This is a genomic window from Pontibacter sp. HSC-14F20 (genome assembly GCF_019599265.1).
GTDB lineage: Bacteria > Bacteroidota > Bacteroidia > Cytophagales > Hymenobacteraceae > Pontibacter.
This window is the reverse complement of sequence record NZ_JAHZTC010000007.1, coordinates 57,672-173,014: the sequence shown is the minus strand read 5'-3', so window position 1 is coordinate 173,014 and position 115,343 is coordinate 57,672. Positions and strand designations below refer to the sequence as shown.

The window sequence follows — 115,343 nt, the reverse complement described above, 5'->3', positions numbered from 1 at the left end:
ACTTCTCCCTCCGCAGCAGGTATAACCCGTACGGTATAAGTTTTCGGATTGACTACCGCAAAATCAGCCGCCGTGCCATTGATAAGGGAAATGTCACCTATCTCGAAACCACTAACCTCCTTGCTGAAGCTGAAGGTCACGCTGAATGGCGCATTTACTGCAGCCGGTGCCGAAGAAGCGAGTAGCAAGGTAGGTTTGTCTGTATCAAAGTTTAATTTGAGTACGTTGGAAGCCAGGTTATCATTGCCTGCCACGTCCCTGGCTTTGCCCGCTGCCACCGCAACGGTTACTTCGCCGTTTGAGGCAGGTGTAATTAGAGCAGTGTAGGCGGTGGCACTCACTTTTACAAAATCAGAAACTGCTCCGTTTGTAACGTTCACGTCCGTTAAATCAAAGTCTGCCACTGCTTCTGTAAAGGCAAACTGTGCCGTAAAGGCTTCATTTACAGGATTGGTAGCGGTGCTTGTTACTGTTACCCGTGGTCTTGTGCCGTCGTAGCGCCGGGTTAGCTCGGCAGAAGCCAGGTTCTGATTGCCAGCCGAGTCAAGCGCTGCATTGTTCCTTATCTGTACCTTCACCTCCCCGTCTGCAAGCGGGGTAATGCGTGCCGTATACTCATCGGCAGACATGGCCACCAGACGGGAGGTTGTTCCGTTTACAAGGGCTATACCTGTTTCGGCAAAGCCTATTACCGGTTCGCTGAACTTAATGGTTAAATCAAACGCACCATTCACAGTAGCCGGCGCCGGCGAAGCGAGGGCTACGGTAGGTCGGGTCTGGTCGAAAAACAACCAGAAGGCGGAAGCAGCTTTATTTCCGTTTCCTGTTCTATCCCAGGCTACGTCCTCCAGCATGTTAATGATCACTGCTCCGTTTGCCTGGGGCGTAATCAGGGCTGTATATTCCTGTGCAGACACACTGGTAAAGGCGGAGGCAAGTCCATTGGATACTTCCAGATCTTCCACTGTAAAACCGGTCACCTCTTTGCTGAAGCGAATGGTAAGCGTAAAGGGTGCATTGGTAGGATCTGTTGCGCTTGTAGACAGCATTACCGTCGGCCTCTCGGCATCGTAACGCACCTTCAGAATATTGGAAGCGGTATTGTTGTTGCCGGCTGCGTCCTGCGCTTTTTCTGCTGCCACGCTCACGGCTACCTCACCGCTTGCTGCCGGCGTGATACGCGCACTGTAGCGCCTGCCGTCTGTTACAGTCAGGTTGGAAGCCGTACCGTTTGCTACGATAATATCCGCCAGGTCAAAGCCGCTCACTTCCTCAGCAAAAGTGAAGCTCACGTCAAAAGGAGCGTTGGTCGGGTTCGGAGCTGTGGTAGCAACTACCAGCGTCGGTCCTGTATTGTCATACAGGGTACTGATGGTATTAGAGGCTGTATTGCCATTTCCCGCTATATCAATTGCTGCACCGGCTGCTACGCTTACTTTTACTTCTCCTTCGGAGGAAGGCGTTATCGTTGCCTTGTATACCTTATTGTCTGCGGTCATCAGGTTGGAAGCCGTCGCATTCGTCACTATCAGATCTGCAAGTGAGAAACCGGTTACGGCTTTACTGAACGTGAAGAGTACTTCAAATGGCTGGTAAGTGGCCGCCCCCACACCACTGGAAAGAGTGAGCATGAGCGGCACATTGTCCAGTATGATTTGTGACTCTACCAGACGGATGTTGCCGGCTCCGTCGCGCAACTGCGCGTATACCTTGCGGTTGCCGTTGCCAGCAGGCAGGGTCCAGGTTTTGTTTGCCGCAAAAGACTGCCAGGCACTCCAGGTGAGGTTATCGTTGGAGAAGCGCATGCTGGCTACACCGGTCAGCGCATCGGTTGCTGTAAGGCGCAGCGCAACTTCCGGGGAAGCAGTATGAGTGGCCCCACCGTTGATGGCAAGCGTTCCGGTCGGCGATGTTCTGTCGAAGATAACGCTGCTGCCATTGGTGGTGCCGCTGACAGCTGTGCCCGCGTTTCCGGCCAGGTCCTGATAGTTGATGGTAAAGGGAACCGTGCCCTCCGCATCAGTCGCTGTCAGGGTATAGGTGGCTGTGTAGGCATTGGCAGCAGTGGCCGTTACCGTAGCCGTGTGTCCTGCCATGGTCACAGTTGGCGTGGCGATGGGCTCGGATGCTTCCAGGCGAAGCGTGACGATATCGTCTGCTTTTGCTTTCGTGACGTCGCTGTTAGACGAGGCAATGGTGACTGTTTGCAACGTTGGCGCAACGGCATCCACCCAAACATTAGCCGTAGGAGACACCCCGCTCAGCGTCAGGACCGCCGTGTTGCCAAAGGCGTCAGTTATTGTTCCGTCGTTCAGGGCAATGGCAGCAGACAGCGTGATGCCGTCCGTATCCAGATCGCCTGGCTGCACGGTGTATCGGAAGCTCAGTGCAGATGAGGCAGAGCCGCTCACGTAATTCGCCTCACGGTAAGCTGTGCCTATAGTAAGGCCGATCGCTGGGGTTCCGCCCGGGGTATTTACTATGACAGCTTTACTGAAGTTCACCGTGAAGTCCAGCTGCTGCGCCTCCCTGTACGTACCGGCAGCAGGCACTGAAACGGAGGTAATGGCTGGTGGGGTGGTATTTATGGTATACGCCTCGCCGGAGGTATAACCTGAAGTGATCCCGTTATTGGCCAAATCCGTAATGCCTGTACCACTCGCTTTTACATCCAGACGCAAGGTGCCGCTTCCGCTCACATTGTTGACGACCACCTCAAATACCCTGTTGTCTCGCCAAATGACACGTTCTATGGTGCCTGTTGCCGTTCCCGTACGAGTCAGAGCGAAATCCTCTGCATTTATGCCTGCCACGCGCTCGCTGAAAGTGACCAGGTAAATAAGCGTTGTGGCGCTGGTGGTGGCCTCTGTAGGGTTAAAGCGGGTGATGCCCGATACGAACGGTGCCGTCAGGTCGACCGTCCAGGTATGGGAGACCGGCTGACTTACGTTTCCGGCTTGATCTGTTGCGCGCATCTGGAAGGTGTGCGTGCCTTCGCTTATATCCATAAGATTATGAGGTGAGGTAGCGGAGGTAAAGGCGCTGCCATCTAAGCTTATTTGAAAGGTATCGCCAGTCTCGTTGCTCCCAAATCTAAAATAAGTGGAATTAGAATTAGTCAGGACAGCAGGAACAGTGGAGAAGGAGGCGGTAGGCGCCGTTGTATCGATGAGGTACGCCTGGCCGGAGGTATAGGCGGCACGCACATTCGGCGTCACCCCGGCCAGGCCAGTAAAGTCAAGGCGCAGGAAGCCGTCTCCCCTCACGTCATTGACCTGCACCGTATAGCTCGTACCAGAGCCAGTTACGACCCCTATCGTAGCGGCTGCAGTACCGGTGGGTGTCAGGTCGAAATCTGCGGCATCCACACCGGTTACCGGTTCAGCAAAAGTGACGGCATAGCGCAGAGTGCCTGCGTTGGTGGGGCTGCTGTCCAGCAGGGTAATGGATGCCACGGTAGTAGAAGGCGTAAGCACCGAAATGGTTACGGTGGCGGTATTGCTCACTGCAGCACCGTCAGAGATCTGGTAGGTGAAGGAGTCTGAAGAGGAGGCGGAACCATTGTGGGTATAGGTAAAGCTTCCGTTTGCATCCAGGCTCAGTGTGCCCTGTGTCGGGCCAGTTACCAGCACGGCGGTCAGCGGTGCCCCTTCGGCATCGGTGTCATTGGCGAGCAGGCCGGGGGCGGACACGGTCAAGGTTTGGCCCCGGTTTACGCTATAGCTATCGTTGCTGGCCACCGGGGCCGTCTTTGCCGGCTCCGTAATGGTGAAAACACGCGTTGCCGTGCACTGGTTGGCGTCCGTCACCACGACAGTATACGTTCCGGCACGCAAGCCTCTAGCCGTGGGGCCCGTCTGAACAGGGGTGGTGTTCCAGGTGTAAGTGTGGGGGCTAGTGCCGCCTCCCACGCCAACAGTGGCAGTGCCATCTGCGGCACCGTACGCGGTAGCATTGGTTTGAGAAGTTGATAAGGCCAGCATTGGCGCAGGCTGCGTGATGGTAAAGGTTCTGGAGATGGTACAGCCATTGGCATCTGTTACCAGCACGCTATGGTTACCTGGCTGTAATCCCGTGGCTGTTGGCCCAGTCTGCCCGGACGGGCTCCAGGAGTAGGTATAGCCAGGGGTTACTCCGACAGGGGTTCCTCCGAACGCCTCCACAGTTGCCTGCCCGGTTGGTGCGCAAATGGCATCGGTCTTAGAAACAGTAGCTCCTAATGCGCTAGGCTGCATAATATTGGCAACAGCCGTGGCAGTATTCCCCAGGGCATCTCTAACGGTAACGGTATAGTTACCTGCAGCAAGCATCGTGGCCGTTGGCGAAGTTCCACCACCAGTACCCCAGGAATAGGTATAAGGCGCCAGTCCGCCAGCTGCCGTTACAGTAGCCTGGCCATTGGCACCGCCATTACAACTCACCTGACTCAGTGAGGTGATAGAGGCCGTTAGCGGTGTCACGCCTACCGTATACACCTGACCCGAGGTATAGCCACCACTGAGTCTGTTAAGGGCCGCATCCGTAATGTCGGTACCACTTGCCTTTACATCCAGGCGCAGCGTGCCGCTCCCGCTAATGTCGGAGACAGTTACCATGTATGTGCTTCCCGATCCACTTACACCTGAGACGGTACCTGCTGCCGTTCCAGTAGCTGTCGGGGAGAAATCCCTGGCATCCACGCCAGTAACGCTCTCGCTGAAGGAAAGCAGGTAGGTAACAGTGCTAGCGTTGGTGGTAGCCTCCGTAGGGTTCTGGCGCGTGATAGCAGTTACGACTGGAGCCGTCAGGTCATTCTTCCAGTTTTGGATGGATGGCGTGGGGTCCACGTTTCCGGCAACGTCCGTAGCCCGCACCTGAAAGGTATGGGTGCCTTCACTCAGCCCCGTCAAAGTGTAAGGTGAGATGGCAGAGGTATAGGCACTGCCATCCACGCTTACTTGAAAGAAAGAGGCATCCGTGCCGCCCGAGAAATGAAAGGTGGCGTTAGGGGAGTTATCTAGATAAGCAGGACCACCAGTGACATAGGTTTCAGGCGCCGTGGTGTCAATCGTTACACTTAAGCCAGCTGAAGCCGGACTTTCGTTTCCTGCCCCATCTACCGCTCTTGCCGTAATGGTATGGGCTCCATCTGCCAGGGTACTGCTTGTTACTGACCAGTTACCAGCGAAGTTGGCAGTGGAAGTGCCCACCAGGGTACTTCCAGCATATAGCTTAATCGTAGTATTAGGAGTTGCCGTTCCGGTAAAAGTCGGCGTGTTATCGTTGGTGATGTTATCGCTATTGCTCTGCCCTGTATCGCTTGCGCTTGCCAGGTCGGGGGTGGAAGGTGCTACCGGTGGAGCAGCAGCCCGCGTCACTGTAACGGTATAGGATTTGGTCGTACCATCCTGTGCCCTTACTAAAACAGTTATAGTGTTGGCGCCAACATACAGATTAACTGGTATGGAAGTAACGCCACTAGTCAGCTCAGTTCCGTTTACACTAACAGTTGCATTAGCATCAGCCTTGACAGGCGTAACTGAAACCGAAGTTACTGCATTGGCTACGCTTGCTGTGTAAGCGGTCGTGCCGGCTTGAAAAGCCGGCGACAAAGAACCCTGTGATAAAGTCAGGTTTGATAGATTTGCATTACTGGATAAGGGTGCACCAATATTCCCTACAACCAGGTCGTCGAGGTTTAAGGTATGAAGTCCTGAAAAGAAAAGAGTAACTGAGCTAACCTCCACATTTTTTGAAAGCGCCAGCCCCTGCTGGTTTCGTTCATTAAATTTATCCTGCGGCAGACTGCTCCCGGTATAGGTTACAGTTAAGTGAGGCGGTGTATAACTACCGCCGAAGCAATCGTAACTCATCCAAAGACCATAGAACTTAAAATTCTGGTTATCCTTGCGTTTGATGGTTACCTGGGTTGTAGCCGCTGTGCTGTAATAAAGGTTTGCACTGTTATTGGCGCCTCCATTGCCTCTGTTCTCCCAGCTGCCATTACCACTTTGGGTTAACTCATATTCCACACCTCCGACAGAGATGGTGGCAGTAGTATTCCAGGGCCAGGAGGCTGAATAACCACTTAAGGCTGCCGGAGTAGAGAAATTGTGGGTAAGCTGGCTCTGGGCATTTGCCTCGTGCGACAGAAAGAACCCTCCACAAAAGATAAGCAGTAGCGGCAGCGTCTTCAAAAGTACTTTGAAAACATCATAGACATTACCGCTCCTTTGCGAGGTGGAGAAAGCAGTGTTGGATTTCATAAATCAGCTGAGTTCATAGAATTTATACTGATACTGTATCAGTATTATCCCAGCAAATTTATGCGCTTCCTATATATTATAATAACTATACTTATATTACATTAGAAAATTATAATATTCAAAATCCACTCCCTTTTTCATTCATAAACAATTAATCCATAAGTATTAATACCTAGTTATTTTCAAAACCTTTGCCTCTCGTGTGTGAATGATGTTTTAACAGAGAAAGCATTCATCATCACCCCTAAAACAGCTAAAGCAATTCTCCTATTATTCCACAGCCAGCACAAACTGAATATTCTTTAAAAAATATATAAATCAATTATCCATACCACATTATACCTTGAGAATGAGGAAGGTAGGGATAAGAGGAGTGCTGCAGAATACCTTATTGCAGAATCTGCAGAAGTAGTTTCATTCAACATTATACCTTAAAAGGAAGCTTCATCTAAATAAAAAGATAGTCGGATCGGAGTTTAGCAACCCTACTGAGGGTTTTGTTAGATACTTTGCGAAGCAGATCCACTCAGGTATGGTAACTTCTAAAGTAATGGAACAATTTACTCCAATGGTTAAGAAGACTCTTCAGCAATATGTAAGCGAGCTTATAAGCGATAGATTAAAGTCTGCGCTATCCAATGAAACTAACTCATTTAAAGAAGAACCTAGAGAAGAGCAAATTCAACCAGTTCCTCCCACTTCAGCAGAAGTAAAAGGTATAGAGTTTACAGACTTGGAGCGGGAAGGATTTTTTATTGTAAAATCGATACTTAGGACAAAGATTGATGGCAATAGAATTTATTACCGCGACACGCAACGCTACCTTAATATTTTACTAGACGACAATATCCGTAAAACAGTCTGTAGGCTTCACTTAAATGCCTCTAAAAAGTATTTAACATGGACGGACGATCTAGGCAAAGAGGCAAAAGTAGAAATTAACTCCCTCGACAATATCTATGATTATACAGAACAGCTAATCAGTTCAGTGTTAAGATACGAGAAGTTGGCTGAGGCACAATCATTCTAAAAATCCGTCCCCGAAAACAAGAAAGCCCTGTAAGCAATTAACTTACAGGGCTTTCTATTTACTAAATGTACCTTGGGCCGGAGTCGAACCGGCACGAGTGTAACCTCATTGGTGTTTGAGACCAACGCGTCTACCAATTCCGCCACCAAGGCATTTTGTTCTCTCTGGTTTCAGGTATAGCACCTGGGGCCGGAGTCGAACGTTTGTCCCTGATCGACTATCAGGAACGGGTTGCAAACTTAGATAAAGTTTCCTGAATACGCAACAAATATTTTTTCTTCAAATAGTAGGTTTTTACCTCCTGCAGGGCCTCTTCTTTGGTAACTCCATGAAGTTCAGGGTATCGCTGCAGCACCGGCAATATATCATTCTCCAGCTGGGCCATGGCGCCGGTGCTCTTCTCTCCTATTTCGTGCAGTTTTGCGGCGTCGAAGTCGAACTCCAGCTCCATCAGCTCCTCGTTCAGCTCCATCATTTCCATCAGGAAATCGCCGGGTAATTCGTTTTTACCCTCCTCCAGTATACCGTGTTCTTTCAGGATGTACTGCATGCGCAGGTCAGCATCACCGAGGGTGCGGTAGGCATTGGTGTTGAGTGTAGAAAGCTCCAGTATCTTCTGCTGCGTGCCCAGGTCTTCGTTGGCATAAAAGTCCGGGTGATACTCGCGGCTCAGTTCGTAATAGCGACGTTTGATCGCTTTCTCGTCTGGCAAAAAACTCTCAGGTATATGGTATAACTCGAAGTAATTCATTTTTTATAGTTAACAGTTAGCAATAAACAGTTATCAGATATACGTAGCAAAGGTACAGGAAAAGCAGTTGGATTGTTAAAACTGTCACAAACAGCACGGCTATACCTGCAAATTGTTTACTGGTAACTGATCACAGTTTAAATGTTCACTGCCACATTTGACCAGGCCTGCGGTTTATCAGCAAATAGGGCTTTGGTGGCTTTCCATACCTGACCAAACAGTGCAGAGTCGCGGTAGTTGTTGAGGTTTTCCTCGGAGTCCCAAAGGCTGTAGGTGCTGTAGATATGCGGGTGGTTGAGGTCCTGCAGCAGCTCTACATGGTTGCAGCCCTCAAAGGCCCTGATCTTGTCTTTGGAATTGCGGAAAATCTCCAGAAAATCAGCTGTCTTCTCCGGCTGAAAGGTCATGCGTACGATGCGAATCAACATAATTTTGAATGAGTGATTGAGGGAATGAGTGAATTGCTATTTTCTTTAATAACTCAAACCAGATATGCACACAAAGGTATGGCTTATGCCATAAACTCCAGAACCCATTTCATGTAGAAGTATAAGATCATCCACCAATTCTCCCCATCAATCAACCACCAAATCAAAAAACTCACTCATGCACTCATTCACTAACTCCAAATCTAAGCTCCCGGGTAAAACCGCACATCAACCTGCGAGTCGAAGCCGAGGCCGAGCAGTTCGGCGGCGTTGCCTTTGTTGATGCCGATGCAGAGCTGGCCGAGGTGGTTGTAAAGGCAGCAGCAGTCGCCGTCTTCTACCTGGGTATAATTCTGGTGGATGCGCCCTACGGTTTCGCGGCCAAAGTGCACGGTATAGGTACGGCCATGCGCTATGGTTTCCACACTGTCTTTGGTGATGTTGGTGATCAGGTTGCCGTAGCGGTCCACATGAATGACGTGCCCTGTTACAGCGTGGTCGGTGAGGCGCAACTGGCGGTTCATGAGCTGCTTATAACTGGTGGTGCGCTCACCCAACACATCAATATCGCCGCCCTTTGCCAGAAAGAGCGCGGCAGGCGCCAGCAGTTCTTTAGCCGGGAAAGGGAGTACAGATTCATCGGTTTGTAGCTCCACCACTATTTCGGCCTGGCCGTCGGTGAGCAGGGAAAGTAAACCGTTGTCAGCCAGCAAAAAGTAGTGCCCTTTATATTTTGCAGCATGATATTTGCCCTGTTTGCAACCGTGCGTATCTACGGCGATCAGGTGCACGGTACCTTCCGGAAATTCACGGAAAACGGACCCGATCACGTATTCGGCCTGCGGAATGTTGAACGGCTCGATGCCATGCGAAATGTCCACAATACGGGCCTGTGGCTGCAGCGACAGCATGGCGGCCTTAACAGCAGCCGCATAATGGTCGGTATAACCAAAGTCGGAGGTGAATGTAATTACAGCCATAGAGCGAACTATAATTTAAGTAGATTTGTCATCATATTGTAACAATTTTAGCTAATTTACAGAATATATTACCAACGTACTATATAAGCTTAAACATTTGGTAGAGAAAGTAATAACATTAGAGAATATCTCTCTTATCGATTTTCTGGGGACAGAGAATCAGAATATCAAGCAGCTTGCAGCCGCATTTCCGAGCAGCAAGATCATATCCAGAGGCAACGAAATCAAAATTCAGGGGCAGACGCCCGAGATAACCAAAATACACGAGATCCTTTCTTCGCTGATCGATCACTATCACAAGTTCGGGAAGATTACGCATAACAGCGTAAATAGATACCTTTCATCCGACTCTTTTACGGAGGAAGATGTGATCGTCACTTCACCGGACGTGATTGTATACGGCAGCAAGGGCGGCATTATCAAAGCCAAGACGCCTAACCAGAAAAAACTGGTAGACCTGGTGGAGAATAATGACCTGGTGTTTGCGCTGGGGCCTGCGGGTACCGGCAAAACATATATCTCGGTGGCTATGGCTGTGCGCGCGCTCAAGAACAAAGAGGTAAAGAAGATCATCATCTCCCGCCCTGTGGTGGAAGCCGGCGAAAACCTGGGCTTTCTGCCAGGCGACATGAAGGAGAAGGTGGACCCGTATCTGCGCCCGATCTACGACGCCCTGGAGGATATGATCCCGATGGAAAAGCTCAAATACTATCAGGAAAGTAAGATAATTGAGATCGCACCGCTGGCTTACATGCGTGGCCGTACCCTGAGCAATGCCTTTGTGTTGCTGGACGAGGCGCAGAACACCACGCCGGCGCAGATCAAGATGTTCCTGACCCGTATGGGCCCAACCTCGAAGGTCATGATCAACGGTGACCGTTCACAGATCGACTTGCCGCATCGCCAGAAATCCGGCCTTATTGATGCCCTGCATACCTTGCGCGATATCAAAGGGATCGGTTTCATCGAGATGCAGCCGGAAGACGTAATGCGTCACCGTTTGGTGCGCGACATCGTGGAGGCCTATACCAAAGCAGACGAGGTTCGGCAAGCTGCCAGACTGGAGGCTGAAGCCTCTGAAGAAGGCACTCCCGTGAGCGTGAATGGCCGCAAAAGAAAGGTATAGCAGCTGATCGGATAACACAAGATGATTGAGGTAATACGTGCTGAACGTGAGCAGGATAGGTCTGCCGCGTTCAGCATACGTGAACAGGTTTTTGTGGAAGAGCAACAGGTGCCCCGTGAGGCGGAACGTGACCAGTTTGAGTCCGAGGCCCGTCACTACCTGGCTACCTGCGATGGTATACCCTGTGGCGCTGCCCGCTGGCGCCAGACGGAGCTAGGTATAAAACTGGAGCGCTTTGCCGTGCTGGCTCTGTACCGTAACCGGCAAGTAGGTGCCGCGCTGTTGCAGGCTGTACTGCAGGATGTGCAATCCGACCATGCTAACAGCAAGGTATACCTGAACGCACAGCTGCCGGCCGTTAACTTCTACAAGCGCCATGGCTTTGTGGCCGAAGGCGACATGTTTACGGAGTGCGACATACAGCACTACAAAATGGTCTTTAAGGGCTGATGAAGCGGTGGGCTCCCTACCCTTTTGTTCGCATTGTTCTTAGCTTTATAGCAGGTATACTCGTGTACCTGTACACAGGCAAAGAGTTCAGGTATAGTCCTGAGCTCTTTGCCTTTTTTGTTGCCCTATACCTGGTGCTATACCTTGTCGCACACCGGTTGAAATCCGTAGAAGCCAACACGCTGGCAGGTATAGCCGGACTGCTTTGCTTTGTTGCCGACGGTATGTGGGTTACGCACCAGCACACCGAAGTGCACCGGCCGCTGCACCTGAGCAAACTCTCTGCTACGCCCGCTTACTATGTTGGTGTGGTGGATGATTACGTGGTGCAGAAACCCGGCTACCAGAATACGGTGCTGCAAATAGAACAGGTGCAAAGTTGCAGAGGGCAAAGTGCAGCTCTCCGTGCCCCACGACTCTAAGCGGGAGTACGAGCTAGGCTACGGAGACAGATTGCTGATCAAAGGCGCACCTATACCTGTGGCTCCGCCCGGCAATTCGAACCAGTTCGACTATCGCGCCTTTCTGGCTAACAAGCAGATCCATCACCGCCATTTCCTGCAGGCGCACCAGTTCCAATAAATTGAATCTTCACCGCCGAACCCGCTGCTATACTTCAGCATCTACCTGCGTCGGCAACTCGATGCTTTGCTAAAAGAGTCAATCAACGAACGTCGGGAGTACGGCTTCTCCTCGGCCCTGATTCTGGGCGTAAAAGATGAACTGGACAATACGATTCGTGATGCCTATGCGCAGACCGGCACCATGCACGTGTTGGCTGTGTCAGGCCTGCACGTTGGGTTGATCTATGGAATACTGGCTTTTCTGCCAGCTGGTTTTAAGCGAACCGTCAGGTAGCGGACGGTGTATGCTGCCGTGATCTTAGGTGTGCTCTGGCTTTATGCTTTCATTACAGGCCTCTCCCCTTCTGTGCTTCGGGCGGCCTTCATGTTCAGTCTGATCACGGTGGCAATGCTTTCCAGGAGGCAGCATAATATCTACAACACACTTGCTATTGCGGCCTTCACGCTGTTGTGGTACAATCCTTATTTCCTGCTGGAGGTAAGTTTTCAGCTCTCTTTCCTGGCGCTGCTCGGCATTGTATACCTGCAGCCCCGCTTTTACCGCCTCCTGACAGTCGACAACAAGCTGCTGGACAAATTATGGCGCCTTTTTACGGCTTCCCTGGCTGCACAGCTGGCTACTTTTCCGTTGGGGCTTTTCTACTTCCATCAGTTTCCGGTATACTTCTGGCTGGCGAACCTGCTGGTGGTGCCTGCCGCTACTTTCGTGCTTTATTCGGGTGTGGCAGCTCTGTTTTTCTCTTGGGTACCCTTACTCAGCACGGTACTGTTTCTGCTTCATTTTGCTATCACCTGGGTCATGAACGAGTTTAACCTGCTGGTGAACCAACTGCCCCAAGCTGTCATCAACGGCATCGACATCAGTCCCTCGCAAACCTGGCTGCTTTATACCTTGCTCCTTCTGTTCATCCTGTTTTTCGCCTGCAAACAGCTGCGCTACTAGCGGAGGCAGGTATAGCGTTTTATGATATGACGGAGTTGGGGGCTTTTGTGGTGGAATTGTAGCGGATTTGTTAGGGATCTGTTTAAGGGTTTTTGATAAGATTCTTGTGCACGATTAACATCCTCCTTCAAAGAGGAACTTCTGCTACTGCCAGTTTGCAGGTATAGCTCCGTGACAAATACCCTGGCAGTTGTAGCAAGACATCCTTGCCCCTTAGACTATGAAACAGATAGCAGTAGCCAGGTGCACTTTACGGCGCTCCACTGTTGGGGGTGAAGGGGTCCCCCTGTCAAGAGCGTTCAGCGAGTGGGGGTAGGGGCCACTACTGTTCGAAACCTTGTCAAGTTCGTATTATGTAAGGGGCATACATGAAAGGAGGCTGATATGAAGGCGAAGGATTTACTGGCATTTATCCCTGACCAGGACCTTTCTCAGCTGGCGGCCCGGACGCGGGTGGACCACCAGGTCAAGAAGCTCAGCGGGCGGGTGATGTTCCAACTGCTGCTGCTCTCGCTGTTGGAGGGGGGCAAAGCAAGCCTTCGGGTGATGGAGGAGCTCTACTGCTCTATGCAGTTCCGGACCCTGGCCGATGTGGGGCAGGGGCAGACCACACGCTACAACTCCATCCGGGACCGGATCGTGACCATGCGGCCCGACTTCTTCCGGGCCATCTTCGAGCTGCTCTTCGCCCGCTTCAACCGCCTGCTGGGCGAGCAGCATGCGCTCGTGCGCTACGACTCCACCCTGATCGCCGTCTCGGCCCGGCTGGTGGCCTGGAGCATGCGCACGCGTGCGGGCAGCAAGGACAGTGGCCAGCTCAAGTGCACGTTGGCCATGAAAGGCAGCCTGCCCTGCCAGGTGCGCGTGTTCACCAACCGCCAGGCTCTGAGCGAGGACTGCGCCCTGCCCGAGACGATCCTCTCCAGTGAGATCTCCCGCTCGGGCATCGTCGTCTTCGAGCGGGGCGTGCAGTCGCGCAAAGCCCTCAAGGAGCTCGACGAGCGGGGCCGCCTCTTTGTCACGCGCTGCAAGGTGGGCTCCCACTGCCTGGAGCAGGAGCGGCTGGCCGTGGGGCAGCGGCCCGAGGGGATGACCCTCACCGTGCTGAGCGATGCCTGGGTGAGCTTCCGGGAAAAGCCCGGAAGCTACCTCGAAAAGCCCCTGCGCCTGGTCAAGGCCACCCTGGAATCGGGGGAGCAGATCTGCTTTGTCACCAACATCGCCTGGCTGGATGCCTACCAGGTAGCGGCTATCTACCAGGAGCGCTGGCAGATCGAGGTGCTCATCAAGTTCCTCAAGCAGCACCTGCAGCTCGAGCACCTGCTCACCCGGGACGAGAACGGCATTCAGGTCATGCTCTACATGACCCTGATCGTGGCCCTGCTGCTCATCGTCTACCGCAAGCTCAACAAGCTCGACAGCGACCGCCGCGCCAGGCTGCGCTTTGCCCAGGAATTGGACGTGGAAATAGTCAGACAGATCGTGCTGCTCTGCGGAGGGGACCCTGCCAAAATGGAAAAATTCGTCACTTAAGTAGGTTTCGAACAGTAGTGGGCCCTACCCCCAGTAGGCAAAAAGTAGGGCCCGCCCGGCCAGGGCAAGCAATGAAAAGAAACTAGTTGCTATACCTGCAAAAGCCAGCAGCTATACCTGGGCCAGAGGCCCCACTCGAGTGAACACTAGCGAGAACACTCGCGCCAGCAGAACACTGCGAAAGCAGCAAAAACAAAAAGCGCCGCCTCAACCGGGCAGCGCTCTTTCGTTTAAGGTGAGAGTGTAAAATTTTATTTCTGAGCTTTTGGACCTGCAGTAGCAGGCTGCTCTGTCTGGTACTTGCCGTTGAACTTCTCGTAGAGGTACTTCTGCTTGTCGTTCAGGTCGATCTTGCGGCCCTGGATAAAGGCGTGCGTCACATTGTTGGTGCGCATGTCCAGGATATCGCCGGCAGAAACAACGATGGTTGCGTCTTTGCCAACTTCAACAGAACCTACCTGCTGGTCAACACCCAGGATTTTAGCTGTATTGAGGGTGATCGCAGCTAATGCCTGCTCCTTGTCGAGACCGTGGGCTACGGCAGTACCGGCAATGAAAGGCAGGTTACGGATGCCGTGCGTGCTCAGGTCATAGTCCAGCGCGAAAGGAATACCGGCCTGCTGCAACAGGAATGGCGTTTTGTACGGCATGTCCACATCCTCGTCAGAACGCGAAGGCAGGGTATGTACACCGGAGTAGATTACGGCAATGTTGTTAGCTTTCAGGAAATCGGCTACGGCAACTGCGTCGCGGGCACCTACCACCACAATATCCTTCACGCCGTGCTGCTTCACAAAATTCACTCCTTCTATGATCTCCTTACCATAGTTGGCGTGCAGGTATAGCTTTTTGGAACCGTCGAATAAACCTGTCAGCGAGGATAGCTTCAGGTTCTCTCTTTCGTTTTTGGCCTGCGTGTACACCGAAGCGTCTCGCAGCAATTGGCCCAGCTCGACAATGGCCTGCTCGCGGTTCTGGCCCATGCTGGCCATACGCGGGTTAGTTGCCATACCTGTGTTGATGATCATGTTCGGCCAGCTCAAGTGTATACCTATGTCAGCTTTCACAATGGCATCTTCCCAGTTCCAGGCGTCCAGCTGCACAACCGACGACGAACCCGAAATCGTACCGCCCACCGGCGTCACCTGCGTCATCAAAACGCCATTGGCACGTATGGTCGGGGCAATATCAGAGTCGGTATTGTAGGCTACTACAGCGCGCACGTTCGGGTTAAACTGCCCAACTTCACGCATATCCAGCGTAGCACGTACGCTCTCAATCTCGTTCAGACCAAGCTGTGAGTTCGGTTGGATCAGGCCCGGATAAATATGTTGCCCGGCTACATCGATCACTTCGTGCCCATTGCGGTTTGCGCCGCTTAACGGACCTGCGTAGGTGATCTTACCATTGTCGAAACCAACGGCGGCGTTTTCTACCACCTTGCCGTTGCCCACGTGCAGGGTAGCACCTGTGAGCAGTACAGGCTTACTTTGCTTTGCGGCCGGCACCGGCACCTGCGCAAAGGCAGGCACGCTCAGCATAAGAGCCACGAAAGCGGAAATATATCTTGTGTGAATTTTCATCATATTGATTGTTAGATTGCTGCATTGTTAAATTGTTGATTCGCAGTGCGATTTTCACAATTCCCAAACAGCAATTTAGCCATTTAACAATTTAACAATTTAGTAAGCCATGTAGTCCTCTTCCGCGTGGTGTTCTACGTCCTCGCAGTGTACCACAGAGGCACGACGCATTGGCGGGCCCTGAGTTCTGGCACCAGTTGTTTTGGCCTGCAGCATCTTCTGCACCAGGCGCATGCGCTCTCTCTCCAGTTCGGTACGCATTTGCGTGTCACGCTCCAGGTCGTAGTAGGCGATGCCATCCACAAAAGTTTTCTCAGCACGGGCGTAGATTGACAGCGGATGGTTGTTCCATAGCACGACGTCGGCGTCTTTGCCTACTTTAATGCTACCCATGCGGTCGTCCAGGTGCAGGAGTTTGGCCGGGTTCAGGGTTACCATTTTCAGGGCATCCTCTTCGCTCACACCGGCATACTTCACGCTTTTGGCAGCTTCCTGGTTCAGGCGGCGGGCCATTTCAGCATCATCAGAGTTGATAGCCGTAGTCACGCCAAGGTGGTGCATAATACCAGCGTTCTGCGGGATGGCGTCTTTCACCTCCATCTTATAAGCCCACCAGTCAGCAAAGGTAGAACCGCCGGCTCCGTGGTCGCGCATTTTGTCAGCTACTTTATACCCTTCCAGGATGTGGGTAAAGGTGTTCACTTTGAAGCCCATCTGGTCAGCTACTTTGATCATCATGTTGATCTCGGACTGCACGTAAGAGTGGCAGGTAATGTGGCGCTTGCCGTTCAGAATTTCTACCAGTGCCTCGAGTTCAATGTCGCGGCGTGGCTCACCGGCAGCAGCTTTCTGCTTCTTCGATAGTTTGTTGTAGTTCTTCCAGGCCTGCTCGTACTCTTTGGCACGCTGGAAAGCATCTACGTATACCTGCTCCACCCCCATTCTTGTCTGTGGGAAGCGCACGTTGTGTGCAGGCGCGCGGTTGGAATGCTTCACGTTCTCACCCAAAGCGAACTTGATAAAGCCTTCGGCATTTTCCACAAACAGTTCGTCCGGGCTCTTACCCCAACGCAGTTTAATAAGGGCCGACTGACCACCGATCGGGTTGGCAGAGCCGTGCAGCAATTGCGAAGTGGTCACGCCACCAGCCAACTGACGGTAGATATTCGGATCTTCATGGTTGAGCACGTCCATCATGCGTACTTCGGCAGTTACGGCCTGCGTACCTTCGTTCACACCCTGCAGCGCAATGTGCGAGTGCTCGTCGATGATACCAGCTGTTACGTGCTTGCCTGTTCCGTCAATTACGCGGGCACCCGACTCGGTCAGGTTTTTGCCTACTTTCGCGATCTTGCCATTTTTCAACAGCACGTCGGCGTTCTGTAGTACGCCTTCACTCTCGTTGGTCCAAACAGTGGCATTTTTGATCAGCACTGTCTCCTGCTTTGGCAACTCAGCTTGTCCGAAGGCCTGGAACGGATAGATCATGTTACCCAGCTCAATTGCCTGTTTTTCTTTGGCCGCGTCTTTCTTGGCCTTCTCGGTCATGGCTTCAGAGAACTTGGCGTTCCATTTCACCAGTGTTGCGTCCGGTAACTGGCCTTCACCCTGCAGGTTCTTGTCTGCATACCAGCCGCTCAAACGGATGGCCTCTTTGCTTTTCTTGTCTTTGTTGAAGGACAGCGTTACCAGGTTGCCGCTAACAGTGATCTTGCCTGTCACAGTGTCCTGTCCGATTACTTTGAGCTCCGGTTTTTCAGGTGTGCCGGCAATCTGCAGTTTGCGCTCCGGCTGCTGCCCGATCTTCAGGGTATAGATGCCACGGTAATCGGCGGGTACCTCGGTGATCTTGTACTGATTGCCCTGCACCCAGTTCTCCAGAATCACATTGTCTTCGGCAAACAGGTTGCCGCTCGTGATGATGAAGTTGGCCAGTTTACCTTTGTCGAGGCTACCAACGTGCTTGTCGGCTTTCAGAAGTTGAGCCGGCGTAGCGGTTAGCGCTTTCAGGGCTTCCTCTTCTGACAGGCCGTACTCAATGGCTTTGCGCAGGTTTGGCAGGAAGTCTTTTTTGTCTTTAAGGTCAGCTGTGGTGAAAGCGAACGGTATACCTGCTTTTTGCAGTGCTGCCGGGTTGGACGGGGCCATTTCCCAGTGCTTCATCGCATCGAGCGGCACACGGCGGGCATCATACGGGTCCTCCACGTTGTAGGCCTCCGGGAAGTTAAGTGGCACGATGATCGGGGCATTGGTCGCCTTGATCTCTTTGATCATCTGGTATTCGTCGCCACCACCTTTGATGATGTACTGCTTTCTGAACTCGTCTCCTACTTTGTCGGCACGCAGCATGTTCAGTTTGCTGTTCGCTTCGAATATCTGTGGATAGTTGTTAGCACCAGTAAAAGCGGCCAGCGAGATGTTCTGCTCGCGACCCGGGTTCATGTTGTTCCACTGCGCATCCAGGTACGTCTGGCGCAACAGGGCAATCGATCCCATCAGGGAATTCGGGTAATCCTGCGGCGAAGAACCTTTTTCGAACGAAAGTGCAGCAGCTGCTTTGTCCAGCAGGATGACTTCGTTCTCGCGCTTATCAGCCAGTGTTACCAGCGTGGCCGTACCGCGGGCAATACCGTCGCGGTGCACTGCCAGCACGGTCCCGAAGCCCAGCTTGCGCAGTTCCTCCGCCTGTTTTTTGTCTACTTTAAAAAGCTCTACCGCGTTGGTTTCCGGACGAATCGCCTGGTTCCAGTTATAGGCGCCTTGCTTGGTCGATTCTTCCTGCGGTGGCGCTGTCCAGTTGCGGCGGGCGGGCTGCACTTCCGGCAAACCGTAGCTGGTGAACATATCTACCAGGCCCGGATAGATGTGCTTGCCCTTGGCATCCACTACGATAGCGCCGGCAGGCACTTGCACTTTGGTGCCCACGGCCTCTACCTTCCCGTTGCGGATCAGGAGGGTGGCGTTTTCAATTTTGGTTTTGTAATCGGTGTGGATGGTGGCGTTGGTGAGAGCGACCAGTCCGGTGCGCTCGTCATACACGCCATTGCGCGGAAAGGTCTCCTGCGCCATCGCACTGCCTGCTGCTCCCAGGGCGAGACAAGCTGCAATGGTTAAGATTTTTCTCATTGTTCTGTGAAGGTGAAGAAGAGGTTAGTTTAGGTTTAGAACACAATATAGCTATCTTCATTTTAAAAGTCTATGTAAAACGTCATAAAATATCACTCTTCAAATTCAACTTACTTTTTTGAATGCAGAAACACGCCAGACTAATGGCAAAAGAGTCAGTTATAGACCAGAAATGCTGCTTTACGTATGTACTCCTGATATTTTAAGAACCCGTTCCAGAAACACCGTTTGCATGCGCTTATACCTATACCTCATCTCTCTGCTAGTAGCATTACTCATTTTAAACTCTGCCCCTGTGCTGGCGCAGGAACAAACCGTAGAAGACAAAACAGTTGATCCGCCTAAGCCGGACATGCGCAGCGTAAAAGGGCTTATACCTGCGCCCGTTCTCTACTATACCCCCGATACCAAATTAGGCTTTGGTGCTTCGTTATTGGGTTACTTTCGCCTTCGCAGCTATACCGACACCACCTATACCCGCCTCTCGCTGGCCCGCCTGGTGGTGGACTATACTTTGAACAAGCAAACAGACCAATGGCTGTACTGGAATATTTTTACCCGTGAAGAGCGCCTGATGCTGCGTGGCGAACTGCGGCACCGCATTTATACCGATCGTTTTTACGGCCTTGGCAACGATAGCCGCAAAGACGACCGTGAGATCTATGACTATGACATGGTTTCGGCGAAAATAGCAGTGCTCAAAAATGTGGGCTTCCGCAGCTTCCTGGGTCCGGACATTCAGTTTACGGAGTATTATAATGTAAAACTGGAGGAAAACAGTCAGTTGGGTTCGCAGCAGCTACCCGGTTACAGAAAAGGGCGCAATGTGGGCCTGGGCGCTATTTTCCTGATCGACCACCGCAACAACACCGCCTATCCGAGCAAAGGTTTTTACCTGGAGCTTTCGGGTTATCATTTCGGCAAGACCTTCGGCAGCGCCTTCCGCTACAACAACCTTAACTTCGAATTCAACCGCTACTACGGCCTAGGCAATGACCGCGTGCTGGCCACTAACACTATGCTCCGGCTCAACGAGGGCGAAGTGCCGGTGCAGCGCCTGTCCACCGCCGGGGGAGACAAAATCCTGCGCGGCTACGCCCGCAACCGCTTCCACGACGACCACTTTGCCGGCACACAGGCGGAGTATCGCTTTCCGCTGTTCTGGCGTCTGGGTGGAGCGGCCTTTGCAGGTATAGGCGATGTGTTCGACAAACCCAAAGACATCAGCTTTTCGACAGTGAAGTACTCCGTCGGCACTGGCCTGCGCTACGCCATCCGCCCAGACCAGAAACTTAACTCTCGACTGGATATAGGTTACGGCCGCGAAGGTTTTAATATTTATCTGATGATCGGGGAAGCGTTTTAGAATTAGGATTAGGATTGTTGCAAAAGCTCTCCTAACCCTTCCTAAAAACAGGAGTGGGACTTACTGCTATTGCTGCTTTCAGGTATAGGCTTTGTATCTGCGGTTTTTTATGCACTATTGACTTCCCCTCTGCCTCCTTCGAAGGGGGACTTTCCTGCCGTTGCCGGTTTATTAGTAAAAGGTGTTGTAGTTACTGTCACAAACCACTGGCAGGTATAGCAAGACTAACTTGTAGGAGGGCTACGAAGGTATAGCATTCGCCAAGTGCATCTAAATGGCACTCCACTGTTGGGGGTGAATGGGTCCCCCTGTCAAGAGCGTTCAGCGAGTGGGGGTAGGGGGCCTCGATTTGGAGGGTCTTGATTTTTTTTGCTTACTGGGGGTAGGGGCCCGCCGCACAGGCGAAGCTACAAAACAAAACAGCCTTCTATACCTGTAAATAGCAGAGGCTACAATGCTATACCCGGGCTAGAGGCCCCTCTATAACAGAAACGAGCGACGTTGCTCGCACCATAAAGCACTCCCCATCGGCAAGGCAAAAAAATCCCTCTTCCCACTAGCAAAAATAACCTAAACTTCCCTACATTTCTACTGGAAAAGTCCTGCTTTATACCTGCTATAACACAGAACCCACCCCCTCACCCTATACCTTATCAGTTTTATGAAACGACATGCACTTGCCAGCTGCTTGCTAGGATTCTGTTTGCTGCTTGGCACATCTGCCCAAGTGCTGGCGCAGGATCAACAGGCCGATGCTATACCTGACACGACTCCGCCAAAAGCTGAGAAAACACGGGGTCTGATTCCGATTCCGGTGCTCTACTATACCCCCGACACGAAACTCGGATTTGGGGCAGCGCTGCTTGGTTTCTTCAAACTGAAAAACAGCGAAGGCGAGGACTATAGCCGTCTCTCCACCATGCGCCTGATCGTGGACTATACCTTGCGCAAGCAAACCGACCAACTCCTGGATTGGGCTATTTTTACGCGCGATGAAAAATTCCTGCTGCGGGGCGAGCTGCGTCACCGGGTATATACCGACAGGTTTTATGGTATTGGCAATGACACGCCGCTTTCTGATGAGGAGATCTATGAATACGATTATGTGAGCGCCCGAATGGCAGCTTTGAAAAAGGTTGGGGCACGCACTTTCCTGGGGCCTGACTTTCAGATCGCCAACTACTATGATCTCCAACTCAACCCGATTAATGCAGGCAGAGAGAGCCAGCTGCTTACCCAGCAGATTCCGGGTTACCAGGGTGGACTGAACAGCGGACTTGGCCTTGTGTTCCTGCTCGACAGTCGTGACAATGTGGCTTTTGCCAGTAGCGGTACGTACCTCGAAATGTCCGGCTACCGGTTTGGCAGCACCTTCGGTGGTGACTTTGGCTACAACAATTTCAACCTCGACTTCCGGAAGTATTTTCAGCTGAGACCGAACCACATTCTGGCGCATAACACAAGCTTCACCCTCAACAAAGGCGATATACCTGTCATGCGCTTGGCCATGGCCGGGGGCGACCGCATATTGCGTGGCTATGCCAAGAACCGCTACCTGGAAGACAACTTTGCCGGCACGCAGCTGGAGTACCGCTTCCCGCTGTTCTGGCGTTTCGGCATGGCGGCTTTTGCAGGTATAGGCGATGTGTTCGACAAACCCAAAGACGTGCATTTCTCTACGCTCAAATATTCTATCGGAACCGGATTGCGCTATGCACTCAACCCGGAGCAAAAACTCAGCATCCGGGCAGATATCGGGTATGGGCGTGAAGGCATGAACTTTTATGTGATGATCGGGGAGGCTTTTTAACGCGGCTATACCTGCTGCAAGGGCTTACAAATTCTTTATCTGCCTGAATGCGACAAAAGTCACTTACCTAAAGTCATAAAGAAGCGTAAATTTGTCAGCGATCAGCCAAACGCCACTCAAAGCATGTCCAAACTTTTTCCGCTCTCATCTCCCCTACTCCAGAAAACGATCTTCACTGCCTTTGTTCTTCTGATTCTATTTACATCGCTGCTCAATTCGGCCTTGGCTCTGGCGGCCGGATTAGTTGTCGGGCTGCTGTTGAGTAATCCGTTTAAGGCGCATACCGGCAAAATTTCGAAATACCTGTTGCAGGCAGCGGTGGTAGGCTTGGGTTTTGGCATTGACCTGTACCAGGTGGCTGAAACCGGACTGATGGGCATTGTCTATACCTTGGTATCGCTGGCCGCTACCATGCTGATCGGCCTGTTGCTGGGCAAGCTGTTCTATACCCCTGCGCGCCTCACGCACCTGGTTTCGTCTGGCACGGCTATCTGCGGAGGCAGTGCCATTGCAGCGGTGGCGCCGGCCATCAAGGCAAACGATCAGGAAATTTCTATCGCGCTTGGTATTGTGTTTGTTTTGAATGCGGTGGCGCTTTTCATTTTTCCACCCATCGGAATTGCACTCGGACTTTCCCAGGAGCAGTTTGGCATCTGGGCGGCCATTGCTATACACGATACCAGTTCGGTCGTAGGCGCCGCCACCCGCTACGGCGACGAAGCCCTGCAAATTGCCACCACGCTTAAACTCACCCGCGCACTTTGGATCGTGCCACTGGTGCTGGTTTCTGGTTTAATGTTCAAAGACGGAAAAAAGAAACTAAGCATTCCGACCTTCATTCTGCTTTTTGTATTGGCCTCGGTTATCAGCACATTCATACCTGCTGTAGAAGTGGTTTCTCCCACCATTGTGCTACTAGCCAAAAAAGGACTTCTACTCAGCCTTTTTCTGATCGGTGCCAACATTAGCCTGAGTGCTTTGAAAGCGATCAGCACGAAACCTTTCTGGCAGGGCGTTATTTTGTGGCTGATTATTTCGGTGGTTTCACTGGCCATAATCTATGGTTTGGGTTAACCTTGTCATATTATAGACAAAAGCTATCTTACCATAAAATCAATCGATTTGATCTATATAGCACAGGGCTATACTTTTGAGGCAACAATTCAACAGAAACCTCAAAACCCTTCGCTATATGAACACCGAAAACCCAACCCAAAAACTGACCACTGCCTCCGGCAAACCATATTACGAGCACGAAAACAGCATGACTGCCGGTCCACGCGGCCCGATCCTGCTCGAAGACTTTATCCTGCACGAAAAACTGGCGCACTTTAACCGCGAGCGCACCCCGGAGCGCGTGGTGCACGCCAAAGGCACCGGCGCATACGGCACCTTCACAGTTACCCACGACATCACCAGGTATACCAAAGCCAGATTGTTCAGCGAGATCGGCAAAGAAACCCGCGTGTTCCTGCGCTTCTCTACCGTAGGCGGCGAAAAAGGCAGTGCCGACTCTGAGCGCGACCCGCGTGGCTTTGCCGTAAAGTTCTATACCGAAGAAGGCAACTGGGACTTGGTGGGCAACAACACGCCGGTATTCTTCATCAAGGACCCTAAAAAATTCCCGGACTTTATTCATACCCAGAAACGTGATCCGCGCACCAACACCAAGAGCGCCACGATGATGTGGGACTTCTGGTCACTGAACCCGGAAAGTTTGCACCAGGTAATGATTTTGATGAGCGACCGTGGCACGCCGTTTTCTTACCGCCACATGCATGGTTTTGGTAGCCATACCTTCTCGTTCATCAACAAAGACAACGAGCGCTTCTTCGTAAAATTCCATTTCAAGACGCTGCAAGGCATCCAGAACTTCACAGATTCAGAAGCCACCGTGACGAAAGGTATGGACCCGGACCATGCGCAGCGCGATTTGGTAGAAGCCATCGATCGCGGCGACTTCCCGCGCTGGGCACTGAAAGTGCAGATCATGCCGGAAGCCGAGGCCGCAAACTACAAGTGGAATCCGTTTGACCTGACCAAGGTGTGGTCGCAGAAAGACTATCCGCTGATTGATGTGGGCGTGCTGGAGCTGAACGAGGTTCCGGACAACTACTTTGCGCACGTAGAACAGGCCGCTTTTGCACCGGCCCACCTCGTGGATGGCATCGGCTTTTCGCCGGACCGCATGCTGCAGGGCCGCATCCTGTCGTACCCGGACGCGCAGCGCTACCGCATCGGGGCAAATTATGAGCAGATTCCAGTGAACCGTTGTCCGTTTGCTGTAAACAATTACCAGCGCGACGGCGCTATGCGGGTAGATGGCAATGGCGGCAGCGCACCGAATTATTCCCCGAACTCTTTCGACAACATCAAAGCGGATGAAACTTACAAAGAGCCGGCTCAAAACCTGGGCAACAACGTGGTAGCCGACTGGTACGACCGCAACGCCGAAGGCGAGAACGACCACTATACCCAACCGGGTGATTTGTTCCGTTTGATGACGCCGGAGGAAAAGAAAAACACCATCAGCAATATCGTGGGAGCCATGCAAGGTATAGACGGACCGAAGCGGGCAGAGATTATAAACCGTCAGCTGTGTCACTTCTTCCGCGCCGATATTGGTCTCGGACTAGGTATAGCACAAGGCCTGGGCGTTGACGTAAGCGCCCACACAGGCGGTGTGCAGGCCCACTAAGTTGACACGCTATATTGTACTCTGGAAAGCCGGCTCTGTGCCGGCTTTTCTGTTTTGGGGGAGGAACCTAAAGTGGTTTAAAATTGTATTAAAATTTATACATGAATAAATGATCATGTATTGCAATTACCTATTATTCAAACTCCCATGACCGACCTGAAAGTAAGGGTAGATAAGAAAAAGCTGGAACGAACGGCCTATGTCCTCAAATGTGTGGCGCATCCGGTGCGCATCAGCATTATTGATCTACTGGAGCAGGAAGACCAGCTCACCGTGAGTCAGTTACAGGAAGTGCTGGAAATCGAACAGTCGCTCCTCTCGCATCACCTCACCAACATGCGCGACAAAGGTCTGGTGGAAACCCGCCGACAGGGCAAAAATGTGTTTTATTTTCTGACTGACTCCAGCATTTCCAACATCATCGATTGCATCAAAGGCTGCAAACCTGTACAACAAGCTGGTTAGAATACATAGTAAAATGAAATTATTTTCATATACTTACTTTTTAAACCCAACTCCGGTAAGAGCCGGTGCACCAAAAATGCTTGCTTACGTTTACAATAACATTGGTTAACCCGAATTCTCCATGAAACTATTCCTAATGACCATAATGGCAGCCGGTCTGATGAGTTGCAGCAGTCCACAGCAAGGCGACACAAAAGTCAAAACTATTTCAGCCACCGAATACAAAGCCCATCATGAAAAAATCGACAACAAAGAAGTTATGCTGGTTGATGTGCGCACTCCTGCTGAGTTTGAAGCGGGACACCTCGAAAAAACACAGCACACCGACTTCCTGAGCGGGGAGTTTGAAAAAGAAATGCAGCACTGGGACAAAAACAAAACCTATTACCTGTATTGCGCCAGCGGCAACCGCAGCGGAAAAGCGGCCAAAATGATGGAGGAAGCCGGTTTTGAAAACGTATATAACGTTGGTGGTTACCTGGACCTTAAGTCAGCAGGCCTTCCGGTGAAAGAATAAAGTATGCAATCGGGATAGCGGTATAACCGTTAGTTAGTATTTTCACGTACCTTTACATGATTTATCTGATGTCATGTTGTTAAAACAATCCTCTTTTCAAACGTTATATTCTTCGGATTTCTACAAAGTAGAAGTTGATAAGAAGAATGATTTATTGATGGCTGAGTGGCTGCGGGGAGTGACTCAAAGCGAAATGGTTACGGGCGGCACCAAGCTCTATGAGGCCCTTCGTGACACAGGCATTACAAGGGCAGTAGCCAACGCGGAACGGCTAACTTTGCTGGACACCTCTACCAAAGAATGGATGTCGACGAGTTTCTACGAACTGCTCTCCCAAACTTCCCTTCAGAAACTGGCCAGAGTATTGCCAAGCAGCCTTTTCTCCAAACTAGCCCTCGAGGCAGTTGCCACCCGCGCAGAGGCACAAAACATCAACCGGTTTTTATTCAAGAACTTCTCCAACCAAAAGGATGCCCTGATCTGGATTAATCAGTAAGCAACCAAAGCGTGTATACCTCGGTTTATATAGCAAAAGCGCTATACCTGATCCGGAAAAATTTATATCACAAACTTGCAGTATAGGTATACCTTAATGTAACTTGTGGTGCAAAGGAGAAAGGAACAGGGATATGCGCATACTACACACTTCAGACTGGCACCTCGGCCAGCGGCTCGTCAACCTCGAACGAACCGAAGAACATCAGCATTTCCTGGACTGGCTCCTGCAAACCATTGAAACCGAAAAAGTTGACGTGCTCCTGATGGCCGGCGACGTTTTCGACACAGGCGCTCCCTCCAACACTGCCCTCAAGCAATACTATAACTTCCTGACGAAGGTATGTGCCACTTGCTGCCGCCACATCATTATCACGGGCGGTAACCACGACTCGGTTTCCACGCTCAATGCTCCCAAAGAGCTCCTCGATTGCTTTAACATAAAAGTGATAGGCGGCGCTACCGGAGAGTTGTTGGATGAGCTGATCGAACTGCGGGATGAAAGTGGTCAGTTGGAGCTGGTGGTTTGCGCCGTGCCTTTCCTGCGCGATCGCGACATACGCCTATCCATTCCTGGCGAAAACTACGAAGAGCGTGAGCAGCGCATCAAACAAGGTATAGCCGCACACTACGCCGCCTTTGTGCCGCACCTGAAACCCTACAAAACACAAGGTATACCGGTGGTGGCCATGGGCCATTTGTTTGCCGCAGGCGGCTCTGCTTCCGATAGCGAAAAGGAAATTCACGTGGGCAACCTCGGCCAGATCGGTGCCGATCAGTTTCCGAAAGAGTTCGATTATGTGGCGCTCGGTCACCTGCACCGTCCGCAGCAGGTCAACAAGGCGCACCACATCCGCTACTCCGGCTCCCCTATTCCGCTCAGTTTCAGCGAAGTGACTGACAAGAAAGTAGTTTATGTACTGGACTTTGAGAACGGTCAACTCACCGACCTGAAGGAGATGGCTATACCTGTCTGCCGCAAACTGGTGCGCTTTAAAGGTGAACTCGAGGAAGTAAAACAGAAAATAGCCGTTTACGATAACAGCAGCTATACCTTGCCCGCCTGGGCTGAAGTGCAGGTAGAATTGGATGCGCCTATACCTGACCTCAACCAGCAGCTGGAAGAAGTCCTTGACCTCAAGAAAGACGAACTGCAACTGCTGATCCACCGTCCGCCCCTCATCAAAACGGCCCGAAAACCCTTGGAGCAGGAAATGCGCGAAGAAGTGGACCTGCATACCCTGAGCGAAAAAGATGTGTTCCTGAAACGCTGCGAAAGCGCCTTCCCGGAAAGCGATCACACCGAGCTGCGCCATACCTTCGCGGAACTGCTCGAGCTGATGCGGCAGGAGGAAGTATAGTAAACCCAGGCTATTAAAGGAAGCGCTTAAACCACAGCAAGGCTTCTCAATTTTACACTAACGCAAACGGCAACTACCCGCTCCTGTGAAATAATAACTAAAAAAGCATGAAGTCTGTTCTGGAACTAAAACATTGGCAGGTTTTCCTAACCATCATCTTCTTTTCACTCCTCTCCGATATAATCCCGGAAAGCTTTCCAATTCTCCATGCAATCTTTTCACTAATGACCATGTTGGCATTACTGCTTTGGCCACTTTCGCTGGGCTATGAAATGCACCAACTGCTGCCACCTAAAACAAAATTATCTGCTACCCTATTCATCTTGAATGGCTTTTTCATAATAGCTACCTTGAGTGTATCAGCAGTTCTTGGTGAAGAAATAAGCTATAGCGAAAGCGGCTTTAAGGCTATACCTGTTTTGTATGGTATCTTTGCTTTATTACACCTATTTGCTTTTCCTGCCAAAGTACTAAAGTCATTGGAGCTGAACAGAAAAGCGCACTTCAGTGACTATGCAGGCGATTTTTTTCTTTTTCTATTCTGGCCGATCGGTGTTTGGGTGATCCAGCCGAGAGCCAACAAAATCAAAGAGAAAATGGATGTACAAGCGTTACTTGCTGCTTCTGATACTCGGCAAAACTAAATACAACCAACTTTACCGAAAACAAACCCAAGCATTTACCCAAGCCTTTTAGCCCATGAAAATCCTCGCCGTCCGCTTCCTGAACCTCAACTCGCTGAAAGGTGAGCACGAGATCCGTTTCGACCAGAGTCCGCTGGCTGATGCGGGGCTGTTTGCCATTACCGGTCCGACCGGGGCAGGCAAGACAACCATTCTGGATGCAATTACGGTGGGACTGTACGGTATGGCGCACCGGCATAACAACGAGCGTCCGTTGGAGCTGATGACCCGCCATACGGCAGAATGCTTTGCTGAAGTGGAGTTTGAGGCTGCCGGCAAGGTATACCGCTCCAAGTGGCATTTACGTCGCAGCCGGGGCAAGGCAGATGGTAAGATACAGCCCGTGCACATGGAGCTGTACGACTTTGAAAAAGATGAACTGTTCGATCTGAAACCCAGCGAAGTGCCCGCCATGGTAGCCGAGATCTGCGGACTTGACTACAGTCAGTTTCTTCGATCGGTGATGCTGTCGCAGGGCGACTTTGCCCGTTTTCTTAAAGCAAATCCGAACGAGCGCAGCAGTCTGCTCGAAAAGATCACCGACACCGGCATTTACTCCGAAATCTCGAAGTTCGCATTTGAGAAAGCCAAGCAGGAAAGACAGAAATACGAAAGCCTGGAGCAGCTGCTTCAGCACACGCAGCTACTACCCGAAGAACAACGTGCTGCCTACGAAGCCAGCATACAGGAACTCACAACGCAGGAGAGCGCTCTGCAGCAAGACGTGAGCACATTACAGGCAAAAGTACAGTGGCTGCAGCAAGTGGCACAATTGCAGACACGTCAGCAGCAACACCAGCAGGCCTTGGCAGTGCAGGAGCAAAAACTCCAGCAGCTACAACCCGACTTTGTAAAGCTCGAACAGCACCAGCAGGCCCATCAGTTTGTGGGCGAACTGGCCGAGATCCGGAGCGCCAACAGCAAAGTACTTGAAGTACAGGAGCAGCTGCAGACCTTACAAAAACGAGTGCCTACACTGGAAACCGAACTCGAAGCCGCCGGTAAAATCGCGCTGGAGGCCACCAAAGCGTTTCAGCAGCAGGAAGAAGTTATGTTGAAACTGGACCCTGTCCTGACGCAGGTAGTCCGGCTTGATCACCAGCTCAACAGTATTCGTGATGCTTATACCAAAAACAAAAACAGCTACGTCACTTTTGAGCAGCAACTGCAACAGGAAGAGACACAACTGCAGGACAGGCAAGCGGAACTGAAAAAGCTTACACAGGAGGCGACAGGTATAAAAAACTGGCTGGAGCAAAATGCCCGGCTACAGGATCTGAAAGAGCATCTGCCCGAGTTTAAAGCTACGCTGCGCGACCTGCAGGAAGTGGAACAGCGCATCCGGCGTAACCAGCAGGAGCAACAGGAGTTGTCGCAACAGCGGAATCAGGAAGCCAGTCAGCTTACAGCGCTGCAGGACCAGCAGGCAAAGCAACAGATACTACATGAGCAACTGCAGCAGCAGAAAGCCGAAAAGCTAAATACCCTGCAAGGTATACTGGCTGCTAAAAGCATGGAGGAACTAGAGCAGACAGCACAGGTGCAGCCAGCCTTGCTGGCCCGCTACGAGCGTCTGCGTGAACTGGCGCAGCAACATCATGCACAACTGCAAAAACTCCAACTCTCGAACAATCGCCTGACACAGCTGAAGCAGCAATTTCAGGAAACAGATACGACGCTTCAGGAAAATAAAAACAGGTATAGCCAGGCCAGCGAACACCTGGTGACACTCCAGAAACTCGTGCAGTTGCAGCAGCAGATTCAGCAGTACGAGGAGGCCCGCCATACCTTGTCGCAGGACGAGCCTTGTCCGCTTTGCGGTTCCACCCACCACCCTTTTGCGGAGAACGGCTATACCTTCGATCTGCCCGAAGAAGTGCAGAAGCGTGACAAACAGCAGGAACTGGTAAAAGAGTTGGAACAGCGCCTGCAGCAACTACAGGTGCAACGCAACTCCCTGGAACAAAAACAGCAGCTGGAGCAAACAGCCAAAACGGATGCTGAAACGGAACTGCAGCGACTACGCCAAACCTTTGCACAGGTGTCAGCAGGATTGCCACAGGAAACAGGTATAGACAACCTGGAGCAGCTGGCACAGCTACTCCAGCACCAGCAGGAAACAGCCACGGCATTGCAGCAGCAACTGGCGCAGGTCCGGGCGCTTAGCCGTGAACTGGAAGGTATAAACCAGCAGCTGCAGCAGCTTCGCGAAGCACAGGTGCAGGCCAACTCGACTTTTAATCAGTTGCAGGCCTCTGACAAACTGCTGCAAAGCCAGATACAGAAACTGCAGGCGAGCTTATCCGACGAGCAGGAGCAACAACAGGTCCACACCGAAACAGCCGAATCTTTTGCCGCTACATTCGGCTTGCAGTACAAAGCTGAAGAGCGCCACAATCTGGTGCAAAGCTTAGATCAGCAGGCCATTTCCTATACCCAAAAGCAGCAGGCGCTGGAAGGTATGCGGGAGAAATACATTGAACTGCAGCAATTGGTAAAAAACCTGAAAGAAAACCAGGACCAGAAGCAGAAAGAACTGGATGCCCGAAAGCTGGCGTTGAAAGAAGAGCATGAACAGCTGACAGAACTCAAAACCCAGCGCTATACCTTGTTTGGCGACAAAAACCCGGATCAGGAACGCAAATCGGCCAGTGAGGAACTAAGTGCAAGGGCCAGGTATGCCGAAGAAGCCCGTCGTCACCAACTGCAAAAACAGCAGGAGTTACAGGAAGCCCGCAGCCGCCAGAAAGAATGTCAGCAAAACCACCAGCAGAATACCTCGGTGCTGGAAGCGCTGCGACAAGGGCTGCTCCATGTGCTGCACCAGAAAGGCATAGAAACCATTGAGTCCCTGAGCCAGATGCTGCTGCACCGCGACGAAGCCGACCGGCTGGCCAACCTAAAAGCACAAACTGAAAAGCACCTGACTGAACTCCGCAAAAGCCTGAGCGACGTGCGAGAGGAACTGGCAGCACTGGAACAAAAACAGCTGACCGACGAAGGTATAGCGACTCTGCAAGAGCAGCAAGAACACAAAACAGCCCTGCAGCGGGAGCTGATCTCGCAACGGGCACGCCACCAGCAACTACTGGAGCAGGATACCCGACAGCGCGAAAAGAACAGAGAACTAGCCGAACAGCTGAAAACGCAGCAGCAGGTATGCCACCGCTGGAGCCAACTCGCCGACCTGATCGGGTCTTCAGACGGAGCAAAGTTCAGTCGTTTTGCGCAGGGACTCACCCTGGCCCGACTCGTGGAACTGGCAAACCGGCACCTGCTCAAGCTCAACGATCGCTACCGAATCCTCAAGTCGTCTGAAGAGGACCTGGCCTTGCAAATTGTCGACACCTACCAGGCAGAGGCGGTGCGCCCGATGAATACCCTTTCGGGAGGCGAGAGTTTTCTGGTGAGCTTAGCCCTGGCCCTTGGACTTTCTGACCTGGCCGGTCGCCGCACCCAGATCAATTCGCTCTTTATCGACGAAGGCTTCGGCACACTCGATGCGGACACACTCGAGGCCGCCATCTCAACACTGGATAATCTGCATGCAGCTGGTAAAACGATTGGTATCATCTCGCATGTGGAGGCACTTAAAGAGCGCATCAGCACCCAGATTGTAGTTACCAAAAAGGCCGGTGGAGTGAGTTCCGTTCGTGTCGTAGCTTGATTTTTCAGAAACTTTCCACTTCATAACATAGGACTACAACTGCCCGGCCTGGGCGGTTATAGTCCTTTCAGCAAAAGTAGCAGCATTTCATTTCAGAGTAAATTGTATTTTCCCGCCATTGCTTTACATTGCCAAAATCGAATTCGATTTTTTAAACATTAAATTCTTATATTGCTCCCTAATACTGAATCAATTACGGTAATTCAAACTGTAGAGAGGTACTTATGCTTCTACTATTCCTGACTCGTTTATTCCTACTTATAAATCTTACGCAGCCACAGCAAAAAATCCTGATACAGGGTTTGAAAACTGAATTAGACCGGACGGAAGACGTGACCAGGAAGGCGGAGCTCTATTGTGAGCTCAGTAAGGCACACAAAAGCATTAATCCGAAAACCACCATTTCTTACGGGAAAAAAGCGGTGGAACTGGCACAGAAAGCGGGCGACGACAAACTACTGGCACAGGCTTATAATGAGACCGGATCGGGCCACTACCTGCTCGGCGACATCGACAAGGCCGTTCAGTATTATTACCGGGCACTTCGCATCCGCGAAAAGTTGGGCGATCCCTCTGACATGAGTGCCAGCTACAACAACATCGGCAACGTATACGCTGATCAGCAAAACCACAAAGAGGCCCTTCCACTTTACAAGAAATCGCTCTCGCTTGCCACCACAGCGCAGGACACCCTGCTGATGAGCAGCGCTCTGAGCAACATTGGTGGCGTATACCTGGACCAGGGCAAGTATGACCTGGCGCTGGTTTATTACCGGGAGGCGCTCCCTATTCAGGAAAAGCTGGACGACAAACAGGGAATCCTGATCTCGATGATTAACATTGGGGAGGCCTACAATGGTAAAAACGACTACCACACGGCTCTTTCATACTTTAATAAAGCCCACCTGCTAGCCAATGATCTGGGCAGTTCGCACGATGAGGTATATGTGCTGCGCGGCAAAGCCGAGTCGTACCTGAAGGCCGGCAAGTATGAGAAAGCGCTCGACAACGCCCTGGCCAGCATGGAACTTGCCAAGGCCTATGAGGGCAAATATGTGCTCAGGGAGAACGCCGCCATCCTGGACCGCATCTACACAGCCATGGGCAACTATGAATTGGCGCACCACTACCTGACAATGCACACGGCCTACAACGATAGTCTGCACAACGAGCGGGCCGCAGACCGCATCGCGCAGGAACGTGTGAAGTACGAAACAGCCCAGAAAGACAAGGAAAATCTGTTGCTCCGGGCCGAGCAGGAACTGAACCTACGGAAACTGGAGCAGCGCAGCATCGTGCAATATTTTACGATTGCCCTGCTGCTTTTGGTATGCGCCATGGCCTATGTATTCTTCAGAGGCCGGCAGCACCAGAGCCGTATCAACAAGCTCCTCACGCAGAAGAATGAGCTGATCATGCACAAGCATGAGGCTTTAAACCAGCACCAGAAAACACTGACCGAGCAGGCCGAGCAGCTCAACATACAAAAAGAAAAACTCACGCAGCTCAACACCATCAAGGACAAGCTCTTCTCAGTGATCGCGCACGATTTGCGTGGCCCGCTGGTTGCGCTCAAAGGTCTGTTGCACGTGATGGCCATGGGAAAAGTGCCGGCCGATAAACAGGAAGGACTCTTTAACAGTCTGGTGAAAGGACAACAGAACGTACTTTGGATGCTTGACAACCTTTTCGATTGGGCCAGGGCGCAGATGGAGGGCTTCGAGGCAGATCCCAAACCACTTCCTCTGCGCGAATTGGCTGACGAAAACATCCGTCTTCTTCAGCCGGTAGCCAGCAGCAAAGAGGTCGTACTGGAGAATAAGATTGACCCAAGCCTGACAGGCAGCGCCGATAAGGAAATGATTCGTCTGGTACTCCGTAACCTGATCTCCAACGGCATCAAGTTCTGCAAAGCCGGCGATACTGTTACGCTTTCTGCCAGGCTACAGGAAGGTTATGTGCTGATATCAGTAAAGGACACAGGTATAGGCATTACAGCTGAAGTGCAGCAAAAGCTGTTCGGCGGCAACAGTTACTCCAGCCGGGGTACCTCCAACGAAAAAGGCAGCGGTCTGGGGCTGGCGCTCTGCAAGGACTTTGTAGAACACAACGGCGGCTCGATCTGGGTTGAAAGCACACCAGGTATAGGCAGTACTTTTATGTTCACTCTCCCCTGCGTAAGCGAGCCCGAGAAGCAAGACGTGGATACGCCCCCTGTGCAGAATACAGTAGAAAAAGCAGCAGAACAGTTGCAGTTAGCTTAGCGTCCTCTCTTACAAAACTTAAGTTAGCTGCTTCTGACAGGAAACTCCCTCTTTTAAGTCGGGCAGTGATAAAAACAAATCCTTCTGTTTGCGGTAAAAGGAGAATAGCAGCACCTTTGCCCCATGAACAAGTACTTCGTATACCTACTCGCGTTCGCCAGCCTATTGGCTACTCCTGCCTGCAACCAGGACAATGAAAAAGCACGTGAGGAATTCCGTCAGCGCCGTGGTCCTGTCGAGCAAAATTCACCTGAGGCAACTGCCCCACCAGAAGCCCCCACCAAGCCGGCTGTAGTCCCAGAGGATAACACAAAAGCAATCCCTGAAACGGAAGCTCCGACGGTACCGGGGGACCGGGTAGTGGGCGTAAAAGATGGCGATACCTTTGAGTTGCTGCGTAATGGGCAGAGCGTAACGGTGCGTTTATTTGGAATCGATACACCCGAGAAGAACCAGGCTTACGGCCAGCGCGCCAAGCAATTTGCCTCCGACCTGGCCTTTGGTAAAAATGTGCGCCTGATAGAGCATAACAAAGACCGCTACGGCCGCACCGTGGGCACGATCATTTTGCCAGATGGTCGTAACCTGAACGAGGAGCTGGTGCGCGAAGGCTTCGCCTGGCACTATACCGCCTACTCCAAAGATAAAAACCTGGCCAACCTGGAGGCCGATGCACGCCGTTTTAAGCGCGGCCTCTGGCAGGACCCGAATCCGGTAGCCCCTTGGGATTTCCGGAAACAAAAACCTGCTCCCGTAGACAACAGCAAGGCACCTATACCTGCGGGCGCCACCAAGCGTCAGGTATACCTCTGCGATAGCTCTGGCTCCGCCGTATATCACTACAGCACCAACTGTTCCGTACTGAAACGTTGCAAAGAGCAGGTCATCACTGTCACGGAAGCAGAGGCGATCCGCCAGCATAACCGACGCGCCGACAAAACTTGCAGCCCTAAATAATTCCGCCTATTTTAGGTGCTGCATTCAAATCAACACATCAATTTATGTTTAAAAAGCCCCTGGCAGCTATGTATGGCCTGCTCATCTCACTGACAGCCTGCCAGTCACCCGACAACGCACAAGCAGAACAGACTAGCAGGCAAGAGACAACCGTAACTGCTGACACAACGAAGCGGGAGCCCCGTCCCAAGCCTGAATATTATAATTTTAAAGGAGTGGAGAGAAAGCGCGTGTACATTTGCATGGAGTCTACAGAGGACACGTTCCATCAGCAACACGACTGCCCTGTCCTCATCACCTGCAAAGGCCAGTTCCGCAACCTGATTCTGGCCCGCGCTATCGAAGACTTCGACCGCTACAACTGCGAAACATGCAGTGCCGACCTGGGCTACATTTTTGATGAAACTTACGCGCCATACTAGAGCCAAGCTTTACAGTATAGTAACGTGTTGCCAGTAGCCCGGAAGCTGTTTTTTTGTTACCCGGCATACTTCCCGGCACCGTTCCTTTAAAATTGCGCTGCAGTGGCGCACAGGTTTACAACAAAAAGCGGCTATTCCGAAAAACAGAACAGCCGCTTGTGTTTTAAATGATAGCTGGGTGCTTATTTCTTTCCCTTTATCACCAGCAAAGGTACGTTAGCCTGGTAGGTCATTTTTTCGGCAAGGCTCTGTGAGAAAAGCTCCCGCAGGAAGCCTTTTTCGCGTCGCAAAATCGCTACCATGTCGGCCCCGGTGGAATCGTAGTATTCTTTAATTCCGTCTCTGCGGCGCTTGCTCACCACTTCCTCAAAACGGATGGGAGCACCGGGGAATGCATGATTTATCTCCTGCAAAAAGCGGTCTTTCTTCTCACTGCTTGCACGGTCATCTTTGTTTACGTGCACCACATCCACACTGGCCCCGAACACAGCTGCAAAGTCAAGCACTTCGCGCAGGGTAGCTATGTCGTCTTGGGCATAGTCTGAGGCGTAGATGATCTTGTTGATGCGCGGATGCTCAGAGTTGGAAGGTATAGAAAGCACCGGACACTTCACCTGCTCCATCACCGCCTCGGCATTGCTACCGATCAGCAGTTCTTCGAGGGCGTTGCCGCCACCTGTGGTTCCCATCACAATCAAATCGTAGCCGTTGGTTTTGGTCAGGTACTCCGTTATGTCGGTCAGCAGGGCTTCTTTGAGAATGTAATCGCAGGTAAACGCTCCGCCCTGGTTTGCACCGTGGCGTTGTTCTATTTCGCGGCAAAGGTTCACCAGTCGTTCTTCGGCATCCCGCATCTGCTCACCGAGCAGTTCGCTGGCTACCAGAGCAGTTTCTGAGGTATCAACAATGGGCAGGTGCACCACATGCAGCAGCGTGAGGTGGCCTCCGGACTGACGGGCGATCAGTACAGCGTATTCCAGCGCTTTGGCAGCTGTTTTAGAAAAGTCGGTTGGACAAAGGATTTTTTTCATGGTGTCTGGTGGTTGTGCAAGGCGGTCAATATAAAAGATTTACTATGTATACGTAGCAAAGTAAAAATGTGCATTAATCCGGAGGATAAAAATGACCTGCATCATCTCAGGCAAATTCTGTCTGCTTATTTATACCTGAACAGGAGACTACCCATTTGTTTTCTATGACGAACATACAAGTTCTGAGCAGGTCATTTCTGCTATTTACCTATCGCTTTGTTCAGTCCCTTCACCTCATCCCAGCTCCAGTAGCGCTTTGGCGTTATACCTGCATACTTCTCCCGGAAGTAATCTGTGACCATTTGTTTCATCTGATCGGCAGGTATAGAGGAGGTATAAATCTCGCGGGTGGTCGGGTGGTCGTAGCGTTCCATGCGTGACAGGTCCTTTCCTTCGAGACGCAGCAGCGGACCGGTTTCAGTTAACCTATCTGCCGTCCAGGTATAGCCGGATGTTTCCAGCGCGTTGAGCTGCTTGGCCAGTGGTTTCAAGCTGATGCGGGGCAGTGTGGGTCTGGAGGCAATGTCAACCCAGGTGGTATACTTATACTCCAGTTCGTAGCGGTTGTTTTCGTAGCAACTCAGTACCATATCGAAGCCGATAGTGCGGCTGAATAAGGCATAGTAATGTACCGGTTTTTGGGTGTTGATCACGATCAGGCCCAGGTCAGGGTAGCGCAGCAGTTTTGTGTCAGGCTTGTACATGTCGCGGTAACCGAGCAGCACATCCGCCACCTCTTCTTCCCAAACCGGCTTTTCCCAGTCAGGGTCCTGGAGCACACGACCGAACTCCCGCAGAAAATACCTGAATTTATCGACGCAGCGTTTTGCTTCTTTTTCCTCCGACTCGTCGGCCGCAAAGGGGGCGTAGAACATGTCACGCTCGCGGGTGTTGAGCCAACAGACCAGCTTCAGCGCCTCCCCTGCCAGCGGATGGTTCAGGTCGAGCTCCCGGAAGTCACCGATGTGGGCCATCAGGCGGAGCAGTTCCTCGTTCTCCAGCGCCAGTTCCGGGTTCAGCAGACTCCACACACCGACAAATCCGTCCACGTCGAAATGATTAGCAGTAACGTAAGGGAGGTCCAGACCGGGCAGGTTGACCCGCAGCGCGTGCAGCACCATGGCAGCACTGGTATCGTCGCGCACTTGAGGGGGAGCAGGAGCGCCGCGCCAATGCGAAAGCACGAGCCCATTGGGATGCATACTGTCTACGATGATGGCTTTTTTCTCTTTTACTTCGCCAAAAGGTATAAACTCTCGCTTTATCATGCGCTAAATATAGCTAAATCTGATGTCTTCCCTTAAATTCGAGCGTTCATTACAACAAGGCAAATGCTTCAGGCGTCCGGAACATCCAATTAGTCTGGCATTCGTTTCAGTTACAAAACTATCCATTCGCATCATCATGACAAGCCTCCAGCAGCTATACCGCAGTTCCCTTTCCCTCCTGACCGACCTTTACCAACTCACAATGGCCTACGGCTACTGGAAAGAAGGTATAGCAGAGCGTGAGGCTGTTTTTCATCTGTATTTCCGGAAGCCGCCTTTTAAAGGAGGCTATACAGTAGCTGCAGGCCTGGCCCCTGCTGTGGAATATTTGCAGCAGTTGCAGTTCACGGAAGAGGACCTGGCGTACCTGGGCAGCCTGCGCGGCAAGCAAAACCAGCCCTTATTTGAGCAGGCTTTTGTGGACTACCTGCGCGACCTGCGTTTTACCTGCGATGTGGATGCTATACCTGAGGGGAGTGTTGTTTTCCCGAGTGAGCCACTGATCCGGGTGCGGGGTCCTTTGCTGCAGGCGCAACTCGTGGAAACACCCCTGCTTACGATCGTAAACTTTCAGACGCTCATCGCGACCAAAGCGGCCCGCATCAAAGAGGCGGCCAAAGATGACCTGGTGAGTGAGTTTGGCATGCGCCGTGCCCAGGGTATAGACGGATCGCTGGCTGCCGCCAGAGCCGCCTATGTGGGAGGCATCGATGCTACTTCCAATTTACTGGCTGGCAAACTGTTCGATATACCGGTCAGCGGCACCCATGCCCACAGCTGGGTGCAGGCTTTTGAAAGTGAACACCAGGCCTTTGAAGCCTACGGCGAAGCCTTCCCGCACGACTCTGTTTTTCTGGTGGATACTTATAATACACTGGAAGGCGTGCGCCAGGCGATTGAGGTGGCCAAAAAGCTGGAGCCTACCGGCTTTAAACTTAACGGCATCCGGCTGGACTCCGGCGACCTGACTTACCTTAGCATCGAAGCCCGAAAATTACTCGACGAAGCAGGTATGACTGATACCAGCATTGTGGCCAGCAACGACCTGGACGAAAACATTGTAGGCAACCTGAAACAGCAAGGCGCCAAAATTAATGTCTGGGGAATTGGTACGCAGCTAGTAACGGCGTATGACCAGCCGGCGCTGGGCGGGGTATACAAACTGGCAGCTCTGAAGCAGGAAAACGGGGAGTGGAACTATACGCTGAAACTATCGGAGCAACTCGAAAAAACCTCCAACCCTGGTATACAGCAGGTGCGCCGCTTTTACGATGAGCAGGGCTTTGTCGCAGACATGATTTACAACGAAGCAGAACCGCTTCCAGAGAAAGTGCTTATCGTGAGTCCGCTCGACAACACACGCCGAAAGTCTATCCCGAAGGGTACACCTTACAAAGACATGCTTATACCTGTGCTGGCAAAAGGCAAACTCGTACAGGAGCTCCCCGACCTGAAAGCCATCCGCCAACACCGCAAAGAAGAGATCGGCAAGCTGCACGAAAGTATCCGCCGCCTGCTGAACCCGCACAGTTACCCGGCTGGCCTGGAGGCAGGCTTCCATCAGTTCAAAACCGACCTGGTGCTGGCTATCCGCGAAAAAGGAGAAGCCGCCCTGAAAGCCTGACAAGTAAAACTAGCCGATGCTGTACCTGGGTTTAGCGTTTGCGGCCCCGCCTGTTGGAGATGCGTTCGATGCGTTTGCCACGCACCCACTTAAGGTACTTCTGCATATCCTCGGCCTGCTGAAGGGCAGGTATAGAGTTGTACAAAGAAGCCAGTTCGCGGTTGCTGAACGTCAGGTGAAGGGTGCTGTGGCAAGGTTGGCACAACTCGGCTGTAGCGCCGTAGCGGCCGCCCTCTTCACGCGGAATGAGGTGGTGCCGTGTGAGGTACTGCACTTCCCGGCCACATAGTTCGCAGATCAACTGTTCCTCCCTTTTTGCCATACAGTTTTTACTTCGCGAATCATCTTCCAGTTACAATCTGTTCAGTACAGTTTTGGTAGCACTTATCGCTCCGCACCTCCCATAATTGACTTTTAGCCGGCCAATTCAAGAGAACATCAGACGCTATACTCAGCCTTCCAACGTATAATACACCTTCCCTTTCCTAACATTTACAGCCCTCCAAATGTTAAAAATCTTGGTTCCTGTCAGCTATACCTGTTGGTAGGTAAAAAGATAAAATGATGTATTTGCTGCACAGGTATAGCGCTCGTTAATTGAATCGCGTATAGACAAGGTTGTTTGGTTCGGCGGGCAGCAATTACCCTGATGCGGTAGATTGTAAGCAACAAAAAAATACTGCCAGCCAACGCAAATTATTTGTACATTGGCGCCCTGTTTTGATTTCAATGTTTAAACTATGAATAGATTTCAGGATAATCATCCTGCTCCGATAACTACTACCGTACAGGAGTCCCTGGTGCCGAAAGATCAAATCCGGGAGGGCCTTTTGATCTTTTTGCTGGCAGCTATCCAGTTCACGCACATGATGGACTTTGTGATTATGATGCCGCTGGGGCCACAGCTGATGCGGGTGTTCAGCATCTCGCCACGTGAATTTGGTCTGCTGGTATCAGCTTATACCTTTAGTGCAGCTATTGCCGGATTTGTGAGCGCTCTTTTCATCGACCGCTTCGACCGTAAACACGCTTTGCTGGCCCTGTACATCGGTTTTATTGTGGGCACGCTGGGCTGTGCCATCGCACCCAACTATGGACTGCTGCTACTGGCCAGAGTAGTGGCCGGTGGATTTGGGGGAGTGCTGGGTGCGCTGGTGCTGGCTATTATCGGCGATGCTATACCTGAGCAACGCCGTGGTGCGGCTACCGGTCGCGTGATGGCGGCCTTTTCAGTGGCCTCTATTGCCGGCATACCTATCGGGCTATACCTGGCCAGTGAGATGAGTTGGCACGCCCCTTTTTACCTGCTGGTGGGCCTCAGCATGATTATCCTGCTGGTGGCAGTGCGCTTTCTGCCTGCCATGCGCGGCCACCTGACCAATGCCAGACCCGGCAATCCGTTTCGCGCGCTCCGGGCCATGGTAGTACTGCCTAACCTGCAGTGGGCCATGGCGCTAACGGTTACCCTCACCATGGCAGGCTTTCTGGTTGTACCGTTCATCAGTCCTTACATGGTAGCCAACGTGGGCTTTACAGAACGCGACCTCAGTTACATCTACCTGTTCGGCGGTCTGGCTACCGTTTTCACTTCGCAATGGGCGGGGCGTCTGGCCGACAAGTATGGCAAGCAGTTCATCTTCCGGTGGGCCGCTATTCTCTCCATCATCCCGATTGTGGTCATTACCAACCTGCCGCCAGTAGGCATGGTACTGGCGCTTACCGTTTCTACATTCTTTTTTATCTTTTTTGGAGCCCGCTTTGTGCCGGCTATGTCACTGGTTACTTCCAGCGTGGAGCCGGAGCTACGCGGCAGTTTTATGAGCATCAATTCGTCGGTGCAACAGTTGGGAGCAGGTATAGCCGCCTTCGTGAGCGGACTTATTGTACAGGAAGCAGCCGATGGCTCGCTGGCTCACTTCAATTGGGTGGGCATCATGGCAAGTGTCGCAACGCTGGTAGCCGTGTGGGTTGTGAGCCGTATCAGAACTGTTGGCTGACAGGTATAAAAAAGGCCGCTCCTGAGAGCAGCCTTTTTTATTTTTTATCGCATTGTGAAATAGTTCTGGGAGAAAACCGGGTAATGGGTTTTGCCGTTCCGGAGCAACTGCAGGACTTCACGCAGCTCTTCAGGGTCGGCACTCTTGAGCAGATAACCGTGCACGCCTTCTTCAAGTAGCTTCCTCACCAGCTCTTCTTCTCCGTACATAGACACCACCAGTATTTTCACTTTGGAGTACTTGCTGAGCACGTAACGGGCCACGGCAATGCCGTCCATATCAGGCATTTCGAGGTCCAGCATGATGATATCAGGCAGGTTGCCCTCAATTTTTTCAAGCAGTTCAGCACCATTCGCCGCATCACTTAACACAGTAATTTCATCGAAATTTTTCAGAATCTCGATTACTCCCTTCCTGAAAAGGGTATGATCATCAGCGATGGCAAGTGTAAGTGGCTGCAGCTCCATATAGCAAACCCTAGTTAATCAAACCAAAGTTATAAATAATAACGAGAAAAAACGCAACAGGGACAACTATTTCAGCTTTGATGCCCACACCAAGTTTTGAAAAGAAGTTAATAGCTCCGTTTAGCAGGTCTACACGGCTTTGCATATTTTTCAGACCCAGTCCGCTGCTTCCCGCATCCAGTGTGGCGTCGTAATTAAATCCCTTGCCATTGTCGGTATAGCGCAGGGTCAGCTTGTCATCTTCCAGGTGCAGATTAATTGTAATCAGACTAGCCTCGGCATACTTTAGTGTGTTGTTCACAAGCTCCTGCAATATGCGAAATAACAGTAATTCCTGCCGTGCTTCGAGCCGGAATTTTTCGAGGTTGTGGGTAAAATTCACTTCCAGCCCACTATCGGCCGGAACAGAATGGGCCAGACTGTTGATCGCCTGCACGAGTCCCATTTTGTCGAGCACCACGGGCAGCAGGTCGTGAGAGATGCGACGCACGCTCTGTATGGCCTCGTCGAGTAGTTCTTTGGAGCGATGGGCTGTTTCGGCCGCACCTTCGTTTTCAGCGCACTTGCGCTCTACCTGGCCGATATTGAGCCGGATCAGGGCCAGCATGCCGCCCACTTCGTCGTGCAGGTCGCGGGCCACGCGCCGGCGCTCTTCTTCCTGCGCGTTCAGGGCAGCCTCCAGCATCTGCCGCTGGCGCAACTCCTGCAGCTCTCGCAGGTGTTCCTGGTGCTGCAGCATGCGCCGCTGGTAAGCAAACACGAACAGGATAAGGCCAATTGCCAGTACCAGCAGTATTGGTGTAATAATCAGCAGCGGAGTCAATGTTTCCATCATGTGGCCATTCTTTTTAAGATGAATGCATGGCTTATGTAAAATAGTACATTCAGTACCATGATGATAGCTAAACAGATGCGCGCTGCATCATATGAAATAGCCAGCGCCTCGTTAAAAATTGCATAGGACATACTTGTTCCGGCATAATAGATCAGGATCGCACAACTCAGCAAAAACATGGGATCACGGTCCAGGTAAATGATTTTAGCGTTGTTTGCAACCTTATAAAAGTAAGCAATAGCCATTAATATCAGCATTGCATTCGCCGCTATCCTTGACACTGAGTTCATTTTCGTGAACCCGTCCGTGAGAAAGGCATCGTAATAAATCAAGACACAAAGCCCTACCATCCCGACAATAATGGCCCTTTTGAGCAGGAGTTTGTCAAAGCTGTAATAAAATATACCTGCCAATACACTGAACCCGAACAAGGTATACAGATGAGCCAGCCAAAGATTATTTCTGGTGCCAGATATAATTGTGATCATGGATACTGCTTCTGTCAAAACCCCTAAGATTATGAACAGAAACAGCAGCATGAATTTTGGGCTCTTCTGTTTTCGGATTAACCATAGACCTATTCCAAAAGGCAGCAGAGGGCTCAATACAGCGACCCATTTCAACCAAGGATAAATATGTCCTATGAAGTACTCCATTAGCCAATTAATTCGCTATTAACTGAGCAGTCCGGTGGACATGCACTGGCAAAGTCCAAAATAAGGCCTTTGGTCATGTCATTTCCTTCGGCATCTGTACCCACTAACAGCAACTGCTGTGTTCCGTTATCGTCCAGGGCGTAATAGATTCGCATTGCCGCACAGCCTTCCTGTTCGAGTAGTGACTTTACAGTTTCCGCTCCAAACAGATGGGCATAGGTTTTTCCTGTGCCGCTTGCTCTGTAATTGGCTGTCCATTTTTTTGCCTGATCAAGGTCGATTGGTCCACCTTCTTTTCCTGTGATTTTCATGTTATTTTAATTTGTTCGTAGGTAAGATTAAATGTAAATATATAAAATTTTAGATTAATCGTTTTATAGTATTTTTATCTTTTAATAATCTTATACTTCTCAAAAACAGGGCATGGAAAAGGAATTTTTCGAAGCGAACAGAAAAGCCTGGAATCTGCGCACAGCGGTGCACAAGGATTCGGCTTTTTATGATGTAGCAGGTTTCAAGGCGGGAAAGTCCAGTCTCAATGCCATAGAACTGGAAGAAATGGGACCAGTCGACGGCAAGAGTCTGCTGCATCTGCAGTGCCACTTCGGGCAAGACACGCTCTCTTGGGCACGACTGGGCGCCGAAGTTACAGGTATAGACCTGTCGGATGAGGCGATTAAAGAAGCAGAGAAACTGAACCGGGAGCTCGGACTGAATGCCCGCTTCGTGTGTTCTAATGTGTATGATCTGAAAGAAAACCTGCAGGGGCAATTCGATATTGTGTTCACATCCTATGGTGTTATAGGCTGGCTACCCGACCTGAGCCGCTGGGCTGAGGTGATCGCGCATTTCCTGAAGCCGGGCGGCACTTTTTATTTGGCCGAGTTCCACCCGGTGGTATGGATGTTTGACAATGACTTCACGCAAGTGCAGTACCCCTACCACAAAACTCCCGAGCCGATTACTGAAGAGCAGACCGGCACTTACGCCGACCCGGATTCTCCGATCAGGTATACGGAGTATTCCTGGAATCACAGCCTGAGCGAAGTGATCACGGCACTGCTAAACCAGGGACTGAAACTGGAGCTCTTCCATGAATTCCCCTACTCCCCCTACAACTGCTTCAGCCACACCGTGCAGGGTCCCGACGGCTACTGGCGCATCAAGCACCTGCAAAACCTGATCCCGATGATGTATACCTTGAAATGCACGAAGGTATAGCGACTTGAATGATTAGATTCCCTACCCCCTTCTTTGTTGAGGAACCCTTCGTCAAAGGGGGACTTTCTTGCCCTTGCCTTTTGACAGGTATAGACTTCATTGCAATTTTTAGGTGTTTCGATATCACCTGCCCCTCCCAAGAAGGAATCTCTATAACTGCCAGTTGTTAGGAATACCTTCGTAACACATATCACTGGCAGGTATAGCAAGACTAACTTGCACTTCAGCAATGAAACAGATCGCTTTGCCAGGTGCACTTTACGACTCTCCACTGTTGGGGTGAAGGGTCCCCCTGACAAGAGCGTTCAGCGAGTGGGGGTAGGGGGCCCTCGATTTGGAGGGTCTTGACTTTTTTGCTTACTGGGGGTAGGGGCCCTCTATTTTTTTCTCAATAAAAAAAGTGAGGCCCGCCCGGCCAGGGCAAGCTATAAAACAACAAAACCCGCTATACCTGCAACAGCAGCGATCTCAATGTCACTGAATCCACCTTTACGGATTCGTTTCAAACGACTGCATCCAGGGAATCAGGTCTGTGAGCATCGGAATCAGGCTACTGCCGTGGTGACCGTTTTTTACAGGTATAAGCTCCAGATTCGGAGCACCGGCTGCTTTCATGCGCTCGTACGTCTGCTCTGAGTTGGCATACGGCACAATCACGTCGGCGGTGCCGTGGTAGAGGCGCGTCGGGCTTTGCGGTACCCAGTTGTTGAAACTATTGTCCTGCAGGGCTTTTTTGAGTGCCTGTTCGCCATTGCCACGGAGCCCTTCCAGGAAAGCGGGAGAAAACAACTGCTTTGGCTGGGTAGTAAGCTGCTGGTTGATGGCGCTGCCGTTGTGCTGCCCGTTAAAGAGCGTTGCCAGCCGGGTAGCATAAGGCTCCTGGAAAAAATCGGTGAGCGGACGGTTCCACTCGTAGGTTTTGTTGTAACTCATCAGCACATAAGCCAGGTAGGCCGGATAGGTATAGGGCCTTTCTGCCACCACATCGGCCAGCATTTTAGTCAGGTCATAGCCACCGGCTCCTGCACCGACGGCGGTGATATAGAGGCCATGCTGCGGATTGGTTTCGATCTCTTTTTGTGCAGCCAGTGTTACGTAACCACCTTCGGAGTAGCCGGCCAGAAACAACTGTCCGTTGTCGGCTATACCTTCCCGGGCGTACAGTGACCTGGCCGCCTTGATCAAGTCGACCACAGCTATACCTGATGACTGCTGGTGATAGTAAGGGTGCAAAAGCTGTTTGGACGCCCCGAAACCGAGGTAATCAGGAATGAGCGTGATATAGCCACCGGATGCAAAAATCTCAAACCCCGTCAGGCCGCCGCTCATGGCAGAGGGTGCTTCCTCGTGCCTGAAAATCGTACCATGCTGCACGCTCAGCACTGGAGACGGCCCAGTCAGATTCATTGGCAAAGCTACCAAAGCAGATGCTTCGGTTTCACGACCCTGAAAGGTGGTGCGGTAACTCACTTTGTAGATCGCCACATCATACTTGATCTGGCTCTGAAAGCGACCGGCATAGGCGCTGGCCAGTTGCTTAAGCGTAGCGGCAGGCAAAGTACCCACCTTCTCGGCCGACACCAGCAGTTCACGCTCTGCTACGTTTTCAGGTATAGCCGCATCGCTTTTGCTGCAGGAGCTGAGTGGTAGTGTGACAGATACAAACAGGGCGGCAATTGCCAGGGTGCTGATCCAGTGTTTCAGCTTATATGTTGATTTCATCATGTTTCTCGGGAGAATATTATCAGTACAATAATCAACCCGCGCCTGCTATAGTTCCCGTTTGGCCGCCAAAGGTATAGCCTCGTTGCAAGCTGCACCCCGGCGATGGGTTAACTTGTGCATGGCAGACCGAACCACCGGTCAATCAGGTATGCAGCAAGGAGAAGTTTACGCGTGGTTCTACTCATTACAAGCAGTTTATCTTTTAGCTTTGCACTTCGTAAAACAGGTTAAACAATAGAGCTATGGCAAAAAAATCATTCGCTGAACTGATAAAAAGCCCGGGCATGCCGGTGCTTGTGGACTTTTATGCCGACTGGTGCGGCCCTTGCAAAACGATGAACCCCGTAGTGGAACAACTGGCCAAAGACTTTTCGGGAAAGTTGAAAGTCATCAAAATAAACGTAGATAAGAACCAGGCCGCCGCTCAACAGTATCGTGTGCAGGGTGTACCTACTTTCATGCTTTTCAAAAACGGACAGGTGGTCTGGAAACAGGCGGGTGCCGTACCGGGTCATCAGCTCAACCAGATCATACAGCAACACACGAGCTGATCAGGTATAGGAGCATGTCTTCCGTAAACACGATGGATAAATATTACTATCTCAAAGAGATAGCGCTGGCCGCTCCGGCACATTCAAAAAAAAATTTGAGCACCAAAGCAGCCTTTTGGACCTGGCCTGCATCTATAGGATAGACAAGCCCACAGAACGAGAAAAATGAAAAGTGCTATCGCCGCCTTCTTCGCTTCGCTTATATCCGGCGCCCTCAGTTTCGCCGACTTCCGCCCTGCCCTCTCCGATATGGTGCAGATACTGACCGGCGTACAAATATGTCAGGAAGCAGACCAGGAAAAAGCCTGCAGCACCGACGGAAAAGCTGAAGAAGAGCGCTTATACCTGATCACAGATACGAGCAAAATGCAGGACCTGCACTGCAGCGGCACATCCTATGACGAGGAACCCGTTTACGTTCTTTAAGCGCCACCAGGCCTATGGCGTGGTGTTCCTGCGTTTTGCCATGGGCATTTTCCTGATTTATGGTGTGCAGGATAATGTGTTTAGCTGGCAGCGAATGCTCGAGTTCCGGGATTTTCTGCAGGCGCATGGAGTTCCCTACCCGCTGTTGGCTGCCCATCTCTCCGTCTATACCCAGTTTCTGATCGGACTGATGCTCCTGCTGGGTTGGGGCGTACGAATAGCCGGTCTGCTGCTCATCATCAACTTCACCGCTGCTATGGGGATTGTGCACATCGGGCAGACGTTTCCGCAATACTATCCGGCCGCCGAGCTTATTTTCGCAGGATTCTTTTACCTGTTCAACGGTGCTGGTCCCCTTTCTGTCGATTCTTTCTTAGAGGCTGTTTTAATTTCCTTTATTTAGTTTGTTAAGCATGATGTGAATCATGGCCACTTTTATCATCGTCTCAGACGATTTGGTGGAGTACTCATAGTCCTTGGACAGCCTGCGGTAAAGGTTGAGCCAGCCGAAGGTCCGTTCCACTATCCATCGCTTCGGTAAAGCTTCAAAGGCTTTCTTGTGGATCTTCTTCACAATCTCCAGCCTCCAGTTCAGGTGGCGGAACGTGTTTTTCACCCACTCCCACATGGCAAGCCCGCCGTAGCCCTGGTCAGCGAAGAACAGCCTCAGACGGCCGAAATCCGCCATCTTAGCTGCCGCCCTGCGCAGCAGCCACTGGGCTCCCAGCCGCTCGGCAACGTCTGCCCGGTGGACGATGAGCACGATCAACAGGCCCAGCGTGTCAACCATCAGATGCCGCTTGCGCCCCTTCACCCGCTTGGCCGCGTCATAGCCCCGCTCGCCGCCCTGCTGCACGGTCTTCACGCTCTGCGAGTCGAGGATGCCCACGCTCGGGGAGGCCGCCTTGCCATGGCGGCCCCTGACCTGCTTTGAGAGACAATCGTGGAGCATTTCCCAGCAACCATCCCGCCGCCATTTACGGTAATAGTAGTAGGCCGTCTGCCAGCAGGGCAGGTCTAGCGGCATCATGCGCCACTGAACGCCCCCCTTGACCACGTAGAATATAGCGTCCAGAATGCTGCGAAGCGGCCACTGGCGCTTGCGCTGCAGCATCTGCTCCTCGAATATCTCCGCTATTAAAAGCCATTGGGTGTCGGTTAAACTACTTGGGTAAGTCATAAGTCTGCTAACTTTTCTTACTCAAACAACCGGCACCTGCTTTTTTATTCATTCAAATCAAAACAGCCTCTTAGAGAAAAGGCAAGTACAAACCCAAAAGCAGCCCGTGCCCGTTAACTAGTTGTTAACTCACGTCCGCAAACATGAAATTAACCAAAACAATCCTGCTGCTGCTGCTCAGCCTGCATTTCAGCTGTTCTTCTGTTGCCACGCAGTCGAGTCAAGAACCCCGCTATGCCGTTACCATCGACCTTACCCAAGTGAAAGGCGACAAGGTGCCGGTAAGCCTGCGCCCGCCGGCTATTAAGCAGGCAGAGGCCATTTACAACATGCCCAAAATCGTGCCCGGCACTTACTCCGTGTCTGATTTTGGCAAATTTGTTTCAGAGTTTCAGGCGCTGGACAAGCAGGGCAAGCCACTTCCCGTAGAGCGTATCGACACTAACCGCTGGCGCATCTCAGAGGCCCAGAACTTGGATAAGATTACGTATTGGGTAGACGACACGTTTGATGCTGCTCGTCGGCAGGATGTGGTATTTGAACCGGGCGGCACCAACATCGAAGAAGGTCAGAATTTCCTGCTCAACGCGTTCGGGTTCGTGGGATATTTCGATGGACTCAAGCAGGTACCTTACGAATTAACCGTTACCAAACCCGAGGGCTTTTATGGCTCCACGGCGCTGCAGGCCACTTCCAGCACGGCTACTGCCGATACCTATACCGTGCCTAGCTACGTAGAACTGGCCGACTCACCGCTGATGTATAATAAACCTGATACCACGGTGCTGAATCTGGGCGGAACAGACGTGCTGGTATCTGTTTACTCCCCTACCGGCCGGGTTACTTCCAGGCCCATAGCAGACAACATCCGCGACATACTCGAAGCGCAGCGCAGCTACCTCGGCGGCACCTTGCCGGTCGATAAGTATGCTTTCCTGATCTATGTGCCGGAGCGACCGGGCAAATCGGGCTCTTATGGCGCGCTCGAGCATTCCAACTCCTCGGTTTACTATTTGCCTGAAATGCCCGAAGAGCGTTTCAACAGCACCATGCGCGATGTAGCGGCACATGAGTTCTTTCATATCGTCACGCCGCTTTCCATTCAGTCCGAAGAGATCCACGATTTTGACTTCATCAACCCCCGCATGTCGAAGCACCTTTGGCTGTATGAGGGCGTGACGGAATACTTTGCCTCGCATGTGCAGGTGCACGAAAACCTGATCTCAGTGGACGAGTTCATGCTCAAGATCCGGGAGTATATTTTCAGCTCCATGGCCTTTAACGATACGCTGCCTTTCACGGAGATGAGCGCCAAGGTGCTGGACGAGTACGAAAACCAGTATGGCAATGTGTACCAGAAAGGTGCCCTGATCGGGATGGCGCTGGACATACAGTTGCGCGATCTCTCGGGTGGAAAATACGGGCTGGTGGACCTGATGCAGGACCTGGCCAAAACTTATGGCAAAGGCAAACCCTTTAAAGATGACGAGCTTTTCGATAAAATAGCCGAACTCACTTACCCCGAGATACGCACCTTTTTTACAAGGTATGTGGAGGGCAGCGAGCGCCTGCCTTTAGGAGAGCTGTTCGAAAAAGTGGGGGTCAAGTATGAGCCTGTTTCGGTGCAGATGGTCAACTCATACGGGGGCTTTGTGCCGGGCTACGACCGCGAAGCAGACAAAATCACAGTAGCAGAGGCAGATGACATGGATGAGTTCGGGAAGCAGATGGGTTTCAAAGAAGGCGATCAGTTGCTGGCCTTTAATGGCAAAGAAGTCACCCCGATGAACATCCGCGACATCATAGGCGAAGAGCTGCAACAAGCCAAGCCGGGCAGCAAAATTGAGATCACTGTAGGACGCAAAGATGCCAAGGGCATTGTGAAACCCAAAAAACTAGCCGGTAAAGTCACTGCTGTTAAACGGGAAGTGCTGCACCTGCTCGAGCCTGTAGCGTCTCCTTCGGAGCAGCAGCTTCTCCTGCGTGCCTCCTGGCTGAACGATACACTCCCCTAAGAAACCATACCTCAAAAGAACAATTTAACAGGCCGGCTGTTTCAATCAGGCAAATTTGCACTAATTGATCTGATAATGATTATTTTACCAAGTCATGTCAGGTTATTTGTGTGTAACTTTGTACCTGATTTTCAAAGCCCCAGTTTTAAATTTAGTTAAATGCGCTTACCAGCTTTTGCTGTATACTTTTTCTTCCTGCTCAACCTTGTTGTCTCCGATGTGTTTGCTCAGAGCACCTCTACCATCAGTGGTTATGTGCGGGGCACCGGCAGCGAAGATGCACTCATCGGGGCTACGGTATCGGTTCCGGAGCTAGGTACCGGTGCCGTGACGGATGCCCGTGGTTTCTATACCTTGCAGCTGCCCGAGGGAAACCATACCTTGCAGGCTACCTACATCGGCTACGAAGCCATTACCCGTACCATTGAGGTTTCCAATCAAAATCTGACCATCAATTTTGCCCTGTTGCCTGCCAACAGCCAGTTGCGTGAAGTCGTGATTGAGGCCAATTCCCTGCAGCAGAAACTCAATGCCAGCCAAATGAGCGTCGAGACGCTGACCACGCGGGAGGCCAAGCTGTTGCCAGCCCTTTTCGGGGAGGTCGACCTGATCAAGACGCTGCAGCTCAAGCCCGGGATACAGTCGGGTGGCGAGGGCGCATCGGGCCTGTACGTACGCGGCGGCGGCCCTGACCAAAACCTGGTGCTGCTCGATGATGCCGTGGTTTACAATGCCTCTCATCTGTTCGGTTTCTTTTCTGTTTTCAACCCGGATGCCGTGGAAAGTGTGGAACTCTACAAAGGGGGCTTCCCGGCACAGTTTGGCGGCAGGCTGTCGTCTGTGTTGGATGTAAAGATGCGCGATGGCAACAAGGAGCGCCTCGGCGTAACAGGAGGCATCGGCCTGATTGCATCGCGACTGACGGTGGACGGTCCAATTGTGAAAGACAAGTCCTCATTTATCCTTTCCGGCCGACGCACCTATGTCGATGTGTTTACGCGCCAGATCAACCGCCTGCAGGAGGGCAAAGAGGACTTCAATCCTATACCTGACTACTACTTCTACGACCTCAATGGCAAGGCAAATTACAAGCTGGGTGAGAAGGACGAACTGTTTCTGAGCGGCTATTTCGGGCGCGACTTTTTCGGGTTTAATGACGCAGATTTTCAGTTTGGTTTCGACTGGGGCAACAAAGTGGGCTCCCTGCGCTGGCAGCATAAGTTCAACCCACGCTTTCAGGTAAACACCACACTGTCGGGAAGCAGTTACCAGTACAACGTCAGTAACAAGATCGATGTGTTCAGCTTCAACCTGACCTCCGACATCCGCGACCTGGCCTTGAAAACAGACTTCAGCCTGATTCTGGACAAAGGCCATACCTTGCAATTCGGTGCGATGGCGACCAAGCACGATTTCACGATCGGTCGCCTGAACTTTGACTCGGATGATGACCGACAGAGCTTCGGGGCAGGCAACGATTACAAGGCCACGGAAGCTGCGGCGTACATCGCCGACGACTTTCAGGTAAACAGCCTGCTCTCGCTTAACTACGGTGTGCGGCTATCGGCTTTTAACAGCGGTGGCAAGACCTACAGTGCATTCGAGCCACGGGCTTCTGCCAGGTATAGCCTGAACGAGAAAACTTCCCTGAAGGCCAGCTATGCCAGTATGATGCAGTACATTCATTTGGTTGCCAACTCCGGTGCCTCACTGCCGACCGACATCTGGTACCCTTCCAACGACTACGTGAAACCGCAACGCTCGCAGCAGGTGGCCGCAGGTATAAGCTACCTCTTTGGAGAGGGACGCTACATGTTCACGAACGAACTGTACTACAAGTGGATGCACCGCCAGATTGATTTCCGCGACGGAGCCAACCTTTTTGTGAACGATGACCTGGAAGCGGAGTTTTTGTTTGGTAAAGGAGAAAGTTACGGCAACGAGGTATACCTCGAAAAGATAAAGGGACGCACAACGGGCTGGGTAGGCTATACCTTATCGTGGAGCTATCGCCAGTTCGACGGCATCAACGAGGGCCGCCGCTTCCCGACCCGCCACGACCGGCGCCACGACGTTAGTGTGGTGGTGCTGCACGAGCTGAGCAAGCGTATCAGCCTGACAGGCGCTTTTGTGTATGGTACCGGCAACGCTTATTCGCTGCCCGTGGCCCGCTTCGCTTTTCAGGATGTGCAGGGCAAAGGCGCCACGGTTGTGCCTGTGTACAGCGACCGCAACAGCTTCAGGCTGGCCGCTTTCCACCGCCTGGACCTGGGCCTGGTGCTCAAACTTAATCCAAGACGCGGCGAGGCCGACCTGACTTTCAGTGCCTATAATGCTTACAATCGTCGCAACCCCTACTTTGTGTATTTTGAACAGGTGAAGGACGAAGACGACAACGAAACGCTCGGCTACCGGGCTAAACAGGTGTCACTCTTCCCGGTTATACCTTCTGTTACTTATAATTTCAAGTTCTGATGAAGACCAGCCGCACGATCTATACCTTGCTGTTGCCCCTGCTTTTGCTGCTGACCTCCTGCGACCTGGAGCAGGAAGTAGAAGTGAAACTGCCGCCTCACGAATCGCAGCTGGTGGTGGAATGTTACCTGGAGCCCGGCAAATCCCTGCGTGCTGTGGTGCTGGAGAGCGTGAGTTATTTCAACGACCCGGAGCTGCCGCTCGTACCCGATGCAGAGGTCTTCATTACGCACCAGGACAGAACGATCAAGCTGCCGTTTAGTCCGGTCCAGAACAAGGAAACCGGCAAGTATTATACCCACCGCAATAGCGAGAAACTGAATCTGAAGCCCGGTGATGTCGTGACGCTCGAAGTAAAAGACAATAAAGGACGGCACGTAACCGGTACCACGACCATCATGGGTAATGTCCCGATTGAGGCGGTGGAATGGAAGTTCAATGAAAAAAATAAAGCTTACCTGCTCACCTCATACCAGGACGATCCGGATGCCCAGAACTTCTACCGCTACATGGTGCACCGCGACAGCCTCTCCAATTCCTCCCAGCGCGATTTCATATCTAACGACCGACTCACGAATGGCCAGCGCGTTTCCTTCGGTTCGGGCTACGATTATGAGGAGGGTGATACACTTGTGGTTTCGCTGTTCCATTTAGAGCAGCAGTACTACGATTTCCTAGGCTCTATTTCGGATGCGCGCAATGCAAACGGCAATCCCTTTGCGCAGCCCTCGCGCATTGTGTCTTCGGTGCAAGGTGGCATCGGCATCTTCACGAACCTCTCTTACAACCGCAAAATAGTGGTGATAAAGAAGTAAGACTTGCCAGGCAGAAGAACCTATACCTCCTGACCGGCTATACTTCAGCCTGATCTGGGCGATTATATCACATCATATATTTGCGCTCTGCAGTTTGCCTACTCATACCTGGCAAACTAAAACATTTCAAAAAAGAAGGGGCAGCCTGATCGGCTGCCCCTTCTTATAATTTTGTGTAAGTACTTAGAAACTACTGCTGACGAACCAGTTCTTTGATCAGCAGGGTCATGCGTGGCTCGGCTATGGCGGCGGCTTCCAGAATATCGGCCAGGTTCACTTTTTTGATCCGGTCTGGCGTACCCATGTCGGTGATCACAGAAATACCGAAAATTTTCATCCCCATATGACGGGCAGCAATGGCTTCCGGCACAGTCGACATACCCACAGCATCTGCCCCAATGCGGGCGATGTAGCTGTACTCGGCTAACGTTTCGAGCATCGGACCGGGAACGCTCGCGTATACGCCCTCCTGCACTTTAAATCCGGCATCTTCAGCAATCACCATGGCCTGGCGCACCATCTGCTCGTCGTATACTTCGCTCATATCCGGGAAACGAGGCCCCAGTTCGTCCAGATTCGGACCGATCAGGGGGTTGGACGGCTGCAGGTTGATATGGTCGGTGATCACCATCAGGTCGGAGGTATTGAAAGCTGGATTCAGGCCGCCGCTGGCGTTGGAAATGAAGAGTTTCTGCACGCCCAGCAGTTTCATGACACGCACCGGGTGCACCACCTGGTGCATGGTATAGCCTTCGTAGTAGTGGAAGCGACCCTGCATCACCATGACACGGCGCCCCGCTAGTGTACCAAAAGCCAGACGCCCGGTATGGCTCTCCACCGTCGAAACAGGGAAGTGCGGAATATCGGCGTAGTTGAGGCTATACTCAATTTCAATTTCCTTGATCAAAGCGCCCAGGCCAGTGCCCAGTATAATTCCGAACTCAGGTTGAAAATTGCCAGTCTGGTCCTGTATAAAAGAAGCGGACTCCCGTAATTGCTGCATCATATCGTTCATCGTTTTTTATGCTGTTTTTTGGTTTGCGAAATAGGTCATTTATTTTGAAACAATAAATGATTTAAGTCATGTGTTGATACGAAAGGTTTTGTACCGCTTTCGTTATGCCTGGTTCTTAGCCACTTCAATTTCTCAGGTATAGCCCCTAGCGTAAGTGCCTCATTCCAGTGGCAGGTATAGCAAGACTATCTTGCACGGAAGCAATGAAACAGATTACTTAAGCCCGGTTCACTCTTGACGATTTTGTGTTTGAGCGGTCAGCGAGTTTAAAAGCTTCTTGATTTTTTTCCTTGATGGGGGTAGGGGCCTCGATTTTTTCTTTATCGAGGGCCCCTACCCACTACTGTTCGAAACCTTGTCAAGTGACGAATTTTTCCATTTTGGCAGGGTCCCCTCCGCAGAGCAGCACGATCTGTCTGACTATTTCCACGTCCAATTCCTGGGCAAAGCGCAGCCTGGCGCGGCGGTCGCTGTCGAGCTTGTTGAGCTTGCGGTAGACGATGAGCAGCAGGGCCACGATCAGGGTCATGTAGCGCATGACCTGGATGCCGTTCACGTCCCGGGTGAGCAGGTGCTCGAGCTGCAGGTGCTGTTTTAAGAACTTGATGAGCACCTCGATCTGCCAGCGCTCCCTGTAGATAGCCGCTACCTGGTAGGCATCCAGCCAGGCGATGTTGGTGACAAAGCAGATCGGCTCCCCCGATTCCAGGGTGGCCTTGACCAGGCGCAGGGGCTTTTCGAGGTAGCTTCCGGGCTTTTCCCGGAAGCTCACCCAGGCATCGCTCAGCACGGTGAGGGTCGTCCCCTCGGGCTGCTGCCCCACGGCCAGCCGCTCCTGCTCCAGGCAGTGGGAGCCCACCTTGCAGCGCGTGACAAAGAGGCGGCCCCGCTCGTCGAGCTCCTTGAGCGCTTTGCGCGACTGCACGCCCCGCTCGAAGACGACGATGCCCGAGCGGGAGATCTCACTGGAGAGGATCGTCTCAGGCAGGGCGCAGTCCTCGCTCAGAGCCTGCCGGTTGGTGAACACGCGCACCTGGCAGGGCAGGCTGCCTTTCATGGCCAACGTGCACTTGAGCTGGCAACTCTGCTTGCTGCCCGAGCGTGTGCGCATGCTCCAGGCCACCAGCCGGGCCGAGACGGCGATCAGGGTGGAGTCGTAGCGCACGAGCGCACGCTGCTCGCCCAGCAGGCGGTTGAAGCGGGCGAAGAGCAGCTCGAAGATGGCCCGGAAGAAGTCGGGCCGCATGGTCACGATCCGGTCCCGGATGGAGTTGTAGCGTGTGGTCTGCCCCTGCCCCACATCGGCCAGGGTCCGGAACTGCATAGAGCAGTAGAGCTCCTCCATCACCCGAAGGCTTGCTTTGCCCCCCTCCAACAGCGAGAGCAGCAGCAGTTGGAACATCACCCGCCCGCTGAGCTTCTTGACCTGGTGGTCCACCCGCGTCCGGGCCGCCAGCTGAGAAAGGTCCTGGTCAGGGATAAATGCCAGTAAATCCTTCGCCTTCATATCAGCCTCCTTTCATGTATGCCCCTTACATAATACGAACTTGACAAGGTTTCGAACAGTAGTGGCCCCTACCCCCATCAAGGAAAAAAGTAAGGCCCGCCCGGCCAGGACAAGCTATAAAGCAACCAAGTTGCTATACCTACAAACGGCAAAAGTTACAAAGCTATACCTGGGCCAGAGGCTCCACTATAGTAGAGACGAGTGAAGACGCTCACGCCATTAAACAAACCTCCTCCGTTATACCTGCAAGTTGCAAAAAAAGGAACGGACCAGAAACAAAAAGCCCGCTGGTTTGTACCAGCGGGCTTTCAGATATTAAATCAGCAGCAGGCTATACCTGCCTATCATCTTTAATGGATCGTCAGTTCATACGGCATACGGGTTTGTATACCTTGCATGTTCTCTACTTTCTTGTACATGTTGTACATAGGGTATAACTGGCCCAGCTCGGCTTTTACAGCACGCTCTTTTACCTGCGAACCAGCCTCACCGAACATCTCCTCAATAAAAGTCTTGCGGCGCGGCAACTCTTTTATGCGGTAGTCATCTTCTATACCTACACGGGCAGCGGCAATCTCGATGGCTTTGTCCAGACCACCATGCACATCTACCAGGTTACGCTCCTTGGCTTCTATACCTGACCACACACGTCCTGAAGCAATTTTCTTCAGGTCGTCCTGCGACATGCCACGGCCGTCAGCTGCTTTCTGAGTAAATACCTCATAGATCTTGTTGATCTCACGCTGCACGATGTCTTTCTCGTACTGCGTCATGGAGCGCGTTACAGTTGGCATATCAGAATGCTGACCTGTGCTTACACGGTCCACTGTGATGCCCAGCTTGTTTTTGAAGAAGTTTTCAAAATTAGGCACGATTCCAAATACGCCGATACTGCCTGTAATGGTGTTCGGATGCGCCACAATCGTATCGCAACCCATGGCCATATAGTAACCGCCAGAGGCCGCCATATCAGACATAGAGGCAATCACAGGCTTCACCTTGCGGGTCTCCTGTATTTCACGCCACATCACGTCAGACGCCAGCGCGCTGCCACCCGGTGAGTTGATACGCAGTACCACAGCCTTCACATTTTTATCCATACGGGCATTGCGGATCGCTTCTGCATAGCGAGTGCTACCGATCTGGTCGTCATCACCTTCACCGTCCACAATGTCGCCTTCGGCGTAGATTACGGCAATGCGGTTTTTAGTGGAGCCACTCTTCTCAGAGTCTTTCACTTTTTTATACTTATCCAGACTAACTAGTTGCAGCTTTTTGTCAGCCTCAACGCCCACCTGCTCTTTCATGTAATTAATGGCTTCGTCGTAGTACCCGATGTCGGTGGCCAGTCCATGCGTTTTGGCGTCTTCAGCCTCACGCACCAGCACTTCATCCGATACTTTCTTCATTTCTTCGTACGTTTTGCCACGGGCCTCAGCGATTTTGCGGAGTTGGTAGTCGTTGATTGAGTTCAGGAAAGAGGTCATTTGCTCGCGGTTAGCCTCACTCATTTTGTCGAGGAAGAAAGGCTCTACCGCACTTTTAAAGTCCCCTACTTTAAAGATCTCAGGCTCAATATCGAGTTTCTCAAGCGTGCCTTTGAAGAAGAACACCTCGGAGCTAATGCCATTGAACTCCAGCGTGCCCATCGGGTTCAGGTATATTTTGTCAGCCACAGAAGAAAGGTAATAGGCTTTTTCGTTGGTCATATCGCCATAAGACACGATAAACTTACCTGACTCCTTGAAGTCGATCAGTTCGTCGCGGATCTCCTCCAGCTTGGCCATACCTGCATCCACGAAGCGCATGTTCAGGAAAATACCTTTAACATTATCGTCTGTTTTGGCACGGCGGATAGAGGCTTTGATCTGGTCGAGCCCGTCGTTGCTATTCATTGAGAAAAAGCCGATGGAAAAGTCACCGAACGGGTTCTCCTGCTCGCGTTCCACAATGGCTTTGTCAAGTTTAAGCTCCAGCACGGAGTTTTCGGCTACCGTGATATCGCCTTTGGAGGCTGATGCCGCAATAATGCCGACCATGATCAGGAAGCCCAGAAAGAAAAATATGAACAGGCCAAGAATGGTTGCCAGCACATATCGGAGGAAATTCAACATAGGTTCTAATTAGGTTTAAGGTTCTGTTTAAAGGTACCAAGAATTATAGGTCCCTGCATACAATAAACAAAAATAGCGCTTAAAGTTCAATACCAAGCCCCTATAAACCGCAATCTCGACCAATCGGGCCTTTTCATAGACTAACCTAATGGTTGATGGTTCAGTTGTGGAATTGTTAAATCGTTGGGCGAACGATTAACCTGCCGCTTTATCAAAAGCCTTACTCCCAGGGGATTTCTGTGCACGATTCAGCCAGGTGCACTGGTGCGGGATTTAGACAGGTATAGCCCGTGCACGATTCGGACAGGCTGCGACCTGTCCCTATAGGGATAGTCACGATTTGCAAAAGGCTTTTTTAAAAGCTCTTCCGAACATGGATCCCAGGAAGAGCCAGTGTTCCCCTTATCCTGGTGTATTTATCCCTTTGCTATACCTGTCTGATCTTTGTTTTTATTTTCCGGTGAAGTACTTGGGAACGTCTGAAAATTCTCCGCCCCAGAAGGGTTTCATATCCAGGTAACGTCTGCGGAAATAAAGTAGCACGATCATGGACAGGAAAAGATAAGCTCCGCCGTAACTATACCCCAGATGTCGCCACACAAAAAAGGCAGTAATTTGCAGCACCAGTAAAATCACAAAAACAGTTCTGTTCATCCCTTACTAATTTCTACCTTTCAAACTCCTCAACTCCCAAATTCTCAGTATCTATACTTCTTCGCCCACTGTGCCTGCAATTGCTTGAGCAGATCGCGTTCGCGGGCGTTGTTGCCGGGCTGGTAGAGGGCGGTGTTGGTGAGTTCCTGTGGCATGAATTCCTGCTGCACGAAATTGCCTTCATAATCGTGGGCGTACTTGTAGTTGTTGCCGTAGCCGATCTCCTTCATCAGTTTGGTCGGGGCATTGCGGATGTGTAGCGGAACGGGCAGATTGCCTGTTTGCTGCACCACTTGGCGGGCCTGTTTGATGGCTTTGTAGCTGGCGTTACTTTTGGGAGAGGTGGCCAGGTATACCGTGCACTGCGACAGAATAATTTCCGCCTCCGGATAGCCGATCATCTGCACCGCCTGAAAACAGGAAGTTGCCATGAGCAGCGCGTTGGAATTGGCGAGACCAATGTCTTCGGAAGAGGCGATGAGCAGACGACGGGCAATAAATTTAGGATCTTCGCCACCCTCGATCATGCGGGCCAGCCAGTAAACGGCCGCATTGGGGTCGGAGCCGCGGATGGACTTAATGAAAGCCGACACCAGATCATAATGCATCTCACCCGACTTGTCGTACATCACGATGTTCTGCTGGGCCACCTGCTTCACCAGTTCGTTGGTCACCACTACTTCATCGGCTTTTATACCTTCAGCCACAATCTCGAGCAGGTTGAGCAGCTTGCGGGCATCACCTCCCGAAATGGTCAGCAGCGCTTCGTATTCTTCTATGCGTACCTTACGGTGGCGCATCCACTCGTCCTGCTCCAGCGCTTTGTCTACCAGTTCGATGAGCTCGTCTTTGGTAAGATGCTTGAGGATGTATACCTGACAGCGGGACAGCAAAGCCGAAATCACCTCAAAGGAAGGGTTCTCAGTCGTAGCACCGACTAACGTCACGGTGCCTTTTTCGACAGCGCCCAGCAAAGCGTCCTGCTGTGATTTGTTGAAACGGTGAATCTCGTCGATGAAGAGCACGGTTCCCTGCCTTTTTTTGGCCTGCTCAATCACTTCCCGGATGTCTTTCACACCTGCATTAATGGCACTCAGCGCCACGAAAGGCACCTTCATCTGGTTAGCAATGATGTTGGCCAAGGTAGTTTTGCCCACGCCCGGAGGTCCCCATAAGATCATACTGGGAATAACACCGCCCTCGATGTAGCGACGCAGGATGCCATCCGGCCCTACCAGGTGCTTTTGTCCGTAATACTGGTCCAGGTTGTGTGGCCGCAAGCGCTCGGCCAAAGGTACGTTCGGGTGATTCATCAGCTCTATTCAGAAAATCGGTCTTAACAAAGTTACGAAATGGAAGCCAAAGCCCGCGGACGGAATTGCCACAATCCTACTTCTTCTCTCCCTCTTCGCCTTTGTGCGGAGGCTCAATATCATTTTCCTCTTCCAGTTTCCGGCGCACGGCCTTGGTATCCCAGCGCAGCACAGGTATAGCCATCGGGCTCAGGCCGGGGCGCTCATCGCCAAAGAGCACGCCCCACTGCTTGAACTGTTCGGTGCGATCGAACACCACTTTAAGCATAGCAATCACGGGCAGCGACAGGAACATACCGGTTATACCTGCTATCTCCCCGCCCACAATGACGCCCACGATGGTAGCCAGCGCATTGATCTTCACCTTAGAGCCCACAATGCGCGGCATCAGGATGTTGTTGTCCAGAAACTGCACCGCGGCGATCGTTCCCAGCACCACCAGTACAGGCCACAGTTCTTCGGACGAGGACAAGGTAAGCAGCACCCCGATGATGTTGCCCAGCAAAGCACCCACATAAGGTATGAGGTTCAGGAAAGCGAAAATAACCCCGATAAGCAAGGCATGCTTGATACCGATGATCATGAGCAGTCCGCCCAAAAGTATAGTCATGTAAGTGATCTGGATGAGGAGACCAAAAAGATAGCTTTTGATGATCACCTGCATTTCACTCAGCGTCTCCTCCACTTTTTCGTGTTTGTCGCGCGGAAACCAGAGGAAGACGAAGCGCAGCAACAGGTTTTTGTAAAACAGCAGCAGGAAAATATAAATAGGCAGCAGGCCAAGAAAGATCAGCGTGCCCGTTACGCCGCCCGCCACTCCCCGCAGCAAATTGCCCGCATAAGTGAACAGGTTGTTGCTTTGTTCATTAATAAAATTGGTTTGTTCTTGTGTGGAGAAGGGCGTTTTACTGCCGATCCATTCGCTCAGGGCGGTCAGGTGCCGCATCACATTTTTCTGGATGGTCGGGAAGTCTTCTATCAAAATCCGCATCTGCGAAGAAAAAAACCAGATAATGCCGGCCAGAACCACAATCAGCACCAGCAGACTGATGCCAATGGCAACCGCATCAGGAAACCTGCGCTTGTTGAAGAAGCGGTAGATGGGCAGCAGCATAATGCTGATAAAAAAAGCGACAAGCAGCGGAGCCAGCAGGTCACGGCCCAGAAAAATGATCCAGCCCAGAAAAAAGAGCCCTGTAACCTCGATGGCCCGCCGGACCGTGAGTGGCATTTGATTCATGCAGAATAGGGGTTTGAACGTAATGGTTTTAATTGCCAATCCTTATACGGCACATACAGAATAAGCATGTAATTTTGCGGCATGAATAAACAGGTACAAGTGCATGCATCGCTTTTTCTGGTGGCACTTATTTACGGTAGCAATTATAGTATTGCCAAGGAGGTGATGCCCGCATACATGGGTCCTTTCGGACTGATCCTGATCCGGGTAGTGTCAGCGGCGCTGTTTTTCGGCCTGTTTGCACGCCTGGTGGTGAAAGAGAAAATTGTGGGCCGTGCCGATAACATCCGGGTGATCCTCTGCGGGGTGACCGGTGTAGCTGTGAACCAGCTCTGTTTCTTTGCCGGACTGAATCTTACGGCGCCTATCAATGCGGCGCTCCTGATGGTGATTGTGCCGGTAGTGGTGCTGGTCTTTTCGGCTCTGCTGCTGCGGGAGCGCATTGGCAAACGGAAGGTGTCAGGTATAGCGATGGCCTGCGTGGGTGCTTTTCTGCTCATTTATACCTCTGGAGGAGAGCAAGCGACCGGCAATTTGTGGGGTGACCTTCTCATCATCCTCAATGCCACGTCTTTTGGACTGTACCTGGTGCTGGTAAAGCCGCTCATGCAGAAGTACAAGGCCATCACCATTGTGAGTCGCATCTTTACGGTGGGCGCCGTGCTGGTGATTCCGTTTGGCTGGCAACAACTCATGGTACCTGACTACAGTACGTTTCCGGTTTCTATCTGGCTGGCTATTCTGTTCATGGTCTTTGCTGTCACCATCGTGGCCTACCTGCTCAATACCTGGGCGCTGCGCTACGCCAACCCTTCATTGGTAGGTGCTTACATTTACCTGCAGCCGGTTATGGCTATTCTGATTGCAATTGGGGTAGGCAAGGATGTTTTTACTTTGCAGAAAGCAGCCTTCGCTCTGCTGATATTTGCCGGCGTATACCTGGTGAGCCACTCGAAACAAAACGCACTCAAAAAAGCCGCCTAAGGCATGTAATTTTCTTCGGGCAGATCATCGGCAGTGCTCTGCGAAACCGGCAACCGCCGCAGCAAGGTATACTGAAAGTCTACAGAGTCACTCTGGATGGGGCTGGCATGCATCACCGTGATGCTGTCACCTTCGTGCAGGGTATAGTAAAAGTTGCCTTGTCCGGCCCACCAGCCTCCGCTAGCCGACAGCGCATGATGCGGCACTCCGAAAGCAGTATACATCTGCGGGGCAATGACGGAGCAGGTATACACCGTATCGAGCACGTGCTGCATTTCCACCTGACTCAGGTATATCACCGCCAGGGGATTGTCCTCATCTGCATTCTGAATTTCTTCGCACTGCAGGTCGGCCCTCACCCAGCTGCTTACATCCTCCACGGCATTTTCATGCGCAAGCCGTTCGTATTGTTCTTCCTCGTTCTGGCTGCAGGACACGAGCGTGCACAGGGATAAGGCAAATAAAAAGTGGCGCTTCATACAGGGCGGTTTTATCAGACTCAAAGGTAAAAAGAGAATTTATTCAGCGCATCAGGCAATGTCTCTTTTCATGATGACCATGCCCCGGTATATTTCCTTCATCTGCTCAAAGTCGAGTTCGTCGGTTCCCCATCGCATGAAGCCGTTCTGCTCATAAAAGTCAACGGAGCGGCTGCTGTCCATGGCTTTGAGCCAGACAACGCGTTTGCCGCTTTCCAGGGCATACTGCACCGTAAAATCCACTGCCCATTTGCCGATGCCTATACCTGAAGCGTTGTCGACCAGATATAGCCGCTCCAACTCAAGGCACTCGGCATCGGTGTAGCCCTCCAGGGCTTTATCTTTGTTGAACTTCATAAAACCTACCGGTTCATCCTGGTACTGAATCATGAAATAAGCAGCATTCGGATCTGCCAGGTCGTCGCGCAGCGCTTCCTCCGAAAAGCACCGGTTAAGATACCAGGCTCCGCCGTCATGCCAGAGGTAGGTATAGTGGTCGTTGTAAGCCTCCACGGCTATGTCCCGCAGTTCGGTCAGGTCTGCGAGTGTACATGGTGATATGGCGATGTCGGTCATGTAACGTTGGAAATAGAAATTGCTCAAGCCAATATACTATACCGAGTCTGTTTTTGTGCTGACTGAAGCCTTAATTTTCTAATTCTTACCGGCATTCGTTCACCAGGATTTTTAAGATGACTCCTAAATTTAAAACCATAATTGCACTATTCAGGATCGCACCCTAAACAACACCTGTCTGGAATCCGTATAATACACACTCGAAACTATTGAACTATGAAAAATTTAAGAATAATATCATTTGTAATAATGTCGGCATTTCTACTAGGTGGTTGTGCCGGCACAGACGGTTGGAGCAGTAAAAAGAAAGGTGCTGTGATAGGCGGCGCAGCGGGTGCTGCAACCGGCGCGGCAGTAGGCGGTACTTCAGGTGCTGTAATCGGTGGTGCTGCGGGTGCCGTAGGTGGCGGCGCGATCGGCCGTAAGAAAGACAAAAAGAAGAAGAGGGAGCGCCAGCGTAATCAGGAGTATCAGCAAAACCAGCTCCAGAACGAACGCTAGGCTATACCTAACTTTGCAGATAAAACAGGCCGTCGGGAAACCGGCGGCCTGTTTTATTATGTGTAGCATTCAGCAAGCTCTAGACACTCGCGGGAGTTGCCTACACCGCAGGGTATAAGCTACCTCCTCCCCCGCTTGCCTTTGCCCCCTCTGCCCGAACCTTTGCGCTTGTCGTTCTTAGAACCAGCTGCTGCATCCATAAAATCCTGGGCAGTGAGCGGGAACGGATGCTGGTCTACCACAGGTATAGCTTTGCCGGTCAGGTTTTGGATGGCAATGAGCAATGGGGTTTCGCTGGCGCCGCAGAAGGTAATGGCTATTCCTGCAGCCCCTGCCCTTCCGGTGCGGCCAATGCGGTGCACATAAGTCTCTGCCTCAAAAGGCAGTTCGTAGTTAATCACATGCGAGAGCTCCTCCACATCAATGCCCCGGGCGGCCACATCTGTCGCGACAAGCACCCGGGTCTCGCTGTTTTTGAAGCTCTCCAGCACCCGCTCGCGGTCGCGCTGGGCACGATCAGCGTGGATGGCTTCGGCAGCTATACCTGCGGCGGTCAGTTCTTTGGCCAGTTTGTCGGCTCCCTCTTTGGTGCGCATAAACACCAGTGTGCGGCCTATACCTAGCTCCTGCAGCAAGTGCAGCAGCAACGGCGTTTTGTTGGCTTTCTTTACATAATACAGCTCCTGCCGGATTGTGCCCGCCGCAGTCGAAACCGGTGAAACTTCCACCCTCACAGGTGCTGTCAATATCTTCTTGGCCAGTTTCAGGACATCCGGCGCCATGGTGGCAGAAAAGAAGAGTGTTTGCCGTTTCTCAGGTATAGCCTGCAGCACCCGCCGGATGTCCTGCAAAAAACCCATGTCGAGCATGCGGTCAGCCTCGTCGAGCACCAGCAGTTGCACGTGCTGCAGATCCACAAATCCCTGATCGAGCAGGTCGAGTAAACGGCCCGGGGTGGCTACCAGAATGTCTGTACCTGCCTGCAGGGCTTCGGTCTGCACTTTGTAGGGCACGCCGCCATACACCACCAGCTGCTTCAGGTCGGTATACCTGCCGTAGGCCGCAAAGCTGTCGCCGACCTGACTGGCTAACTCGCGCGTGGGGGTGAGCACGAGTGCCCGGATGGTTCGCGAGGCAGGTATAGCTTGCCCGTGCAGCAACTGCAGGATAGGTATAGCGAAGGCAGCTGTTTTGCCTGTACCTGTCTGGGCTGTTGCCAGCAGGTCGCGGCCCTGCAGCACTTCAGGTATAGCCTGCTCCTGGATAGGCGTAGGCTGGGTATAGCCTTCCTCTTCCAACGCCTGTAGCATGGGCGAAATCAGGTCTAGGTCTTTAAAAGTCATGGTAGTAGCAGGTATAGGCAATGTATAAGGCAAATGCTGGTGCAAAGGTATAGGGTAGCTGTGCAAGGCGCCATACCTGCGAGAAACAAAAAACGGCGAAAATTGCTTTCCGCCGTTTTTGAATCGTTTTATCAGAAAAGTCTTTTCAACTAGTCTGTTGTCAAAGAATCAGGCCATTACCTCGTTCAGGTTCGGAAGGCGCAGTCTCCCGAAGCGGTGCAAGGTGTTCAGATGCGAATGTACAGCCTGCAGAAAAGTCTTGCTCTCGATGTAGGTGAGGTTAAACTCGGCAGCAGTCTGCTTCACAATTTCGGCGATGGCCGGATAGTGTACGTGGCTGATGCGCGGGAAAAGGTGATGCTCAATCTGGAAGTTGAGTCCGCCCACGTACCACGACAACAACTTGCTTTTTCGCGCGAAATTGGCAGTAGTATTTAACTGATGAATCGCCCAGTCGTTCTCAATCACGCCACTCTCGCTTGGCAGCGGATGGCTGGTGCCCTCTACCGTATGCGCCAGCTGAAACACCGTAGACAGGATAACGCCCGTTACAAAATGCATCAGCAGAAAGCCAACCAGCACTTCCCAGAAAGGTATACCGAAAATCAGTGTCGGGGCTACGAGAATGGTGAAGAAATACAGCACTTTAAATGCAATGATCTTCAGAAAGGCAACGGTGTTCTCTGCTTTGGAATTCGCGTTCACACCGCTCTTGATAAAGCGGAAAAACTGCAGAAAATCCTTCAGGGTAACCCAGTACAGCGTGAGCAGACCATAGAAGAACAGGGCATACGCCCACTGCAGCTTATGGTAAAAACGCACGTTGGTGTGCGGGGAAAAACGCAGGAAGACCATGTCGTCTATGTCTTCGTCCATGTCCACTACATTGGTGTAGGTATGGTGCAGGATGTTGTGCTGCAGTTTCCAGTTAAAGGCCGAAGCTCCCAACAGGTTGACAGAGTGCGCCATCAGGTAGTTGAGCGTTTTGCTCTTGGAAAAAGCACCGTGGTTGGCATCGTGCATCACACTCATGGCCACACCAGCCACACCTATACCCATCACGAACCACAGCAGCAAACTGATACCTATACCTGGCGTAAAGGCAAGCAGCACCGCAAAGGGCACAATGTACATCAGCAAGAGCACAATGCTCTTCACCAGTATGTGGGTATTGCCGGATTTGGGCAGGTTATTCTCAGAAAAATAGGCGTCCACACGTTTGCGGAGCGTCGGGAAAAACAAGTTTTTGTCTTTGTTAACGAATTTTACTTTGCCTTTAAGCTTCATTTAATCTACTTGATATTCTTAATTCTAAACTCATTCGGGGGAAGTGTATTCTACGAATCAGTCGGATATGTGTTTGCCAGTTGCCGCTCCAGCTTATGCTTTTGGATGCAAAAATGCTTTCGCAGGCAAACATGCACAAATTGGAGGCTACAAATATAGAGGGGATTTGTGGGAGTATAAGCAGGTGAGGTTAATTTGATTGCATTAGCCGATAGCTTCGTTCATATTTGGCAGTCGGCCAAAGCGGTGCAGCGTGGCAATATGCGAGCGCACAGCCTGCCCGAAGGTCTTATTCTCCAAATATGGCACGCCAAACTCAGCGGCTGTTTCCTGTACAATACCCGCGATGGCGGGGTAGTGTACATGACAAACGCGCGGAAACAAGTGGTGCTCCACCTGGAAATTCAAACCGCCCACGTACCACGACAAAAGCTTGTTGTGACGCGAAAAATTAACCGTTGTGTTCATCTGGTGTATCGCCCAGTCATTTTCGATCACTCCCGTTTCGTCCGGTCTCGGGTGGCTGGTACCTTCAACAGTATGCGCCAGCTGGAACACGACCGTCAGGATGATGCCGGCAACAAAGTGCATCAGCAAAAAGCCCAGTAGCACGTGCAGGAAAGGAATTCCGAAGAAAAGCGTCGGCATGCCCAACACGGTAAAGAAGTACAGCGTTTTCATGGCAACCAATTTCATGAACCAGTTCCTGTTTTCAGCTGCCGTATTGTTGTTCACGCCGTTCTTTTTGAAAAGCGCATACTGCACAAAATCTTTGGCTATCACCCAGTACAGCGTCAGCAGACCATAAAACACAAAAGCGTATACCCACTGCAGCTGATGGAAGAACTTTACTTTGGTATGGGGATTAAAACGCAGCACCAGCCTGTCCTGAATGTCCTCGTCCAGATCCACCACGTTGGTGTAGGTATGGTGCAGGATGTTGTGCTGCAGTTTCCAGTTGAAAGCGGAGCCGCCCACTAAATTTAAGGTATGGCCCATCAGATCGTTGACGCGCTTGCTTTTGGAAAAAGCACCGTGGTTGGCATCGTGCATCACACTCATACCTATCCCTGCCACGCCTAGTCCCATCACAAACCACAGCAGCAGGCTAATGCCCAGACCAGGTGTAAAGGCAAGCAGCGCCACAAACGGTAAAAAGTAAGCGAGCAGCAGCACCACACTCTTCACGATCATGGAGGTGTTGGCGGTTTTAGGAATATTATTTTCGGAGAAATAGGCGTCTACACGCTTGCGTAGGGTTGGGAAGAACAGACTTTTGTCTTTGTTGACAAACTTGACTTTGCTTTGCAGCTTCATAGTTTAAGGGTATTGTGTGGTAAATTCAGAACTCACACGTAGGGGCAAAAAGGCACAGAGAGTGAACTGAGGGTATAGTCTATTAAAAGAGAATTTGGCATAATTAAGTTCAGACGCGTTTGCGCCAGACGAAGGAAAATTCGTTTGTTGCTTCAGCTTTCGATACCTCCATAAAGGGAGCATGACGGGTTTCAGCCACTTAACAATGTCCGCAATATAGTCAAAATCACATAAATAACTGCTATTCTCCGTGTGCAAACCGCAAATATAAAAACCCTGCATCAGCCACCGGACCTAGCCTGCAGACACAAAAAAAAGCCTGACCAGATTTTCTCCGGTCAGGCTTCTGATAGCTATGCCTGTAAATTACAGGTGAATTACCTCATCGTAAGCAGCTGCGGCCGCTTCCATGATGGCTTCGCTCATGGTTGGGTGCGGGTGAACCGACTTAATGATCTCGTGGCCAGTAGTTTCCAGTTTGCGGGCAACCACTACCTCGGCAATCATCTCGGTTACGTTGGCACCGATCATGTGGGCACCCAGGAACTCACCGTACTTCGCATCGAAAATCACTTTTACGAAACCGTCTTTCGCACCGGCGGCGCTTGCCTTGCCGGAAGCAGAGAACGGAAACTTGCCTACTTTGATCTCCAGACCTTGCTCGCGGGCAGCTTTCTCTGTCAGACCAACCGAAGCAATCTCAGGAGAGCAGTACGTACAGCCCGGTATGTTACCATAGTTCAAAGGCTCCGGATCGTGACCCGTGATTGCCTCCACGCAGATAATACCCTCGGCAGATGCTACGTGCGCCAGCGCAGGGCCCGGCACAATATCACCGATCGCATAAATACCGTCCACATTGGTTTTGTAGAACTCGTCCACAATCACGCGGCCTTTGTCTACTTTAATGCCCAGTTCTTCAATGCCGATGTTTTCGAGGTTGGTTTGTATACCTACCGCCGAAAGCACTACTTCCGCCTCCAGTGTTTCTTCGCCTTTGGCCGTTTTCACTTTCACTTTACAGATATCGCCGCTGGTATCTACTGACTCCACAGATGCATCGGTCATGATGTTGATACCTGACTTGCGGAAAGATTTTGACAGCTGACGCGATACTTCTTCGTCCTCCACCGGCACAATGTTCGGCAGGTACTCCACGATGGTCACTTTCGTGCCCATGGCGTTGTAGAAGTAAGCGAACTCCACGCCAATGGCGCCGGAACCTACTACTACCATGCTCTCAGGCTGCTTATCCAGGGCCATGGCCTGACGGTAACCGATGATCTTCTTGCCATCAATTGGCAGGTTAGGCAGCTCGCGTGAACGGGCACCTGTTGCCAGAATGATATGATCGGCTTCTACCGTGTCTTTTTTACCTTCAGCATCTGTCACCTCGATTTTGCCTTTGGCCACCACTTTACCAGTACCCATGATGGCGTCGATCTTGTTCTTGCGGAACAGGAACTGAATGCCTTTGCTCATGCCATCGGCTACACCGCGGCTACGCTTGACCACTGCATTGAAGTCAACGGAGGCCTCCCCGATGGTAATGCCGTAATCTGCTGCGTGGTTGATGTACTCAAACACGTTTGCGCTCTTAAGCAATGCTTTTGTCGGGATACAACCCCAGTTCAAACAGATACCGCCCAGCGACTCACGCTCGATCACACCTACTTTCAAACCCAGTTGCGACGCGCGGATAGCCGCCACATAACCGCCCGGGCCGCTGCCCAGCACTACCAAATCGTATTTTGATGCCATAGTTTCTCTTTTTTAAATGCTGAGCAAAATTAAACGATAATCCCAACTTCACAAAACCACTTCTACTACAGTAGTAACGGCCACAGGATTAGCACTAAACAAAGTCAATATGCTTACAATATTAAGAATCGTTACAAAAAATTGCATAGCTGTTCGGTATTGGGCTGAACTATTGTATTTTGCGCTCTATAACATGAGGTAACCCCTACTGCATGAAAACAATTTTACTGCTTATTATACCTATACTTTTTGCCATCCCGTCCTTTGCCCAGAAGGCCGCAAAGCAGCCTGCTCCGCAGAAAACGGCACTGCAGCATTTTAATGCAGGCAACCAGAAATTTAAGTCGGGCAAGTACTCTGAGGCCATCAAGGAATACAGTGAGGTACTGAAGCAGGAGCCGGAGCATATCGTAACGATCACCAACCGAGGCATTGCCCGCGACCGCCTGCTCGACTACCGCGGCGCTATTTCAGATTTCACGAAAGCGCTGGCACTGGACCCTAAACACGTAGAAGCCTGGATCAGCCGGGGCCTTTCCAAGTATAACGTACAGGACTATCAGGGCGCACTTATCGATTTCAACACAGCCGTTTCGATCGATCAGGTGCAGGCGCGTACTTACAACAACCGCGGCCTGGTTCGCTTCGCCCTCAAAGACTACCGCAGCGCCATCATCGACTATGGCCGCGCCATAACGTTACAGCCTGATTATGCCGAAGCCTATTACAATCGTGGAGCGCCCAGGTATACCAGCGGTGATATCAGCGGTGCCTGCGAGGACTGGGTAAAAGCAGAACAACTCGGTTTGAAAGAAGCTGCACAGTATCTGAAACAGTTTTGCGATCAGAATTCTACTGCTGCTACGAAATCAACTAAGTAATGGAGGCCTGTTTGGGGCTAACAAGAAACAGTGGCTCCAATGAAGTTAACTAAAACCTTTTATGTCATTTCGCCCTGGGGGTAGGGGCTCTCGTTTCGGGAGAAATCTGAATCATTATCCAGCTTTATATATATCAGCTCTCTCAATTCTTTCGAGAAGACAAAAGGAAGCTAGTCGCTCGCTCTTTCTGAATAGAGGTATAACCACGAAAGTTCAGTTGCACAAAATAAAAAAGGGATGCTAAACAGCATCCCTTTTCTTTTCACATCATATAAGCGCTATGCCTCGTCTTCTTCCAGGTTCTTGCCTGACTGCTCTGAAGCCAGCAGGTCCTGTTGCTGGCCTTTGAGCTCAATTGCCATCAGTTTGCCTTCCAGTTCAGACTTCACTTCTTCAAAAGCATCCTTATACTTCTTTTCGATCGGGTGCGCGGATGGTAGCTGTACCTTCAGAGCATCTACCTGCTTGCCGTTTTTCCAGAAGCGGTAGCACAGGTGGGGGCCGGTGGCCAGTCCGGTGCTGCCTACGTAGCCGATGGTCTGGCCCTGGCTGACACGGGAGCCGCGCTTGATGCCTTTGGCAAACTTGGACATGTGCAGGTACTGAGTAGTATAAGTTTTGTTGTGCTTGATCTTTACATAGTAGCCGTTGCCCCGGGTATAAGAAGCCTCCAGCACTACGCCATCGCCCACTGTTCGGATCGGGGTACCACGCGGAGCGGCAAAGTCAGTGCCCAGATGTGGTTTGTAGCGCTTTTGTACCGGGTGAAAACGGTTCATGGTGAAGCGGGAACTGATGCGGCTATACTCCAGCGGTTCTCTTAAAAAGGCTTTTTTCAGGCTCTTGCCGTCCTGGTCGTAGTAACCGGCTTTCTGTCCTTCCTGCTCAAAGGCAATGGCATAAAGTGGTTTGCCTTCGTGCTCAAAATAAGCTGCCTTGATCTTCCCAAAACCAATTACGTTGCCGTTTACCTGCCTTTCATCATAGATCAGCTTAAAATGGTCGCCGGGCTGCAGACGGCTCAGGTTGAGGCGCCAGGCGTAGATGTCAGCAAAGTGGTTGACCAGTTGCGGCGATCCGCCGGCAGCCAGAATAGACTCAAACAAGGAACTTTCGATAAATCCGGCAATGGCACGCTCTACAACTTCCACTTCACGCTTCTCCAGGCGAACGTCCAGTTCACCATTCAGGTCGTAGATTACATATTCTACCTCGTTTGGTTCATAGATAAAGTAGCGGGCGGTTTGGGCGGAGTCCTGCGCATGCAGGATGATGTAATTGCGCCTGGCATTGATACGGCGCACATCAAACACCTCCTTCGATTTACGGGCCAGTTGGTCGATGGTGACTGGCGAGATGTTAAAGCTACCCAGGATCTGCGACAGGTTCTCGCCTCTTTCTACAGTACCTTCCAGTATTTCGAGTGTGTCGGTGGGGATGCCGAAGATGATCGGGGCGGGCTTTTTGACGATTTCCACTGGCTCGGGTTCCGGCTCAGGGGCTGTTTCTGCTTGTGAGAAATTGAAATTTTCGAAGCTGATTGTTTGTGCTGCCGTGATAAACACGAACAACGACACCGCGATCAGGATGGCTAGTCCGACACTACGTTTGAACATTACAAGGTACCTTTGGTTGGAAGAATGGCACGAAAATATGGTTTAACCGATAGAAATAAAAATCATTTTCAATACAATATTCAGATTATAAATATGTTGCAATCCCATTTCAGGATCTTAATATAGTAAGAAAGAGATTAATCATGCTCAGCAACAATTGCACATTAGCGCGTTCACCTTACCTTAACCTATTCACAGTCAGAAAATTGCAGCCAAATAAAACTGGAGAATGCAGCGGCACTTCTGAATAAAAAAATCTTTTATAACTTTGGCCCTTATGAAAGCACTAGAAGGAAAAGTAGCCCTTGTAACCGGGGCATCAAAAGGTATAGGTCGCGCCATCGCCGAGAAACTGGTAGAGATGGGCGCCCAGGTAGCATTCACCTACCTCTCAAGCGTTGAAAAAGGCCAGGCCCTGGAGCAGGAACTAACTGCCAACGGCGGCAAAGCCAAAGGTTTCCGTTCCGACGCCTCTGATATGGCGCAGGCCGAGAAGCTGATCGAGGATGTGGTAGCCGAGTTCGGTAAGATCGACATCCTGGTAAACAACGCCGGCATCACGCGTGACGGACTGCTGATGCGCATGACCGAAGAGCAGTGGGATGCGGTGATCAACACCAACCTGAAATCTGTGTTTGCTTTAACCAAAGGTGCCACCAAGCACATGATGCGCGCCAAGAGCGGCTCCATCATCAACATCACCTCAGTAGTAGGTATAAAAGGAAACGCTGGACAGGCCAATTACTCGGCTTCTAAAGCGGGGATCATCGGCTTCACGAAATCTGTGGCGCTGGAACTGGGTTCGCGCAACATCCGCTGCAACGCGGTGGCCCCGGGCTTTATCGAGACCGAAATGACAGGCGAGCTTGACCAGAAAGTGGTAGACGAGTGGCGCAAGGCTATACCTTTAAAACGTGGCGGTACGCCAGAGGATGTGGCCAACGCCGTAGCCTTCCTCGCATCCGACCAGTCCTCGTACATTTCCGGCCAGGTGCTGCAGGTAGACGGCGGTATGCTGACGTAATAATGACTAATAAATAATTGAGTGATTGATGAGTGGAGCAATTAATAGCCTCCAATAACCTTTTTCATTCATCATTCTTCATTATAAAAAGACCAATGCTAATGCGTTTACGTTAGAAGCATTGGTCTTTTTCTTTTATATTTAGGATGAAAAACTGCCATACCTGCTAAACAAACTGAAAGGAGCCTGAATTGAAACTCACCACTACAAAATACCGTCCGCAACTGAAACATTTTGCCTTATCATTTGGAGTTACCATGCTGGTTTATACCTTGCTTTGCGGGGTTATCTACCTGGCTTTGCTGGTGGTTTCAGGTATGAGGCTTCAGGAGTTCTGGCAGGATTTAGCCTCTTCCTCCACAGTCTGGCTTTTCCCTTTATTAGGTAGCCTAACCTATGCTTTTTCTTTTCAGCAGCACAAACTGACGATAACAGGTATAGAGGATCCGGGCAAGGTGGCTGATTGGGCAGCGAATTTTCTTCAGGAAGAAGGCCGCACGATTATTTCCACGGATTACAATGAAACGGTGCTGGCTTCTCCAAACAAGTTCTACAGGCTGTTCAACTACTGGCTGGGGGCAGAATTGGTGGGCATCAGGTATAGCGCCGATTACGTTACTGTAACAGGCCACTACCGCCACATCGATCTTATCGACTCAAAGATCAGATTTGGCAAACCCGCTTTCGACCCGACTCCTAAACTCGCTAACTCCTAAACTCTTTGAATTCCTTCCGCCTCATAACGACCTATTCACCCTGGCTGATCCTGGCTTGTCTGGCTGTGGGCGCGCTCTACGCCTGGCTGCTGTACAGCAAGCGTACGCCCTGGTCTGCTGGTATAAACTATGCCCTGGCGGCAGTGCGTTTTGTGGTGGTGAGTTTTCTTTGCTTCCTGCTGCTCGGCCCGCTGCTGCGCTACGTCAAAAACAGCACACAGTCGCCTACCATTGTATTTGCGGTAGATAATTCCCAGTCGGTGGCGCTGTTTTCTGACTCGGTGCAGCTTCGTCAGGCACAGCAGGGCTTGCAGGACCTGCGCAACAAACTGCAAGAGCAAGGTATACAGACCGAGGTGCGTATTCTGGGGGAATCGGATGCGCCCGAAAACTTAAGCGAGTTGCAATACGAGGTAGAAACCACCAATCTAAACCAACTGCTGCGCGATGTGCAACGTGATTTCGAGCAGCAGAATCTGGCTGGTGTTGTGCTGCTTTCGGATGGCATCGTGAACCAGGGCACCTCCCCTACTTACGCCAATTTCAACTATACCATATACCCTGTTGCCGTGGGTGACACCGTGCCGAAGAAAGACATTGTGATGGCTTCGCTGCGCTACAACAAGGTAAGTTACAGCGGCAACCGTTTTCCGTTGGAGGCCGAATTGCAGCAACAGGGCTTCGACGGCTCTACCGTGACTGTGCAGCTGAAAGAAAACAAGAAAGTGATCGAGCGCAAAACCGTTACCCTAAAAGCCGGACAGCCACTGCAGCAAGTTCCCTTCCAGGTGATGGCCAGCGGTCTGGGAAAACGCCACTACGAGGTGGAAGTGCTGCCAGAGCAGGACGAATTCACCGAACTTAACAATTCCCGGAGCGCCTACATTGATGTGGTGAAAGGTAAGATAAAAGTGCTCGTGGCTGCTGCTTCTCCACACCCCGATATCAAGGCACTGCGTGCTGCCATTGAGTCGAACGAGAACTACGAAACCGAGCTGTTTATACCTGGCCTGACTACGCTCAGGCAGCAGGACTACGATGTGGCAGTGCTCCACCAGTTGCCGGGCCGCACAGCCGGTGGCGAGGCCGCCCTTAACCTCGTGCGCCAGAAAAACCTGCCTGCACTATACATCGTGGGCCCGCAGAGCGACATCGGGAATTTCAACCGCCTCAACGTAGGCATCCGCATCAATACACCAGGCCAGTCCGATGAGGTGACCAGCGTGATCAATCCTAATTTCAGCACCTTTAAAGTTGCCGAAGAAGCCACTGAGCGCCTGCAACAGTATCCGCCGGCCACGGTGCCGTATGGCGATTACCAGCTCAACCCCAATACCGAAACCGTACTCTACCAGCAGGTAGGTCGGGTTCGCACCACCAAGCCGCTGCTTACCGTGCAGACCGTGGGCGACAAACGCAACGCAGCGCTGCTGGCGTCTGGTACCTGGCAGTGGCGCCTCACCGAAACGGCTAACCACGAAAATGCCGCCGTGTACGACAAGCTGATCACTAACCTGGTGCAACTGCTCACGGCTCCCCGCAACAAAAAGCGCCTGAACGTATACCCGCAACTGAACGAATACACCAGCTCCGACGAAATCCGGTTTGCCGCCGAGGCCTACAACGAAGCGCTGGAGCCGATCTACGGACAGAATATTACCCTCAAGATTCAGGATACGGAAGGAGCTGAAAAGTCTTTTGAGTTTGCCAACGGCGAGAACCAATCCGGCGTGAACATTGGCACCTTGCCAGGTGGCCGCTATACCTACACAGCCACGACCCGCATCAACGGTTCGCTGCAGCAGGACAAAGGTGAGTTTGTAGTAGAAGAGCGGCAACTGGAATCCCTGCATGCGGTGGCCGATCACAACCTGCTCTACCAACTTGGCGCCAATACCGGTTCTAAACTTTATTACCCTGCTCAGATAGCGCAACTGGAACAGGACATTCTGAAAGCAGAGCACAAGGACCTGATCTACAGTACTGAGTCACTCAACGACCTGGTGGACCTGAAGTGGCTGTTCTTTGTGATCCTGGCGCTGGTATGCGGCGAATGGTTTGTGCGGAAATACCATGGAAGTTATTAAACTTACGCTATACCTTTGTTTATGAAAACGGCTATCGCTCCGCAACCTGTCCTACTTGAAACAGATCGTCTATACCTGAGCGAACTGACGCCTGCTGTTTACCAGCATCTTTTTACGCTTTCCAGCGACACAGAAATCAAAACTTACCTTGGCTTAAAGGACAATGCAGAGCTGGCTTCTGAAAAAGATAAATTCAGCAAAGGCCTGACCACCTACTACCATTCCTTCAAAAATTTCAGAATCATCCACAAGGAAAGCAAAACAGTGCTGGGTCGCTGCGGCTACCATACCTGGGTTGTAAGCCACCGCCGGGCCGAGGTGGGCTATGCCCTGCTCGACGACAGCTACAAGCAAAAAGGGTATATGACCGAGGCTCTGGGGCCTATCATTGCCTATGGTTTTGAGGAGATGGGCCTGCGCCGCATCGAAGCCCTGGCTGCCGATTATAATACGCCCTCCATTCGTCTCCTCCAGCGGTTTGGCATGCAACTGGAAGGCGTGATCCGGGAGCATTACGTGGTGGATGGCGTTAATGAGGACTCGGTGCTTTACTCAATCATCCGCCCTGACTACGACCGGCTGAAGTCCTCCTGGAATCTGCAGTTCCGGATTCACCAGCCTGAAAAAGTATAGCTTTTTGCAGTGCCTTTTTAACCTTAATTTTCTGACCTTGAAATACATCATCCTCAACAAGCCTTACGAAGTGCTCACCCAGTTTACGGACGAAGAAGGGCGTGCCACGCTCAAAGATTTTGTCCCTATACCTGACATCTACCCCGTGGGTCGCCTGGACTACGACAGCGAGGGGCTGGTGCTGTTAACGGACGACAAAACGCTGCAGCACCGGCTATCCGATCCCAAATTCAAGATTGAAAAAACGTATTGGGGGCAGGTAGACGGTATACCTACAACTGAAGCGCTGGAAGAACTACAACGCGGGGTGCTAATCAAGAACACGAAAACTGCGCCTGCCAAAGCCAGCATACTGGAGGAAGCGCCGCAGGTATGGGAGCGCTCCAAACCGATCCGGTTCCGAAAGGATATTCCAACCACCTGGGTAGAGATCAAAATTTCGCAGGGTATGAACCGGCAGGTGCGCCGCATGACGGCGGCTGTAGGCTTCCCGACCCTGCGCCTGATCCGCCCGTCCATCGGTCCGCTTAGCTTGGGTAACTTGCAACCCGGCGAGTACCGCGAGTTGACTGCCGAGGAAGTTGCCAAACTCAAAACCATGACCGCCGGCAGCAGCTTTGGCACTGGCAGCAGACCCAAGAGACCGGGTGGCATACCTAAAAAAAGTACCGGAGGACGCCACTACGACAGCCGTAACAACTCCAGCCGCAAGAAGCGAATCGACAGATAAGTTACTTTTTGAGAATATCCTGCACGATTTTTACGGCATGTTCACGGGAGTTTTCGATGAACCACACATGCGTTTCCATGCCGCCGCACACCACGCCCGCCAGGTATAGCCCGGGCAGATTGGTTTCCATGGTATCGGGGTTGTGGAAAGGGTGCCTGAAAAAATCATCTGACAGTTTTACCCCGATCTTCTCCAGAAAAGTAAAATTGGGCTGGTAGCCGGTCATGGCCATCACAAAATCGTTGGGGATCGTCACTTTGCCCTCCGGCGTCTGGATATCAACATCCTGCTCCCTGATCTCTGCTAAGCTAGCGTTGAAATATGCTTTGATACTGCCTTCTGCGATCCGGTTTTCCAGGTCCGGCTTGATCCAGTACTTGATCCGTCCCAATTCGCCTTCACGCACCACCATGGTCACGTCGGCTCCCTTTCGCCAGGTTTCAAGCGCCACGTCAGCAGAGGAGTTATTGGCGCCTACCACCACAATTTTCTGCCTGTAGTAATAGTGCGGATCGTAGTAATAGTGCTTTACTTTGGGCAGCTCCTCGCCAGGTATAGCCAGCAGGTTGGGGATGTCGTAAAAGCCGGTTGCCAGAATAACATACCTTGAAGGGTACTTGCCCTTGTTGGTACTCGTCAGGTATAGCGCCCCTTCCTGTTTTATACCTGTCACTTCTTCAAACAGCCGGAGGTTCAACCCGCCCGTATCAGCCACACAACGATAATATTCCAGTGCCTCGCTTCGGTTGGGTTTTGGATGAATAGATGGAAAAGGAAAGCCGCCAATCTCCAGCCTGTCAGCCGTGGAGAAGAAGGTCATGTTGAGGGGGTAATTGAAGAGGGAATTGGTAATAGTGCCTTTCTCAATGATCAGGTAGCTTAATCCGGCCTTTTGCGCCTCCAGTCCGCAGGCAAGCCCGATGGGGCCACCGCCCACTATGAGTATATCAAAGGTATTGTCCAAGGTATAGTAGTTAAGTTGATGCCTGTCGGAGACCGTCCGCAAATTAGAGCGAATATACGCAGCGTTTGCCAATGCAGTAATACCTCCCTACACTCAATTCAGTGGCAACCTGCTGTTCAGCCACTTCATTTACAGGGCGGTTTACCCAACTCCGGAGCAGATTCATGTAATAAAATTCTTACATAATGTAAAGTATACTTGCATAATGTAAAAAATACCTTACATTTGAAATGAATTTAAACGGAACATAACCATGAAAACACGTTACCTTTTCCCGAACCGGTTTAAGATGATCGGCTGGATACTTTTGATTCCATCTACTGTAGTTGGGCTGCTGATTGCGCTCTTCGACTATTATGTTTTTAACCTGGAGGGTACTGTATTTGCAATGTATGACGGAGGCTTTCTTGAAAAATCCAAGGCTTTTGTCTTCATCGAAAACAACGTGGTGGATGAAATAGTAGCGGTTCTGGCTATTGTGGGAGGTTTGCTTGCCGCTTTTTCAGAAGAGAAGGACGAAGATGAGTACATCGCTAAAATCAGGCTGGAGTCATTGCTTTGGGCTACTTACATCAACTATGGATTCCTGCTTTTCTCGGTGATCTTCATTTACGGCGCTGGCTTCTACCAGGTCATGCTGTTTAATTCATTTTCCTGCTGCGCTTCAATTACATTCTTTATAAAACTTCCAGAGCCATCGCATGAAGAATACGATAAAAGTGGAGCGGGCCATCCATAATTTCACGCAGGAAGACCTGGCCAAAAAGATTGGAGTGAGCCGGCAAACCATTAACGCGATGGAAGCCAACAAGTATGTACCGTCTACAGTATTAGCTCTGAAAATCGCCCGCGTTTTCGGTAAACCTGTTGAGGAGATCTTTGCCCTCGATGCAGCTGACTAGCCTGCTGCTTTTGCCCATAAGTTGAACCAGTTTCAGGAAAATCTGTCGCAACGGCGCAGGCCTCACTCCGTAAGCTCAGACAAACAAGGTATAGCTTACCGCCGTCTGTGACAGAATGACAGGCAAAACAGGTATAAAACGCCTTGGCACATACCTTGATATAATGCTACCAACAGTAAAAAAGAAATTGTAATCGAATCATTATAAAACTATAGAATGGGAAAGATAATTGGTATTGACTTAGGTACAACCAACTCTTGCGTGTCCGTAATGGAAGGCAACGAGCCAGTGGTTATTCCTAACAGCGAAGGCCGCAGAACTACTCCGTCTATTGTCGCTTTTTTAGATGGTGGCAAAGGCGAGCGCAAGGTAGGTGACCCTGCCAAGCGTCAGGCAATCACAAACCCACAAAACACGATCGCTTCTATTAAGCGCTTCATGGGCCACAGCTACAATGAAGTGAGCGAAGAAGCCAAGCAGGTGTCTTACAAAGTGGTGCAGGGTGGCAACAACACCATCCGTGTGGAAATTGGCGATCGCCAGTATACGCCACAGGAAATCTCGGCAATGGTGCTTCAGAAAATGAAGGCTACGGCAGAAGACTACCTGGGCACAACGGTAACAGAAGCCGTTATTACGGTACCGGCTTACTTCAACGACGCACAGCGTCAGGCCACGAAAGAGGCCGGCCAGATCGCAGGTCTTGAAGTGAAGCGTATCATCAACGAGCCGACAGCGGCAGCGCTGGCTTACGGCCTCGACAAAAAACACAAAGATCAGAAGATCGCGGTATTCGACCTTGGTGGCGGTACATTTGATATCTCTATCCTGGAGCTGGGTGACGGCGTATTTGAAGTACTTTCTACCAACGGTGACACACACCTGGGTGGTGACGACTTCGACCAGAAGATCATCAACTGGCTGGCTGACGAGTTTAAGAACGACGAAGGCCTGGACCTGCGCAAAGACCCAATGGCTTTGCAGCGCTTGAAAGAAGCCGCTGAGAAAGCAAAAATTGAGCTTTCTTCTTCTAACGAAACAGAAATTAACCTGCCCTACATCATGCCGGTTGACGGTGTGCCAAAGCACTTGGTACGCAAGCTAACCCGTGCGAAATTTGAGCAATTGACTGACGACCTGATTCGTCGCTCCATGGAGCCTTGCAAGAAGTCTCTTCAGGATGCCGGCCTGTCAACTTCTGACATTGATGAAGTGATTCTGGTAGGTGGTTCAACCCGTATACCTAAAGTACAGGAAGAAGTAGAGAAGTTCTTCGGCAAGAAGCCTTCTAAAGGTGTGAACCCGGATGAAGTAGTAGCGATTGGTGCTGCAATTCAGGGTGGTGTACTGACAGGTGAAGTAAAAGATGTGCTTCTGCTGGACGTAACCCCGCTTTCACTGGGTATCGAGACCATGGGTGGTGTGATGACCAAACTGATCGAGTCGAACACGACGATCCCTACCAAGAAGTCTGAGACGTTCTCAACTGCGTCTGACAACCAGCCTTCAGTAGAAATTCACGTGCTGCAGGGTGAGCGCCCAATGGCCAAGGACAACCGTACAATCGGTCGATTCCACCTGGACGGCATTCCACCAGCACCACGCGGTGTTCCGCAGATCGAGGTTATCTTCGATATTGATGCTAACGGTATCCTGCACGTAACGGCTAAGGATAAAGCAACCGGCAAAGAGCAGAAGATCCGCATCGAGGCTTCTTCTGGTCTGAGCGAGCAGGAGATCGAGAAAATGCGTCAGGAAGCTGAGGCTAACGCCGAAGCAGACAAGAAGGCGAAAGAAGAAATCGAAAAGCTGAACGCTGCCGACTCGATGATCTTCCAGACTGAAAAGCAGCTGAAAGAGTACGGCGAGAAACTGTCTGAAGGCAACAAGTCTAACATCGAAACAGCGCTGGGCGAACTCAGAACAGCACACGGTGCTAAAGACATTGCAGGTATAGACCGCGCGATCGAAAGCCTGAACAACGCCTGGCAGGCGGCCTCTCAAGAGATGTATGCTGCCGGAGCAGGGCCAGAAGGTGCTGCAGCCGGAAACGGTCAGCAGGCTGGCGGTCCGGAAGGCGCTGCAACAGATGATGGCGGTGTTACCGACGTAGACTACGAAGAAGTAGACGGCAAGAAGTAAGAACCGAATACATGCCTATAAAAAAGCCCTGCTGGTTTCAGCGGGGCTTTTTGTTTTAAGCTCAGTTATTACTACCTAGCGATCTTAAAAATTTAATTATTTAGTTCACATACTTTCGTAAACCGTTAACTTCCATCAATTCCAAAATTCAATTTCTACCCTTATGATGAAACAACTTTACATTACCTTTTTATTTGCTTTAATAAGCAGTGTTGCTTTTGCCCAGCAAGATTTCAGGCAGGGATATATTATACAGCATGGCGATACTACCAGCGGACTTGTAGATTACCGCGGCGCACAACGCAACACTCACCAGATTTCCTTTAAAAGTAATAATGCTGCCGATCTGCAGAACTTTACCCCGACTCAGGTACAGGGTTATGGATTTCAGAAAGAGCAGAAATTCTACGAATCTAAACTGGTACCGGCTTTTGATACCCTGAGCGTAGAACAAACACTTTTTGCACAGCTGCTGGTGAAAGGCAGAGCCAACCTGTACTTCCTGCGCGACCCGATGCAGAAAGATCGCTTCTACATCTCAAAAGACACAGAGCTGCTTCAGGAACTGCGGGTAGAAGATTTTAAACAGAAAAATATGCAGGAAGGTCGCAAACTTGGCCACACCAACCTCATGCGCCGTGAGTTGTATAAGCCTTTGCTGATGCAAACTTTCCTGGACTGTAATTCTATCACCGAAGCTGATGTAAACAAAGTTATTCTCGGCTTTAACTCACTATCCGCTATAGTTAAGAAATATAACGAATGTGTTGGCCAGGAAGAGTACGGCAAGGTGCCCAAGAAAATTCGTGTTGCACTGGGCCCTGTTGCAGGTATGAGCAGCTCCACGCTTGCCTATTCGATTGAAGACAGAGATCAGAATTTTAACAACACATCTGTGAAGCCTGTGGTAGGTGCTTTTTTCAACTTTTCGGTGCCTACCATTAGTGAAAAGCTATCGTTACAGGCAGAGCTACTGTACGCGCCTAATTATTTTGAAGCAAGCTTAGGCGATGACCCAAGTGTACCCGGCACAGCAACGAGCGAGATATTTATTGAGGTGACACATGTTAAAATACCGGTTCTGGCCCGCTATACCTATCCTAAAGGTATTATCAGACCCTACATTAACATCGGCCCGGTTATTAACCTGGTTGCATCACAGGAAAATGAGATTACCACAACGAGTACCTTCGGTGGTTCAATGCGTACAACTACAAACGCTTTCCTGGGAGACAATGATTTCCTGACATTCTCGGGAGGTGTGGCAGCTGGCTTGGGTATCTCTTACCCGGTATTTAACAAACCACTCAGCCTGGAAGCACGCTACGAGATCAACGACGGTGTGTCACGCTTCACAGGTCATTCTACTAGCATCAAGAGCATGTATCTGCTACTTTCATACAGACTCTAAGCTTAGTAAATGCTGGTAAGGTATAGACTTTAATGCATCAGTCAGAGGCAAGCAAAAAGGACCGCAGTGTTTACGCTGCGGTCCTTTTTGGTATTGAGAGGTGCCTATACCTTAATCCAGAATCCGGCCGTCTCTACTCAACACATTACTTTAACTTTCAAACTGACTTTAGTCTTCTCCATCTCATCAGGTACACCAACATCTGTATAGGTTCTATTTTTAGTAGCCTATACTTTTCCAGGTATAAACTTTATCTTTGTTTACCTATATTCATCATGCGCTATCTTAAAAACAACTTAATGAAACAACTTTACCTGCTCTCCCTTCTTACATTTTTAATTATTACACCGGCCTTTGCTCAAAAGGATTTTCGGGCAGGCTACATTGTTCAAAACTCCGATACACTACAGGGCTTTGTTGATTACCGGGGGGCGGTCCGCAATTCTAAAACCGCTACTTTTAAGGCTAACCTGAACGCTGTAGAGCAAGCCTACTCCCCTGACCAGCTTGCTGGTTATGGCTTTATGAAAGAAAACAAGGTATACGAGGCACAAACCATACCTACCGATGCAGAACAGCCTGCACAGCGCTTATTTCTGCAGGTGCTGGCAAAAGGGAGCGCCTCTGTTTACACATACCGGGATGATTCGGATCTGGATCACTTTTATCTGGCAAAAGACGGAAGCGACCTGGTAGAGCTCAAAGAGAATATTTACAACAAGAAAGACCCCAGGACCGGCAAAACCTTTCGGATGGTGGACAAGCTATACCTTGGCGTGCTGAGGTCAGCCTTCTCCGACTGCCCTGCCATGTCAGAAGAACGATTAAGCAACATCACATTCCGACACAGCGGCTTAACCAAAATAGCCAACGAGTACAATGAATGCATGGGCGGCTACCAGTATGTTCAGCCATCCAGAAAAACAAAAGTGAGACCGTACCCATTGCTCATTTTTTCAAAGCCAGCGCTGGAAATGAGAGGAGAGCACCCCTATTCAAAAGCCACATTCCGTAACGCCGGCATAGGTCTGGGGGCAGGGATAGGTCTGGAAGTTGCCAATCCTGCTATCAGCGAAAAACTATCGTTTATATTTGAGTTGCTCTACGCCCCCCATCGCTTCGAGGGGGAAATCAGAAATGTGAATAACTCAGGCAGAACCACGAACTACGACATTCTTCTCGATCTGCACTACCTGAAGGTGCCTGTCCAGCTGCGCTATACCTTTCCCAAAGGCAAAGTCAGACCATTTGTCAACGCGGGAGCTTCCTATTCTTACGCTATCAGCTCAGACAGGGTAGAAACCAAAAGCAGCACTTTCCATAACACCAGTTATACCGAAGTTTCAGAAGCCATGCCAGGCAGTATTTTTAAACGCTACATGTTCGGTTTGCAGGCAGGTATAGGTGTCCTGTATCCCATGCGTGAAAGAGCACTGCTCATTGAGGCGAGATACGAGACAACGGAAGGTATCTCCCATGTGCGAAGTCTCCCCAGTAGCGTTAAAGGATTCAGCATCATGGCAGGGTATAGATTTTAAAACTCAGTATTTTCAGAAATGTACATGCTTTATACGTAACAGCTGTACCTAAAACAAACTCAAAGGCCCGCAGTCGTGAAACTGCGGGCCTTTCATTTATGAGAGCTGCTATACCTTAATCCAGATCCCGGTCGCCTCTTCTCAACTCCTCAACCGAACGCATCACCTTGTCCTTCAGGCTGACTTTGTACTTCTCCAGTCTATCGGCCACGGCGGCGTTGGAGGTGCCGATAATTTGCGCGGCCAGTATACCTGCATTCAGGGCACCATCCAGCGCGACAGTAGCAACCGGTACACCGCCTGGCATTTGGAGTATAGACAGCACCGAGTCCCAGCCATCGATGGAGTTGCTTGACTTAACCGGCACGCCAATAACTGGCAGTGTCGTGATAGACGCGACCATACCTGGCAGGTGCGCAGCACCACCGGCTCCGGCGATAATCACTTTCAATCCTTTTTTGCGGGCCTGCTCGGCGTACTCAAACATACGGTGCGGGGTGCGGTGTGCCGATACGATCGTGATTTCAAAAGGCACTCCCAGGTTTTCGAGAATCTCAGCTGCCGCTTCCATCACTTTCATGTCAGACTGGCTGCCCATGATAATGCCTACCAGCGGCTGTGTAGTTGTTTCATTAGCCATATTATGCGATTACTTTGATTACGTTTTTAATAGATTCAGCCCGCTGCTGTGCTTCCTGCAAGTCGGCTCCCAAAACAGTAATGTGTCCCATTTTGCGGGCGGCACGGGTATATTTCTTGCCGTACAGGTGAATGTAGACGCCAGGTATAGCCAGGGCTTCCTGCAGCCCTTCGTATTTAGCTTCGCCATCATAGCCCGGTTCACCCAGCAGGTTGAGCATCACGGCGGAGCTTTGGATGTCGGTGCTGCCGAGCGGCAGGTTCAGGATGGCACGCAGGTGCTGCTCGTATTGTGAGGTATAGTTCGCCTTAATAGTGTGGTGACCGCTGTTGTGCGGACGAGGTGCTACCTCATTTACCAGAATCTGCCCATCTTTGGTCAGGAACATTTCCACAGCCAGTATACCTACCATGTCGAACGACTCGATCACACGGGTAGCGATCTCAATGGCCAGGCGCTGCAACTTATAAGGCACATTGGCAGGCGCGAAAAGAGAGTCTACGAGGTTGTGCTCGGGATGGAAGCTCAGCTCCACCACCGGGAAAGCCGTTACCTGCCCGTTGGCGTTTCGGGCCACGATCACCGAGATTTCCTTCTCAAAGTCGACCAGCTTTTCCAGTATCGATGGTTCAATAAAGCCCTTGCCCAGATCAGCTTCGCTTTGCAGACGCGTTACGCCGCGACCATCATAACCTTCGCGACGCAGCTTCTGGAAAGCGGGCAGAAAATCGGTATTTATTTTGAGTTCTTCGGCGTCTTTCAGGATTCTGAAATCGGCGGTAGGTATAGCGTGTTGCTTGTAAAATTCTTTCTGCAGGCCCTTGTCCTGAATAGTTCGGACAGTTTTAGCATCCGGGTAAACTTTCACGCCCTCCTGTTCCAGTTTTTCCAGCGCATCGGCGTTCACATGCTCGATCTCGATGGTGAGGATGTCGCAGTTTTTTCCAAATTCGTATACCGTGTCGAAGTCGCGGAAGCTGCCCACGAAGAACTCATGGCACACGTCTTTGCAGGGTGCGTTCTCGTCCGGATCGAGCACCAGGGTATAGATATTAAAATCGAGCCCGGCCTGAATCAGCATGCGGCCCAGTTGCCCGCCGCCCAGTATCCCGAGCTTTACTTCTCCTTTCATAGTATCGTTGCTTAGGGTGTTTACTACCCAAAATTAAGGATTATGTTTTAATCACGCTGCATTTCTATACCTGACCAACGCTCTTCCTTGGTTTTATATTGATTAAAAACTATATTGAAAATTCTACGTTTATCGCATCCATGGAAATTATTCTGGCCACACTCTCTGCTCTCTTCTCCGTTGTGAACCCTTTCGGGGCCATGCCGGTCTTCCTGACGCTCACCCAAAACGACACCCCTGACCAGCGTAACCAACAGGCGCTCAAGGCCTGCCTCTACATGGTAGGTATACTGGCGGTGTTTTTTCTGGCAGGGCAGTACGTGCTCAATTTCTTTGGTATCCGCATCCACGACCTGCGCATAGCGGGCGGCTTGATGATCATGCGGGCTGGCTTTGAGTTGCTCACACCGGGTGGCAGCAATAAAAAAGTTTCGCCGGATGTGGTGGAGGAAGCGCAGCACAAAGAAGACATTTCCTTCACTCCCCTGGCCATGCCGATGCTCTCCGGGCCGGGCGCCATCGCGGTGAGTATCGGTTTGTTCACTACGTCCCTTTCTTTCCTGGACATGACCCTGATCCTTATCGGCATCATCCTGCTTGCTGCCATCAGTTACGTTATTCTCCGTTTCTCTACGCAGCTGACCCGTTTCATGGGCAAGGCAGGGCTTTCGGCACTGTCGCGCATCATGGGTTTTATCGTGCTGTCAATCGGCGTAAATTTCATCGTATCAGCTATTTATGCGCTGTTTTTATCTTAAACACAACACACTTAACAATCAAACAATACGCCGGTAACGCAGGCGTAATTTCAAGACTATAGCTTTGCTTCAGAAAACAACCTGACCAAGCTATGGAAATGATGCTGGCCACTTTTTCGGCCCTGTTTAGTGTGGTAAATCCCTTTGGGGCGATGCCCGTATTCCTCACACTTACCCAAGACGACACCCCCTCGAACCGTAACCAGCAGGCACTGCGGGCCTGTATTTACATGGCGCTTATTCTGGCGGTGTTCTTCCTGGCAGGGCAGTACGTGCTCAACTTTTTCGGCATCCGGCTGCACGACATCCGCATTGCGGGTGGACTGATGATCATGAAGGCGGGCTTCGAACTACTCTCCAGCAAGTCGCACCGTGGCAAAAGAGTATCAAAAGGCGTACTGAAAGAGAGCATGCAAAAAGAGGATATCTCCTTTGCCCCATTGGCCATGCCGATGCTTTCAGGCCCGGGTGCCATCGCAGTCAGCATCAGTTTATACTCCGATGCACTACAACTAAAAGATTTAGGTATGGTGTTGACGGCCATTATCGCGCTGGCAGCAGTGGCTTTTCTCATTCTTATCTTCTCGCATCAGCTGCTACAGTTTATGGGCAAAGCCGGGCTTTCGGCGCTGTCGCGCATCATGGGTTTTATCGTTCTATCGATTGGCGTAAACTTCATTGTGACAGGTATACAGGGGCTGTTCTTTGTCTGAATCAGGATTTTGGGGATTGAAAGAAAGATGAACTGGATTGATTTACCTCCCCTCTCTTTCAAGAGGACCCCTACACCCAAGTGGTAGTTCTGCTATATCAGAATCAGGTATATACTTTGAACCTGCGGTTTACGTGTACGATTGACATGCCCTACCTCCTTCAAAGGGAGAATTACCCGCCTTTGCGGATTTATAAGTATAGAAGTTGTAGTTATTGTGTCAGTACGCTGGCAGGTATAGCAAAGCTAACTTGCCCCTTCAGCAATGAAACAGATCTCCTGAGCCAGGTGCACCTTAACGACTACCCACTGTTCGAGCGTTTGGGGAGTCTTGACTTTTTTTGCCTACTGGGGGTAGGGGCCCTCGATTTTTTCTTTATCGAGGGCCCCTACCCCCATCAAGGAAAAAAGTAGGTGCCCGCCGCACAGGCGAAGCTACAAAGCAAAGCAAGTTGCTATACCTGCATAGGCAGCAGCTATACCACTCCCCCCACTGACAAAGTGAAAAACAAACCAACTTTCAACTCTCAGCAAGAGTACAAACTTTTGACCATACGGAGCATTTGATGATAACAATCATCTTCCGACAGTCCGCATTTTTAACGTATCTTTGTACCATGCAATTGAAGAATGACCTGCTTATAAGAGCCGCCAAAGGAGAAACCGTAGAACGTACTCCGGTGTGGCTGATGCGCCAGGCCGGCCGCATCCTACCTGAATACAGAGCCGTACGCGAAAGCCTGAGTGGCTTCAAGGAACTGGTGGAAACACCTGATCTGGCCGCCGAAGTAACCATCCAACCCGTGGACATTCTGGATGTGGATGCCGCCATCATTTTCTCTGACATCCTGGTGGTGCCCGAGGCGATGGGCTGTACCTACGAAATGGTGGAAAAACGCGGCCCGTGGTTCCCGAAGACAATCCGCACTGAGGCTGATCTGGCCAGATTGCGTGTGGCCGACCCCCACGAACACCTGGGTTATGTGCTGGAAGCCATCAAAGTGACCAAAAGAGCGCTTAACGGACGTGTGCCGCTCATCGGTTTTGCCGGTGCTCCGTGGACGATCCTGGCCTATATGGTAGAGGGCAGTGGCTCCAAGACATTCTCGCATGCACGCGGTTTGCTGTATACCAACCCGAAACTGGCGCACCAGATGCTCCGCATGATCACCGATACCACCATTGCCTACCTGAGAGCACAGGTAGAAGCAGGCGCTAACCTGATTCAGGTGTTCGACTCCTGGGCGGGTATACTCACGCCGGCTCACTACCGCGAGTTCTCTTTGCCCTACATCAACGAAATTTGCAACGCCATTAACAATGTACCGGTAACGGTGTTCGCCAAAGGTGCTTTCTTTGCGCTGGAGGATTTCAGCAAACTCAACTGCGAGACCATTGGTCTTGACTGGAACATGGATATCAAAACATCCAGAGCACAGGTGGGCCCGAACAAGACGCTGCAAGGCAACATGGACCCTTGTCTGCTTTACAGTTCCTTCGACACGATAGAGCGCGAAACCATCAGCATGCTGAAAGAGTTTGGCCCGCACCGCCACATCGCCAACCTCGGCCACGGCGTATACCCTGACACTGACCCGGAAAAAGTGAAGTGCTTCATCCAGACAGTAAAGGGCTATAGTGGAGTTTAAGAGTTTAATAATGAGCAGAAAGCAATCTGCCAGGCTCACATAAATCATAATATTATAAAGAGAGAAGGTCTGTCAATTTGGCGGACCTTCTCTCTTTATAAAGCAAATTGGATGCAAACGAAAGGTATAGATTGATGGATTATGGATTCTCAAACTCCTAAACTTGCTTACCCGACAGGCACTTGAGTTTCAGGATATTTGTAGGCAGTGGTACTGGCACGGGTACTGAGGGCGAGCGCTAATGTTAGGGTACCTACTCTGCCCATAAACATCGATATGATGATGATCCCCTTCCCGGTATCCGAGAGTCCTGCGGTTATACCTGTGCTGAGGCCCACCGTGGCAAAGGCCGACACCTGTTCGAAGGCCAACCGGAAGATATCGAACTGCGAGTCGGTGATGGTGAGAATGAACAGGAAAAAGATATTGATCATGGCGGCGAACGTAAACACCGAGAAAGCCTTGTACGACACTGAGTGTGGAATCGTCCTGTTGCCGATCTCCACGTAGCGTTTTCCCCGGATGGTAGCCCACACAGTGAGCATAATGATGAGGAATGTGGTGGTCTTGATCCCCCCGCCAGTAGAGCCAGGCGAAGCTCCGATAAACATGAGAAAAATAAACAGGAGCAGCGTCGGCACTGTCAGAGCCGATATGTCCACGGTATTATAGCCAGCCGTGCGTGTCGTTACAGACTGAAAAAAAGAGGTAACGATGGCCTCAGCAAAATTCAGGTGCGCCAGCGTGTTAAAGTACTCCAGCAGAAAGAACCCGACCGTACCGAGAATAATAAGCCCGGCGGAGGTATAGATGGTGATGCGGGAGAGCAACTTCCAGTTTTTCCAGGGTGTGTCCAGGCGTGCACGCATGGATTGTGGTGACAGTACATCGAAGATAGTAGGAAAGCCGATGCCCCCAAAAATAATCAAGCCCGCCACAATCAGGTGCATGACATAAGAAAACCGCACAGGTTCGGTGTACAGGCCCTCAGGAAAAAGTGAGAGTCCGGCATTACAGAAAGCCGACACAGCATGAAATATAGAGAAGAAGATCTTACTGCCCAAACTCTCGAACTGCACTTCCTGCCCCCATGTCATAAAAATAATCACTGCCCCAATGGCTTCTATGGAAAAAGTCATCACGACCAGTTTACGCAACAGGTGTTTTGTGGAGAACAGTGATTCACTTTCCATGATTTCGAACATGGCCACGTGCTGTTTTATACCTATACCTTGTCGCATCAGGGTGGCAAAGAAGGTCGCAAAAGTCAGTATGCCTAACCCTCCCAACTGCACCAGCATCAGGAGCACCACCTGCCCCGAAAAGGTGAAATAGCTACCCGGATCTACCACAGCCAGGCCTGTTACACACGAAGCACTGGCTGCCATAAAAAGAGCATCAATAAAGCGCATGCTGCCCGGAGAGATGATCATGTTTGGCATCATCAGCAGACCGGCTCCGGCCAGTATCAGAAACAGAAAACTCAGCAGGAAAGTAGTAGTGGGCTTGAAATACAGTGTTTTGAGGTGCACACGGGTTTCGAGCAGTTCGACAATTAACAGCAACAGCATTAACTGCGACACCACTACCCGGTATAACTCCACGGATAAAGGAATGTCGATGCCCTCGAAAAAGGTATAGATCACCGACTCCTGCAGGGCGTAGGTACTTACCTCGTTCACCAGAATAATGGCCATAAGGAGGCCCTCAAACCAGGTGCGCTGCAAAAATTTCTTCCGCTCGAAGGCATAGAGAATACGCAGCAGGTATATGAGTACGAAGATCGACAGGATGGCATCGATAGCGTTGAACAGCAGCTGTATTGTAGCAGGCTTCTGCGCCATGCCGTGGGCATAAATAAGCAGACCCACCGAAACAAGCGTGAGCAAATACGTGGTTCGCCTCATCAGGGTATAAGCCCTGAGTTTGCTACCATACAGTACTCTGTTTAGCCCTTCTGTTCCCACTGGTCAGCTTTTTTAGGCTTCAAAGCTAACAGAGTATTAGCCAATTGCCAAATGCGTGTCCGGGTATTTATAAGCGGTAGAAGGTGCCCGTGTGCTGATTGCCAGCGCCAGGGTCAGGGTACCTACCCTGCCAATGTACATCGACATGATAATGACCATTTTGCCTACGTCTGAAAGGCCGGCCGTTATACCTGTGCTCAGACCCACCGTGCCAAAAGCCGACACCTGTTCAAAGGCCAGACGAAGAATATCGAATTGTGAATCTGAAATAGAAAGGATAATCAGAAAAAGGATGTTGAAGCCAACCGCAAAGGTAAACACCGCAAAAGCCTTATAAGAGACGGAGTGCGGAATAGTACGTTTGCTGATCTCGATGTTACGTTTGCCCACAATTGTTGTCCAGACAGTCAGAATAATCACCACAAAGGTCGTCGTTTTGATACCGCCGCCCATGGAACCCGGCGAAGCCCCGATGAACATCAGCATCATCATGATCAGTAAGGCCGGCACTGAAATAGCTGACATATCCACTGTGTGGAACCCCGATGAGCGGGTGGTAGTCGACTGAAAGAAAGACGTTATGAGCGCCTCAGCAAAATTCAGGTGAGAGAGCGTGTTGAAGTACTCCAGCAGAAAAAACGTAACGGTACCAAAAGCAAGCAGGGCAGCAGAGGAGTAAACAGTCACCCGTGTCATCATTTTCCAGTTGCGCCAGGGCATCGCCATCCGGGTACGCATGGCATCGGGCGAAAACACATCGAGGATGGTAGGAAAACCGATGCCTCCCATGATAACCAGCGCCGCAATGATCAGGTGCATGACATAGGAGTTTTGGAGCGGATTGCTGTAAAGGCCCTCGGGAAACAAAGAGAGGCCTGCGTTGCAAAAACCCGACACAGCATGAAACACAGAGAAGAAGATCTTGCTGCCCAGCCCCACAAACTCCACTTCTTCACTCCATGTCGCAAAAATCAGCACGGCTCCGATCGCTTCAATCGAAAGCGTCATCGCAATCAGTTTGCGGAGCAGGCCTTTTGAAAACGAGATAGACTCACTTTCCATGATCTCGAACATGGCCACGTGCTGCTTTATACCTATACCTTGCCGCATCAGCGTGGCAAAGAACGTGGCAAAGGTCATAACGCCCAACCCGCCTAGTTGCACCAGTATCAGTACTACCACCTGTCCCGAAAAGGTAAAATAAGTACCCGGATCCACAACAGCCAAACCGGTAATGCACGAGGTGCTGGTGGCCATGAAAAGCGCATCGATAAATCGCATGCCGTCCGGGTCATTGGTCATTTTAGGCAGCATGAACAAGGCCGTGCCGATGGCGATGAGGGTGAGAAAGCTCATCAGGAAGATAAGCGCAGGCTTTACCTGCAGGGTTTTCAGGTGTACCCGCGTCTCGAGCAACTCCACCAGAAGCAGCAAAAGCAGATAGAGCGATACCAAAGTGCGGTATACCTCTACTGAAAGCGGCATCCCTATACCTTCAAAAATATGGTAGACAATTGGGAAATTGAAAAGATAGGTACCCACATGATTCACCAGTATCAGGCCCATTAAAGAGCCTTCGAACCAGGTACGCCGGAGGAATTTTAACCGCTCAAAGCCATACAGAATCCGTAGCAGGTATATCACCACAAAGACGCCGAGTATAGCGTCTAAGGCAAAGAAAATAAGCTGAAGGGTATCCGGATCTGTTGCAACGCCGTGCGCATACAATAGCAAGCCTACCGCTACAATGGCGAGCGTATAGGTGGTGCGGCGCATCACCATGTATACCCGCAACTTGCTGCCGTATAGTAGCCTGTTAAGCTGTTCGGTGTTCATGAGTTTCGTACAGCCTGTTCACTTTTGCTTCTGAGAACAGGCGGTTTCTGTCGACAGGCACCACGCCTACCTGCTCGCATACCAGGCCACCGCCCAGGTTGCTCAGGCCGGCCATAAAAGGCAGCGAAGTTTTCAGTGCCATACACAATGCCGATATGCTGATCACCGTATCGCCGGCACCTGAAACATCGGAAATAGCACGGCGGTGCGCAGGTATGTATGTCTTCTCTTCGCCATTGGCCACAAACACACCACGCTCAGAAAGTGTAACCAACACCTGCTGTGTTTCCAGTCGTTTCTGCAGCTGTGCTACAGCCTCTTCAAATGCAGGCAGGTTCTCGTCGGCAAAGTCCACTTTCAGACCTTCTTTGAGTTCTTTCAGGTTTGGTTTGAAAAGCGTGCAGCCTTTGTAACTCAGGAAGTTTTTCTTTTTGGGATCTACCACAGAAGGTATACCGCGCTCGTTAGCCAGTTGAATAAACCGGGTAATGTTTTGTTCCGAAAACACCCCTTTATCATAATCTTCAAAAACGATCACATCAGCCCGTTCGAGTAGTTTCAGATAATGCTCCTCCAGGTGGCGCTCCTCATAATCGGCCAGGTTGTGCTCGATCTCGGCGTCCACGCGCAGCAGTTGCTGACCACCGGCTATAATGCGGTGCTTGATGGTAGTCACGCGCTCGGGGCTTTGTACGATGCCTTCCGTAGAAAGATTGCGTTCCTCCATCAGGCGCAGGAAATCGCCGCCATCCGGGTCGTCGCCAATCACGGAGCAAAGCAACGGCGTCGCGCCCATGGCCTGCACATTCAGGGCCACGTTGGCAGCACCGCCCAGTCGCTTCTCGCGCTTCACTACATTCACAATCGGCACAGGTGCTTCCGGTGAAATGCGTGTCGACTTGCCCCACAGGTATGAGTCGATCATCACATCGCCCACAATAAGCACGGTCAGGCTGTCAAAGGCACTGAAAATATCTTCTAAATTGGTATGCTGATTCATTATTGCAATTTGGCGAGGCTCTCCTTAATGCGGCGGAGCGCCTCGATTAATTTATCATCGGATGTGGCGTAAGAGAAACGGATACACTGCGGTGCACCGAAGGCCTCGCCACTCACCAGGGCCACATGTGCGTCGGTGAGCAGGTATAGACTCAGGTCGAGCGCACTACTGATGATGTTGCCGTTATAACTTTTGCCGAAGTAGTAACTCACATCCGGGAAAATATAAAAAGCGCCGGTCGGCACGTTTGTCCTAAAGCCTGGTATACCTTGCATGATCTCCAGTACGAGGTCACGGCGACGAAGGTAAGCGTCACGCATCTCCAAAGCCGATTCATTTCCCCCCAACAATGCGGCATGGGCCGCCTTCTGGGCGATGGAGCAGGTGCCGGACGTGATCTGGCTCTGCATTTTCTCGCAGGCGACGGCAATGTCTTTGTGAGCAGCAATGTAACCCACGCGCCAGCCTGTCATGGCATAGCCCTTCGAGAAACCATTCACCGTGATCACGCGGTCTTTGATAAAGTCAAAGCCCGCCATGCTGGCATGTTTTTCCCCGAAGTTGATGTACTCGTAGATCTCGTCGGCGATGATGTATACCTGCGGATGTTTCTCCAGCACTTTGGCCAGCGCCAGCAGCTCCTGCTCATCGAACACCGAACCGGTCGGGTTGCAGGGCGAAGAATACATCACCAATTTGGTATTGGAGGTAATGGCACTTTCGAGTTGCTCCGGCGTCACTTTAAAGTCATTCTCCAGACGACCCTGCAACGGCACCGGTATACCTTCGGCCAACTTCACGATCTCTTCATAGGACACCCAGTAAGGCGAGAAAACTATCACTTCGTCTCCCGGATTCACCAGACACATCACCGCATTGGCAATAGACTGCTTGGCTCCTGTCGACACCACGATGTTCTCCGGACCGTAGTCCAGGTTGTTGTCACGCTTAAATTTATCGGCAATCGCCTGACGCAGCGCTGGGAAGCCCGGCACCGGGGTATAGAAAGTAAAGCCCTCATCGATTGCCTCTTTTGCGGCGTCTTTGATGTATTGCGGCGTTTGAAAGTCCGGTTCTCCAAAGCTCAGGTTGATGATATCAAATCCCTGTGCGGCCAGTTCACGACCTTTTTTAGCCATCGCGATAGTCTGCGACTCCGACAGCGCCATGATTCTGTCTGAAAGTATGTGTGATGCTGTGTTTTGCATGCTTCTTCTGAGATAAGCTCCAAAGTTAATATAATGCAAGAGAAAACCAGTGAAATGAGGATTGAATATGGTGCCCATTAGCCCCTCATTTTGTAGAAGGGAAGTAGATTTTGAGAATCAGGGTTTACAGAATTTTTCAGAAGCTGCGTCCCAACGCCGTAGTCTCTACTTACCCAAGGTAGAAAATCTTCGTGCACGATGAACATCCCCCCCTACCTTCGAAGGGGGACTTCAGCTACTGCCAATTCTTTTGGTATAGCTTGGTAGCACATACCACTGACAGGTATAGTAACAGGTCCTTGCCCCTTCAACAATGAAACAAAGAGCCTTAGCCAGTTGCACCAATTGACTACCCACTGTTGGGGGTGAAGGGGTCCCCCTGTCAAGAGCGGTCAGCGAGTAGGGGTAGGGGCCCTCGATTTGGGGAGTCTTGACTTTTTTGCCTCCTTTTTATGTCAAGACAAAAAGTGAGTGCCCGCCGCACAGGCGAAGCTACAGAGCAATACAAGTTGCTATACATGAAGCAGTTGCAACAAAGCAACCTTTGCTATACCTATCACAAACCAAAAAAGGACATGCTTTCACATGTCCTTTCTCAGCTTTTAAAAGACAATTTTAATTCTTCCCGTAAGAGGTACGCTCTACAATGCTACGTCCCAAGGTAATTTCATCGGTATACTCCAGCTCACCCCCTACTGGCACCCCACGGGCAATGGTGGTAATGCGCACGTTGTGGTCGCGGAGTTTGCGGGTAAGGTAAAAAGCAGTCGTGTCGCCTTCCATGGTAGGACTGATGGCCAAAAGGATCTCCTTTACTTCGGAGTTTGGCAGGCGTTCCAGCAGCGAGTCGATGTGGAGGTCCGATGGCCCTACGCCTTCAATCGGCGAGATCACACCGCCCAGCACGTGGTACAGGCCCTTGAACTGCGAGGTATTCTCGATAGCGATTACATCGCGGATGTCGCTTACTACGCACAGCAGGCTGCGGTCGCGCAGCGGGTTGAGGCAGATACCACATACCTCAGTGTCTGAAATGTTGTGGCATTCCTTGCAATGCTTCACTTCGGTGCGCATTTTCACGAGTGCCTCGGCCAGCAGAAAAGTCTCTTCAGATTCCTCTTTAAGCATGTGCAGCGCCAACCGTAGGGCAGTCTTGCGCCCTACGCCCGGGAGCTTCGCCAGCTCCTCAACGGCGTTTTCAATCAGTTTAGACGGAAATTCCATTCAACCTCCCGCTACTCGATGTTGGCCGATAGGTCTTTGTCATGCAGGGCAGTGCACATACCTGCCAGCTCTTCGTAAGACCCCACCTTCACGGTGCACTTGCCTTTGTAGTGGATCAGCAGCGTGCATTGCTCCGCCTGTTCCGCCGAGTGGCCGCATACCTTGATAAGCGTTGTAATCACGTGGTCAAACGTATTCACGTCGTCGTTATACACAATCAGGTTGTGCAGATCGGTGCTCTCTTCGAGCAGAGCCACTTCATCCTGATGTAAAATTTGAGTCTCAATATTCATAGTGCAAAATTACGAATTTTTATGGAGCTACGGAAGCAGAACGCATTATAATACAGCTCTCCCCGGCCAGCTCCGGCTATCTGAAAAAGGTATAGTTTAAAACAATCCGGAGCCGGGGTTAATTCCTGCAAAAGCACATATTTCAAGGTATATTTACGGCCCGACCATCTTGAACAGCACGCCTATTTTACCTAGCTTTACAGGTATAGCTTATATATACCTATGCCCACCGTCTCTACTGGTTTTAAAAAAGCTGTCAAGCAGCTGAGCGATAAAGAAAAGGAAGCCATCATCATCAAAGCTGCCCGCCGTGACGGGGAGCTGTACGATTTGCTGGCCATTGAACTGGGCGAACTTACGCCGGAAGAGGCCTATGACCAGACCGCAGAAAAGATACGCGAACTGATGATGGACACCTCCGGTCGCTACCTGGGTCGTGCCCTGACCAAGTCGTTGCGCAAGTCGGTCAAGGAAATTGCCCGTTTCAAGCGTATTACCAAAGACGTGAAGCTCGAAACTGACCTGCACCTATACCTGCTGCGCCTGATCTTCGAAAACTTCACCGGCCACTTCGACAGCTATTACAAAGCCTTCTATACCGCCACCGCCCGCCTTCTGCAGCGCACCATCCAACTCATTCGCAAGAACCTGCACGAAGATTACCACCTGGAGTATAAAGACGAGCTCGACAGCTTCCTGGAGCAGATCCACAGCCGCAACAAGCCGCTGAGCTTTGATTTGCCGAGGGAGTTTGAGGTGGAGTAATTGAAAGAAAAGAGTCTGATAAATTGACTGAAGGTATAAATAAGGCGAAAGGACCTCTATCCTTTTTGGCGATTTCTGTTGCTTGGGCTTTGTCGATAGTTTTCATTGCCCTTCAGCAAGGTATTGCAGATGGACGAGCAGATGATTTAGGTGTAATCATTTTTTGGTCAGCAATTTTCGTGACAATAGCATGGCTAATATTTATACTCTTGCCATTAAGACGGCTCAACCATTCAAGTAAGATATTCTCCTATCCTATCTTCCCGATTTCCACTGGCATATACGCTGTCATTGTTTTTACAATTCTGATTGGCTGGCTGTTTTTAAAGAGTGACTTCAAAGTAGTATTTTGGATTGCTTTCCTAATCGGGTTACTGTTTGGAAGTATATATTTGGCTTTGATCAAGAGTAGTAGGATTGTGAAAAAAATGCAAGAAAGCTGGTTCATGAGAACGTCCGTAATTCTATACCCCACCACTTTTATGGTGCTATACCTTAAAATTTTCCCAACTCTCTTTCCTGCGTATGCGTTTCGATTGATGCCTGACGACATCCGTCGGGAGATAATAAAGGAGACTATACCTAAATTTAAAGTTGGTGATGATTTCTATGAATTAGAAAGAGCCCTGCCGGGATATTTTGAACATTTTGAGAATGGTAGCGGAAACACAGCTGCACAACTGGAAGATTTCACTTTTGTGGTACAGGCAAATTGCTATAAAATTATTCGTCTTAAATATTCTTATAATAGCGATGAGGTATTTGCCATTTACGGAAATCTGCATGATGACAACCCATGTCCGTGATTGGAGAAGGCTTTAAACACTTCTCCAAGACAAATAAGTGGCCAGAGTCTACCGTATACCTTACACTCGCGGCAAGCAGTCGATGAGCTTATAACTGAGTAGCAAAGGCTTAACCTCCCTTCCACCAAGATTTCTCCAGAATAACAGGTATTACGATTGAAAAACTATACCTCCAGATCTCCAAAACATTCAGGCTCGAAATTGTCCGCAAGATTCACATTCCCCTCCATCATCATTATTCCTCCCTACCCATTTTAAACCTTTTCTGATTTCTCCCCTCAAATCGCTAAATTTGAGAATCTAACCTAATCTAATCGACAAACACCCTGTCATGAAGAAGCATACCTATTGGAGTATGTTCCTGGCGGCGGCGCTTGCCTTACCTTTGGGCACAGCCACGGCGCAGGACAAAAAAGACAACAAATGGAACGTGGAAGAAGCCCGCGGACCGCAAAAAGAAATCACCGTAACAACCGACGAAGGCACCTGGATGAGTGTGGACGTGAGTCCGGACGGCAAAGAGATCGTGTTTGACATGCTCGGCGACATCTACAGCATGCCAATGTCCGGTGGCAAAGCGAAACTCCTTCGCAGTGGCCGCGCCTACGAAGTACAGCCTCGGTTCAGTCCCGATGGTAAGTTCATTTCCTTTACCTCCGATGCGGGTGGCGGCGACAACATCTGGGTAATGAAGCGCGATGGCTCTGATGCCAAGCAGATCACCAAAGAAAATTTCCGACTCCTGAATAACGCCGTCTGGACGCCAGATGGTGAGTACCTGATTGCCCGCAAGCACTTCACGGCCTCCCGTTCGCTGGGTGCCGGCGAAATGTGGATGTACCATAAGTCGGGTGGAAGCGGTGTGCAGCTGACCAAGCGCAAAAACGACCAGCAGGACGTTGGCGAGCCGGTAGTATCGCCGGACGGCAAGTATGTGTACTTCTCTGAAGACATGAGCGGCGGCTCTACGTTTGAGTACAACAAAGATCCGAACGGCCAGATCTACGTCATTCGTCGCGTAGACCGCAACACAGGCGCAATTGAGAACGTGGTGACCGGTAATGGTGGTTCGGTCCGCCCGGTTATCTCCCGCGATGGCAAGCAACTGGCTTTCGTGCGCCGCGTGCGCACCAAGTCGGTACTCTTCCTTCATGACCTGAAGACAGGTGAGCAGTGGCCGATTTACGACCAGCTCAACCACGACCAGCAGGAAGCCTGGGCTATTTTCGGGGTATACCCGAACTTTGCCTGGACGCCCGACAACAAGAGCATTGTGTTCTGGGCGGGTGGCAAGATCAACAAGATCGACGTAGCCAGCCAGAAAGTAACCAACATACCATTCGAAGCGACTGCCACACACCATATCGCCGAAGCTGTTCGCCACGATTTCAGCAAGGCAGGCGTATCGCCGGACCAGTTCACGGCCAAGGCTATTCGCCACGCCGTGACCTCGCCTGACGGCAAGTTGCTCGTGTTCAATGCGGCGGGTCATATCTACAAAAAAGAACTGCCAAACGGTAAGCCGGAGCGCGTGACCAATGGCAAGGATTTCGAATTCTATCCGGCTTTCTCGCCAGATGGCAAGACCCTTCTCTTCTCTACCTGGGACGATGACAACCTGGGTGCGCTGGTGAAAGTGGACATCCGCAAGAAAAACGCCAAGCCAACCAAACTCACTTCTGAGAAAGGATTCTATACCAACGCCTCTTTCTCACCGAACGGCAAGCTGATTGTGTATAGCAAAGACGGTGGCAACAACCACATGGGCTATGCGCATGGCAACGAGCGCGGCATTTATTACATGACCGCCGAAGGAAAAAACCCGACACTGGTACAAAAGAGCGGCTCACTTCCGCTGTTCAACGCAACTTCTGACCGCATCTTCTTCTCGGCTTACGGAGGTGGTAAAACTGCTTTCAAGAGTGTGGACCTGAGCGGCAAAGAGGAGCGTACGCACTATACTTCTACCTACACCGACCAGTTCTACCCGAGCCCGGACAACAAGTGGCTGGCTTTTGTGGAGCTGTTCAACGGCTATGTGGTGCCTTTCTCGGCTAACGGTGCCGGCATGGAACTGAGCGCAGAGACCAAGGCTGTGCCTGTGGCCCGCTTCACCAAAGACGCTGGAACAAGCGTGCACTGGTCAGGCGACAGCAAGAAAGTGAACTGGGTGCTGAGTGATGAGTATTTCTCCAATGACCTGAAAGACCGCTTCGCCTTCCTGGAAGGTGCCCCGGAGAAACTGCCTGCCATCGACACGACAGGTATAAAAATCGGGCTGGAGTTCAAAACTGATGCCCCGCAAGGCAAAGTAGCCTTCACCAATGCCCGCATCATCACGATGAAAGGCGATGAAGTGATTGAAGGCGGTACGATCGTAGTAGACGGCAACCGCATTGTGTCAGTTGGCAAAGGTATAGCCGTGCCAAAAGACGCGAAAGTGATCGACGCCAGCGGCAAAACGATTATGCCAGGTATAGTAGATGTTCACGCGCACCTGGGTACTTTCCGCAACGGCATGAGCCCGAAACAGCAGTGGTCCTACCTGGCCAACCTGGCTTACGGCGTAACGACCACACACGACCCTTCTTCTACTACGGAGATGGTGTTCAGCCAGTCCGAGGCCGTGAAGGCGGGGCACATGGTAGGTCCTAGAATTTTCTCGACAGGCACGATTCTGTACGGAGCTGATGGTAGCTTCAAAGCCGTGGTGAACAGCCTCGACGATGCCCGTTCGCACCTGCGCCGTATTCAGGCTGCCGGTGGTTTCTCGGTGAAGAGCTACAACCAGCCACGCCGTGAGCAGCGCCAGCAGATTATTCAGGCAGCCCGCGAGCTGGACATGACCGTGGTACCAGAGGGTGGTTCTACCTTCTTCCACAACATGAGCATGATCCTGGACGGTCACACCGGCATTGAGCATAACATCCCGGTTCATCCGCTTTACAAAGATGTGGTAGAGGTATGGAAAGCTTCTAAAACTGGTTACACCCCTACCCTGATTGTGAACTACGGCGCCACCAGCGGCGAGTACTACTGGTACCAGAACACCAAGGTATGGGAGAAGGAAAGACTCCTGAAATTCACGCCACGCTCTGTGATCGACGGTCGCTCACGCTTTGTGATGCAGGTACCGGACGAGGAGTACAAGAACGGTTACTTCAAGACTTCTGAAGCCAGCAAGGCCCTGACGGACGCTGGTGTGAAAGTGAACCTCGGTGCCCACGGACAGCTGCAAGGCTTAGGTGCACACTGGGAACTGTGGATGCTGCAGCAAGGCGGCATGACCAACATGGAAGCACTGCGTGCCGCAACCCTGAACGGTGCCGAGTACCTGGGTATGGGCAAAGACATCGGCTCCTTGGAAACCGGCAAACTGGCCGACCTGATCGTGTTGGACCAGAACCCGCTGGAGAACATCCAGAACTCAGAACACGTGCGCTACACCATGGTAAACGGCCGTCTGTTTGATGCTGCCACCATGAATGAAGTTGGCAACCACGAACGCAAACCAGGCAAATTCTGGTGGGAAAACAGCAAGTACGCTTCTTCTTTTGACTGGCACGAAGGTACCGACACCCGCGTAGAAGGTATAGCCGGTGAAAATTGCACCTGCCGTCACTAAGCCACAAGGTATAAGTTAATAAGGAACGAGCCGACTCACATGAGTCGGCTCGTTTTGTTAAGTAGAATTGGGGTATGGCGCGAGCGTCCTCGCCTCGCTCGTGTCAGCTATCGGGGGCCTCTGTCGCTATGCCATCAACCTAAGGAACAATGAATCCAAACTATCATCTCGAAAATTTGAGAGAGCTGGATTCCCTGAGAGCAATGGCAGTTTTACAGATTTCTCCCAAAACAGGGGCCCTACTCCCAGGCCGAAATGTCAGGAGAAGGCTTATGCTGACGGTTTTAGTCCTCTGGCCCTATAACGGATCTTTTACATACAAACCTATCATAACCAACTGCTTAACTGATAATTGCTTGCAAATTCAAAATAAACTATTAATTTAGTTCATAACTTAACTATCGTACCATGTCGCAATACCTGTACAGCATTCTCTTTATTTTGCTCACCGCCTGCGGTTCGAAGGCTGAGCAGGTGACAGCAGAAATTCCTGAAGGTATAACCGAGACCAAAGTACTGGTAAACCCTGCAGGTAAGACAGTATCAGAGAGATTTTCCCCACCGAGAGGTTACAAAAGAGCTGTGCAATCCGAGAATACTTTTGGTGCTTATCTGCAGCATTTCAAGTTAAAACCACACGGTGCACAGGTGCACTACTACAACGGTGCCATCAAGCCAAACGACAATATTTATGATGCTGTGCTCGACATAGATGTTGGCAAACGTGACCTGCAGCAATGCGCGGATGCTGTGATGCGACTGCGGGCGGAGTATCTGTATGGGCAGGAAAAGTACGATGCTATTCACTTTAACTTCACGAGCGGCTTCCGGGCAGACTACAGTAAATGGCAGCAGGGTTACCGGGTACAAGTGAAAGGCAATGATTGCTCATGGGTAAAAAAAGCAGCTCCATCAACTGCCTATGCTTTCTTCAAGGATTATCTGCAAGTCGTGTTTACCTATGCCGGCACCCTGTCGCTGGAGAAAGAAATGAAGGCAGTTTCGATGGCCGACCTGCAAGCTGGCGATGTGTTCATCAAGGGCGGAAGTCCCGGCCATGCTGTGATCGTAATGGATGTGGCAGTTGATGCGCAAACTGGAGAAAAGCTGTTCCTGCTTGCCCAAAGTTATATGCCGGCGCAGGAAATCCAGATTCTGAAAAATCCGATGGACCCAGGTGTAAGCCCTTGGTATAGCAGCAACTTCAGTGGCCCACTTTTAACGCCGGAGTGGACGTTTCAGCGAAGCCATTTGAAACGGTTTTAAATTTTGGGATAGAGTACGCAAAAAAGGTAAAGGAGCCATAGGCCCTAACATAGCAAACACGAGTGAGGACGCTCGCGCAATAGTAAGAGCGCCTATCAACTATCAACTACTCCTTCACCGCTGCCAGCACCCTTTTGATCAACTCATCCGGGTTGCCCTTATGCCAGCGCCACACCATCACGATATCATGCTCCGGGTCTACCCAGATCGTGTTCTGCCCGGCCCCTAAAGCGGCATAGCTGGAAGTTGGAGCACTTGGCCAGGCTTTGCCTCCGGTGTTGAGCCACCAGAGGTAACCGTAGTCAGGACCAACGCTTCCGCGGGAGGTCGTCGCTTCCTTCACCCATTCTTGTGACACAAGTTGCTTGTCTTTCCAGCGGCCGTTGCGGAGAAAAAGGTAGCCAAAGCGGGCTTCGTCGCGGGCGCTGATCCAGAGGCCGCCGCCCCAGCGGGTACCGCCGCTTACTGAGGGCGCGCGTTTGCCGTCCAGTTCTACATACGAGTTGCGGTAGGGCACATATTGCCAGGTATTGGAGGCGTCAATCGGGTCCATCACTTCATCTTTAAACACCTCCGGTATAGGTTTCTTCCAGAGGCGCAGCAGCGACAAAGCAAAGCGATTGATGCGCACATCATTGTATTCATAGTGGGTTCCCGGCTCCTGTAGCGCACGTGGCTTGCGCTCACCTCTGCCAAATTCCGCTTTGCCTACGAAGTCGTGTTTCTTGCCCCACAACTCCCCTTCCCATTCACTGGTTTGCCGTACATGGTGTTCCCAGGTTACCTTCCGGTTCTGTTCCGAGTCATAGCCACCGTCCTGCACATAATTTGCCACCGGGTCGTGGATGTCTTTGATCATCCCACGATCGATCGTTATACCTAGAATGGTAGAAAGCACGCTTTTGGCCACGCTATAGGTCGGATCCACCCGCTCTGTTTCGCCCCACTCGGCCACGATGAAGCCGTTTCTGAGGATGATGCCGTTGGTGCTGGCTCTGTCTTCAGGTATAGGTCCGAGCATTTTGCCGAAGATCTCTTCCTGTGTAGAGAAGTCTTTTGACATCTGTGTCGTTTCCTGCTGTCTGGCCCATTCCACGGCTTCCTGTAGCAAAGCGGCATCCATACCTTGCTGCTCGGGTTGTTTCTTTTCCCAGTTATCACCTTTGCCCGGGTAGTATAGCTTGCCTTCTGTGGCTTGCGCAGTTACAGTAGGTTGTTGCGGCTGTTGCTGGCAGGAAGAAAAGCCGAGGGCCAGGGCCAGGTATAAAATTTTACTTTTTATCATAGTACCTGATAGGTATGGAAGATCTCTCTAAAGCTACTCAAAGTAAGGGATACCTGCTAGTCCGGTGCTGCCATCACAAAAAAAGAGCGGTAGGTTTTGCTCACCTCCCGCTCTTTAAATTACACATACCTGCACATCAGGTATAGCGCCTGGCTATACCTACCAGCTCGTGCTGCCGCCCCGCTTACCGCCTCCAAACAGCCCGCCCAGCAAACTGCCAAGCCCGCCGGAACCCATGCCGCCATAGCGACTACGACCGTTTAAGCCACCCAGCACGGAAGCCATGGAGCCCAGACCGCTGGTAGAACGCCGGCCGCCACCCATCAGACCGCCACGGCCCGTCATCATGCCACCGAGCAGACCACCCAAAAGGCCACCGCCCATACCTCCCAGCATGCCGCCACCGCGGCGTTTGCCACCGCTCATCAGGCGGGCCAGCACGATAGGCGCTGCTATACCTAGTATACCCTGCACCATTTGCGGAGAGATACCGGCATTTTTGAACATATCGCTGAAACCGTTCTTACTCATAAAGGACTGCGTTGTCGGGTCCTCGCCGTGCTGTTGTGCTTCGTCTGCCTTGTTTACAAACTGCTCGAGCACACTGTATTGCTTCTGGTCCACACCCAGGTAGTTGGCCATCTCCTGAATGCGCTTTTGCTCATCCTGACTATACTCGCCATCTGCCTTGGCAAAGCTGATGATATCGGTGATGAAGGAAAAGCGCAACTGACTCTTCTGCAGCACATCCAATACGCGCTTTAAACTGATCTGCGATGGATTAGAAGCAATAGAGAGCACTTCCTGCTCTACGTTTTCGGGCATTTCGGCTGCTTCGCTCAATACCCTCAGAAACTCCAGTTCCTCTTCAGAAGCGTGTCCGTCCGCAGAAGCGATGGAAGCAAGCGCAGCCAGGTAGGCCCCTTTTTCTTCCGTCGAATAATCTTTCAATAATGTGGTTTGTTCCTGTTCCATAGCTATTCCGTCTTCTTACTGACCTTTAAACGCGAGGCCCGGCCATAAGTTGATAGGTGCAGAACTTCTTACCAGGATTAGGCTCTCACCCGATCCAGCGTATCGCTCAGGTGCTGCGCTTCTTGTTCAGACATATCCTTAAATGTGTCTTCTTCCAGCTGCTTCATCAACGGATCCAGGCTGTCGAGCAGGTCCATCCCTTTGTCTGTAATGGCAATTTCTACCTTGCGTCTGTTCTGTTCGCAAAGCTCGCGGGTTACCAGTCCCTTCAAACGCAGTTTCTCTACCAACCGGGTGGCGTTGCTCATGCGGTTGAGCATCCGCTCCTGTATGGTAAACAGGTTCATAGGCTTGCCCTGCTGCCCTCTGAGGATGCGCAATACATTGTACTGCTGCGAAGAAATGTCGTAGGGTTTGAGCAGGCTGTCGACCCGGGCCATCATCCACTCCCCTGTAAACATCAGGTTCAGAGAGGCCCGCTGGTAGGCGCTCCTGAACTTGGGCATCTTTAATTCATCTTCTAACTTCATGTGAAAAAATCTAGTTTTCGAATGCAATTACGCTTGCAATAATTGTATATACAACATTTTCAAACAATTAGTTACTTTAACGCTGACGGCATATTTCCAACACCTGGCAATGTTATTATTTTTTTATGATTAACCAGCACTTAAAATATAATATACATTTTTGAATTGCTATATTGCCATCATGATCAATACGCCGCGCGAGTCGCCTATGGAAAATAAACGCATTCCTTACCAAGCTGCCACTAACGAGAACCTGTTTGGTTCATCCCCGCAGGTGCTGGTTGCTCTGCAACAAGCCCTGAGCAGCGTGCACGGTTATCCGACGCCCGACGCAGCTGACCTGCGACACGCGCTTGCCTTGAAACTAGGCGTTCAGGCCGATGAAATTGTGGTGGGAAGTGGGTCAGCAGAACTGATCTCCCTGCTGGTGCGCCGTTTTTGCGGTCACGATAGAGAGGGCGAAGTGCTCACTTTCACACCTTCTTACCCGCTGTATTGTCAGGAAGCCCGCGCGCTCCGGATTCCCTGCACCGAAATTCCGCTGACAAGTAGTTACCGGATCGATCTGCAGGCTTTGGTGCGCCAGCTGCGGCCCTCGACCAGGCTCTGTTTCATCTGCAACCCCAATAACCCAACCGGCACTTACCTGACAAGCGCTGAACTGGCCCAGGTACTCGACTGCCTGCCGGCACACGTGACCGTGGTGGTGGATGAAGCCTACATCGAGTATGTTACCGCGCCGGATTGTGCTGACGCGGTGGCCATGCTGTCGCGCTACCCTAACCTGGTCGTGCTTCGCACTTTCTCCAAAGCCTACGGTCTTGCCTCCGTCCGCATCGGGTATATGGTCGCACAGCGGCACCTGATTGAACAGGTAATGGAAGTGAAACAACCCTACAATGTGAACCAGCTGGCACAGGTTGCCGCCCTGGCCGCCCTGAAAGATGAGCAATTTCTGCACATGACACTGCAGGCTACGCAGGAAGGAAAAAACAAGCTGGAACAGGCACTGCATAAAATGGGCGTTCAGTTCTGGCCTTCACAGGGCAACTTTCTGCTGCTGGATGCCGGCGGTTACAGCGCCGATGGCATACACAACTACTTACTGGCAAACCATATTCTGGTGCGCCGCGCCGATCACCATACCTTGCGCCTGACCATCGGACCTGACGAACACCAGCTATACCTACTCCATATGTTACAAGAATTGCTACACCCTTCCCGCGTATACGCCACACAACCCCTGCTGGCACAAGTGCTTGACCTGGGTTACCAGGTACAGGACCAACCGGAAGAGGCGGCAACCCATCTACACGACCTGCAGCATAAAGCAACTGAACAGCCAGGCGCAGAAGGCCGCATTGCACAAGCTTTTGCTCGGGCACTGGCGATGCGCTGCCAACAATGCAATACTGCTGCTTCCGGAAATTTATATGCTTCCAACCTGGGGGAGATGGACATGATCGCGGCCTTTAATGTACTGGTGACGGCCACACCGCTCGTTACGTTTGGGCACCGCTTTGCCAACCACGCTATTCTTTCTGCCATCACCGGAAAATCCTCGGTATACCTGCTCGATCTGGGTATAGGCAGCGGCTTGCAGTGGTTCCATTTTATGGAGTTAGTGGCGGCTATACCCGGGAAGCGCCCTACCCTGCACCTCACCGGTATTGATATACCCGACAGCAACAACCCTGATCCGGCTTATAAACTGCAAGCTACAGGTGCCCGGCTGGCAGCACATGCCGAACGCCTGGGTCTGGACTTCAGCTATACCTATGTAGCCACCCGCCTTGAAGACTTCGATTTGCAGTCGTTGGAAATTGACCCTTCCTATACCTTGATCGTAAACGCAGCGCTCACCCTGCACCACCTCGCCGACGAACTGGTAGCTATACCTGACCAGCGCGACCGTGTATTGGAGCAGATCCGGGATCTTCGTCCTGAGCTGCTCACCCTTACCGAACCCGATTCCGAGCACAACCGACTGGATTTTCTGCCGCGCCTGCGCGAGTCATTGCGCCACTACCACACCGTGTTTGATGTGCTGGATACGCTGCTTCCAGCCGATATGCCGGAGCGCCGCGTAATAGAACAGGAGTTTTTTGGAAGGGAAATTCTCAATGTTGTTGCCTTTGAAGGAGCTGACCGCGTGGAGCGCCACGAGCGCCTGGATGCCTGGCAGCACCGCCTCACACGAAACGGTTTTGCGCCCGCTCCAAGCCAGGTCACGGCATCACAGCTTCAGCATGAACTGGACCTGCACCCGCAGTTCAGCCTGGCAGCACACACGGCCGGCTATACCTTGCACTGGAAAAACACCAACATCATAGCAGCCACCGCCTGGCAGCTGGCTGACTAAACACCCAGCTTCCGGAGGGCGAGCAGGCAAAGCGCAATGGAGCCGGCCACATTGATCTGGCCGCTCAGGATCATCGGCTCCACCTCCTGCAAAGGCACTTTCAGGACCTCGATGTGCTCACTTTCATCGAGGTCCTGGGCGGCTACTTCGCGTACGTTGCGGGCGAGGTAGAAGTAAATTTTGTTTGTGTCTTTGGTTGGGTTGTCGATCACCTGCAGCACGGGTTCGATATCGTCCGTGGTATAACCGGTCTCCTCCAGCAGTTCACGCCGGGCCGCTTCCAACGGGTCTTTTTCATGCGCATCGATCACACCACCAGGTAGCTCGATGAAGATATCGGCAGCAGCATGCTTGTACTGGCGCACAAAGAGTACGTGCCCGTCTTCAGTTATTGGGAAGGTCAGCACCACATCCGGCCGCACACTTACAAAATAATCATCCATCTCGTGGCCGTCAGGCAGCTGCACGTGGTCGCGGCGCAGGGTATACCATTTATGTTCAAATACCACCTGCGACTTCAGCGTCTTCCAGCGTTCTATTCCTTTTTTAGTCATTGTTTTTAAACTATTGAGTCGGAGCAGGCTAGCTGTATACCGCACAAAAAAGAGCCATACCTGCTTCGTAGCAAAGGTATGGCTTCTCTTACCTGAACCGGTTTATATCAACCAATGGTTTCCAGCTTTTCTTCATTTGAGGTATCCAGAGTCATGAGTTCTCCGAGGTAGATTTCCAGCTCGTGCGCGCGATGTGCGGCAGTGTGGCGCGCCATCATTTTGCGGCGAGCCCGCATGCCGATGGCTTTACGCTCAGAATTACAGATCTCGCGGAGGTAACGCAGCGTTTCGGACGCACTTTTGGTGATCAGGATTTCAGAATCAGGCTCAAACAGTGTTTCTATACCTTCCCAATAATCAGAGATGACAGGCGTGCAACAGGCGGCCGCTTCGAAGAGGCGCATGCTTGGGGTATAGCCAAACCTGCTGGTCCCGGCACGGGCAATGCTCAGGGCAAAGCGCTGACTGTTGAAAAAATCGCGGTGTTCCGCCGGCGTGAGGTGATGCAGCATGTTGATGTTGCCAGGCCAGCCCATATCTTCAGGATATTTGGTGCCAGCTACCACAAAGCGACCGGCAGGCCATTGCGCTGCAGCATCCACCATCAGCTTCTGCAAGGTAGACTGCCGATCTTCGGTATAGGCGCCCAGGTAACCCAGGTCCCATTTGATCTCGCGATACTCCTGGTGGTAAAGTGTTGGGTCAACTGAAAAATACAGCGTTCGTGCCATGCGGGCGCCATATTTCTGTTCGAACAGCTCCAGCGCCGGACCTCCTGTGCAGGACAGGTATAGGTCGAAGGCAGGGATCAGGCTCGCATTCAGGTATAGTGGTCCCTTTCCTTCCAGTTCAGTGAGGGTAGCGGGTGCATCGAGGTCATAAAAGGCTTTGATGCCCTTTGCCGTCTCGATCACCCATTTACCTATAGCATTGCCTTCTGTCAGGCTGGAACCCACAATCACCAGATCGGCTTCGCGTACCTGCTCTGTGTACTGCTGCAGTTGCTCCAAAGACGCGTACATACCTACTTGGCAGAAGTCGGGCTCGCCCAAATCGGGGGCAGTACGATGGGATGGCTTTCTTTCCAGAAACAAAATCTGGTGTGCACTGGCATGCAGCGCCCGTACCAGGTTTCGGTAAGTGGTGGCATGGCCATTGCCCCAGGAGGTCGTGATCGAAAGGCCAAGTATAACGATGTTCATGCCGTTGTCTGACAATTTTATGGTAAAGATAGGCTAGTTTTTCATTTTGAAACCGAAACCGGTGCCGGCATCAGCTGACCATACAGGTAACTGTAATCCTGGGCCATCTGGACGGCGGTGTATCCATGCGAACGCTTCACGGCCCGGCAAGCCATGATGTTGCGGCAGAACTCATCGTCTATCAAATCCACAATCGTATCGCGCAACTCGTCTGCACTGCCTGGATCTACATATTTGGCGGCATTGCCCCATACCTCGGCCATGCTCTCAGTTTTGCCTACAACCAGGGCGCAACCCGACATGGCTGCCTCCAGCACGGTTAGCCCGAAGGGCTCATACTTGGCAGGCAGCGCATAGATTGACGCTCTGGACAGCCAGTCAGTCACTTCTTTGTTGGTGAGTTGCCCCAGAAAATACACATTGTCCAATTCCATAGCCTCCCCCGTTTCCGGGTGTTTGCCTTCGCCGGCTATGTAAACCGGCCACTGCAGGTCTGAAGCAATATGCGCGAGCATTGAGATGTTTTTGGCCTCATCCCATACCCTGCCGAGGCTGAAAACGAATGGCTCTTTGCGTCCGAACTGGAAGTATTGCTGGCCACGCCCGTTGTATACCACGGCACTGCGTTTGAACGGACCGTATAGTTCTTCGGCCTGGTGCATCATGGCCTGTGTGGGGGCCACCACCATATCTGCGGCCTGCAGCCCTTTGCGTACCATTTCGCTGTATTTATTCCATTTTTTTGGCGCTTCTTCCTGCTTCACGGCACGCCACCACGACAGCACACACGAGTGAATAACTACCGTCACTGGTTTGTTCCAGTCCAGGCTGCCGAAACTCATGTGGTTGAGGTGGATCAGGTCAGGCTGCACCTGGTCGCGCAATTGCAACAGCCATTCACCGGCTTTTGTTACGTCCTCCCAAGGGGAGTCCATCCACTCTAGTTTATATTCGCTTTCATATACCGTGAGGTTAGAAATGCTTTCAGCTTCTGCGCGTTGCTCTTCGCTCATGGGCTCTCCCATGGTAGCCAGTGCTATGTTTGTGCCATGCGCTGCTACGGCTCTTGTTAGCTCCAGCGCATAAGTCCATACGCTGCCAACCGTATCGGCAGTCATCAGGATAGTCGATGGGTAAAGGTGTGTATTCATTGTCCTTTTTGGTGTAGATATGTTTTACATCATGTTTTGGTTCGGGCCAGTGTACCATCTCCTTCATTTTGCAGAATGGCAGTTAGAGACAGGTATAAAAATCGGTAAGCGTACCAGCCAGGTATAGAGATGGGCCAAGGGCTGGTCTGCCAGCGTCTACCGACAGTGCATTCTAATACGGGTGCAAGCCGGATTCCGTTAATGCGATCTTCTGTTTTTTACGTTTTATTTCTTGACCATACATCCTGTGCCCGACAGATCGCCTGAAGCCACGAAATTATACCTGGTCGCCTAATACTTCACAGGCATCGCAGGTGTACCCCTTGCGTATAACATGTTTGAATCACGCGAACCTTACTTTGAAAGGAACACCAGAAACCAATCGTACAAGAGGGCGCATTTTCCTGATCCGTCATGCGCGGCCACTGGTGTCAAAAAAGGGTTACTTCAGCAGGGCGGCTGCCAGCAGTTACATCAGCGACTACGATGCAGCAGAAGTAGAGCAGTTTGTCATGGAACACGAGGCTATACCTTACCAGGAGGTCCGGCAGGTATACTGCAGCACTCTGGTAAGATCACAACTCACTGCCCGTCAGATTTTCGGGGAGGAAGTTGAGCTGATTGTGCGGCATGAGTTCCGGGAGTTTGAGCGCCGTATTTTCTCTCTGCCATTGCTGAGGCTTCCCATCCGGCTCTGGCTGGTGAGCGCCCGGGTGCTTTGGATGATGGGGCTGAACAGCAAAGGGATCGAAACATTCAGGCAGGCAAAACAGCGGGCGCGGGAAGCGGCTTCTTTTCTGGCGCAACAGGCGGAGCATAACCCGACGGTGGTGCTAGTAGCGCACGGCCTGCTCAACAACTTTATACGCTGGTACCTCCAGGACCTGGGCTGGAAGCCGGTTATACAGGAGGGCAGTGGCTTTCTGAGTGTGACGATGCTGGAGAAGAAATAAAATCAGCAACAGCAGAATCTGAAGAGGTGGGTATCTGAGAATTCGCTTTCCTAAGAATATGATTTCCTCGTCGCAGTGTCTAATCTGTTTACAGATAACATTTTAGGTACATGCCGGTTTATACGTTCCTTTTTATAGGATTATATAAACAATATTTAATGCTTTATGTAATAAAGGTAAATTATTCCTTCGATTTATTTACTATATATCCGTAAAAACGTTCTTAAATGTAAATCAAATTTAACTGCTATGAAGAAGAGTATACTATTGAGCTTCTTTTTAGTCCTGGCGCTTGTAGGAAGTGTCTGGGCTCAGACTCAAACCGTAACCGGTAGAGTCACCGCTGCTAACGATGGCTCCGCACTGCCGGGTGTTACCGTGCTGGAACGGGGTACATCCAATGGTGTCACCACAGGCATTGATGGCGATTATACCCTGACCGTACAACCCAGCGCGACGCTGGTGTTCAGTTTTATCGGAATGCAGCGCCAGGAAATACCTGTCAATGGCCGCTCCACGATTGATGTGCAGCTGGCAGCAGACGAGCGTCAGTTGAGCGAAGTGGTGGTAGTGGGTTACGGCACACAGGAACGTCGCGAAGTAACAGGCGCCACAGCCAAAGTAAAATCTGAGGATATCCAGAACCTGCCGGTTGTGGGTGTTGACCAGGCATTACAGGGCCGCGCCGCTGGTGTGCAGATCTCGCAAAACTCGGGTACACCGGGTGGCGGTATCACGGTGCGTGTGCGTGGAGCAACCTCCATCTCTGCCAGCAACCAGCCGCTCTACGTAGTGGATGGCGTACCGCTAACAACAGGCGACTTCTCGCAACTAGGCTTTGGCGGTCAATCCGTGAACGCTGTCACCGACATCAACCCCAACGATATCGAGTCAATCGACATCCTGAAAGACGCCTCTGCTGCTGCTATTTATGGTTCGCGAGCGGCCAATGGTGTTGTGCTGATCACAACCAAACGAGGTTCTGCCCGCCAGACACAGGTAAACTTCAACATGTACGCCGGCACACAGAAATACTGGAAGAAGCCGAAGCTTTTGAACGCCCAGCAGTATACCGATATTATGATGGAGGCCTTCGTAAACGATGGTTTTATTCCGGAGGGACAGTATACCCCGCAGGATTTTGTTGATTTCTATTATAATGGAGTGGACTTCCCGGTAGCTGACACGGATTGGGTGGATGAAATTTCACGCACGGCCGGTATCTCTAACTATGAAATATCGTTGAGCGGTGGTGATCCGAAAACTCGCTACTATGTGTCTGGCAACTACTTCGATCAGAAAGGGGTGGTCATAAGCAGTCGTTACCAGCGTTACTCTACCCGCCTGAACCTGGACCACCAGGCCAACGACAGATTCTCACTGGGCACCAGCATCCAGCTCAGCCGTTCTGACAGTGACCGTATCATCAGCGACAACTCCATTACCAGCCCCTTTGCCAATGCGCTGGCAGCCTCGCCCCTCTGGCCGGTTTACGAAGATCCGGAAGCAACAACATACTCCTACCCTAACTTCTTCTATACCAACCCGGTAGCAGAGGGCCGCGAAAACGACAACGTAACCCGCAACCTTCGCGCTGTTGGTAACGCCTTTGCCAAATACGCTATCATTCCGGGCCTCGACCTGCAGGTAAAAGGAGGTGTAGACGTGCTGAACGTTGATGAACGCCGCTATAGTGCTGCAAATTTTGAGGGGGCTACCTTCAGAGAACAGGGCGGCCAGGCGATCAATGCCACGACAACGGTCTCGAAACGCCTGCTGGAAGCCACACTCGCCTACAACAAGGTTTTCAACGAGATACACAGCCTGTCTAGCGTTATTGGTACCAGCAAGGAGGACAACCAAATCCGCAGCACCAGTGTGACAGGGGAAGGATTTGCCAGCGACCGTTTCCGCTACGTATCCAGCGCGGCCCGTGTTAACGCCGGTACAGGTGCTGAGCTAGAGTCTTCATTGGTTTCCTTCTTTGGCCGTGTCAACTACTCTTTCAGAGACAGGTACCTGCTTGGTGTAAACTTCCGGGCTGACGGTTCCTCACGCTTTGGTGAGAACAACCGCTACGGTTATTTCCCGTCTGTTTCTGCCGGATGGCGACTGATTGAAGAAGACTTTATGTCGGGCCTTGACTACATGAGCGAACTGAAACTGCGCGCCTCTTATGGAGTAACCGGTAACCAGGAAATAGGTGATTTCCAATACCTGGCCCTTTATACGGGAGGAAGCAATTACCTCGATCTGTCTGGCCTGGCGCAGTCGCAGCTGGCTAACCCCGACCTGAAGTGGGAAACCACGAAACAGTTTAACGTAGGTACCGACATCGGCTTTTTCAATGGCCGCGTGAACCTGGCGCTCGACTACTATGTGAAGAAGACGGACGACCTGCTGTTTGCCCGCCCTATACCTACCCAGAGCGGTTTCTCAAGCGTACAGTTTAACGTAGGTTCTACCGAAAACAAAGGATTTGAGATTGCCCTGAACACGGTGAATATCTCTAACCCGGGCAACGGCTTCAACTGGACAACTGATTTTAACATTGCCCGCAACCGCAACAAGGTGACCTCGCTTTACGAAGGGCAGGACATCTTCTACGGCTTTGGTGGTAACTCCATTGTGCTGCGCGAGGGCTACCCGATCGGTACCTTCTACGGCCTGATCGCCGATGGCATCTACAGCAGACAGGACGAAGTGCCTGCCTCTAAAACAGAGTTTAATGGTACACTGGCCGGTGATGTGAACTACCGCGACATCAACGAGGACGGCATTATTACAGATGATGACTTCACAGTGATTGGTAACGCGCAACCAGACTTTATCGGTGGTTTAACAAATACACTCCGCTACGGTGGTTTTGACCTGAATGTATTCTTTCAGTTCTCTTCCGGCAACGACATCGCCATGCCATCACGTGAGTACCAGATGCACCTGGG

At 51.3% G+C, this 115,343-nt stretch carries 94 protein-coding genes, 1 tRNA gene and 1 pseudogene (2 of these 96 cut by a window edge); 52 read left to right on the top strand and 44 right to left on the bottom strand.

Features of this window, described 5'->3' with window-relative positions; all coding sequences use genetic code 11:
* A protein-coding gene (locus K3G39_RS08985; protein WP_220625848.1) for an Ig-like domain-containing protein crosses the window boundary here: on the bottom strand, positions 1-6,245 show its 5' portion. 3,532 nt of this gene lie to the left of the window's left edge; the window shows 6,245 of its 9,777 coding nt (coding positions 1-6,245); the start codon lies at positions 6,243-6,245; its stop codon lies off the left edge, out of view.
* A gap of 532 nt (positions 6,246-6,777) precedes the next feature.
* Between K3G39_RS08985 and K3G39_RS08980 the strand changes: the two genes are divergently transcribed.
* Positions 6,778-7,275 carry a hypothetical protein gene (locus K3G39_RS08980; protein WP_220625847.1) on the top strand — a complete coding sequence of 166 codons (498 nt, stop codon included), beginning with the start codon at positions 6,778-6,780 and terminating at the stop codon, positions 7,273-7,275.
* Positions 7,276-7,343: 68 nt separating this feature from the next.
* On the opposite strand, the gene K3G39_RS08975 is transcribed toward K3G39_RS08980, so the two are convergent.
* The 4 genes from K3G39_RS08975 to K3G39_RS08960 all read right to left on the bottom strand — a co-directional run bounded on the left by K3G39_RS08975 (position 7,344) and on the right by K3G39_RS08960 (position 9,434).
* Positions 7,344-7,427 (bottom strand) — tRNA-Leu (locus K3G39_RS08975).
* A gap of 68 nt (positions 7,428-7,495) precedes the next feature.
* Complete coding sequence (gene hscB, locus K3G39_RS08970) at positions 7,496-8,026, bottom strand: Fe-S protein assembly co-chaperone HscB (protein WP_220625846.1); 531 nt, start codon at positions 8,024-8,026, stop codon at positions 7,496-7,498.
* A gap of 137 nt (positions 8,027-8,163) precedes the next feature.
* Complete coding sequence (locus K3G39_RS08965) at positions 8,164-8,454, bottom strand: putative quinol monooxygenase (protein ID WP_220625845.1); 291 nt, start codon at positions 8,452-8,454, stop codon at positions 8,164-8,166.
* Between the two features lie 203 nt (positions 8,455-8,657).
* A complete protein-coding gene (locus tag K3G39_RS08960; protein ID WP_220625844.1) occupies positions 8,658-9,434 on the bottom strand; it encodes an S-adenosyl-l-methionine hydroxide adenosyltransferase family protein in 777 nt (258 codons plus the stop codon).
* A gap of 97 nt (positions 9,435-9,531) precedes the next feature.
* On the opposite strand from K3G39_RS08960, the gene K3G39_RS08955 reads away from it, so the two are divergent.
* The 6 genes and pseudogenes from K3G39_RS08955 to K3G39_RS08940 all read left to right on the top strand — a co-directional run bounded on the left by K3G39_RS08955 (position 9,532) and on the right by K3G39_RS08940 (position 14,070).
* Positions 9,532-10,560: a PhoH family protein gene (locus K3G39_RS08955; protein ID WP_220625843.1), complete on the top strand. Its 1,029-nt coding sequence runs from the start codon at positions 9,532-9,534 to the stop codon at positions 10,558-10,560.
* Between the two features lie 21 nt (positions 10,561-10,581).
* Positions 10,582-11,010, top strand: a complete 429-nt coding sequence (locus K3G39_RS08950; RefSeq protein ID WP_220625842.1) for a GNAT family N-acetyltransferase — start codon at positions 10,582-10,584, stop codon at positions 11,008-11,010.
* Positions 11,010-11,432, top strand: coding sequence for a hypothetical protein (locus K3G39_RS20800; RefSeq protein WP_255594175.1), 423 nt, complete (start codon positions 11,010-11,012; stop codon positions 11,430-11,432). The genes K3G39_RS08950 and K3G39_RS20800 overlap by 1 nt, the downstream gene beginning before the upstream one ends.
* Positions 11,416-11,592: a DUF4131 domain-containing protein gene (locus K3G39_RS20795; protein ID WP_370627242.1), complete on the top strand. Its 177-nt coding sequence runs from the start codon at positions 11,416-11,418 to the stop codon at positions 11,590-11,592. Before K3G39_RS20800 ends, K3G39_RS20795 begins: the two co-directional genes overlap by 17 nt.
* Before the next feature lie 66 nt (positions 11,593-11,658).
* Positions 11,659-12,537 (top strand): annotated as a pseudogene (locus K3G39_RS20790) (ComEC/Rec2 family competence protein).
* Between the two features lie 384 nt (positions 12,538-12,921).
* Positions 12,922-14,070 (top strand): IS4 family transposase, encoded by a 1,149-nt coding sequence (locus K3G39_RS08940; protein ID WP_220625841.1) that lies wholly within the window; start codon positions 12,922-12,924, stop codon positions 14,068-14,070.
* 251 nt (positions 14,071-14,321) lie between these two features.
* Here the strand turns inward: K3G39_RS08940 and K3G39_RS08935 are convergent, their stop codons facing one another.
* Entirely contained in the window at positions 14,322-15,656 is a 1,335-nt protein-coding gene (locus tag K3G39_RS08935) for an amidohydrolase family protein (RefSeq protein WP_370627241.1), read from the bottom strand.
* Positions 15,657-15,752: 96 nt separating this feature from the next.
* The gene (locus tag K3G39_RS08930) at positions 15,753-18,779 is read right to left on the bottom strand and encodes an amidohydrolase family protein (protein WP_220625840.1); all 3,027 of its coding nucleotides are present in this window, start codon (positions 18,777-18,779) and stop codon (positions 15,753-15,755) included.
* A gap of 232 nt (positions 18,780-19,011) precedes the next feature.
* On the opposite strand from K3G39_RS08930, the gene K3G39_RS08925 reads away from it, so the two are divergent.
* From K3G39_RS08925 to K3G39_RS08865, 13 genes are all read left to right on the top strand, one after another.
* On the top strand, positions 19,012-20,145 hold the full coding sequence (locus tag K3G39_RS08925) for a BamA/TamA family outer membrane protein (RefSeq protein ID WP_220625839.1): 1,134 nt from the start codon (positions 19,012-19,014) through the stop codon (positions 20,143-20,145).
* A gap of 661 nt (positions 20,146-20,806) precedes the next feature.
* A complete protein-coding gene (locus K3G39_RS08920) occupies positions 20,807-21,955 on the top strand; it encodes a BamA/TamA family outer membrane protein (RefSeq protein ID WP_255594173.1) in 1,149 nt (382 codons plus the stop codon).
* 123 nt (positions 21,956-22,078) lie between these two features.
* Positions 22,079-23,029 (top strand): YeiH family protein, encoded by a 951-nt coding sequence (locus K3G39_RS08915; protein ID WP_220625838.1) that lies wholly within the window; start codon positions 22,079-22,081, stop codon positions 23,027-23,029.
* Positions 23,030-23,147: 118 nt separating this feature from the next.
* On the top strand, positions 23,148-24,653 hold the full coding sequence (locus K3G39_RS08910) for a catalase (protein ID WP_220625837.1): 1,506 nt from the start codon (positions 23,148-23,150) through the stop codon (positions 24,651-24,653).
* Between the two features lie 147 nt (positions 24,654-24,800).
* Positions 24,801-25,118: a helix-turn-helix transcriptional regulator gene (locus tag K3G39_RS08905; protein ID WP_220625836.1), complete on the top strand. Its 318-nt coding sequence runs from the start codon at positions 24,801-24,803 to the stop codon at positions 25,116-25,118.
* 121 nt (positions 25,119-25,239) lie between these two features.
* Positions 25,240-25,635 carry a rhodanese-like domain-containing protein gene (locus K3G39_RS08900; RefSeq protein WP_255594172.1) on the top strand — a complete coding sequence of 132 codons (396 nt, stop codon included), beginning with the start codon at positions 25,240-25,242 and terminating at the stop codon, positions 25,633-25,635.
* A 73-nt stretch (positions 25,636-25,708) separates the two neighbouring features.
* On the top strand, positions 25,709-26,131 hold the full coding sequence (locus K3G39_RS08895; protein WP_220625835.1) for a hypothetical protein: 423 nt from the start codon (positions 25,709-25,711) through the stop codon (positions 26,129-26,131).
* A gap of 133 nt (positions 26,132-26,264) precedes the next feature.
* Positions 26,265-27,491, top strand: a complete 1,227-nt coding sequence (locus K3G39_RS08890; RefSeq protein ID WP_220625834.1) for an exonuclease SbcCD subunit D C-terminal domain-containing protein — start codon at positions 26,265-26,267, stop codon at positions 27,489-27,491.
* A 107-nt stretch (positions 27,492-27,598) separates the two neighbouring features.
* The gene (locus K3G39_RS08885) at positions 27,599-28,135 is read left to right on the top strand and encodes a hypothetical protein (RefSeq protein ID WP_220625833.1); all 537 of its coding nucleotides are present in this window, start codon (positions 27,599-27,601) and stop codon (positions 28,133-28,135) included.
* Between the two features lie 55 nt (positions 28,136-28,190).
* Positions 28,191-31,841 (top strand): AAA family ATPase, encoded by a 3,651-nt coding sequence (locus K3G39_RS08880; RefSeq protein WP_220625832.1) that lies wholly within the window; start codon positions 28,191-28,193, stop codon positions 31,839-31,841.
* Between the two features lie 302 nt (positions 31,842-32,143).
* Positions 32,144-34,105: a tetratricopeptide repeat protein gene (locus K3G39_RS08875; RefSeq protein ID WP_220625831.1), complete on the top strand. Its 1,962-nt coding sequence runs from the start codon at positions 32,144-32,146 to the stop codon at positions 34,103-34,105.
* A gap of 123 nt (positions 34,106-34,228) precedes the next feature.
* Positions 34,229-35,062, top strand: coding sequence for a thermonuclease family protein (locus K3G39_RS08870; RefSeq protein ID WP_220625830.1), 834 nt, complete (start codon positions 34,229-34,231; stop codon positions 35,060-35,062).
* Between the two features lie 44 nt (positions 35,063-35,106).
* Positions 35,107-35,484, top strand: coding sequence for a hypothetical protein (locus K3G39_RS08865; RefSeq protein ID WP_220625829.1), 378 nt, complete (start codon positions 35,107-35,109; stop codon positions 35,482-35,484).
* 182 nt (positions 35,485-35,666) lie between these two features.
* Here the strand turns inward: K3G39_RS08865 and K3G39_RS08860 are convergent, their stop codons facing one another.
* Positions 35,667-36,515, bottom strand: a complete 849-nt coding sequence (locus K3G39_RS08860; protein ID WP_220625828.1) for a universal stress protein — start codon at positions 36,513-36,515, stop codon at positions 35,667-35,669.
* Positions 36,516-36,715: 200 nt separating this feature from the next.
* Positions 36,716-37,783: a DUF6687 family protein gene (locus K3G39_RS08855; protein WP_220625827.1), complete on the bottom strand. Its 1,068-nt coding sequence runs from the start codon at positions 37,781-37,783 to the stop codon at positions 36,716-36,718.
* 136 nt (positions 37,784-37,919) lie between these two features.
* Here K3G39_RS08855 and K3G39_RS08850 point away from each other — a divergent pair, with 136 nt between their 5' ends.
* Entirely contained in the window at positions 37,920-39,407 is a 1,488-nt protein-coding gene (locus K3G39_RS08850; RefSeq protein WP_220625911.1) for a nicotinate phosphoribosyltransferase, read from the top strand.
* A 31-nt stretch (positions 39,408-39,438) separates the two neighbouring features.
* On the opposite strand, the gene K3G39_RS08845 is transcribed toward K3G39_RS08850, so the two are convergent.
* Positions 39,439-39,729, bottom strand: a complete 291-nt coding sequence (locus K3G39_RS08845; protein WP_220625826.1) for an HNH endonuclease — start codon at positions 39,727-39,729, stop codon at positions 39,439-39,441.
* A gap of 418 nt (positions 39,730-40,147) precedes the next feature.
* On the opposite strand from K3G39_RS08845, the gene K3G39_RS08840 reads away from it, so the two are divergent.
* The gene (locus tag K3G39_RS08840) at positions 40,148-41,404 is read left to right on the top strand and encodes an MFS transporter (RefSeq protein ID WP_220625825.1); all 1,257 of its coding nucleotides are present in this window, start codon (positions 40,148-40,150) and stop codon (positions 41,402-41,404) included.
* Between the two features lie 44 nt (positions 41,405-41,448).
* Here K3G39_RS08840 and K3G39_RS08835 read toward each other — a convergent pair whose 3' ends face one another.
* The 4 genes from K3G39_RS08835 to K3G39_RS08820 are packed head-to-tail and all read right to left on the bottom strand — an operon-like array spanning position 41,449 to position 43,673.
* Positions 41,449-41,871 (bottom strand): response regulator transcription factor, encoded by a 423-nt coding sequence (locus K3G39_RS08835; protein ID WP_220625824.1) that lies wholly within the window; start codon positions 41,869-41,871, stop codon positions 41,449-41,451.
* A gap of 10 nt (positions 41,872-41,881) precedes the next feature.
* Positions 41,882-42,706 (bottom strand): sensor histidine kinase, encoded by an 825-nt coding sequence (locus K3G39_RS08830; RefSeq protein ID WP_220625823.1) that lies wholly within the window; start codon positions 42,704-42,706, stop codon positions 41,882-41,884.
* Positions 42,703-43,362, bottom strand: coding sequence for a hypothetical protein (locus tag K3G39_RS08825; RefSeq protein ID WP_220625822.1), 660 nt, complete (start codon positions 43,360-43,362; stop codon positions 42,703-42,705). The genes K3G39_RS08830 and K3G39_RS08825 overlap by 4 nt, the downstream gene beginning before the upstream one ends.
* Positions 43,362-43,673, bottom strand: a complete 312-nt coding sequence (locus tag K3G39_RS08820) for a hypothetical protein (RefSeq protein ID WP_220625821.1) — start codon at positions 43,671-43,673, stop codon at positions 43,362-43,364. The genes K3G39_RS08825 and K3G39_RS08820 overlap by 1 nt, the downstream gene beginning before the upstream one ends.
* A 112-nt stretch (positions 43,674-43,785) precedes the next feature.
* Between K3G39_RS08820 and K3G39_RS08815 the strand changes: the two genes are divergently transcribed.
* Positions 43,786-44,583, top strand: a complete 798-nt coding sequence (locus tag K3G39_RS08815) for a bifunctional 2-polyprenyl-6-hydroxyphenol methylase/3-demethylubiquinol 3-O-methyltransferase UbiG (protein ID WP_220625820.1) — start codon at positions 43,786-43,788, stop codon at positions 44,581-44,583.
* Positions 44,584-45,072: 489 nt separating this feature from the next.
* Here the strand turns inward: K3G39_RS08815 and K3G39_RS08810 are convergent, their stop codons facing one another.
* A complete protein-coding gene (locus K3G39_RS08810; protein ID WP_220625819.1) occupies positions 45,073-46,308 on the bottom strand; it encodes an alpha/beta fold hydrolase in 1,236 nt (411 codons plus the stop codon).
* 242 nt (positions 46,309-46,550) lie between these two features.
* On the opposite strand from K3G39_RS08810, the gene trxA reads away from it, so the two are divergent.
* The 3 genes from trxA to K3G39_RS08795 all read left to right on the top strand — a co-directional run bounded on the left by trxA (position 46,551) and on the right by K3G39_RS08795 (position 47,688).
* Positions 46,551-46,859: a thioredoxin gene (trxA, locus tag K3G39_RS08805; protein ID WP_220625818.1), complete on the top strand. Its 309-nt coding sequence runs from the start codon at positions 46,551-46,553 to the stop codon at positions 46,857-46,859.
* Positions 46,860-47,024: 165 nt separating this feature from the next.
* On the top strand, positions 47,025-47,285 hold the full coding sequence (locus K3G39_RS08800) for a hypothetical protein (protein WP_220625817.1): 261 nt from the start codon (positions 47,025-47,027) through the stop codon (positions 47,283-47,285).
* Positions 47,257-47,688 carry a DoxX family protein gene (locus K3G39_RS08795; RefSeq protein ID WP_220625816.1) on the top strand — a complete coding sequence of 144 codons (432 nt, stop codon included), beginning with the start codon at positions 47,257-47,259 and terminating at the stop codon, positions 47,686-47,688. The genes K3G39_RS08800 and K3G39_RS08795 overlap by 29 nt, the downstream gene beginning before the upstream one ends.
* On the opposite strand, the gene K3G39_RS08790 is transcribed toward K3G39_RS08795, so the two are convergent.
* Positions 47,671-48,465 carry an IS5 family transposase gene (locus K3G39_RS08790; protein WP_220625815.1) on the bottom strand — a complete coding sequence of 265 codons (795 nt, stop codon included), beginning with the start codon at positions 48,463-48,465 and terminating at the stop codon, positions 47,671-47,673. The two genes, K3G39_RS08795 and K3G39_RS08790, sit on opposite strands and share 18 nt — an antisense overlap.
* Before the next feature lie 143 nt (positions 48,466-48,608).
* On the opposite strand from K3G39_RS08790, the gene K3G39_RS08785 reads away from it, so the two are divergent.
* The 3 genes from K3G39_RS08785 (at position 48,609) to K3G39_RS08775 (ending at position 53,770) form a co-directional block, all read left to right on the top strand.
* Positions 48,609-50,480, top strand: coding sequence for a peptidase M61 (locus K3G39_RS08785; protein WP_220625814.1), 1,872 nt, complete (start codon positions 48,609-48,611; stop codon positions 50,478-50,480).
* A gap of 159 nt (positions 50,481-50,639) precedes the next feature.
* On the top strand, positions 50,640-52,955 hold the full coding sequence (locus K3G39_RS08780) for a TonB-dependent receptor (RefSeq protein ID WP_220625813.1): 2,316 nt from the start codon (positions 50,640-50,642) through the stop codon (positions 52,953-52,955).
* Positions 52,955-53,770 (top strand): DUF4249 domain-containing protein, encoded by an 816-nt coding sequence (locus tag K3G39_RS08775; protein ID WP_220625812.1) that lies wholly within the window; start codon positions 52,955-52,957, stop codon positions 53,768-53,770. The genes K3G39_RS08780 and K3G39_RS08775 overlap by 1 nt, the downstream gene beginning before the upstream one ends.
* Positions 53,771-53,960: 190 nt before the next feature.
* Here the strand turns inward: K3G39_RS08775 and K3G39_RS08770 are convergent, their stop codons facing one another.
* The 6 genes from K3G39_RS08770 to K3G39_RS08745 form a co-directional block, all read right to left on the bottom strand.
* Positions 53,961-54,776 (bottom strand): purine-nucleoside phosphorylase, encoded by an 816-nt coding sequence (locus K3G39_RS08770; RefSeq protein ID WP_220625811.1) that lies wholly within the window; start codon positions 54,774-54,776, stop codon positions 53,961-53,963.
* A gap of 367 nt (positions 54,777-55,143) precedes the next feature.
* On the bottom strand, positions 55,144-56,292 hold the full coding sequence (locus tag K3G39_RS08765; RefSeq protein ID WP_220625810.1) for an IS4 family transposase: 1,149 nt from the start codon (positions 56,290-56,292) through the stop codon (positions 55,144-55,146).
* Positions 56,293-56,642: 350 nt separating this feature from the next.
* Positions 56,643-58,406 carry a signal peptide peptidase SppA gene (gene sppA / locus K3G39_RS08760; RefSeq protein ID WP_220625809.1) on the bottom strand — a complete coding sequence of 588 codons (1,764 nt, stop codon included), beginning with the start codon at positions 58,404-58,406 and terminating at the stop codon, positions 56,643-56,645.
* Positions 58,407-58,856: 450 nt separating this feature from the next.
* Positions 58,857-59,060 carry a hypothetical protein gene (locus K3G39_RS08755; protein ID WP_220625808.1) on the bottom strand — a complete coding sequence of 68 codons (204 nt, stop codon included), beginning with the start codon at positions 59,058-59,060 and terminating at the stop codon, positions 58,857-58,859.
* Between the two features lie 44 nt (positions 59,061-59,104).
* Positions 59,105-60,373 (bottom strand): replication-associated recombination protein A, encoded by a 1,269-nt coding sequence (locus K3G39_RS08750; protein WP_220625807.1) that lies wholly within the window; start codon positions 60,371-60,373, stop codon positions 59,105-59,107.
* A gap of 76 nt (positions 60,374-60,449) precedes the next feature.
* Positions 60,450-61,613, bottom strand: coding sequence for an AI-2E family transporter (locus K3G39_RS08745; RefSeq protein ID WP_255594160.1), 1,164 nt, complete (start codon positions 61,611-61,613; stop codon positions 60,450-60,452).
* 81 nt (positions 61,614-61,694) lie between these two features.
* Between K3G39_RS08745 and K3G39_RS08740 the strand changes: the two genes are divergently transcribed.
* A complete protein-coding gene (locus tag K3G39_RS08740) occupies positions 61,695-62,597 on the top strand; it encodes a DMT family transporter (protein WP_220625806.1) in 903 nt (300 codons plus the stop codon).
* Here the strand turns inward: K3G39_RS08740 and K3G39_RS08735 are convergent.
* Together K3G39_RS08735 and K3G39_RS08730 are read right to left on the bottom strand one after the other, a co-directional pair.
* Positions 62,594-63,076 carry a hypothetical protein gene (locus K3G39_RS08735; RefSeq protein WP_220625805.1) on the bottom strand — a complete coding sequence of 161 codons (483 nt, stop codon included), beginning with the start codon at positions 63,074-63,076 and terminating at the stop codon, positions 62,594-62,596. The two genes, K3G39_RS08740 and K3G39_RS08735, sit on opposite strands and share 4 nt — an antisense overlap.
* A 51-nt stretch (positions 63,077-63,127) precedes the next feature.
* Entirely contained in the window at positions 63,128-63,679 is a 552-nt protein-coding gene (locus K3G39_RS08730; protein ID WP_255594158.1) for a GNAT family N-acetyltransferase, read from the bottom strand.
* A gap of 189 nt (positions 63,680-63,868) precedes the next feature.
* On the opposite strand from K3G39_RS08730, the gene K3G39_RS08725 reads away from it, so the two are divergent.
* Positions 63,869-64,153 (top strand): glycine zipper domain-containing protein, encoded by a 285-nt coding sequence (locus tag K3G39_RS08725; protein WP_220625804.1) that lies wholly within the window; start codon positions 63,869-63,871, stop codon positions 64,151-64,153.
* Between the two features lie 119 nt (positions 64,154-64,272).
* Here the strand turns inward: K3G39_RS08725 and K3G39_RS08720 are convergent, their stop codons facing one another.
* The 4 genes from K3G39_RS08720 to lpdA form a co-directional block, all read right to left on the bottom strand.
* Complete coding sequence (locus tag K3G39_RS08720; protein WP_220625803.1) at positions 64,273-65,496, bottom strand: DEAD/DEAH box helicase; 1,224 nt, start codon at positions 65,494-65,496, stop codon at positions 64,273-64,275.
* Between the two features lie 168 nt (positions 65,497-65,664).
* Positions 65,665-66,783, bottom strand: coding sequence for an acyl-CoA desaturase (locus K3G39_RS08715; RefSeq protein ID WP_220625802.1), 1,119 nt, complete (start codon positions 66,781-66,783; stop codon positions 65,665-65,667).
* A gap of 204 nt (positions 66,784-66,987) precedes the next feature.
* Positions 66,988-68,100: an acyl-CoA desaturase gene (locus K3G39_RS08710; RefSeq protein ID WP_220625801.1), complete on the bottom strand. Its 1,113-nt coding sequence runs from the start codon at positions 68,098-68,100 to the stop codon at positions 66,988-66,990.
* 366 nt (positions 68,101-68,466) lie between these two features.
* Entirely contained in the window at positions 68,467-69,861 is a 1,395-nt protein-coding gene (gene lpdA, locus K3G39_RS08705) for a dihydrolipoyl dehydrogenase (protein WP_220625800.1), read from the bottom strand.
* 212 nt (positions 69,862-70,073) lie between these two features.
* Between lpdA and K3G39_RS08700 the strand changes: the two genes are divergently transcribed.
* A complete protein-coding gene (locus K3G39_RS08700) occupies positions 70,074-70,742 on the top strand; it encodes a tetratricopeptide repeat protein (protein WP_220625799.1) in 669 nt (222 codons plus the stop codon).
* Positions 70,743-71,020: 278 nt separating this feature from the next.
* Here the strand turns inward: K3G39_RS08700 and K3G39_RS08695 are convergent, their stop codons facing one another.
* Complete coding sequence (locus K3G39_RS08695) at positions 71,021-72,358, bottom strand: peptidoglycan DD-metalloendopeptidase family protein (RefSeq protein WP_220625798.1); 1,338 nt, start codon at positions 72,356-72,358, stop codon at positions 71,021-71,023.
* A 277-nt stretch (positions 72,359-72,635) separates the two neighbouring features.
* On the opposite strand from K3G39_RS08695, the gene fabG reads away from it, so the two are divergent.
* The 5 genes from fabG (at position 72,636) to K3G39_RS08670 (ending at position 77,548) form a co-directional block, all read left to right on the top strand.
* Complete coding sequence (gene fabG, locus K3G39_RS08690; RefSeq protein WP_188502019.1) at positions 72,636-73,382, top strand: 3-oxoacyl-[acyl-carrier-protein] reductase; 747 nt, start codon at positions 72,636-72,638, stop codon at positions 73,380-73,382.
* Between the two features lie 191 nt (positions 73,383-73,573).
* Positions 73,574-74,098, top strand: a complete 525-nt coding sequence (locus K3G39_RS08685; protein WP_220625797.1) for a hypothetical protein — start codon at positions 73,574-73,576, stop codon at positions 74,096-74,098.
* 5 nt (positions 74,099-74,103) lie between these two features.
* Entirely contained in the window at positions 74,104-76,185 is a 2,082-nt protein-coding gene (locus tag K3G39_RS08680) for a VWA domain-containing protein (RefSeq protein WP_220625796.1), read from the top strand.
* A gap of 21 nt (positions 76,186-76,206) precedes the next feature.
* Entirely contained in the window at positions 76,207-76,818 is a 612-nt protein-coding gene (locus tag K3G39_RS08675; protein WP_220625795.1) for a GNAT family N-acetyltransferase, read from the top strand.
* 37 nt (positions 76,819-76,855) lie between these two features.
* Positions 76,856-77,548: a pseudouridine synthase gene (locus tag K3G39_RS08670; protein WP_220625794.1), complete on the top strand. Its 693-nt coding sequence runs from the start codon at positions 76,856-76,858 to the stop codon at positions 77,546-77,548.
* A gap of 1 nt (position 77,549) precedes the next feature.
* Here K3G39_RS08670 and K3G39_RS08665 read toward each other — a convergent pair whose 3' ends face one another.
* The gene (locus K3G39_RS08665; RefSeq protein WP_220625793.1) at positions 77,550-78,512 is read right to left on the bottom strand and encodes a YpdA family putative bacillithiol disulfide reductase; all 963 of its coding nucleotides are present in this window, start codon (positions 78,510-78,512) and stop codon (positions 77,550-77,552) included.
* A gap of 253 nt (positions 78,513-78,765) precedes the next feature.
* Between K3G39_RS08665 and K3G39_RS08660 the strand changes: the two genes are divergently transcribed.
* From K3G39_RS08660 to K3G39_RS08640, 5 genes are all read left to right on the top strand, one after another.
* Positions 78,766-79,251 (top strand): hypothetical protein, encoded by a 486-nt coding sequence (locus K3G39_RS08660; protein ID WP_220625792.1) that lies wholly within the window; start codon positions 78,766-78,768, stop codon positions 79,249-79,251.
* On the top strand, positions 79,214-79,414 hold the full coding sequence (locus K3G39_RS08655; RefSeq protein WP_220625791.1) for a helix-turn-helix transcriptional regulator: 201 nt from the start codon (positions 79,214-79,216) through the stop codon (positions 79,412-79,414). Before K3G39_RS08660 ends, K3G39_RS08655 begins: the two co-directional genes overlap by 38 nt.
* A gap of 216 nt (positions 79,415-79,630) precedes the next feature.
* A complete protein-coding gene (gene dnaK / locus K3G39_RS08650; RefSeq protein WP_220625790.1) occupies positions 79,631-81,556 on the top strand; it encodes a molecular chaperone DnaK in 1,926 nt (641 codons plus the stop codon).
* Positions 81,557-81,719: 163 nt separating this feature from the next.
* Positions 81,720-82,967, top strand: coding sequence for a porin family protein (locus K3G39_RS08645; protein ID WP_220625789.1), 1,248 nt, complete (start codon positions 81,720-81,722; stop codon positions 82,965-82,967).
* Positions 82,968-83,266: 299 nt separating this feature from the next.
* Positions 83,267-84,505, top strand: coding sequence for a porin family protein (locus tag K3G39_RS08640; RefSeq protein WP_220625788.1), 1,239 nt, complete (start codon positions 83,267-83,269; stop codon positions 84,503-84,505).
* 115 nt (positions 84,506-84,620) lie between these two features.
* On the opposite strand, the gene purE is transcribed toward K3G39_RS08640, so the two are convergent.
* Together purE and K3G39_RS08630 are read right to left on the bottom strand one after the other, a co-directional pair.
* Entirely contained in the window at positions 84,621-85,145 is a 525-nt protein-coding gene (gene purE / locus K3G39_RS08635) for a 5-(carboxyamino)imidazole ribonucleotide mutase (protein ID WP_220625787.1), read from the bottom strand.
* Position 85,146: 1 nt separating this feature from the next.
* A complete protein-coding gene (locus tag K3G39_RS08630) occupies positions 85,147-86,277 on the bottom strand; it encodes a 5-(carboxyamino)imidazole ribonucleotide synthase (RefSeq protein ID WP_220625786.1) in 1,131 nt (376 codons plus the stop codon).
* A 140-nt stretch (positions 86,278-86,417) separates the two neighbouring features.
* Between K3G39_RS08630 and K3G39_RS08625 the strand changes: the two genes are divergently transcribed.
* The 3 genes from K3G39_RS08625 (at position 86,418) to hemE (ending at position 89,396) form a co-directional block, all read left to right on the top strand.
* Positions 86,418-87,035, top strand: coding sequence for a MarC family NAAT transporter (locus tag K3G39_RS08625; protein WP_220625785.1), 618 nt, complete (start codon positions 86,418-86,420; stop codon positions 87,033-87,035).
* A gap of 92 nt (positions 87,036-87,127) precedes the next feature.
* Positions 87,128-87,748: a MarC family NAAT transporter gene (locus tag K3G39_RS08620; protein WP_220625784.1), complete on the top strand. Its 621-nt coding sequence runs from the start codon at positions 87,128-87,130 to the stop codon at positions 87,746-87,748.
* A gap of 616 nt (positions 87,749-88,364) precedes the next feature.
* Positions 88,365-89,396, top strand: a complete 1,032-nt coding sequence (hemE, locus tag K3G39_RS08615) for a uroporphyrinogen decarboxylase (RefSeq protein WP_220625783.1) — start codon at positions 88,365-88,367, stop codon at positions 89,394-89,396.
* Positions 89,397-89,563: 167 nt separating this feature from the next.
* Here the strand turns inward: hemE and K3G39_RS08610 are convergent, their stop codons facing one another.
* The 6 genes from K3G39_RS08610 to K3G39_RS08585 form a co-directional block, all read right to left on the bottom strand.
* Positions 89,564-91,303 (bottom strand): TrkH family potassium uptake protein, encoded by a 1,740-nt coding sequence (locus K3G39_RS08610; protein ID WP_255594153.1) that lies wholly within the window; start codon positions 91,301-91,303, stop codon positions 89,564-89,566.
* Positions 91,304-91,399: 96 nt separating this feature from the next.
* Entirely contained in the window at positions 91,400-93,199 is a 1,800-nt protein-coding gene (locus tag K3G39_RS08605; RefSeq protein WP_220625781.1) for a TrkH family potassium uptake protein, read from the bottom strand.
* A complete protein-coding gene (locus tag K3G39_RS08600) occupies positions 93,180-94,199 on the bottom strand; it encodes a bifunctional heptose 7-phosphate kinase/heptose 1-phosphate adenyltransferase (RefSeq protein WP_220625780.1) in 1,020 nt (339 codons plus the stop codon). The genes K3G39_RS08605 and K3G39_RS08600 overlap by 20 nt, the downstream gene beginning before the upstream one ends.
* Entirely contained in the window at positions 94,199-95,407 is a 1,209-nt protein-coding gene (locus tag K3G39_RS08595) for a pyridoxal phosphate-dependent aminotransferase (protein ID WP_220625779.1), read from the bottom strand. Before K3G39_RS08595 ends, K3G39_RS08600 begins: the two co-directional genes overlap by 1 nt.
* 615 nt (positions 95,408-96,022) lie before the next feature.
* Complete coding sequence (recR, locus tag K3G39_RS08590) at positions 96,023-96,631, bottom strand: recombination mediator RecR (RefSeq protein WP_101445725.1); 609 nt, start codon at positions 96,629-96,631, stop codon at positions 96,023-96,025.
* Between the two features lie 11 nt (positions 96,632-96,642).
* Positions 96,643-96,924 (bottom strand): ATP-dependent Clp protease adaptor ClpS, encoded by a 282-nt coding sequence (locus K3G39_RS08585; RefSeq protein WP_220625778.1) that lies wholly within the window; start codon positions 96,922-96,924, stop codon positions 96,643-96,645.
* Between the two features lie 222 nt (positions 96,925-97,146).
* On the opposite strand from K3G39_RS08585, the gene K3G39_RS08580 reads away from it, so the two are divergent.
* The 4 genes from K3G39_RS08580 to K3G39_RS08565 all read left to right on the top strand — a co-directional run bounded on the left by K3G39_RS08580 (position 97,147) and on the right by K3G39_RS08565 (position 103,386).
* On the top strand, positions 97,147-97,689 hold the full coding sequence (locus K3G39_RS08580; RefSeq protein WP_220625777.1) for a hypothetical protein: 543 nt from the start codon (positions 97,147-97,149) through the stop codon (positions 97,687-97,689).
* Positions 97,690-97,712: 23 nt separating this feature from the next.
* A complete protein-coding gene (locus K3G39_RS08575; RefSeq protein ID WP_220625776.1) occupies positions 97,713-98,495 on the top strand; it encodes a hypothetical protein in 783 nt (260 codons plus the stop codon).
* Between the two features lie 355 nt (positions 98,496-98,850).
* Positions 98,851-102,120 carry an amidohydrolase family protein gene (locus K3G39_RS08570; protein WP_220625908.1) on the top strand — a complete coding sequence of 1,090 codons (3,270 nt, stop codon included), beginning with the start codon at positions 98,851-98,853 and terminating at the stop codon, positions 102,118-102,120.
* 408 nt (positions 102,121-102,528) lie between these two features.
* On the top strand, positions 102,529-103,386 hold the full coding sequence (locus K3G39_RS08565) for a DUF4846 domain-containing protein (RefSeq protein WP_220625775.1): 858 nt from the start codon (positions 102,529-102,531) through the stop codon (positions 103,384-103,386).
* 106 nt (positions 103,387-103,492) lie between these two features.
* Here the strand turns inward: K3G39_RS08565 and K3G39_RS08560 are convergent, their stop codons facing one another.
* From K3G39_RS08560 to K3G39_RS08550, 3 genes are all read right to left on the bottom strand, one after another.
* Entirely contained in the window at positions 103,493-104,671 is a 1,179-nt protein-coding gene (locus K3G39_RS08560; RefSeq protein ID WP_220625774.1) for a serine hydrolase, read from the bottom strand.
* Between the two features lie 159 nt (positions 104,672-104,830).
* Complete coding sequence (locus K3G39_RS08555; RefSeq protein ID WP_220625773.1) at positions 104,831-105,646, bottom strand: TerB family tellurite resistance protein; 816 nt, start codon at positions 105,644-105,646, stop codon at positions 104,831-104,833.
* Between the two features lie 77 nt (positions 105,647-105,723).
* Entirely contained in the window at positions 105,724-106,176 is a 453-nt protein-coding gene (locus K3G39_RS08550; RefSeq protein ID WP_255594148.1) for a MarR family winged helix-turn-helix transcriptional regulator, read from the bottom strand.
* Positions 106,177-106,336: 160 nt separating this feature from the next.
* Between K3G39_RS08550 and hisC the strand changes: the two genes are divergently transcribed.
* Positions 106,337-108,538: a histidinol-phosphate transaminase gene (hisC, locus tag K3G39_RS08545; protein WP_255594146.1), complete on the top strand. Its 2,202-nt coding sequence runs from the start codon at positions 106,337-106,339 to the stop codon at positions 108,536-108,538.
* Here the strand turns inward: hisC and K3G39_RS08540 are convergent.
* From K3G39_RS08540 to K3G39_RS08530, 3 genes are all read right to left on the bottom strand, one after another.
* Entirely contained in the window at positions 108,535-109,092 is a 558-nt protein-coding gene (locus K3G39_RS08540; RefSeq protein ID WP_220625772.1) for an NUDIX hydrolase, read from the bottom strand. The genes hisC and K3G39_RS08540 overlap by 4 nt on opposite strands.
* Before the next feature lie 107 nt (positions 109,093-109,199).
* On the bottom strand, positions 109,200-110,294 hold the full coding sequence (locus K3G39_RS08535) for a glycosyltransferase (RefSeq protein ID WP_220625771.1): 1,095 nt from the start codon (positions 110,292-110,294) through the stop codon (positions 109,200-109,202).
* Between the two features lie 41 nt (positions 110,295-110,335).
* The gene (locus K3G39_RS08530) at positions 110,336-111,445 is read right to left on the bottom strand and encodes a glycosyltransferase (RefSeq protein ID WP_255594145.1); all 1,110 of its coding nucleotides are present in this window, start codon (positions 111,443-111,445) and stop codon (positions 110,336-110,338) included.
* 359 nt (positions 111,446-111,804) lie between these two features.
* Here K3G39_RS08530 and K3G39_RS08525 point away from each other — a divergent pair, with 359 nt between their 5' ends.
* Positions 111,805-112,398: a histidine phosphatase family protein gene (locus tag K3G39_RS08525; protein WP_220625770.1), complete on the top strand. Its 594-nt coding sequence runs from the start codon at positions 111,805-111,807 to the stop codon at positions 112,396-112,398.
* Positions 112,399-112,647: 249 nt separating this feature from the next.
* On the top strand, positions 112,648-115,343 hold the 5' portion of the coding sequence (locus K3G39_RS08520; protein ID WP_220625769.1) for a TonB-dependent receptor. It continues 382 nt past the right edge of the window; 2,696 of the gene's 3,078 nt are visible here — the first part of the coding sequence; the start codon lies at positions 112,648-112,650; the stop codon falls past the right edge of the window.

Excerpts from the sequence above, each read along its gene's own strand:
- K3G39_RS08980 (WP_220625847.1), top strand. The coding sequence starts at position 6,778 with ATGGTAACTTCTAAAGTAATGGAACAATTTACTCCAATGGTTAAGAAG.
- hscB (WP_220625846.1), bottom strand. The coding sequence starts at position 8,026 with ATGAATTACTTCGAGTTATACCATATACCTGAGAGTTTTTTGCCAGAC.
- K3G39_RS08965 (WP_220625845.1), bottom strand. The coding sequence starts at position 8,454 with ATGTTGATTCGCATCGTACGCATGACCTTTCAGCCGGAGAAGACAGCT.
- K3G39_RS08960 (WP_220625844.1), bottom strand. The coding sequence starts at position 9,434 with ATGGCTGTAATTACATTCACCTCCGACTTTGGTTATACCGACCATTAT.
- K3G39_RS08950 (WP_220625842.1), top strand. The coding sequence starts at position 10,582 with ATGATTGAGGTAATACGTGCTGAACGTGAGCAGGATAGGTCTGCCGCG.
- K3G39_RS20800 (WP_255594175.1), top strand. The coding sequence starts at position 11,010 with ATGAAGCGGTGGGCTCCCTACCCTTTTGTTCGCATTGTTCTTAGCTTT.
- K3G39_RS08940 (WP_220625841.1), top strand. The coding sequence starts at position 12,922 with ATGAAGGCGAAGGATTTACTGGCATTTATCCCTGACCAGGACCTTTCT.
- K3G39_RS08935 (WP_370627241.1), bottom strand. The coding sequence starts at position 15,656 with ATGATGAAAATTCACACAAGATATATTTCCGCTTTCGTGGCTCTTATG.
- K3G39_RS08930 (WP_220625840.1), bottom strand. The coding sequence starts at position 18,779 with ATGAGAAAAATCTTAACCATTGCAGCTTGTCTCGCCCTGGGAGCAGCA.
- K3G39_RS08925 (WP_220625839.1), top strand. The coding sequence starts at position 19,012 with ATGCGCTTATACCTATACCTCATCTCTCTGCTAGTAGCATTACTCATT.
- K3G39_RS08920 (WP_255594173.1), top strand. The coding sequence starts at position 20,807 with ATGAAACGACATGCACTTGCCAGCTGCTTGCTAGGATTCTGTTTGCTG.
- K3G39_RS08915 (WP_220625838.1), top strand. The coding sequence starts at position 22,079 with ATGTCCAAACTTTTTCCGCTCTCATCTCCCCTACTCCAGAAAACGATC.
- K3G39_RS08910 (WP_220625837.1), top strand. The coding sequence starts at position 23,148 with ATGAACACCGAAAACCCAACCCAAAAACTGACCACTGCCTCCGGCAAA.
- K3G39_RS08905 (WP_220625836.1), top strand. The coding sequence starts at position 24,801 with ATGACCGACCTGAAAGTAAGGGTAGATAAGAAAAAGCTGGAACGAACG.
- K3G39_RS08900 (WP_255594172.1), top strand. The coding sequence starts at position 25,240 with ATGAAACTATTCCTAATGACCATAATGGCAGCCGGTCTGATGAGTTGC.
- K3G39_RS08895 (WP_220625835.1), top strand. The coding sequence starts at position 25,709 with ATGTTGTTAAAACAATCCTCTTTTCAAACGTTATATTCTTCGGATTTC.
- K3G39_RS08890 (WP_220625834.1), top strand. The coding sequence starts at position 26,265 with ATGCGCATACTACACACTTCAGACTGGCACCTCGGCCAGCGGCTCGTC.
- K3G39_RS08885 (WP_220625833.1), top strand. The coding sequence starts at position 27,599 with ATGAAGTCTGTTCTGGAACTAAAACATTGGCAGGTTTTCCTAACCATC.
- K3G39_RS08880 (WP_220625832.1), top strand. The coding sequence starts at position 28,191 with ATGAAAATCCTCGCCGTCCGCTTCCTGAACCTCAACTCGCTGAAAGGT.
- K3G39_RS08870 (WP_220625830.1), top strand. The coding sequence starts at position 34,229 with ATGAACAAGTACTTCGTATACCTACTCGCGTTCGCCAGCCTATTGGCT.
- K3G39_RS08865 (WP_220625829.1), top strand. The coding sequence starts at position 35,107 with ATGTTTAAAAAGCCCCTGGCAGCTATGTATGGCCTGCTCATCTCACTG.
- K3G39_RS08860 (WP_220625828.1), bottom strand. The coding sequence starts at position 36,515 with ATGAAAAAAATCCTTTGTCCAACCGACTTTTCTAAAACAGCTGCCAAA.
- K3G39_RS08855 (WP_220625827.1), bottom strand. The coding sequence starts at position 37,783 with ATGATAAAGCGAGAGTTTATACCTTTTGGCGAAGTAAAAGAGAAAAAA.
- K3G39_RS08850 (WP_220625911.1), top strand. The coding sequence starts at position 37,920 with ATGACAAGCCTCCAGCAGCTATACCGCAGTTCCCTTTCCCTCCTGACC.
- K3G39_RS08845 (WP_220625826.1), bottom strand. The coding sequence starts at position 39,729 with ATGGCAAAAAGGGAGGAACAGTTGATCTGCGAACTATGTGGCCGGGAA.
- K3G39_RS08840 (WP_220625825.1), top strand. The coding sequence starts at position 40,148 with ATGAATAGATTTCAGGATAATCATCCTGCTCCGATAACTACTACCGTA.
- K3G39_RS08835 (WP_220625824.1), bottom strand. The coding sequence starts at position 41,871 with ATGGAGCTGCAGCCACTTACACTTGCCATCGCTGATGATCATACCCTT.
- K3G39_RS08830 (WP_220625823.1), bottom strand. The coding sequence starts at position 42,706 with ATGATGGAAACATTGACTCCGCTGCTGATTATTACACCAATACTGCTG.
- K3G39_RS08825 (WP_220625822.1), bottom strand. The coding sequence starts at position 43,362 with ATGGAGTACTTCATAGGACATATTTATCCTTGGTTGAAATGGGTCGCT.
- K3G39_RS08820 (WP_220625821.1), bottom strand. The coding sequence starts at position 43,673 with ATGAAAATCACAGGAAAAGAAGGTGGACCAATCGACCTTGATCAGGCA.
- K3G39_RS08815 (WP_220625820.1), top strand. The coding sequence starts at position 43,786 with ATGGAAAAGGAATTTTTCGAAGCGAACAGAAAAGCCTGGAATCTGCGC.
- K3G39_RS08810 (WP_220625819.1), bottom strand. The coding sequence starts at position 46,308 with ATGATGAAATCAACATATAAGCTGAAACACTGGATCAGCACCCTGGCA.
- trxA (WP_220625818.1), top strand. The coding sequence starts at position 46,551 with ATGGCAAAAAAATCATTCGCTGAACTGATAAAAAGCCCGGGCATGCCG.
- K3G39_RS08800 (WP_220625817.1), top strand. The coding sequence starts at position 47,025 with ATGAAAAGTGCTATCGCCGCCTTCTTCGCTTCGCTTATATCCGGCGCC.
- K3G39_RS08795 (WP_220625816.1), top strand. The coding sequence starts at position 47,257 with ATGACGAGGAACCCGTTTACGTTCTTTAAGCGCCACCAGGCCTATGGC.
- K3G39_RS08790 (WP_220625815.1), bottom strand. The coding sequence starts at position 48,465 with ATGACTTACCCAAGTAGTTTAACCGACACCCAATGGCTTTTAATAGCG.
- K3G39_RS08785 (WP_220625814.1), top strand. The coding sequence starts at position 48,609 with ATGAAATTAACCAAAACAATCCTGCTGCTGCTGCTCAGCCTGCATTTC.
- K3G39_RS08780 (WP_220625813.1), top strand. The coding sequence starts at position 50,640 with ATGCGCTTACCAGCTTTTGCTGTATACTTTTTCTTCCTGCTCAACCTT.
- K3G39_RS08775 (WP_220625812.1), top strand. The coding sequence starts at position 52,955 with ATGAAGACCAGCCGCACGATCTATACCTTGCTGTTGCCCCTGCTTTTG.
- K3G39_RS08770 (WP_220625811.1), bottom strand. The coding sequence starts at position 54,776 with ATGATGCAGCAATTACGGGAGTCCGCTTCTTTTATACAGGACCAGACT.
- K3G39_RS08765 (WP_220625810.1), bottom strand. The coding sequence starts at position 56,292 with ATGAAGGCGAAGGATTTACTGGCATTTATCCCTGACCAGGACCTTTCT.
- sppA (WP_220625809.1), bottom strand. The coding sequence starts at position 58,406 with ATGTTGAATTTCCTCCGATATGTGCTGGCAACCATTCTTGGCCTGTTC.
- K3G39_RS08755 (WP_220625808.1), bottom strand. The coding sequence starts at position 59,060 with ATGAACAGAACTGTTTTTGTGATTTTACTGGTGCTGCAAATTACTGCC.
- K3G39_RS08750 (WP_220625807.1), bottom strand. The coding sequence starts at position 60,373 with ATGAATCACCCGAACGTACCTTTGGCCGAGCGCTTGCGGCCACACAAC.
- K3G39_RS08745 (WP_255594160.1), bottom strand. The coding sequence starts at position 61,613 with ATGAATCAAATGCCACTCACGGTCCGGCGGGCCATCGAGGTTACAGGG.
- K3G39_RS08740 (WP_220625806.1), top strand. The coding sequence starts at position 61,695 with ATGAATAAACAGGTACAAGTGCATGCATCGCTTTTTCTGGTGGCACTT.
- K3G39_RS08735 (WP_220625805.1), bottom strand. The coding sequence starts at position 63,076 with ATGAAGCGCCACTTTTTATTTGCCTTATCCCTGTGCACGCTCGTGTCC.
- K3G39_RS08725 (WP_220625804.1), top strand. The coding sequence starts at position 63,869 with ATGAAAAATTTAAGAATAATATCATTTGTAATAATGTCGGCATTTCTA.
- K3G39_RS08720 (WP_220625803.1), bottom strand. The coding sequence starts at position 65,496 with ATGACTTTTAAAGACCTAGACCTGATTTCGCCCATGCTACAGGCGTTG.
- K3G39_RS08715 (WP_220625802.1), bottom strand. The coding sequence starts at position 66,783 with ATGAAGCTTAAAGGCAAAGTAAAATTCGTTAACAAAGACAAAAACTTG.
- K3G39_RS08710 (WP_220625801.1), bottom strand. The coding sequence starts at position 68,100 with ATGAAGCTGCAAAGCAAAGTCAAGTTTGTCAACAAAGACAAAAGTCTG.
- lpdA (WP_220625800.1), bottom strand. The coding sequence starts at position 69,861 with ATGGCATCAAAATACGATTTGGTAGTGCTGGGCAGCGGCCCGGGCGGT.
- K3G39_RS08700 (WP_220625799.1), top strand. The coding sequence starts at position 70,074 with ATGAAAACAATTTTACTGCTTATTATACCTATACTTTTTGCCATCCCG.
- K3G39_RS08695 (WP_220625798.1), bottom strand. The coding sequence starts at position 72,358 with ATGTTCAAACGTAGTGTCGGACTAGCCATCCTGATCGCGGTGTCGTTG.
- fabG (WP_188502019.1), top strand. The coding sequence starts at position 72,636 with ATGAAAGCACTAGAAGGAAAAGTAGCCCTTGTAACCGGGGCATCAAAA.
- K3G39_RS08675 (WP_220625795.1), top strand. The coding sequence starts at position 76,207 with ATGAAAACGGCTATCGCTCCGCAACCTGTCCTACTTGAAACAGATCGT.
- K3G39_RS08660 (WP_220625792.1), top strand. The coding sequence starts at position 78,766 with ATGAAAACACGTTACCTTTTCCCGAACCGGTTTAAGATGATCGGCTGG.
- K3G39_RS08655 (WP_220625791.1), top strand. The coding sequence starts at position 79,214 with ATGAAGAATACGATAAAAGTGGAGCGGGCCATCCATAATTTCACGCAG.
- dnaK (WP_220625790.1), top strand. The coding sequence starts at position 79,631 with ATGGGAAAGATAATTGGTATTGACTTAGGTACAACCAACTCTTGCGTG.
- K3G39_RS08645 (WP_220625789.1), top strand. The coding sequence starts at position 81,720 with ATGATGAAACAACTTTACATTACCTTTTTATTTGCTTTAATAAGCAGT.
- K3G39_RS08640 (WP_220625788.1), top strand. The coding sequence starts at position 83,267 with ATGAAACAACTTTACCTGCTCTCCCTTCTTACATTTTTAATTATTACA.
- purE (WP_220625787.1), bottom strand. The coding sequence starts at position 85,145 with ATGGCTAATGAAACAACTACACAGCCGCTGGTAGGCATTATCATGGGC.
- K3G39_RS08630 (WP_220625786.1), bottom strand. The coding sequence starts at position 86,277 with ATGAAAGGAGAAGTAAAGCTCGGGATACTGGGCGGCGGGCAACTGGGC.
- K3G39_RS08625 (WP_220625785.1), top strand. The coding sequence starts at position 86,418 with ATGGAAATTATTCTGGCCACACTCTCTGCTCTCTTCTCCGTTGTGAAC.
- K3G39_RS08620 (WP_220625784.1), top strand. The coding sequence starts at position 87,128 with ATGGAAATGATGCTGGCCACTTTTTCGGCCCTGTTTAGTGTGGTAAAT.
- hemE (WP_220625783.1), top strand. The coding sequence starts at position 88,365 with ATGCAATTGAAGAATGACCTGCTTATAAGAGCCGCCAAAGGAGAAACC.
- K3G39_RS08610 (WP_255594153.1), bottom strand. The coding sequence starts at position 91,303 with ATGAGGCGAACCACGTATTTGCTCACGCTTGTTTCGGTGGGTCTGCTT.
- K3G39_RS08605 (WP_220625781.1), bottom strand. The coding sequence starts at position 93,199 with ATGAACACCGAACAGCTTAACAGGCTACTATACGGCAGCAAGTTGCGG.
- K3G39_RS08600 (WP_220625780.1), bottom strand. The coding sequence starts at position 94,199 with ATGAATCAGCATACCAATTTAGAAGATATTTTCAGTGCCTTTGACAGC.
- K3G39_RS08595 (WP_220625779.1), bottom strand. The coding sequence starts at position 95,407 with ATGCAAAACACAGCATCACACATACTTTCAGACAGAATCATGGCGCTG.
- recR (WP_101445725.1), bottom strand. The coding sequence starts at position 96,631 with ATGGAATTTCCGTCTAAACTGATTGAAAACGCCGTTGAGGAGCTGGCG.
- K3G39_RS08585 (WP_220625778.1), bottom strand. The coding sequence starts at position 96,924 with ATGAATATTGAGACTCAAATTTTACATCAGGATGAAGTGGCTCTGCTC.
- K3G39_RS08580 (WP_220625777.1), top strand. The coding sequence starts at position 97,147 with ATGCCCACCGTCTCTACTGGTTTTAAAAAAGCTGTCAAGCAGCTGAGC.
- K3G39_RS08570 (WP_220625908.1), top strand. The coding sequence starts at position 98,851 with ATGTTCCTGGCGGCGGCGCTTGCCTTACCTTTGGGCACAGCCACGGCG.
- K3G39_RS08565 (WP_220625775.1), top strand. The coding sequence starts at position 102,529 with ATGTCGCAATACCTGTACAGCATTCTCTTTATTTTGCTCACCGCCTGC.
- K3G39_RS08560 (WP_220625774.1), bottom strand. The coding sequence starts at position 104,671 with ATGATAAAAAGTAAAATTTTATACCTGGCCCTGGCCCTCGGCTTTTCT.
- K3G39_RS08555 (WP_220625773.1), bottom strand. The coding sequence starts at position 105,646 with ATGGAACAGGAACAAACCACATTATTGAAAGATTATTCGACGGAAGAA.
- K3G39_RS08550 (WP_255594148.1), bottom strand. The coding sequence starts at position 106,176 with ATGAAGTTAGAAGATGAATTAAAGATGCCCAAGTTCAGGAGCGCCTAC.
- K3G39_RS08540 (WP_220625772.1), bottom strand. The coding sequence starts at position 109,092 with ATGACTAAAAAAGGAATAGAACGCTGGAAGACGCTGAAGTCGCAGGTG.
- K3G39_RS08535 (WP_220625771.1), bottom strand. The coding sequence starts at position 110,294 with ATGAACATCGTTATACTTGGCCTTTCGATCACGACCTCCTGGGGCAAT.
- K3G39_RS08530 (WP_255594145.1), bottom strand. The coding sequence starts at position 111,445 with ATGAATACACACCTTTACCCATCGACTATCCTGATGACTGCCGATACG.